Origin of the sequence: Bacillus sp. AFS040349 (assembly GCF_002577655.1) — a bacterium.
GTDB lineage: Bacteria > Bacillota > Bacilli > Bacillales > Bacillaceae > Metabacillus.
Map to the genome: position 1 here is coordinate 1 of NZ_NUMC01000078.1, position 115,343 is coordinate 115,343.

Annotated in this window: 115 protein-coding genes, 2 pseudogenes and 1 riboswitch (1 of these 118 running past the window's edge); of the genes and pseudogenes, 91 read left to right on the top strand and 26 right to left on the bottom strand. The window is 34.4% G+C overall.

Annotation, left to right across the window (positions count from 1 at the left end; all coding sequences use genetic code 11):
* The first annotated feature begins 169 nt into the window (after positions 1-169).
* Complete coding sequence (locus tag COD11_RS16300; RefSeq protein WP_098797965.1) at positions 170-436, top strand: hypothetical protein; 267 nt, start codon at positions 170-172, stop codon at positions 434-436.
* A 547-nt stretch (positions 437-983) separates the two neighbouring features.
* Here the strand turns inward: COD11_RS16300 and COD11_RS16305 are convergent.
* Positions 984-1,418, bottom strand: a complete 435-nt coding sequence (locus COD11_RS16305) for a hypothetical protein (RefSeq protein WP_098797966.1) — start codon at positions 1,416-1,418, stop codon at positions 984-986.
* Positions 1,419-1,526: 108 nt separating this feature from the next.
* On the opposite strand from COD11_RS16305, the gene COD11_RS16310 reads away from it, so the two are divergent.
* From COD11_RS16310 to COD11_RS16430, 26 genes are all read left to right on the top strand, one after another.
* Positions 1,527-1,949, top strand: a complete 423-nt coding sequence (locus COD11_RS16310; RefSeq protein ID WP_098797967.1) for a DUF6843 domain-containing protein — start codon at positions 1,527-1,529, stop codon at positions 1,947-1,949.
* Positions 1,950-2,105: 156 nt separating this feature from the next.
* Positions 2,106-2,942 carry a glucose PTS transporter transcription antiterminator GlcT gene (gene glcT / locus COD11_RS16315; protein WP_098797968.1) on the top strand — a complete coding sequence of 279 codons (837 nt, stop codon included), beginning with the start codon at positions 2,106-2,108 and terminating at the stop codon, positions 2,940-2,942.
* Between the two features lie 237 nt (positions 2,943-3,179).
* A complete protein-coding gene (ptsG, locus tag COD11_RS16320; protein ID WP_098797969.1) occupies positions 3,180-5,288 on the top strand; it encodes a glucose-specific PTS transporter subunit IIBC in 2,109 nt (702 codons plus the stop codon).
* Positions 5,289-5,383: 95 nt separating this feature from the next.
* The gene (locus tag COD11_RS16325; RefSeq protein ID WP_098797970.1) at positions 5,384-5,650 is read left to right on the top strand and encodes a phosphocarrier protein HPr; all 267 of its coding nucleotides are present in this window, start codon (positions 5,384-5,386) and stop codon (positions 5,648-5,650) included.
* Positions 5,650-7,368 carry a phosphoenolpyruvate--protein phosphotransferase gene (ptsP, locus tag COD11_RS16330; RefSeq protein WP_098797971.1) on the top strand — a complete coding sequence of 573 codons (1,719 nt, stop codon included), beginning with the start codon at positions 5,650-5,652 and terminating at the stop codon, positions 7,366-7,368. The genes COD11_RS16325 and ptsP overlap by 1 nt, the downstream gene beginning before the upstream one ends.
* 108 nt (positions 7,369-7,476) lie before the next feature.
* Complete coding sequence (locus COD11_RS16335; protein ID WP_098797972.1) at positions 7,477-7,713, top strand: transcriptional regulator SplA domain-containing protein; 237 nt, start codon at positions 7,477-7,479, stop codon at positions 7,711-7,713.
* A 96-nt stretch (positions 7,714-7,809) separates the two neighbouring features.
* Entirely contained in the window at positions 7,810-8,838 is a 1,029-nt protein-coding gene (splB, locus tag COD11_RS16340; RefSeq protein WP_098797973.1) for a spore photoproduct lyase, read from the top strand.
* Positions 8,839-8,956: 118 nt separating this feature from the next.
* Positions 8,957-9,742, top strand: coding sequence for an SDR family oxidoreductase (locus COD11_RS16345; RefSeq protein ID WP_098797974.1), 786 nt, complete (start codon positions 8,957-8,959; stop codon positions 9,740-9,742).
* 60 nt (positions 9,743-9,802) lie between these two features.
* Positions 9,803-10,819 carry a S66 family peptidase gene (locus COD11_RS16350; protein ID WP_098797975.1) on the top strand — a complete coding sequence of 339 codons (1,017 nt, stop codon included), beginning with the start codon at positions 9,803-9,805 and terminating at the stop codon, positions 10,817-10,819.
* 39 nt (positions 10,820-10,858) lie between these two features.
* Positions 10,859-11,728, top strand: a complete 870-nt coding sequence (locus COD11_RS16355) for an NAD(P)-dependent oxidoreductase (protein WP_098797976.1) — start codon at positions 10,859-10,861, stop codon at positions 11,726-11,728.
* A 264-nt stretch (positions 11,729-11,992) separates the two neighbouring features.
* Complete coding sequence (locus tag COD11_RS16360; RefSeq protein WP_098797977.1) at positions 11,993-14,077, top strand: peptidoglycan D,D-transpeptidase FtsI family protein; 2,085 nt, start codon at positions 11,993-11,995, stop codon at positions 14,075-14,077.
* 135 nt (positions 14,078-14,212) lie between these two features.
* On the top strand, positions 14,213-14,389 hold the full coding sequence (locus COD11_RS26925) for a hypothetical protein (RefSeq protein ID WP_162987278.1): 177 nt from the start codon (positions 14,213-14,215) through the stop codon (positions 14,387-14,389).
* A gap of 157 nt (positions 14,390-14,546) precedes the next feature.
* On the top strand, positions 14,547-15,755 hold the full coding sequence (locus COD11_RS16365; RefSeq protein WP_098797978.1) for an acyl-CoA dehydrogenase: 1,209 nt from the start codon (positions 14,547-14,549) through the stop codon (positions 15,753-15,755).
* A 24-nt stretch (positions 15,756-15,779) separates the two neighbouring features.
* Positions 15,780-16,553 (top strand): SDR family oxidoreductase, encoded by a 774-nt coding sequence (locus COD11_RS16370; protein ID WP_098797979.1) that lies wholly within the window; start codon positions 15,780-15,782, stop codon positions 16,551-16,553.
* A 46-nt stretch (positions 16,554-16,599) separates the two neighbouring features.
* Positions 16,600-18,213: a long-chain-fatty-acid--CoA ligase gene (locus tag COD11_RS16375; protein WP_098797980.1), complete on the top strand. Its 1,614-nt coding sequence runs from the start codon at positions 16,600-16,602 to the stop codon at positions 18,211-18,213.
* Between the two features lie 144 nt (positions 18,214-18,357).
* Positions 18,358-18,921 (top strand): TetR/AcrR family transcriptional regulator, encoded by a 564-nt coding sequence (locus COD11_RS16380; protein WP_098797981.1) that lies wholly within the window; start codon positions 18,358-18,360, stop codon positions 18,919-18,921.
* Positions 18,922-19,012: 91 nt separating this feature from the next.
* Complete coding sequence (locus tag COD11_RS16385) at positions 19,013-19,897, top strand: 3-hydroxyacyl-CoA dehydrogenase family protein (protein WP_098797982.1); 885 nt, start codon at positions 19,013-19,015, stop codon at positions 19,895-19,897.
* Complete coding sequence (locus COD11_RS16390) at positions 19,897-20,676, top strand: enoyl-CoA hydratase (protein ID WP_098797983.1); 780 nt, start codon at positions 19,897-19,899, stop codon at positions 20,674-20,676. The genes COD11_RS16385 and COD11_RS16390 overlap by 1 nt, the downstream gene beginning before the upstream one ends.
* A 14-nt stretch (positions 20,677-20,690) precedes the next feature.
* Positions 20,691-21,095, top strand: a complete 405-nt coding sequence (locus COD11_RS16395; protein ID WP_098797984.1) for an acyl-CoA thioesterase — start codon at positions 20,691-20,693, stop codon at positions 21,093-21,095.
* Positions 21,096-21,140: 45 nt separating this feature from the next.
* Positions 21,141-22,205 carry a phosphotransferase family protein gene (locus COD11_RS16400; protein WP_098797985.1) on the top strand — a complete coding sequence of 355 codons (1,065 nt, stop codon included), beginning with the start codon at positions 21,141-21,143 and terminating at the stop codon, positions 22,203-22,205.
* A gap of 49 nt (positions 22,206-22,254) precedes the next feature.
* Positions 22,255-22,986, top strand: a complete 732-nt coding sequence (locus COD11_RS16405) for a 2-phosphosulfolactate phosphatase (protein WP_255301633.1) — start codon at positions 22,255-22,257, stop codon at positions 22,984-22,986.
* Positions 22,983-24,731: an acyl-CoA dehydrogenase family protein gene (locus tag COD11_RS16410; RefSeq protein ID WP_098797986.1), complete on the top strand. Its 1,749-nt coding sequence runs from the start codon at positions 22,983-22,985 to the stop codon at positions 24,729-24,731. The genes COD11_RS16405 and COD11_RS16410 overlap by 4 nt, the downstream gene beginning before the upstream one ends.
* Before the next feature lie 10 nt (positions 24,732-24,741).
* Positions 24,742-25,506, top strand: coding sequence for an SDR family NAD(P)-dependent oxidoreductase (locus COD11_RS16415; RefSeq protein ID WP_098797987.1), 765 nt, complete (start codon positions 24,742-24,744; stop codon positions 25,504-25,506).
* A gap of 52 nt (positions 25,507-25,558) precedes the next feature.
* Entirely contained in the window at positions 25,559-26,326 is a 768-nt protein-coding gene (locus tag COD11_RS16420) for an enoyl-CoA hydratase/isomerase family protein (protein ID WP_098797988.1), read from the top strand.
* A 12-nt stretch (positions 26,327-26,338) separates the two neighbouring features.
* Positions 26,339-27,322: a quinone oxidoreductase family protein gene (locus tag COD11_RS16425; RefSeq protein ID WP_098797989.1), complete on the top strand. Its 984-nt coding sequence runs from the start codon at positions 26,339-26,341 to the stop codon at positions 27,320-27,322.
* A 293-nt stretch (positions 27,323-27,615) separates the two neighbouring features.
* Positions 27,616-29,415 (top strand): PAS domain S-box protein, encoded by a 1,800-nt coding sequence (locus tag COD11_RS16430; protein ID WP_098797990.1) that lies wholly within the window; start codon positions 27,616-27,618, stop codon positions 29,413-29,415.
* 54 nt (positions 29,416-29,469) lie between these two features.
* On the opposite strand, the gene COD11_RS16435 is transcribed toward COD11_RS16430, so the two are convergent.
* Positions 29,470-30,618, bottom strand: coding sequence for an aminotransferase A (locus COD11_RS16435; RefSeq protein ID WP_098797991.1), 1,149 nt, complete (start codon positions 30,616-30,618; stop codon positions 29,470-29,472).
* 220 nt (positions 30,619-30,838) lie between these two features.
* Between COD11_RS16435 and corA the strand changes: the two genes are divergently transcribed.
* Together corA and COD11_RS16445 are read left to right on the top strand one after the other, a co-directional pair.
* On the top strand, positions 30,839-31,807 hold the full coding sequence (gene corA / locus COD11_RS16440; protein ID WP_483296299.1) for a magnesium/cobalt transporter CorA: 969 nt from the start codon (positions 30,839-30,841) through the stop codon (positions 31,805-31,807).
* Between the two features lie 79 nt (positions 31,808-31,886).
* On the top strand, positions 31,887-32,078 hold the full coding sequence (locus tag COD11_RS16445) for a hypothetical protein (protein WP_218012741.1): 192 nt from the start codon (positions 31,887-31,889) through the stop codon (positions 32,076-32,078).
* 124 nt (positions 32,079-32,202) lie between these two features.
* Here the strand turns inward: COD11_RS16445 and COD11_RS27585 are convergent, their stop codons facing one another.
* On the bottom strand, positions 32,203-32,331 hold the full coding sequence (locus COD11_RS27585; RefSeq protein ID WP_255301634.1) for a hypothetical protein: 129 nt from the start codon (positions 32,329-32,331) through the stop codon (positions 32,203-32,205).
* Positions 32,332-32,463: 132 nt separating this feature from the next.
* Here COD11_RS27585 and COD11_RS16450 point away from each other — a divergent pair, with 132 nt between their 5' ends.
* Complete coding sequence (locus COD11_RS16450) at positions 32,464-32,940, top strand: DinB family protein (protein WP_098797994.1); 477 nt, start codon at positions 32,464-32,466, stop codon at positions 32,938-32,940.
* A gap of 34 nt (positions 32,941-32,974) precedes the next feature.
* Here COD11_RS16450 and COD11_RS16455 read toward each other — a convergent pair whose 3' ends face one another.
* Together COD11_RS16455 and COD11_RS27875 are read right to left on the bottom strand one after the other, a co-directional pair.
* Positions 32,975-33,412 (bottom strand): hypothetical protein, encoded by a 438-nt coding sequence (locus COD11_RS16455; RefSeq protein ID WP_098797995.1) that lies wholly within the window; start codon positions 33,410-33,412, stop codon positions 32,975-32,977.
* Between the two features lie 175 nt (positions 33,413-33,587).
* Positions 33,588-34,577 carry a GGDEF domain-containing protein gene (locus COD11_RS27875; RefSeq protein ID WP_098797996.1) on the bottom strand — a complete coding sequence of 330 codons (990 nt, stop codon included), beginning with the start codon at positions 34,575-34,577 and terminating at the stop codon, positions 33,588-33,590.
* Positions 34,578-34,806: 229 nt separating this feature from the next.
* Between COD11_RS27875 and COD11_RS16465 the strand changes: the two genes are divergently transcribed.
* Entirely contained in the window at positions 34,807-36,054 is a 1,248-nt protein-coding gene (locus tag COD11_RS16465; protein WP_098797997.1) for an ATP-binding protein, read from the top strand.
* Positions 36,055-36,110: 56 nt separating this feature from the next.
* Here COD11_RS16465 and COD11_RS16470 read toward each other — a convergent pair whose 3' ends face one another.
* On the bottom strand, positions 36,111-36,509 hold the full coding sequence (locus COD11_RS16470) for a hypothetical protein (RefSeq protein WP_098797998.1): 399 nt from the start codon (positions 36,507-36,509) through the stop codon (positions 36,111-36,113).
* 113 nt (positions 36,510-36,622) lie between these two features.
* On the bottom strand, positions 36,623-37,909 hold the full coding sequence (locus tag COD11_RS16475; RefSeq protein WP_098797999.1) for an NCS2 family permease: 1,287 nt from the start codon (positions 37,907-37,909) through the stop codon (positions 36,623-36,625).
* A 357-nt stretch (positions 37,910-38,266) separates the two neighbouring features.
* Here COD11_RS16475 and COD11_RS16480 point away from each other — a divergent pair, with 357 nt between their 5' ends.
* The 3 genes from COD11_RS16480 to COD11_RS16490 all read left to right on the top strand — a co-directional run bounded on the left by COD11_RS16480 (position 38,267) and on the right by COD11_RS16490 (position 40,705).
* Positions 38,267-38,917, top strand: a complete 651-nt coding sequence (locus tag COD11_RS16480; protein WP_098798089.1) for a glycoside hydrolase domain-containing protein — start codon at positions 38,267-38,269, stop codon at positions 38,915-38,917.
* A gap of 185 nt (positions 38,918-39,102) precedes the next feature.
* Positions 39,103-40,008 carry a chemotaxis protein gene (locus tag COD11_RS16485; protein WP_098798000.1) on the top strand — a complete coding sequence of 302 codons (906 nt, stop codon included), beginning with the start codon at positions 39,103-39,105 and terminating at the stop codon, positions 40,006-40,008.
* Positions 40,009-40,147: 139 nt separating this feature from the next.
* On the top strand, positions 40,148-40,705 hold the full coding sequence (locus COD11_RS16490) for an HD domain-containing protein (protein WP_098798001.1): 558 nt from the start codon (positions 40,148-40,150) through the stop codon (positions 40,703-40,705).
* Positions 40,706-40,758: 53 nt separating this feature from the next.
* On the opposite strand, the gene COD11_RS16495 is transcribed toward COD11_RS16490, so the two are convergent.
* The 4 genes from COD11_RS16495 to COD11_RS16510 form a co-directional block, all read right to left on the bottom strand.
* On the bottom strand, positions 40,759-41,241 hold the full coding sequence (locus COD11_RS16495) for a YkyB family protein (protein WP_098798002.1): 483 nt from the start codon (positions 41,239-41,241) through the stop codon (positions 40,759-40,761).
* Positions 41,242-41,414: 173 nt separating this feature from the next.
* Positions 41,415-42,845, bottom strand: coding sequence for an HD-GYP domain-containing protein (locus tag COD11_RS16500; RefSeq protein WP_231309410.1), 1,431 nt, complete (start codon positions 42,843-42,845; stop codon positions 41,415-41,417).
* A 213-nt stretch (positions 42,846-43,058) separates the two neighbouring features.
* Positions 43,059-44,345, bottom strand: coding sequence for an MFS transporter (locus COD11_RS16505; RefSeq protein WP_098798004.1), 1,287 nt, complete (start codon positions 44,343-44,345; stop codon positions 43,059-43,061).
* Between the two features lie 97 nt (positions 44,346-44,442).
* Entirely contained in the window at positions 44,443-44,937 is a 495-nt protein-coding gene (locus COD11_RS16510; protein ID WP_098798005.1) for a L,D-transpeptidase family protein, read from the bottom strand.
* Positions 44,938-45,181: 244 nt separating this feature from the next.
* Here COD11_RS16510 and COD11_RS16515 point away from each other — a divergent pair, with 244 nt between their 5' ends.
* The 5 genes from COD11_RS16515 (at position 45,182) to COD11_RS16535 (ending at position 52,083) form a co-directional block, all read left to right on the top strand.
* Positions 45,182-46,666, top strand: coding sequence for a Ppx/GppA family phosphatase (locus tag COD11_RS16515; RefSeq protein ID WP_098798090.1), 1,485 nt, complete (start codon positions 45,182-45,184; stop codon positions 46,664-46,666).
* A gap of 236 nt (positions 46,667-46,902) precedes the next feature.
* A complete protein-coding gene (locus COD11_RS16520; RefSeq protein WP_098798006.1) occupies positions 46,903-49,014 on the top strand; it encodes an RNA degradosome polyphosphate kinase in 2,112 nt (703 codons plus the stop codon).
* A gap of 129 nt (positions 49,015-49,143) precedes the next feature.
* Positions 49,144-49,524 carry a fluoride efflux transporter FluC gene (locus tag COD11_RS16525; protein WP_098798007.1) on the top strand — a complete coding sequence of 127 codons (381 nt, stop codon included), beginning with the start codon at positions 49,144-49,146 and terminating at the stop codon, positions 49,522-49,524.
* A complete protein-coding gene (crcB, locus tag COD11_RS16530) occupies positions 49,521-49,883 on the top strand; it encodes a fluoride efflux transporter CrcB (protein WP_098798008.1) in 363 nt (120 codons plus the stop codon). Before COD11_RS16525 ends, crcB begins: the two co-directional genes overlap by 4 nt.
* Positions 49,884-49,995: 112 nt before the next feature.
* On the top strand, positions 49,996-52,083 hold the full coding sequence (locus COD11_RS16535) for a bifunctional diguanylate cyclase/phosphodiesterase (protein WP_176551118.1): 2,088 nt from the start codon (positions 49,996-49,998) through the stop codon (positions 52,081-52,083).
* Positions 52,084-52,093: 10 nt separating this feature from the next.
* Here COD11_RS16535 and COD11_RS16540 read toward each other — a convergent pair whose 3' ends face one another.
* Positions 52,094-52,957 (bottom strand): metallophosphoesterase, encoded by an 864-nt coding sequence (locus tag COD11_RS16540; protein WP_098798010.1) that lies wholly within the window; start codon positions 52,955-52,957, stop codon positions 52,094-52,096.
* 207 nt (positions 52,958-53,164) lie between these two features.
* Here COD11_RS16540 and fadH point away from each other — a divergent pair, with 207 nt between their 5' ends.
* The 3 genes from fadH (at position 53,165) to COD11_RS16555 (ending at position 55,709) form a co-directional block, all read left to right on the top strand.
* Positions 53,165-53,929 carry a 2,4-dienoyl-CoA reductase gene (gene fadH / locus COD11_RS16545; RefSeq protein ID WP_098798011.1) on the top strand — a complete coding sequence of 255 codons (765 nt, stop codon included), beginning with the start codon at positions 53,165-53,167 and terminating at the stop codon, positions 53,927-53,929.
* A gap of 227 nt (positions 53,930-54,156) precedes the next feature.
* Positions 54,157-55,374 (top strand): EAL-associated domain-containing protein, encoded by a 1,218-nt coding sequence (locus tag COD11_RS16550; protein ID WP_098798012.1) that lies wholly within the window; start codon positions 54,157-54,159, stop codon positions 55,372-55,374.
* A gap of 95 nt (positions 55,375-55,469) precedes the next feature.
* Complete coding sequence (locus COD11_RS16555) at positions 55,470-55,709, top strand: hypothetical protein (RefSeq protein ID WP_231309413.1); 240 nt, start codon at positions 55,470-55,472, stop codon at positions 55,707-55,709.
* A 274-nt stretch (positions 55,710-55,983) separates the two neighbouring features.
* Here COD11_RS16555 and COD11_RS16560 read toward each other — a convergent pair whose 3' ends face one another.
* Together COD11_RS16560 and COD11_RS16565 are read right to left on the bottom strand one after the other, a co-directional pair.
* Entirely contained in the window at positions 55,984-56,223 is a 240-nt protein-coding gene (locus COD11_RS16560) for a glutaredoxin family protein (protein WP_098798013.1), read from the bottom strand.
* 30 nt (positions 56,224-56,253) lie between these two features.
* On the bottom strand, positions 56,254-57,222 hold the full coding sequence (locus tag COD11_RS16565; RefSeq protein WP_255301635.1) for an MBL fold metallo-hydrolase: 969 nt from the start codon (positions 57,220-57,222) through the stop codon (positions 56,254-56,256).
* A 309-nt stretch (positions 57,223-57,531) separates the two neighbouring features.
* On the opposite strand from COD11_RS16565, the gene COD11_RS16570 reads away from it, so the two are divergent.
* From COD11_RS16570 to COD11_RS16595, 6 genes are all read left to right on the top strand, one after another.
* On the top strand, positions 57,532-57,768 hold the full coding sequence (locus COD11_RS16570) for a YkuJ family protein (protein ID WP_098798014.1): 237 nt from the start codon (positions 57,532-57,534) through the stop codon (positions 57,766-57,768).
* Positions 57,769-57,789: 21 nt separating this feature from the next.
* The gene (locus COD11_RS26930; protein WP_098798015.1) at positions 57,790-57,942 is read left to right on the top strand and encodes a hypothetical protein; all 153 of its coding nucleotides are present in this window, start codon (positions 57,790-57,792) and stop codon (positions 57,940-57,942) included.
* A gap of 166 nt (positions 57,943-58,108) precedes the next feature.
* On the top strand, positions 58,109-58,627 hold the full coding sequence (locus COD11_RS16580; RefSeq protein WP_098798016.1) for a ribonuclease H-like YkuK family protein: 519 nt from the start codon (positions 58,109-58,111) through the stop codon (positions 58,625-58,627).
* A 98-nt stretch (positions 58,628-58,725) separates the two neighbouring features.
* A complete protein-coding gene (gene abbA, locus COD11_RS16585) occupies positions 58,726-58,911 on the top strand; it encodes an antirepressor AbbA (protein ID WP_098798017.1) in 186 nt (61 codons plus the stop codon).
* A gap of 222 nt (positions 58,912-59,133) precedes the next feature.
* Positions 59,134-59,592, top strand: a complete 459-nt coding sequence (gene cbpB, locus COD11_RS16590) for a cyclic-di-AMP-binding protein CbpB (protein WP_098798018.1) — start codon at positions 59,134-59,136, stop codon at positions 59,590-59,592.
* 62 nt (positions 59,593-59,654) lie between these two features.
* Positions 59,655-61,172: an MDR family MFS transporter gene (locus tag COD11_RS16595; RefSeq protein WP_098798019.1), complete on the top strand. Its 1,518-nt coding sequence runs from the start codon at positions 59,655-59,657 to the stop codon at positions 61,170-61,172.
* Between the two features lie 11 nt (positions 61,173-61,183).
* On the opposite strand, the gene COD11_RS16600 is transcribed toward COD11_RS16595, so the two are convergent.
* Positions 61,184-61,561 (bottom strand): VOC family protein, encoded by a 378-nt coding sequence (locus tag COD11_RS16600; RefSeq protein WP_098798020.1) that lies wholly within the window; start codon positions 61,559-61,561, stop codon positions 61,184-61,186.
* A 137-nt stretch (positions 61,562-61,698) separates the two neighbouring features.
* On the opposite strand from COD11_RS16600, the gene COD11_RS16605 reads away from it, so the two are divergent.
* The 4 genes from COD11_RS16605 to COD11_RS16620 all read left to right on the top strand — a co-directional run bounded on the left by COD11_RS16605 (position 61,699) and on the right by COD11_RS16620 (position 64,952).
* A complete protein-coding gene (locus COD11_RS16605; RefSeq protein WP_098798021.1) occupies positions 61,699-62,571 on the top strand; it encodes a transcriptional regulator CcpC in 873 nt (290 codons plus the stop codon).
* Between the two features lie 119 nt (positions 62,572-62,690).
* Positions 62,691-63,401 carry a 2,3,4,5-tetrahydropyridine-2,6-dicarboxylate N-acetyltransferase gene (gene dapD, locus COD11_RS16610; protein ID WP_098798022.1) on the top strand — a complete coding sequence of 237 codons (711 nt, stop codon included), beginning with the start codon at positions 62,691-62,693 and terminating at the stop codon, positions 63,399-63,401.
* Positions 63,402-63,456: 55 nt separating this feature from the next.
* Positions 63,457-64,587, top strand: coding sequence for an N-acetyldiaminopimelate deacetylase (locus tag COD11_RS16615; RefSeq protein ID WP_231309415.1), 1,131 nt, complete (start codon positions 63,457-63,459; stop codon positions 64,585-64,587).
* A 119-nt stretch (positions 64,588-64,706) separates the two neighbouring features.
* Complete coding sequence (locus COD11_RS16620; protein ID WP_098798024.1) at positions 64,707-64,952, top strand: YkuS family protein; 246 nt, start codon at positions 64,707-64,709, stop codon at positions 64,950-64,952.
* A 134-nt stretch (positions 64,953-65,086) separates the two neighbouring features.
* On the opposite strand, the gene COD11_RS16625 is transcribed toward COD11_RS16620, so the two are convergent.
* Entirely contained in the window at positions 65,087-65,923 is an 837-nt protein-coding gene (locus COD11_RS16625; RefSeq protein ID WP_098798025.1) for a mechanosensitive ion channel family protein, read from the bottom strand.
* Between the two features lie 333 nt (positions 65,924-66,256).
* Here COD11_RS16625 and COD11_RS16630 point away from each other — a divergent pair, with 333 nt between their 5' ends.
* The 8 genes from COD11_RS16630 to modB all read left to right on the top strand — a co-directional run bounded on the left by COD11_RS16630 (position 66,257) and on the right by modB (position 71,235).
* On the top strand, positions 66,257-66,799 hold the full coding sequence (locus COD11_RS16630; protein WP_098798026.1) for a peroxiredoxin: 543 nt from the start codon (positions 66,257-66,259) through the stop codon (positions 66,797-66,799).
* Between the two features lie 54 nt (positions 66,800-66,853).
* Positions 66,854-67,312, top strand: a complete 459-nt coding sequence (locus tag COD11_RS16635) for a TlpA family protein disulfide reductase (RefSeq protein ID WP_098798027.1) — start codon at positions 66,854-66,856, stop codon at positions 67,310-67,312.
* Positions 67,313-67,409: 97 nt separating this feature from the next.
* Complete coding sequence (locus tag COD11_RS16640; RefSeq protein ID WP_098798028.1) at positions 67,410-68,021, top strand: molybdenum cofactor guanylyltransferase; 612 nt, start codon at positions 67,410-67,412, stop codon at positions 68,019-68,021.
* 31 nt (positions 68,022-68,052) lie between these two features.
* Complete coding sequence (locus COD11_RS16645) at positions 68,053-69,333, top strand: molybdopterin molybdotransferase MoeA (RefSeq protein ID WP_098798029.1); 1,281 nt, start codon at positions 68,053-68,055, stop codon at positions 69,331-69,333.
* Positions 69,312-69,836 carry a molybdopterin-guanine dinucleotide biosynthesis protein B gene (mobB, locus tag COD11_RS16650; RefSeq protein ID WP_098798030.1) on the top strand — a complete coding sequence of 175 codons (525 nt, stop codon included), beginning with the start codon at positions 69,312-69,314 and terminating at the stop codon, positions 69,834-69,836. Before COD11_RS16645 ends, mobB begins: the two co-directional genes overlap by 22 nt.
* The gene (locus tag COD11_RS16655; RefSeq protein WP_442920035.1) at positions 69,829-70,287 is read left to right on the top strand and encodes a molybdenum cofactor biosynthesis protein MoaE; all 459 of its coding nucleotides are present in this window, start codon (positions 69,829-69,831) and stop codon (positions 70,285-70,287) included. The genes mobB and COD11_RS16655 overlap by 8 nt, the downstream gene beginning before the upstream one ends.
* Positions 70,280-70,513 carry a molybdopterin converting factor subunit 1 gene (gene moaD / locus COD11_RS16660; RefSeq protein WP_098798032.1) on the top strand — a complete coding sequence of 78 codons (234 nt, stop codon included), beginning with the start codon at positions 70,280-70,282 and terminating at the stop codon, positions 70,511-70,513. Before COD11_RS16655 ends, moaD begins: the two co-directional genes overlap by 8 nt.
* A 56-nt stretch (positions 70,514-70,569) precedes the next feature.
* The gene (gene modB, locus COD11_RS16665; RefSeq protein ID WP_098798033.1) at positions 70,570-71,235 is read left to right on the top strand and encodes a molybdate ABC transporter permease subunit; all 666 of its coding nucleotides are present in this window, start codon (positions 70,570-70,572) and stop codon (positions 71,233-71,235) included.
* A gap of 612 nt (positions 71,236-71,847) precedes the next feature.
* Here modB and COD11_RS16670 read toward each other — a convergent pair.
* The gene (locus COD11_RS16670; RefSeq protein WP_098798034.1) at positions 71,848-72,027 is read right to left on the bottom strand and encodes an H-type small acid-soluble spore protein; all 180 of its coding nucleotides are present in this window, start codon (positions 72,025-72,027) and stop codon (positions 71,848-71,850) included.
* Between the two features lie 271 nt (positions 72,028-72,298).
* Between COD11_RS16670 and COD11_RS16675 the strand changes: the two genes are divergently transcribed.
* Complete coding sequence (locus tag COD11_RS16675) at positions 72,299-73,405, top strand: phosphatidylglycerol lysyltransferase domain-containing protein (RefSeq protein ID WP_141549699.1); 1,107 nt, start codon at positions 72,299-72,301, stop codon at positions 73,403-73,405.
* A gap of 34 nt (positions 73,406-73,439) precedes the next feature.
* On the opposite strand, the gene COD11_RS16680 is transcribed toward COD11_RS16675, so the two are convergent.
* On the bottom strand, positions 73,440-73,727 hold the full coding sequence (locus tag COD11_RS16680) for a DUF6509 family protein (RefSeq protein WP_098798036.1): 288 nt from the start codon (positions 73,725-73,727) through the stop codon (positions 73,440-73,442).
* Positions 73,728-74,483: 756 nt separating this feature from the next.
* Between COD11_RS16680 and COD11_RS16685 the strand changes: the two genes are divergently transcribed.
* The 5 genes from COD11_RS16685 (at position 74,484) to COD11_RS16710 (ending at position 81,196) form a co-directional block, all read left to right on the top strand.
* Positions 74,484-75,749 carry an ammonium transporter gene (locus tag COD11_RS16685; RefSeq protein ID WP_098798037.1) on the top strand — a complete coding sequence of 422 codons (1,266 nt, stop codon included), beginning with the start codon at positions 74,484-74,486 and terminating at the stop codon, positions 75,747-75,749.
* A gap of 55 nt (positions 75,750-75,804) precedes the next feature.
* Positions 75,805-76,794 carry a DUF294 nucleotidyltransferase-like domain-containing protein gene (locus COD11_RS16690; RefSeq protein WP_098798038.1) on the top strand — a complete coding sequence of 330 codons (990 nt, stop codon included), beginning with the start codon at positions 75,805-75,807 and terminating at the stop codon, positions 76,792-76,794.
* Complete coding sequence (locus COD11_RS16695) at positions 76,791-77,495, top strand: exonuclease domain-containing protein (RefSeq protein WP_098798039.1); 705 nt, start codon at positions 76,791-76,793, stop codon at positions 77,493-77,495. The genes COD11_RS16690 and COD11_RS16695 overlap by 4 nt, the downstream gene beginning before the upstream one ends.
* Positions 77,496-77,649: 154 nt before the next feature.
* Positions 77,650-77,729: riboswitch (cyclic di-GMP riboswitch) on the top strand.
* Between the two features lie 105 nt (positions 77,730-77,834).
* Positions 77,835-79,844 (top strand): methyl-accepting chemotaxis protein, encoded by a 2,010-nt coding sequence (locus tag COD11_RS16700; protein WP_176551120.1) that lies wholly within the window; start codon positions 77,835-77,837, stop codon positions 79,842-79,844.
* A 767-nt stretch (positions 79,845-80,611) separates the two neighbouring features.
* On the top strand, positions 80,612-81,196 hold the full coding sequence (locus COD11_RS16710) for an MEDS domain-containing protein (RefSeq protein ID WP_098798042.1): 585 nt from the start codon (positions 80,612-80,614) through the stop codon (positions 81,194-81,196).
* Positions 81,197-81,228: 32 nt separating this feature from the next.
* Here COD11_RS16710 and mscL read toward each other — a convergent pair.
* Positions 81,229-81,611: pseudogene (mscL, locus tag COD11_RS16715) on the bottom strand (large conductance mechanosensitive channel protein MscL).
* A gap of 101 nt (positions 81,612-81,712) precedes the next feature.
* On the opposite strand from mscL, the gene COD11_RS16720 reads away from it, so the two are divergent.
* From COD11_RS16720 to COD11_RS16810, 21 genes and pseudogenes are all read left to right on the top strand, one after another.
* Positions 81,713-82,279 (top strand): GrpB family protein, encoded by a 567-nt coding sequence (locus COD11_RS16720; RefSeq protein ID WP_098798043.1) that lies wholly within the window; start codon positions 81,713-81,715, stop codon positions 82,277-82,279.
* A 239-nt stretch (positions 82,280-82,518) separates the two neighbouring features.
* A pseudogene (locus COD11_RS16725) lies at positions 82,519-84,272 on the top strand (ABC transporter ATP-binding protein).
* Between the two features lie 8 nt (positions 84,273-84,280).
* Positions 84,281-86,101, top strand: a complete 1,821-nt coding sequence (locus COD11_RS16730) for an ABC transporter ATP-binding protein (RefSeq protein ID WP_098798044.1) — start codon at positions 84,281-84,283, stop codon at positions 86,099-86,101.
* Positions 86,102-86,396: 295 nt separating this feature from the next.
* Positions 86,397-87,707, top strand: coding sequence for a CitMHS family transporter (locus tag COD11_RS16735; protein WP_098798045.1), 1,311 nt, complete (start codon positions 86,397-86,399; stop codon positions 87,705-87,707).
* A gap of 122 nt (positions 87,708-87,829) precedes the next feature.
* The gene (locus COD11_RS16740; protein WP_098798093.1) at positions 87,830-89,440 is read left to right on the top strand and encodes an ATP-binding protein; all 1,611 of its coding nucleotides are present in this window, start codon (positions 87,830-87,832) and stop codon (positions 89,438-89,440) included.
* Between the two features lie 20 nt (positions 89,441-89,460).
* A complete protein-coding gene (locus COD11_RS16745) occupies positions 89,461-90,147 on the top strand; it encodes a response regulator transcription factor (RefSeq protein ID WP_098798046.1) in 687 nt (228 codons plus the stop codon).
* A 6-nt stretch (positions 90,148-90,153) separates the two neighbouring features.
* Positions 90,154-91,125 carry a tripartite tricarboxylate transporter substrate binding protein gene (locus COD11_RS16750; protein WP_098798094.1) on the top strand — a complete coding sequence of 324 codons (972 nt, stop codon included), beginning with the start codon at positions 90,154-90,156 and terminating at the stop codon, positions 91,123-91,125.
* A 251-nt stretch (positions 91,126-91,376) separates the two neighbouring features.
* Positions 91,377-91,535, top strand: coding sequence for a hypothetical protein (locus tag COD11_RS26935; protein ID WP_176551121.1), 159 nt, complete (start codon positions 91,377-91,379; stop codon positions 91,533-91,535).
* Positions 91,536-91,665: 130 nt separating this feature from the next.
* The gene (locus tag COD11_RS16755) at positions 91,666-92,766 is read left to right on the top strand and encodes an AbrB family transcriptional regulator (protein ID WP_098798047.1); all 1,101 of its coding nucleotides are present in this window, start codon (positions 91,666-91,668) and stop codon (positions 92,764-92,766) included.
* Positions 92,767-92,984: 218 nt separating this feature from the next.
* Positions 92,985-94,427, top strand: coding sequence for an NAD-dependent malic enzyme (locus tag COD11_RS16760; RefSeq protein WP_098798048.1), 1,443 nt, complete (start codon positions 92,985-92,987; stop codon positions 94,425-94,427).
* A 121-nt stretch (positions 94,428-94,548) separates the two neighbouring features.
* Positions 94,549-94,995: a YknW family membrane protein gene (gene yknW, locus COD11_RS16765; RefSeq protein WP_176551122.1), complete on the top strand. Its 447-nt coding sequence runs from the start codon at positions 94,549-94,551 to the stop codon at positions 94,993-94,995.
* A 63-nt stretch (positions 94,996-95,058) separates the two neighbouring features.
* Positions 95,059-95,217: a hypothetical protein gene (locus COD11_RS26940; RefSeq protein ID WP_176551123.1), complete on the top strand. Its 159-nt coding sequence runs from the start codon at positions 95,059-95,061 to the stop codon at positions 95,215-95,217.
* On the top strand, positions 95,217-96,335 hold the full coding sequence (locus COD11_RS16770) for an efflux RND transporter periplasmic adaptor subunit (RefSeq protein ID WP_098798050.1): 1,119 nt from the start codon (positions 95,217-95,219) through the stop codon (positions 96,333-96,335). Before COD11_RS26940 ends, COD11_RS16770 begins: the two co-directional genes overlap by 1 nt.
* On the top strand, positions 96,332-97,018 hold the full coding sequence (locus tag COD11_RS16775) for an ABC transporter ATP-binding protein (protein WP_098798051.1): 687 nt from the start codon (positions 96,332-96,334) through the stop codon (positions 97,016-97,018). Before COD11_RS16770 ends, COD11_RS16775 begins: the two co-directional genes overlap by 4 nt.
* Positions 97,015-98,208, top strand: coding sequence for an ABC transporter permease (locus COD11_RS16780; protein ID WP_098798052.1), 1,194 nt, complete (start codon positions 97,015-97,017; stop codon positions 98,206-98,208). The genes COD11_RS16775 and COD11_RS16780 overlap by 4 nt, the downstream gene beginning before the upstream one ends.
* A 326-nt stretch (positions 98,209-98,534) precedes the next feature.
* Entirely contained in the window at positions 98,535-99,290 is a 756-nt protein-coding gene (locus COD11_RS16785; protein WP_098798053.1) for a DeoR/GlpR family DNA-binding transcription regulator, read from the top strand.
* Complete coding sequence (gene pfkB / locus COD11_RS16790) at positions 99,287-100,198, top strand: 1-phosphofructokinase (RefSeq protein ID WP_098798054.1); 912 nt, start codon at positions 99,287-99,289, stop codon at positions 100,196-100,198. Before COD11_RS16785 ends, pfkB begins: the two co-directional genes overlap by 4 nt.
* Positions 100,199-100,211: 13 nt before the next feature.
* Positions 100,212-102,077, top strand: coding sequence for a PTS fructose transporter subunit IIABC (locus COD11_RS16795; RefSeq protein WP_098798055.1), 1,866 nt, complete (start codon positions 100,212-100,214; stop codon positions 102,075-102,077).
* 156 nt (positions 102,078-102,233) lie between these two features.
* Entirely contained in the window at positions 102,234-102,656 is a 423-nt protein-coding gene (locus tag COD11_RS16800; RefSeq protein WP_098798056.1) for an organic hydroperoxide resistance protein, read from the top strand.
* Positions 102,657-102,837: 181 nt separating this feature from the next.
* The gene (gene lepB / locus COD11_RS16805; RefSeq protein WP_098798057.1) at positions 102,838-103,398 is read left to right on the top strand and encodes a signal peptidase I; all 561 of its coding nucleotides are present in this window, start codon (positions 102,838-102,840) and stop codon (positions 103,396-103,398) included.
* A 129-nt stretch (positions 103,399-103,527) separates the two neighbouring features.
* On the top strand, positions 103,528-104,454 hold the full coding sequence (locus COD11_RS16810) for a DUF4349 domain-containing protein (RefSeq protein ID WP_098798058.1): 927 nt from the start codon (positions 103,528-103,530) through the stop codon (positions 104,452-104,454).
* 11 nt (positions 104,455-104,465) lie between these two features.
* Here the strand turns inward: COD11_RS16810 and COD11_RS16815 are convergent, their stop codons facing one another.
* The gene (locus COD11_RS16815; protein WP_098798059.1) at positions 104,466-104,726 is read right to left on the bottom strand and encodes a hypothetical protein; all 261 of its coding nucleotides are present in this window, start codon (positions 104,724-104,726) and stop codon (positions 104,466-104,468) included.
* A 135-nt stretch (positions 104,727-104,861) separates the two neighbouring features.
* Positions 104,862-106,304 (bottom strand): carbon starvation CstA family protein, encoded by a 1,443-nt coding sequence (locus COD11_RS16820; RefSeq protein ID WP_098798060.1) that lies wholly within the window; start codon positions 106,302-106,304, stop codon positions 104,862-104,864.
* A gap of 246 nt (positions 106,305-106,550) precedes the next feature.
* On the opposite strand from COD11_RS16820, the gene COD11_RS16825 reads away from it, so the two are divergent.
* Positions 106,551-107,162, top strand: coding sequence for a LysE/ArgO family amino acid transporter (locus tag COD11_RS16825; protein WP_098798061.1), 612 nt, complete (start codon positions 106,551-106,553; stop codon positions 107,160-107,162).
* 14 nt (positions 107,163-107,176) lie between these two features.
* The gene (locus tag COD11_RS16830) at positions 107,177-108,064 is read left to right on the top strand and encodes a CPBP family intramembrane glutamic endopeptidase (RefSeq protein ID WP_098798062.1); all 888 of its coding nucleotides are present in this window, start codon (positions 107,177-107,179) and stop codon (positions 108,062-108,064) included.
* A 129-nt stretch (positions 108,065-108,193) separates the two neighbouring features.
* On the opposite strand, the gene COD11_RS16835 is transcribed toward COD11_RS16830, so the two are convergent.
* Entirely contained in the window at positions 108,194-108,619 is a 426-nt protein-coding gene (locus COD11_RS16835; protein WP_098798063.1) for a hypothetical protein, read from the bottom strand.
* A 294-nt stretch (positions 108,620-108,913) separates the two neighbouring features.
* Between COD11_RS16835 and COD11_RS16840 the strand changes: the two genes are divergently transcribed.
* Complete coding sequence (locus COD11_RS16840) at positions 108,914-110,533, top strand: ABC-F family ATP-binding cassette domain-containing protein (RefSeq protein WP_098798064.1); 1,620 nt, start codon at positions 108,914-108,916, stop codon at positions 110,531-110,533.
* A gap of 113 nt (positions 110,534-110,646) precedes the next feature.
* Here the strand turns inward: COD11_RS16840 and COD11_RS16845 are convergent, their stop codons facing one another.
* Positions 110,647-111,378, bottom strand: a complete 732-nt coding sequence (locus COD11_RS16845; RefSeq protein WP_098798065.1) for a LytR/AlgR family response regulator transcription factor — start codon at positions 111,376-111,378, stop codon at positions 110,647-110,649.
* A gap of 9 nt (positions 111,379-111,387) precedes the next feature.
* Positions 111,388-113,109, bottom strand: a complete 1,722-nt coding sequence (locus tag COD11_RS16850) for a sensor histidine kinase (RefSeq protein WP_098798066.1) — start codon at positions 113,107-113,109, stop codon at positions 111,388-111,390.
* 167 nt (positions 113,110-113,276) lie between these two features.
* On the opposite strand from COD11_RS16850, the gene COD11_RS16855 reads away from it, so the two are divergent.
* The gene (locus COD11_RS16855; protein WP_098798067.1) at positions 113,277-114,191 is read left to right on the top strand and encodes a ketopantoate reductase family protein; all 915 of its coding nucleotides are present in this window, start codon (positions 113,277-113,279) and stop codon (positions 114,189-114,191) included.
* Between the two features lie 54 nt (positions 114,192-114,245).
* Here COD11_RS16855 and COD11_RS16860 read toward each other — a convergent pair whose 3' ends face one another.
* Positions 114,246-115,169 (bottom strand): CobW family GTP-binding protein, encoded by a 924-nt coding sequence (locus tag COD11_RS16860; RefSeq protein WP_098798068.1) that lies wholly within the window; start codon positions 115,167-115,169, stop codon positions 114,246-114,248.
* Positions 115,170-115,298: 129 nt separating this feature from the next.
* Positions 115,299-115,343, bottom strand: partial view of an aminopeptidase gene (locus COD11_RS16865; protein WP_098798069.1) — the 3' portion only. 1,188 nt of this gene lie beyond the right edge of the window; the window shows 45 of its 1,233 coding nt (coding positions 1,189-1,233); the start codon falls outside the window, past its right edge; it ends in the stop codon at positions 115,299-115,301.

Here is a 115,343-nt window from a genome sequence, read left to right on the forward strand (position 1 = left end):
AATCTTTTGACACTACCTTTCTTCACCTTTATTATATGCGAACGTACATTCTTTTATCCACTAAAAACGAACATATATTCGATATTTTTTAGCCATATTTCTTCTTTATCAGGCGTAAGATGTAAGGATCACATTTTTAGTTTAGATCCTTGAGAGGGGAGAAATGAGGATGACAGAACGAGAAAAAATATTATTAATCCAAGAAATTTCAAAAGAAATGATGAAACATTCTGTTAAGGATCAAAAAGGGAAACATACAAGTGAGTATGAAAAAGCGGTAGAACTTCTTGCAAGAGCCTTACATGATTTTTCTGATCTGTATCTAAAGCAACAAAACGATGATGAAGTTTTAAAAGGTATATTAGCAAAGGTGAAAATTGCCTACAACACTATGGAGCGGGTAAAGAAACCAAATATAGTTATTAAAAGAGTTTAAATCATACTTTGAATAAACAGAGGGGGTGATTAATATAGGAGGAATGAATTAAAAATAGAACATACGTTCCAATCCGGAGTTGTTTTATGGTACAATAAGTTTGCAGTCAAGTGATCGAACAAGCCCCTTCTAAAAGGAGGTGATGCTTGTTGACGATTTATGAGAGTCTTATTTCTATGTTTACATTTGCTTCTTTAGTTATTGCTATTCTGGCTTTTTCACAAAAAAAATAGACCTTCTAGAGGTCTAATCATTTAAATCTACTTTAAGATCTGTCGACTGCAGACTGTGGATGCTGCAACATCCACGGTCAATTATAACCCTATTATACCATAATAGGAAGAATGAATAAGTACGTAAACATATTGCTTATTAATTATTTTTGCTTCTTTTTCTTAGTTGTCATTTCTTTAGATGTTGTTGATTCCATAGCTTCGTTTTGTTGTTTTTGAAATTTTTGTTCTTTACTATCATTGCTGTTTTGCATGTTTTCACCTCCGAGACTTTTTCCTTCTCTATTTTCAACTAACAGTAAATTTCTTATTCCTTATTCTTTAATTTCCAAAGTTTTCAATAAATCGGTGAAATTAAATTCTATGTCAAAAAACATCGGTGTATTTTCATCGTCATATAAAATTAATCTCCCTTGATTTTCTGTTGAATGATCATATATTAATATAATTTCTGTTATAAGAGAATCAAACCATTTGTTTTTAACTTTATATGATTTTGTTAATGGTATTCTGATGAGATAACCTTTATTGGGGATAGGATTTGCTTGTACTGTGACCTTTTGAATACTCTTAATTGCGCTAATTGCATATTGATCCATTTCAGAAGATAGTTTCTTTTCTTTGATAATTGCATTTGTTTCGATATCCATTACTTTAATTTGTTGATTTTCTGCTATAGCAACATTATTGTTTGAAAAGCTAACAAAAAGAAAAAAAATAACGTGAAACAAAAGATGTTTTTTCTTCATTTTTTCACCTCAGTTATTAGTCTTTCCAACAAGAAAAATAATCAACATGGAATTATTACCTAATAGAACTTGTCGAAAGTCGCCATCCTAACTAAAGGAGGTGATAAGATGATACAAAAACTACTTCTTATTACAGGGTGTTTTCTTTTTATTACTGGTTGCAAACAGGATGATCAGGTGTCTTCAAGAACATTTTTAATACCAGAAGGATATGTAGGTTGGGTTCAAGTAAAATATGATCAACAGTTACCTGAAAAAGTAAAGAATGAAGGAAATAATCAAGTATATAAAGTTAGTCAAAATGGAATGACATATACAGATGAAGAACATATCCATGAGGGGTGGGCAACTAATAAATATTATTATGTAGACGATAAAGGTGAACGAACGTCTCTAGTACCAGGGAAGATGGTTCATGGACCATCAAGTGGAAGAGAATTAGCTGGTAAAACGGTTGAATATTTTTTTATAGGCTCATCAGATCAGTTTCATAAAGATGAATATGTACCCAATGAGTATGAAGTAAATTAGCGGCTGCAATATGCAGCTTTCTTTTTTCTCCTAGACTAGCAAGTCAAGAATTAATCAAAAGAAATTTTTCTACAATAAGCGACAAATTCATTGACGTCCATACATAACTTTTGTACGATATGAAGGATTGAATGAAAAGGAGCTGTGGATTTCGCGATGGAGTCCTTTAAAATAAAAAAAACTTTAAATAACAACGTTTTGATAGCATCTCATGATTCTTTTGGAGAGGTTGTATTAATTGGAAAAGGCATTAGTTTTGGTAAAAAAGAAGGAGACATAATTCAAGAAGATAGCTATGATAAAATGTTTGTTTTAACAAATCAAAAGGAGCAGGAGCAATATAAGTTACTGCTATCAGATATTGATGAAGAAATGCTCGAAATTATGCAGGAAGTGATTCAATATATCTTTGAACGTGTTGACAAGCCATTAAATGAACATATTCACATAGCACTTACAGACCACTTAGCATTTGCTTTAAAGCGTTTGCAGCAAGGTATGGATTTGAAGAATCCTTTTCTCCTTGAAACAAAGTCTTTATATCCTTTTGAATATGAGCTGGCAACAGAGGTTATTAATATGCTGAATGATAAATTAAACGTACAGCTTCCTCAAGGAGAAATTGGTTTTATTGCGCTTCATATTCATAGCTCAATATCTAATAAACCACTTTCAGAAGTAAATCAATATTCTCAGCTCATTAGCCGGTTAACAGAAGTGATAGAGGAGTCTTTAAAGATCAAAGTGGATCGAGAAAGTGTAAACTATTTACGTCTAATTCGCCATCTTCGCTACACAATTGAAAGAGTGAATTCAGGGGAATCTGTTACAGAACCAGAAAAATTAGCTTTTTTGTTGAAAAAAGAATATCCTTTATGCTACAATACTTCTTGGAAAATGATAAAAGTAATGCAACAGGTTTTAAAGAAATCTGTTTATGAAGCTGAAGCAGTTTACTTAACAATGCACTTATACCGACTAACAAATAAATAATTGTAACAGATATTATTCACGTGTTACTGATTCGATCAGGCATGAGTGAACAAGGTGTTTTTAATTGCTATTTTGGGGAACTATACCTAATAGCAGCTAAAATACATGTTCACCATGCCTTTTTTGTATGCATCGGGACAATTCCTGAGCTTAATGTAAACGGTTAATAGTAGATTGTTTTTTTAGGCTTTGTACTTTTATTGACTACAGAAATTAACAAAATAGGAGGAAATGATTATGTTTAAAAATGCATTCGGCGTCTTGCAAAAAGTCGGACGTGCACTAATGCTGCCAGTTGCATTATTACCAGCTGCTGGTTTATTACTTGCAATAGGTAATGCCCTTCAAAATCCAACACTTACTGATTTAGCACCATTCTTAACAGCAGATTGGATCGTATTAATTGCAAGTGTTATGGAGAATGCAGGTAACATTGTATTCTCGAATTTACCTGTATTATTCGCAGTTGGGGTTGCAATAGGCTTAGCTAACGGTGATGGAGTTGCCGGTATTGCTGCTTTAATTGGTTACTTAATAATGAATATTACAATGAGTAGTATCCTTAAGGGAGTTGGTACACTTCCGTCTGGTGGACAGGAGCTTGCTGACTTTTTAGCTAATAACGGTGCTGCCTATGGTAATGTACTAGGTATCCCAACCCTACAAACAGGGGTATTTGGTGGTATTATCGTTGGTATTATTGCTGCTGCCATGTATAATCGCTTTTTCACGATTGATTTACCATCTTATTTAGGATTCTTTGCTGGTAAGCGTTTCGTACCAATTGTAACGGCTGGAGCAACAGTATTACTTGGTATTGTAATGTATTTTGTTTGGCCTCCAATTCAAACAGGTTTAAACGCTTTTTCTACAAACTTATTAGATGCAAACAGAACGTTGGCAGCCTTTATATTTGGTGTTATTGAACGTTCGTTAATTCCATTCGGTCTTCATCATATCTTCTATTCACCGTTCTGGTTTGAATTTGGAAGTTATGTAAATGCTGCTGGAGAAACTGTACGTGGAGATCAAACAATCTTCTTCTCTCAAATTAGAGATGGTGTACAAGATTTAACAGCAGGTACATTTATGACTGGTAAATTCCCATTCATGATGTTTGGTTTACCAGCTGCAGCACTTGCAATTTACCATGAAGCAAGACCAGAACATAAAAAAGTTGTTGCAGGTTTAATGGGTTCTGCAGCCCTAACTTCTTTCTTAACAGGTATTACAGAACCACTTGAATTCTCATTCTTATTCGTAGCACCTGTATTATTCGGTATTCATGCAATCTTTGCTGGTTTATCATTTATGACTATGCACATTCTTAATGTTAAAATTGGTATGACGTTTTCTGGAGGTTTAATTGACTTCCTATTATTCGGGGTATTAAACCCACAAACAAACTGGTGGCTAGTTATTCCTGTAGGTTTAGTCTTTGCAGTTGTTTATTACTTTGGTTTCCGTTTTGCAATTAGAAAGTGGAATCTTGCCACTCCTGGTCGTGAGGAAACTGATGTTGAAACTTCTGATGAAGGTCAACCAAAAGCAAATGCAGGAGATTTACCATTCCAAGTGTTAGAATCCTTAGGTGGATCTGGAAACATTAAGCACTTAGATGCTTGTATTACTCGTTTACGTGTTACAGTTAATGACATTAAAGATGTTGACAAAGATCGTTTGAAAAAACTTGGTGCATCTGGTGTATTAGAAATTGGAAACAACATACAAGCAATCTTTGGACCTAAATCTGATAATTTAAAAACTCAAATCCAAGATGTTATGTCTGGCAAACGTCCTAAAGCAACACAAACTCATTCTCAAGAAAAAGAAGTTCAAGAGCAAGTTGAGGATGTAGTAGCTGACGGATTAAAAAATGATGTAATAGATGAAACATTTGTTTCTCCACTTACAGGTGAGATTAAAGATATTACAGAAGTTCCAGACCAAGTATTCTCTGGAAAAATGATGGGTGATGGTTTTGCAATTCTACCTTCTAACGGAACAGTCGTTTCACCTGTTAATGGTAAAATCTTAAATGTTTTCCCTACAAAACATGCTATTGGTATTCAATCTGATGGTGGTAGAGAAATTCTTATTCACTTTGGTATTGATACAGTTAATCTGAAAGGTGAAGGATTCGAAGCATTTGTCCAAGAAGGTGACATAGTTGAGCAAGGTCAAAAACTTCTAGAGGTTGATCTAGATTTTGTAAAATCTAATGCACCTTCAATTATAACTCCAATCGTATTCACGAACTTAAAAGAGGGTCAATCAATTAAACTGCAAACAAAAGATAATGTTGCAGCAAATGATACTGATATCATTGAGATTGAAGGCAAGTAATTTTAATATCCAAAAGCCACACTTGTATTTTTACATGTGTGGCTATAAAATTAATTTTTGAATAATATGAATGATTTTAAAGGAGATTGATGAAAATGGCAGAAAAAACATTTACAGTAACAGCAGATACAGGAATTCACGCTCGTCCAGCAACTGTGTTGGTACAAGCTGCAAGTAAGTATGATGCAGATGTAAACCTTGAGTACAATGGTAAAACTGTTAACTTAAAATCAATCATGGGTGTTATGTCTCTAGGAATTCCAAAAGGCTCTCAAATCAAGATTATTGCTTCAGGTTCTGATGCAGACGAAGCAGTTACAGGTCTTGGCGAAACTTTAAAAAATGAAGGGTTAGGCGAATAATGAGTAACCTTAAAGGGATTGGAGCTTCGGCTGGTATTGCTATTGCAAAAGCTTACCGTTTAGAAGAACCAGCACTAAATATTGAACAAAAAACAATTGCAGATAAAGAGGCAGAAAAGCAACGTTTTGATGATGCAATAAACAAGTCAAAATCAGAGCTTGAAAAAATAAAAGACCATGCTAATCGTGAATTAGGTGCAGACAAAGCTGAAATTTTTGCAGCACATTTATTAGTTTTAAGTGATCCTGAGTTGTTAAATCCAGTAGTGGATAAGATTAACGCTGAAGGTGTTAATGCTGAATTTGCAATGAAGGAAACAGCTGATATGTTTGTTTCTATGTTCGAATCAATGGATAATGAATATATGAAAGAACGTGCAGCTGACATTCGTGACGTAACTAAGCGTGTTATTGCTCACTTATTAGGGGTGCAAATTCCAAACCCTAGTCTAATTTCTGAAGAAGTTGTCATTATTGCTGAAGATTTAACACCATCTGATACTGCTCAATTAAATCGTCAATATGTAAAAGGATTTACAACAGACATTGGTGGACGTACTTCTCATTCTGCAATTATGGCTCGCTCTATGGAAATTCCAGCTGTTGTTGGAACAAAGCAAGCTACATCAACGATTGAAAATGGTGTAATGGTTATTGTTGATGGATTAGATGGTGATGTTATTATTGATCCATCTTCAGATGTTATTGCTCAATATGAAGAGAAAAAGGCAAAGTATGAAGCTCAAAAAGCAGAATGGGCAAAGCTTGTAAATGAACCTACCATTACAAGTGATGGTCAGCATGTTGAGCTTGCTGCTAACATTGGAACACCTGATGATGTTAAAGGTGTGCTAGAAAACGGCGGTGAAGGTGTTGGACTTTATCGTACGGAATTCTTATATATGGGAAGAGATCAGCTTCCAACTGAAGATGAACAATATGATGCTTATAAAACTGTTTTGGAAAGAATGGGTGATAAGCCGGTTGTTGTTCGTACTTTAGACATCGGTGGAGACAAAGAATTACCATACTTACATCTTCCAAAAGAAATGAACCCATTCCTTGGTTTTAGAGCAATTCGTTTATGCTTGGAAGAACAAGAAATTTTCAGAACACAATTACGTGCATTATTACGTGCAAGTAGTTATGGAAATCTAAAGATTATGTTCCCAATGATTGCGACAGTTTCTGAATTCAGAGAAGCTAAGGCAATTCTTTTAGAAGAAAAGGAAAAGCTAGTTGCCAATGGGGTACAAGTATCTGATTCAATTGAGATTGGTATGATGGTAGAAATTCCATCTACAGCAGTAATGGCTGATCAATTTGCAAAAGAAGTAGATTTCTTCAGTATTGGAACAAATGATTTAATTCAATACACTATGGCTGCAGATCGTATGAATGAGCGTGTGTCATACTTATATCAACCGTATAACCCAGCTATTTTACGTCTGGTTTCTATGGTAATCGATGCAGCACATAAGGAAGGCAAATGGGCCGGTATGTGTGGTGAAATGGCTGGCGATACTATCGCTATCCCACTATTATTAGGTTTAGGTCTTGATGAGTTCTCTATGAGTGCTACATCAATCCTGCCAGCACGTACTCAAATTAAAGGTTTATCTAAAGAAAAAGCACAAAGCATAAAAGAAACAGTTTTATCTATGAGTACAACTGAAGAAGTCGTTGCATTTGTGAAAGAAACTTTCCAAATTGACTAATAACCGAAAGACAGGCAGAATTTGCCTGTCTTTTTGACGTTTTTTTTAGATAATACATACACTTCAATATGGGAAAGATAATGTTAGTATAAGGAAGGAGTTTTGGTAATGGACAATTTCAAAATTGGTGAAGAAGTATATGTGATATATAGAAATCCTCATGCTGTAAATGTGGCAAATATTGAAAAAGCAGAAATAGTTGAGCACCCCACTAATCAAAAGGAATTGGCTATTTTCCTACATGATGCATACCATCCATTAGCAGAAGATGATGCTGTCTTTTCTAGTTTTGAGGAAGCCGAAGAGCTTTACAATCAGCTATTTGATTACCAACAATTCGATTAAGTTAATAGGAAATATTTGAATCGATTATTAGATAACGATTAAGCAAAAGGTAAATATGTATAGAATCTTTGATTATATATAAAGGAAGGTACTATCATGATAAAACCTTTTGTTCCACAATTAGTTTATATAGAACCTAGAGCTCTGGAATACCCACGTGGTGTTGAACTAAAAGAAAAATTTGAAAAAATGGGTCTTGAGATTAGAGAAACAACCTCTCATAACCAAGTCCGAAATATTCCAGGTAAGAACCACCTTCAGCAATATCGAACAGCCAAATCTACATTAGTTGTCGGTGTTAGAAAAACGCTCGAATTTGATAGCTCCAAGCCATCAGCTGAGTACGCAATTCCTTTAGCAACTGGATGTATGGGTCATTGTCATTATTGCTATTTACAAACTACAATGGGTAGTAAACCGTATATTAGAACATATGTCAATGTAGATGAAATACTTGAGCAAGCTAAGGATTATATGGAGGAGCGTGCTCCGGAAATTACACGGTTTGAAGCCTCTTGTACATCTGACATAGTAGGGATTGACCATCTTACTCATTCTTTAAAATCAGCAATTGAATTTTTTGGACAAACAGATATAGGAAGGTTGCGTTTTGTAACAAAATTTCATCATGTTGACCACTTATTGGATGCAAAACATAATGGAAAGACTCGTTTTCGTTTTAGCATTAATGCTGATTATGTTATAAAAAACTTTGAACCAGGAACATCTCCTCTTGATAAAAGAATTGAAGCTGCAGTAAAAGTGGCAAAGGCTGGGTATCCGTTAGGGTTTATTGTAGCTCCGATTTATATTCATGAGGGCTGGCAAGAAGGGTACAAAACACTCTTTGAAAAGCTGGATGCATCTCTCCCAGCAGATGTACGAGATGATATAACGTTTGAAATGATTCAACACCGTTTTACAAAGCCAGCAAAACGAGTAATTCAAAAAAATTATCCGAAAACGAAGCTTGAATTAAATGAGGAAGAAAGACGTTATAAATGGGGCAGATATGGGATAGGTAAATATATTTATCAAAAAGATCAAGAACAGGAATTACGTGATACATTAGAGGATTATGTTGATCATTATTTTCCAACTGCCAAGGTTGAATATTTCACCTAACAAAAAAACTCTCATCGTAACATTGATGAGAGTTTTTTGTTATTTTTTAGCCTTCAACGTCATATTCAACTTCATATATATGGTAAAATTACTTTAATCATACATAAGGGGTGTAACTATGGATATGTCATTAAATGGTAAAAGTGCATTAGTTATTGCTTCCAGCCAAGGACTTGGTAAAGCCATTGCTCAAAAGCTTGCAGAACAAGGGGCAAATGTTATGTTATCTAGTCGGGATGAAGAAAAGCTAAAAAAAATAAAACATGAGCTTGGGCAAAATAGTCATGGACGTATTGAATACAAAGTATGTGATATAAAAAACAAAGAAGAAATAGAACAACTTGTTACTTTTACACAAACTGAATTTGGTGCAATCGATCTGCTTGTTAATAATGCAGGAGGTCCACCAGCAGGTACATTTGAAGAAATGACTGATGAAGATTGGCAGCATGCATTTGAATTAAACTTACTTAGTTATATCCGAATTATAAGAGAAGTGCTCCCCTATATGAAGAAAAGCGGTGGAAAGATCGTAAATATTGCTTCTTCCTCCGTAAAGGAACCAATCCCTGGTTTAATTTTATCTAATACTTTTCGAACGGGTATTGTAGGTTTAACAAAAACTCTGGCTTCAGAATTTGCATCATATGGAATTTTAATAAATACAGTTGCTCCAGGACGTATCTCAACAGATCGCGTCGCCTCTTTAGATGAGATCGCAGCAAAGAAACAAGGAGTATCAAAACAAGATGTTGAGGAAAGTGTAAAAGATAAAATTCCACTAGGCCGTTACGGATTACCGGAAGAATTTGCAAACTATGCTACGTTCCTCTTATCTGACTTAAACTCCTACATGACAGGTCAAACATTTTTAGTTGATGGTGGAATGGTGAAATCAATTTAAAGGAAGATAAGGAGAGGTTAGCTTCTCCTTATTTTTACTTGTAAGAAGGAGAGGAGTAATTTGATAACATATCCAATTTTACAAAAAGGGGCAACAATTGGAGTAACAGCACCGTCATCTGGGATACCTGATGAACTTCACTTAATGTTTAAACATGCCTTAGTTAGCATGGAGAAAAAAGGATATAAAACACGATGTGGGGAAACAGTATGGACACAGTATAAAGCTAAATCTTCATCAGCTAAAAAACGAGCAGATGAATTTATGTCAATGTTAAAAGATGATGAAATTTCACTTATTATTCCCCCGTGGGGTGGTGAGTTATTAATAGAAATTCTTGAACATATTAATTTTGAAAGCTTACAAAATAAATGGATAATGGGATATTCTGATACAAGTGCATTACTCCTTGCCATTACTTTAAAAACGGGAATTGCAACAGCTCATGGAACGAATCTTGTAGATCTACGAGGTGTATACTCTGATTCGACCACTGCAAAATGGGAAAGTGTTTTAAAGACGAAAAGAGGAGAGCAAATTTTACAGAATTCCTCAGAAAAATATCAAAAGCAATGGGATCATAACAATCCTTCGCCGTGTGTTTTTCATTTAACTGAACAAACTGATTGGAAGACAATTTCTAAAGATGTGCAAGAATGTAAAGGTCGTTTGCTTGGTGGGTGTATTGATATAATCAGACACTTAGTAGGAACACCCTATGGCCAAGTTAACAAATTTCAAGATTCTTATTTAGAGCACGGTGATAAAATAATTTGGTATTTTGAAAACTGTGAGCTAAATACAACAGATCTACGCAGATCTCTTGTACAAATGAAACTGGCTGGTTGGTTTAATCATTGTTCAGGAATATTATTTGGAAGAAGTTCTGCAAATCAATCTATAGATAATTATCACGTAATAGATGTTTATCAAGATTTACATAACGAACTTCAAATTCCAATTATATATGATATTGACTGTGGACATGTACCACCACAATTAACATTAATAAATGGAGCATATGCTGAAGTTTCAGTTCAAAATGGAGAAGGAAGAGTTTCACAAATGTTCATTTAGTAAAAGGAGTCGTTACTAGTACATTAAGGAGGATGTAAGATGAAACAAACAATTGGCTTTATTGGTCTTGGTGTTATGGGTAAAAGTATGGCAAAACATGTATTAGAAGCTGGATATCCATTGAAAGTTTATACTAGAACAAAGGAAAAGGCAGAGGAACTACTATCTTTAGGAGCTGAATGGAAAAGTACGGTTGCAGAGCTTTCGAATGAGTCTGATATTATTATTACAATGATTGGCTATCCGCAAGATGTTGAGGATGTTTATTTAGATGAAGCAGGTATTATTTCATCTTCAAGACCAGGTACATACGTTATCGACATGACTACTTCTCAGCCCTCCTTGGCAAAAAGAATTTATGAACAAGCGAAACAAAAAAATATTTACGCACTAGATGCACCAGTGTCTGGGGGAGATATCGGTGCACGTGAAGCTCGATTAGCGATTATGGTTGGTGGAGATAGAGAGGCTTTTGATTATTGTTACCCGTTGTTTGAAAAAATGGGACAAAATATTGTGTACCAAGGAGAAGCTGGTTCTGGACAACATACGAAAATGTGCAATCAAATTGCGATTGCATCGGGTATGATAGGTGTTTGTGAAGCCATTTCTTATGCAAAAAAATCAGGATTAGACCCGTCTAATGTGCTTAAAAGTATTACAACTGGGGCGGCAGGAAGTTGGTCGTTAAGTAATCTTGCTCCACGTATGTTAGAGGGAGATTATGAACCAGGTTTTTTTGTAAAGCATTTTATTAAAGATATGGGAATTGCATTAGATGAATCAAACGAAATGGATCTTTTCACACCAGGATTAAAGCTTGCACATGAGCTTTATGAGAAACTCGCTGAAGAGGGAAATGAGAATAAAGGGACACAGGCTTTAGTTAAGCTGTGGGATAAAGCTTAAGTTAATAACTAAAAATATTGTAGTTATTTGAAACTTTTTCTTTAAATATACGTCAATTAAAGTGATGGAAAGGCAATGTGAAACTATTCATGTTGTCTTTTCTTTTTAACGACATTGTATGCTTCCCATTACTTCATTTTTCTTCACATGAATGTCATAAAGCAAAGCTACCTCTTCATTGATGATAATGGTAAAATAAAGGGTAGCCTAAAAAAATAAAAAGTTATCTTGAAATAGATATAAATTGATAGGAGGAAAGCGACTTTGACAGAACAAAACACAAATAAATCAGAAGAGCGTAAACTACGGAAGTCCAGATATGTCAGAATCAATGTGTTCTTTTTTCTTGTCTTTCTGTTGTTTGTCGCCCTTATCGTTCGCTTAGGAGTTGTACAAATAGTTCAAGGAGAAGAGTTTTCAAAGGAAGTCTCTAGAACAGAATCCGATTATGCAAGCTTACCTGCACCGCGTGGGAAAATGTATGACCGTTACAATCGTGTTGTAGTAGACAATACAAGGGTACCAGCCATCACATATACAGTTGATAAAACAACATCAGCTGAGGATAAAATTGAAACGTCGAAAAAGCTCGCAGAATATATTAGTTATGATAACGAATTCTTAACAGATGAGCTAAAAGATCGTGACATTAAAGATTATTGGTTAGCTTCTCACCCAACTGAGGCGAAAGAACTTCTTTCTAAAAAAGAACTTGAGCTGAAGCCTGCTGAAACATACAAATTACAAGTAGAGCGTGTGCCAGAGGATGAATTTAATACAATTAAGTCTGATCCTGAACAGATGGAGTTAGCGTACATCTATACACGCTTTTCTTCAGGATATCAGTACGAACCACAAGTTGTGAAATCACTAAACCTAACCGATGAGGAGGTATCACTCGTTGCTGAGCATTTGGAGCAGCTTCCTGGAGTAGATGTGATTACTGACTGGGGAAGATCTTATCCATATGAATCACTTGGCTCTATTTTTGGTACTGTAACCTCTCCTGAGGAAGGTATTCTTCAATCTCGTGAAGATTATTACAAAGCAAGAGGCTATGCTAGAAATGAAAGAGTTGGGAGAAGTTATTTAGAATATCAATACGAAGATTATTTAAATCCTCGTAAAGCAAAAGTAGAATATATTTCGGATAAAGATGGTAACATCATTTCTGAAGAAGTTGTAGATGAAGGACAAAGAGGTTATGATCTGAAGCTTTCTTTTGATATGGAACTTCAAATGGAAGTGGAAAAAATTGTAGAAGAAGAATTACTTCAGGCAAGTAAAAGTCACTTTTTAATGGACCGGGCATTTGTTGTAATGATGGACCCTTATCAAGGTGATGTATTAGCAATGGTTGGGAAACAATTAGATTCCAAAAACCGTAACAACATAATAGATTATCCTTATGGGACGTTCACTACCCAATATGAGGCAGGGTCCACAGTTAAAGGTGCGACTGTTTTAGCAGGATACCAGAAAGGAATTCCTATTGGAAAGGGATATTACGATACAAAGCTCTACTTTAAAGGAACTCCACCAAAAGGATCTTATCGAAATCTTGGGTATATGACCGATTTAAGTGCGTTAAAGCTTTCTTCTAACGTGTACATGTTTTATGTTGCATTAGAAATAGCAGATATAGAATATCAGAAAAACGGGCCATTAAATGTTTCAAGTGAGGATTTCCAAAGACTGCGAAATTATTTTGCTCAATTTGGATTAGGTGTACCTACTGGTATTGACTTACCACAGGAATCCTCTGGATTATTAAGTACACCAGATACAGCGGGGAAGATTTTAGATATTGCTATAGGTCAGTTTGACACCTATACACCGCTTCAGTTGGCTCAATATGTTTCTGTTATTGCAAATGGTGGTTCAAGGGTTCAACCACGTATTGTCACAAGTATTCATACACCTGTTGAAGACTCAACTTTAGGCCCTATTGCCGTTGATAAGTCTCCAAATGTGTTAAATAAAGTTAATAACACACCAGAGGAAATTGAGAGAGTTCAACAAGGCTTCAGATTAGTTGTTACGTCTGGAACAGCTTCAGCTTATATTGATTATGATGTTGCTGGTAAAACTGGAACATCTCAAACCAATTACTATGGTCCTAAGCGAGAGTATTGGGGTAGAAAAACAAATAACTTAAACTTTATAGGATATTATCCTTCAGAGAACCCTGAAGTGGCTTTCAGTGTTGTTGTTCCGTGGGCTAGTAACGATAAAGATGCAGTTAATAAACACATTGCAAATCGAATCGTAAAAGCTTATATGGATTTACAAAAGAAGTACTTAACAACAACGGAGATTGAAACACAAGAAGTTACAGAAACTGAATAAACTAACACATTAGACATCAGTCTGTCATTGAACATGGCAGGCTGTTTTGTATTTTTAAAACAATAAATATGGAATCACACATAAATCCCTTCTCTTTTCACAAAATAACAATGAAAACGAAAGGGAGTGAACAACTTGGCAAAAAGAACAAAGAAAAATGACCCGCAGCAAAAAAACAAAAAAGGTTTTGATTCAAGTGTAATCGATTCTGAATTCAGTCATGAAGTAGGAAGTACTGACACGAATAAGATACACAAAGATAAAGCGAAGAAAGAAAAAGCTTCTAAAAACAATGGTGAATATAAAGGATAAAAACTTGGTGCTTAGCCAAGTTTTTTCTTATATTTCATAATCATTATTAGTAAGCAAATTTTTAAAGATTATGTTGAATATTTTATTAGTTTCATTATATGATAGAGATAGAAACATACCGACCGGTTAGTTGGTGTGGGAGAAGGAGTGAGATTGGTTGAATTTTTCTTATTCAGAGAAGGTAATATCACTTCAAGAGAAACTACATACATTTATGGAAGAAAATATTTATCCTAATGAATATTTGTACGAACAACAGTTAGGTGAACAACAATCAAGATGGACAACAATTCCTCCTATAATGGAAGAACTCAAAGACAAAGCAAAGGCAGAGGGTTTATGGAATCTATTTCTACCAGATAGTGAGTATGGGGCAGGTCTTACGAATATTGAATATGCTCCGTTATGTGAAATTATGGGGAGGTCACTAATTGCTCCGGAGGTTTTCAACTGCAATGCTCCTGACACAGGCAATATGGAAGTGCTAGTTAGGTATGGAACAGAAGAGCAGAAGAAACAGTGGCTAAGGCCATTATTAGATGGAAAAATTCGTTCTTGCTTTTCTATGACAGAGCCTGATGTAGCTTCAGCTGATGCGACAAATATTTGTGCAACGATTGAAAAAGACGGGGATGAGTATGTAATCAATGGTCGTAAATGGTGGTCCTCAGGTGCAGGAGATCCAAGATGTAAAATTGCTATCGTTATGGGAAAAAATGATCCAGATGCTTCAAAGCATGAACAGCAATCTATGATCCTTGTACCACTAGATACTCCAGGAGTAAAGATTGAGCGGGTTCTTCCTGTTTTTGGATATGATCATGCACCACATGGTCATGCTGAAATTTCTTTTGAGTCAGTTCGTGTCCCAGCATCAAATATGATTCTAGGAGAGGGAAAGGGCTTTGCTATTGCACAGGGAAGATTAGGTCCTGGAAGAATACATCATTGTATGCGTTTAATTGGAGCAGCAGAAAGAGCGCTTGAACTTTTATGTAAGCGTGTACAAAGCAGGGAAGCTTTTGGAAGAAGCCTTTCACAGCAAGGAGTAATTAGAGAGTGGATTGCTGACTCTAGAATTGAAATTGAACAAGCAAGGTTACTAACCCTCAAAGCAGCATATATGATGGATACAGTTGGGAATAAACAAGCTAAAGCAGAAATTGCCATGATTAAGGTTGTCGCCCCTTCTATGGCACTAAAGGTGCTAGATCGTGCCATTCAGGCTTTTGGAGGAGCTGGTGTGAGTGAAGATTTTCCATTAGCAGCTCAATGGGCAAATGCAAGAACACTAAGAATAGCTGATGGTCCAGATGAAGTTCATCGCGCACAAATAGGAAAGCTTGAATTGAAAAAATATCAGTAGACAGTAAGTAAGGAGGGAATGAATTTGCATATTAAGGATTTATTTGATTTATCAGGTAAAACAGCTGTTATTACAGGTGGTGGAAGAGGACTCGGAGAACAAATTGCAGAGGGATTTGCAGAAGCTGGAGCTAATATTGTTTTATGTTCACGAAAAGAAGAGGCATGTGTTGAAGCTGCAAATCGTTTAGCCAAAAATGGCGTTCAAGCACTTGGTCTTCGGTGTGATATTACTAAAAAAGAGGATATTACCTATGTTGTTAATGAAACAATGAAACGATTCGGACAAATAGATATTCTCGTTAATAATAGTGGAGCAACATGGGGAGCTCCTGCCGTAGAGATGCCACTAGAGGCATGGCAGAAAGTAATTGATGTAAATGTGACCGGAACATTTTTAATGAGCCAAGCGGTTGGTAAAGAGATGATTAAACAAAAAAGTGGAAAAATCATAAATATTTCATCTGTTGCCGGGCTAGGGGGAACAGATCCAAATTTAATGGACACAATCGGGTATAACACAAGTAAAGGAGCTGTTATTACTCTTACAAAAGATTTAGCTGCTAAATGGGGACAGTACAATATTAATGTAAATGCTATTGCTCCAGGATTTTTTCCAACAAAAATGTCTAAGGTGATCATTGAGCATGGTAAAGATCATTTCCTTTCAGGAACACCTTTGAAGCGATTTGGTTCTGATCAAGATTTAAAAGGGGTAGCGGTGTTTTTAGCCTCAAGAGCATCTGACTTTATAACAGGTGATGTACTTGTTGTCGATGGTGGAACACATGTGTTATAAAGATAGCTTTATCGCTTTCTATCATTATTCTTTAGGAGGTATGTAAATGGAAAACAATGAAAAGTGGTTTGCAAAGTACACTGATTCAATGTCTAATAATGTGGATATTCCTCATATTTCTCTACCTGAAATGCTTCAAAATACCATTAATAAATACGGAAATCATGAGGCAATTTCTTTCTATGGTAAGAAATTTACGTATCATGAGGTTGCAAATATGGTTTTTGCGTTTACATCAGCACTTCAACAGTCAGGCGTGCAAAAAGGTGATAGAGTTGCGATTATGCTGCCCAACTGTCCACAGTATGTTGTCTCCTATTACGGTGCCTTAAATGCTGGTGGGATTGTGACTCAGCTCAATCCTATGCTTGTTGAAAGAGAGCTAGAGTACATTTTAAATGATGCTGGTGCTGAAACAATTGTTGTTTTTGATAGTATTTACCCGAGAGTAAAGTCTATTCAGTCAAAAACACAGTTGAAAAATATCATTACTGTTAGTCTTCAACCTTCTGGAAAAATTCAGGAAGAGGATGACACATTTGAGAGTTTTCTAGCTAAACAGAACGGTCAGGTTTTACCAGTTGATATTGAGCCGGAACACGATATCGCGGTTTTACAATATACGGGAGGAACGACTGGACGTTCAAAAGGGGCTATGCTGACTCATAGAAATGTTGTGGCAAATGCTGTACAATCTTATGAATTTTTTAAAGAAGAAATTATTATGGGACAAGAAAAATGTTTGACTGTCATTCCATTATTTCATGTTTTCGGAATGTCTAGCTGCATGAATCTTACCATCTTGTGTGGAAACTGCTTAATCATGCTCCCGAGATTTGATTTAGAGGAAGTGCTACAAACAATTAAGAAGGAACAGCCTACAGTATTTCCAGGCGTACCAACGATGTATGTAGCAATTACTAACCATCCAAAAGCTGAGGAATATGGAATTGATTCAATTAAAACGTGCAACAGTGGAAGTGCTCCAATGCCGGTTGAGTTGTTGAATGAATTTGAAAGAAAAACTGGTGCCAAAATTTTAGAAGGCTATGGGCTTTCCGAGGCTTCACCCACTACCCATTGTAACCCGCCATTTGCAGAAAGAAAGGCTGGTACTGTTGGGTTAGGGTTGCCTAACACTGCATATAAAATAGTGGATGTAGCAACAGGTAAACAAGAAGTGCCAATTGGAGAGCTGGGAGAACTGATTATTAGTGGGCCACAGGTGATGAAAGGCTACTGGAATATGCCTGAGGAAACAGCTGTTACACTTAGAGATGGCTGGTTGTTTACAGGTGATATTGCAAGAATGGATGAAGAAGGCTATGTTTCAATTGTGGATCGAAAAAAAGACCTAATTATTGCAAGCGGTTACAATGTCTATCCGAGAGATATTGAAGAAGTTCTCTATGAACATCCTAGCGTTCAAGAAGCAGTTGTCATTGGTATACCTGATGAGTATCGAGGGGAAACGGTAAAAGCATTTATTGTCTTAAAATCAGGGAAAACAGCAACAGAAGAGGAAATGATTGAATACAGCCGTAAACATTTGGCTACCTATAAAGTTCCGAGGTTTATTGAATTTCGGAAGGAATTACCTAAAACAAATGTCGGAAAGATTTTAAGACGTGCTTTGAGGGAAGAAGTATTAAAACAATAAAGAATTCAATCTATTTTACTGATAACTGAAAGGAAAAAATACTTGAATTTAACCATAGTTAAAACTGATGATAGCTCTAAACAAAGACGTCTTAGCCTATGGTATAATCTGAAAAAAGTAGAATAGATTGAGAGGATATGAAAAATGAAAGAGAAAATAAGAGAGCAAAGTATTCAACTATTTGCAACAAAAGGGTTTAAAGAAACATCCATCCAAGATATTGTAGATGCTCTCAATGTCACTAAAGGAACTTTTTATTATTACTTCACTTCTAAGGAACAGCTGTTAATGGATATACATTTACAGTATATTGATGATTTGTTAGAAAAACAGGAAAACATCATTAAAAACGAATCCATGAATTGTAAGGATAAGTTGTATAACATCGTTTATATGCTCATTCATGATATTGAAAAAGAAGGATTAAGTGCAAAGGTGTTCTTTCGTGAAATGCGTAACCTTAATGAAGATCATCTTACATTAATAGTCCCGAAAAGAGATCAATTTCGAATCAATATCCAAAAATTATTAGATGAAGGTATTGAACAAAACGAAATTCGCTCTGATTTACCGACAGATATTGTAACACTTAGTATATTAGGAATGACTAACTGGAGCTATTTTTGGTTTGATCCTCAAGGTAGGGCATCAGATAAGGACGTTTCAGAGGTGTTTATTAAAGTGTTATTAGAAGGATTGGCTGTTTAGTTGCCTGATGATGCAAGATTAACTTGCATCATCAGAAAAAAATTTACAAAAAACATACCGACTGGTTAGTAAGTAAAGGGAGGATTTATTCATGTTGAAAAATCAAGTTAGATCAATTTGTGTAGTTGGGGCAGGACAAATGGGTCATCAAATTGCCATGTTAAGTGCATTAGCTGGATTTGAAACAGTTATTCAAGATGTAAATGTAAATGCTCTTCAAAAAGCAGAATCAACTCTACATACAATAATGGACAAATGGGTAGCAAAAGGGAAAATCAGTATTGAAACCAAGGAGCAGGCTTTCCAAAGATTAATATTTTCAACTGATTTACTGGATTCTGTGCAAGATGCAGATTTTATTATAGAAGCAATTGTTGAAAAATTAGATGCAAAGCAAGAATTGTTCCGTAAGCTTGATGAATATGCAAAGCCAGAAGCAATCCTGGCTTCAAATAGTTCAACAATTGTAAATTCACTCTTAGCTGATGTAACGAATCGTCCTGATAAGGTTGTGAATATGCATTTCTTTTTTCCACCTCTTGTGATGGATTGTGTAGAGGTTGTGAAAAGTGAAGAAACATCTGAGCTTACAGCTCATATGACGATGTTTGTTTGTGAAAAAATGAATCGAACGGCTGTTCTTTTACAAAAGGAGATTTCAGGATTTATTGCAAATCGAATTTTAGGGGCATTACAGCGTGAAGCCGTTTATCTGTATGAAAACGGTTATGCAGATTTTAAAGATATTGATCTTATTTGTAAAAAGGCTCTAAGTCATCCAATAGGACCATTTGAATTAATGGATTTGTCGGGAATCGATGTTGGTTACTTTGTTATGCAACAAAGATTTTCAGAAACTGGTGATCCGGCGGATAGACCTGCTGCATGTATTGAGGAAAAAGTAAAGCAAGGCCATTTAGGAAGAAAAACCGGTAAGGGCTGGTATGAGTATAAGAAAGAAGAGGTAAGAGGCTAATGAATTCAATGATAAAAGTAGAAAAAGAACATTCTATCGCTGTTCTTACAATTGACAATCCTCCATTGAATGTAATGAATCATCAAGTTCTTCAAGAACTAAATTCTCTATTTATAGAGCTTGAAGACGATCAAGACGTAATAGCAATTATTTTAACTGGATCAGGAGAGCGGGCTTTTATGGCTGGAGCTGACATTAAAGAATTTCCTTCTTTAATCGGTAAAAAGGGTATAAAAGAAAATTTTATGTTAACTCATCAAATTCTTAATAAAATTGACAATTGTTCTAAGCCAACAATTGTAGTATTAAATGGCTTAACACTTGGTGGCGGTTGTGAGCTTGCACTAACGTGTGACATAAGGATTGCAGAAGAGCATGTTTCTATTGGATTGCCTGAAATCAAGCTAGGTCTTTTCCCAGGTGGAGGAGGTACTCAAAGGTTACCACGTGCAATTGGGGAGGCAAGAGCAAAGGAAATGATGTTTACAGGTACACCAATTGATGCCAAGAAGGCTGCAAGAATTGGTCTTGTAAATGAGGTTGTCCCTAAAGGTGAAGGGTTAAATAAGGCTCTTGAGTTAGCAAAACAAATTAGTCAGCATTCTCTTCAGGCATTATCTCGGATAAAAAAAGCAGTTGATGAAGGCCTTAGTACGGAACTTTCTAAAGGAATAGAGCTTGAGGCAGAACTGTTTGAAGAGGTTTTTCAAACAGATGACATAAAAGAAGGGGTAGGAGCTTTTATTGAAAAACGCAAACCGGTATTTATTCATCGATAAGGAGCTGAAAAGTGATGAAGCATGAAACATTAGTAAAAGTTCGTTTTTGTGAAACTGATGCCTTAGGACATGTAAACAACACCAGCTTTTTTATTTATTTGGAGGAAGCACGGGTTTTATTTTTTGAAAGCATTGGTTATTCGATGAAAATGGATGGCTGGGAATTTATTCTTGCTTCTACAAAATGTGATTTCATTGGGCAAGCTTTTTTTAATCAAAAGCTAAGGATTGAAACAGAGGTTAGTAAAATTGGCAATAAAAGCTTTCATTTAGCTCACTCCATTATTGATGATGTAACAGGTGAATTGGTTGCTAGAGGTGAGGCAATCATTGTTTATTTTAATTTTGAAATGCAAAAAAGTATGCCAATTCCGAATGAGTTAAAAGAAGCATTACAAAGTCATCATACCCTTATTTAAATTAGTAACGATCTAGTTTATATCCTATTAAAAGGAGTGAAAGTCATGAGTGACATAATTCCAGTCAGAAGTGGAGAGGAGCTTAATGATAAAACAGTTAAAGAATTTTTAATAAATCATTTTCCGCAGCTTTCTGATAAAGATCCCCTAATCATTAATCAATTTGGAACAGGTGCTTCAAATTTAACGTATGAGCTTAAGCTAGGAAACTGGGAGGGAGTGTTAAGAAGGCCACCACTTGGTCCTGTTGCACCTAAAGCTCATGATATGAAACGAGAATTTAAAATTTTGAGTGCCCTTCACCCTTTGTTTTCACCTGCACCGAAACCGTATCTGTTTTCAGAAGACGAAGAGGTGGTCGGAAGTCCATTTCTTATTATGGAAAGAAGGCATGGAATATTGTTAAATACCGATTTTCCTCCCAATACTCCGTCTTCTAATGACCTTGGAGAAAGATTAAGCGAAATGATGATTGATACTCTTGTTCAGCTTCACCAAGTTGATTATAAAGGAACAGTTTTAGAAGAACTGAGTAACCCTGATGGCTTTTTGGAACGTCAGGTTTATGGTTGGATAAAGCGATATCATCGTGCAAAAACAAATGATATTACAATAATAGATGAATTAACAAATTGGCTAGTAAAAAATATTCCTTCTTCACAAGAAGCCACAATCATACATTATGACTTTAAATTCAACAATGCATTATTCTCTCATGATTTTAGTCAACTAACTGGATTGTTTGATTGGGAAATGACAACTGTTGGTGATCCATTAGCAGATGTTGGTGCAGCGTTAAGCTATTGGTGTCAGAACGATGATCCGGACCTATTGAAATATGGACTTGGTAAGCCACCAATCACAGTTAAAGAAGGATTTTATACTAGAAATCAATTTATCGATCGATATGCTGCAAAAAGTGGCCATGATTTGTCACAAATCCACTACTATATGACATTTGCTTATTTTAAGCTAGCGGTCATTTGTCAGCAGATTTATTATCGTTATCATAATGGGCAAACAAATGATAAACGTTTTAAAGACTTTCACCTATATGTGAAAACACTTATTGAGCATGCTGTATCTGTAAGTCGAGAAAAGGCAAGATGAACTAAGGTATGGGCGTTAGGAGATCTCCTTCGAGAAAGGGGGGTAAAGGGTGACAAAGGTACATGTGATTATGAAAAAAGAAGAAATTATTGAGGAGAAAATGGAAGGGAATATTGCAATTGTTTTCGATGTCTTACTGGCAACCTCAACAATTACCTATGCACTTGTAGATGGGGCGAAAGCGGTTATTCCTGTTCATAATGAAGAAGAAGCACGTGTAGCCTCAAATCTTATCAGAGCAGAGAATCACATACTTGTTGGAGAATATGAGGGGAAAACAATTGAGGGTTTTTATGATCCAATGCCAACCATTTTAAAAGACAGCATTCAAGGCAAGCATATGATTCTATCTACAACAAATGGAACAGTAGCAATTAATAAATCAAAAAAAGCAAATAAAATTTATATTTGTTCTCTATTAAATGGAAAAGCAGTTGCAAATACAATTACTCATTTTCATAAAGATGATTCTATTATTATTGTGTGCTCTGGATCTTCAGATCAGTTTTGTTTAGAAGATTTTTATGGAGCGGGGCATCTTATCTATCATTTACAAGAAAGTATGCATTTACAGCTAACAGATTCGGCTAAGGCAGCTCAACTTTTTTATGAAAACAATAAATCTGTTGCTGAAACGATTCTTCTTTCATCAAGGGTAGGAGAAATGCTTGAAAAATATGGATTCATTGATGAAGTGAAATTTGTTAGCCAAAAAGATTGTTATGAAATTGTTCCATTTTTTGACGGAGAAAAAATTATAGCAGGGGGAGAGTGTGTATGACTTTACTAGCTAATAAAGGTGGTAGCTTTTTATATGACTATGATTTACCTTTAAATCTATTTACTCCTGAAGATGTAACAGATGAACAAAAAATGATTGAAAAAACGGCAAAACAGTTTGTAGAAAAAGATGTAACACCTGTTAGAGAGAGAATTGAAAATCAAGATTTTGATAAAGTAGTAGAGTTGTTAAAAAAAGCCGGTGAGCTTGGACTCCTTGCACACAGTGTACCGGAGCAGTATGGTGGGCTAGGTCTTGACAAGGTTAGTAAAGGTATTGTTGGAGAAGTTGTCGGAAGGTCTGGTGGATATGGTGTTGCCCATTCAAATCATACATGTATCGCTACTCTTCCGATCACTTATTTTGGTACAAAGCAACAAAAAGAACGTTACTTACCTAAATTGGCTTCAGGAGAATATCTTGGTGCATATTGCTTAACGGAGCCGAATGCGGGTTCAGATGCTCTGGCGTCACAAACAACTGCAAAACTAAATGACCAAGGAACTCATTATCTGTTAAACGGTACAAAACTTTATATTACAAATGCAATATTTTCAGATACATTCATTGTATATGCGAAAGTAGATGGTGATAAATTTTCGGCCTTTATTGTTGAAAAGAACTATCCTGGAATTTCTTTAGGACCTGAGGAACAAAAGATGGGTATTAAAGGTTCCTCTACAAGAGCTGTTATTTTAGAGGATTGTCTAGTTCCTAAAGAAAATCTATTAGGAGAAATCGGGAAAGGTCATGTTATAGCTCTAAATGTTCTAAATTTAGGGCGGTTTAACTTAGGATCTGCGTGTGTAGGGGGTGCAAAGTATGCATTAGAACTTGCCCTTTCTTATACAAAACAGCGGATTCAATTTGGTAAATCAATTGCTGATTTCCCTGCTACAAAGGAAAAAATTGCCCTGATGTCAGCACGTATATTCGCCGCTGAGTCTATTCAATATCGCACTGCAGGGTTGCTCGAAGAAGTTCTAGGTAACATAACAGAAGATGAAAATATCACAACTATTGGAAAGAAATTAATGGAATACGCTACAGAATGTGCCATCTGTAAAGTATATGGATCTGAAACACTTGATTCAGTCAGTGATGAGGCTCTTCAATTACACGGAGGGGCAGGCTTTATTAAGGAATATACGATCGAGCAAGTTTATCGAGATTCTCGTATTAATCGTATTTTCGAAGGAACAAATGAGATTAATCGCTTGTTATTACCGACCCATTTATTTAGAAAAGCTTTAAAAGGAGAAATTCCTCTAGAAGAGATGGTTCAAACAGCGATTCAAAATTTGACCGTGAACCCAAGTCAAGATAATGGAGAATTTTCTCAGGAAAAGGCGGCAATAAGCGCAATGAGAAACGTTTTTTTAGCTTGTATTGGAGCTGTTTATGAGCAATTCGGCGAAAAACTATTTGATGAACAAGAAACACTAATGAAATTATCAAATATAGCAATAGAGCTTTATGCAGCTGAATCGACTCTTGCTAGGTCAATAAAGTGGGATGATCGATTAAAAAGGTTACTAGCAAGAACAGTCTTGGAACAGTCACTGCTTTCTGTTGAACTCATGTCAAGACAACTTGTGAATGGAGTGGTAAACGGTAAAAAAAGAAGCTTATTGATACAAATGATAACGAGTCACCTTCAATCAGTTGAAGTTACGTCAACGGTAGAAGAAAAGCGTGAAATTGCACGGGCTAAATTTGAAGCTGAACGATTCGTGACGAAATGAGGTGCTGTTAATGAGGTTTTTGAATAAACTTGCTGTTATTACCGGAGCTGGGAGTGGAATTGGAGAAGCAACAGCGATACGCTTGGCTAAGGAAGGAGCAACAGTTGTTTTAGTAGGAAGAACAAAAGAAAAGCTTGAACGAGTTGCTAGAATTATTAATGAATCTAAAGCTTGTGAAAAAGCTATTCCATACCCGGCCGATGTGACTTCTGAGGATAGTATAAAGAAACTTGCTATTTTTTTAGAAAACGAATATCCATCACTTGATATTGTTGTAAACAACGCTGGAGGCTCATCAAAATCTACCATTCTTGAAACTTCGGAAGAGCAATGGGACACAGTACAGGCTGTTAATTTGAAAAGTATCTTTTTAGTTTCGAAAAATCTCGGGAAACTAATGAAAGAACAAAACATAACAGATTACCGTTCAATCGTAAATGTTGCTTCATTATCGGGGTATAAGGCTGGTGCACAAATTCCACATTATAGCTCGGCGAAAGCTGGGGTTATTAATTTTTCAAGAGCTTTAGCATTAGAGCTTGCTCCTTATAAAATTCGTGTTAATTCTGTTTCACCTGGATTTGTTGAAACACCGTTAACTGAGAAGGGGTTGGAAAATGAGGCTTTTATAAAAGCGATTAAACGTAGTACTGCGCTTGAACGCGTTGGGCAACCTGATGAAGTAGCAAATGTAATTGCTTTTGTTGCATCTAATGAGGCTTCATATATGACAGGTTCCGATGTGTTAGTTGATGGAGGCTGGCTTATTAAATAACGGTATGCCAATTCAAAGGTTTTTACTAGTTTATTAAAAGGGAGTCGATCAAATGAGTGATTTATTGATAGAAAGAGAAGGGGCAGTGTTAACTCTTTGTCTTAATAGACCGGAAAATCTGAATGCTTTTAGTGCAGAAATGATTAAAATGTTAACAAAAACATTTCAAGACGCTCAACTTGATGAGGAAGTACGTGTGATTGTATTGAAGGGATCGGGACGATCTTTCTCTGCCGGTGGAGATGTAAAAACAATGGGAACATCAACTGGTTCACAGGTTTATGAACATATTGGTCAATTAAATGAATGCATTAAAGCAATGACAGAACTTGAAAAACCAATTATTGCGGCTGTACATGGTTTTGCAGCAGGAGCAGCTTTTAATTTAGCATTAGCTTGTGACATGATTTTTGCATCAGAAGAAAGTAAATTTGTCATGAGCTTTTCACAAGTAGGATTGATATCTGATGGTGGTGGATTACATTTCCTTCCAAAAATAATTGGGCCTTATCGGGCAAAAGAGCTTTTCTTTTCAGCAAAACCAATAACTGCTCAGCAGGCTTACCAATACGGGATTGTTAACGAGCTTATTCCATTAGATGAATTATCAAGCCGTGTAGCTACAATTGCTAATGAACTTTCACAAGGTGCAGTAAGAGCATACGGACTCATGAAGAAAATTATTCATTCTGCAGGTTCATTAGAAAATGTGTTGGAGATAGAAAGAATTACTCAAACGTATATGATTCAAACGGAAGATCATAAAGAAGGTGTTAAAGCGTTTAAAGAAAAACGGAAACCACAATTCAAAGGGAAGTAGGAGGATATTAAGATGAAAGCTATTCAATTTGAACAATATGGCGGACCTGAGGTATTGAAATATATAGATTTAGATTATCCAAAAAAAAGAGATTTTGAGGTTGTTATAAAAATTGAAGCAATAGGTGTAAACTATGCAGACACAGCAAGAAGAGAGGGACAGTATGTAGTCGATACACCTCTTCCTTATGTACCAGGCTCAGAAGTCGCAGGTACAGTGGTCGAGGTGGGCAAGGATGTTAAAGGAATTTCGGTTGGTAGCCGAGTTGTTACATTACTAAGCTCACGAAAAGCTACGGGTTATGCTGAATACACAGTTGCGGATGGAAGAGCACTTATTCCAGTGCCGGACAATGTGGAGTTTAGTACAGCTGTAGCCTTACCGTTACAAGGGTTGAGTGCTTATCATATATTAAAAACAATGGGAAGACTTGAGAAAGGAGAGACGGTATTAATTCATGCAGCAGCAGGTGGGGTCGGAACATTAGCTGTACAACTTGCTAAATTGTTTGGAGCAGGGAAGATTATTGCTACGGCAAGTACAGATGAAAAACTGGCCTTAGCAAAAGAACTTGGAGCGGATGTTCTAATAAATTATACAAAAGAGGGATGGGAAAAAGAGGTATTAACCGCAACAAATGGAGTTGGAGCAGATGTTGCATTAGAGATGGCAGGTGGAGATGTTTTCCGAAAAACATTGGATTGTTTAGCACCTTTTGGTCGGTTAGTTATTTATGGGGTTGCCAGTGGAGAACAAGCTAGATTATATCCTTCATCTTTAATGGCAGAAAATAAATCGGTTATTGGCTTCTTTTTACCGGGAATTATGAAAAAACAAGAGTTGTATAGTAGTAGCTTAACAGAACTATTAACATATGTTAACGATGGAACACTCTTACTTAAAATAGGTGGAGTTTTCCCCTTAGAAAAAGCAGCAGATGTACATCGTCTACTTCAAAGTAGGAAAACTCAGGGGAAGTTGGTATTAGTTCCATAATCTAAAGGATAATTTTTGCTACAAAACGTGGTGAACTTCAGCAGTATGCATTTAATTTTTATCTACAAAAAAGTCGGAGATTCCGGCTTTTTTAACTTTATTAGTCATAATTCACACCCTATATCATATATTAATTTTGTCGAGGTTATTTTTCATATATTGACAAACTTTTATTACTATGTACAATTATTTTAAAGGTATAAACATTTATTAGTGTAAATTCAATAGGAATTTGTTCGTTATATAAAACTAATGTACTAGTATAGAGGTCATGAAAAAGGGGAAGGGAAGCAATGAATAGTGAAATAACAAATCAAGGGGAAGCTATACAAACACTGGAACTTTATGCTGTTGTATCCTCAAATGGGAGATTTCAATACATTTCTTCTAATTCTTTTGAATTAATAGGCTACACAAGTACTGATCTAATTGGACGATATATAAAAGATTTTATTCATAATGAAGATTTATTTTTAATAGAGAGCTATTTTTATAACGAACATCATTTATATCCATGTTCCATACGATTTTTGATGCAAAATGGCAGATATTTATGGCTAGAATCAAATGTTGATTTTATCCGAAGTAACATCCAAAAAGAAGGACATGATATTATTCTCAAGATGAAAGCATTAACACCACATTCGATAAATGATGCGGCTACCGTTGAAGATCAATCAAATGATGTAATAAATGAACATAATGAATGGGCTATATTACAGGATTTACCTACACCAGTCTTTATTTCTAGGAAAGGTAAGTTACTCTTTGTAAACAAGGCATTTCAAGAGTTGTTAGGTGCTAGATCTTCTGATCAATTAATAGGTAAGCATACGTTTGATTTTATCGATGAATCTTTTCATTCGGTTATTAAAAATAGAGAGTCGCGGTTACATAAAGGAGAAAGAGTAGGTATTATTGAGGAAACATGGCGCAGGATTGATGGGCGTGAAATAAATGTAGAGATCATGGCATCTTTAACAAATGTTGATGGGGGACAAGCAGAAATTGTCATATTAAATGATATCTCATCCCGAAGGAATTTCCAAAAAATTCTTCAAAAGAGTAGGGAACGGTATCAGCGTTTAATTGATAATTCAATTGATACCATTGCAGTTATTCATAAGGATCAATTTGTTTTCATGAACGAGTCTGGTATTAAGCTTTTTGATGCAGAGTGCTACCCTGACTTGTTAGGGCGGAATATATATGATTACCTACATCCTAATGACCATCAAACAATGAAAGTTACATTGAAAAACATACAAGATGGGGTTGCTGATGTTCAAGTAACAAACCAATCTTGGTTAATTTCCAATGAAAAAAAGGTTTTTACAGAAATGGTTTGTATTCCAACTACATATTTTGGTGAGCAAGCTGTTCAAGTTATCCTTCGTGATATTTCGTATAGGAAAAAAACAGAGGAGCTCATGTTACGTTCTGAAAAACTATCTATAGCAGGTCAATTAGCTGCTGGAATTGCCCATGAAATACGAAATCCATTAACTGCGATTAAGGGATTTTTACAAATTATGCATCCCGATTTAGAACATCATCGTCAATATTTGAATATTATCTTTTCTGAGCTGAATCGAATTGAGATGATATTAAGTGAACTTCTTGTTCTCGCGAAACCACAGGAAACAAAATTTAAAAAAACGAATTTAATTACCTTATTAAACGATGTAGCGATGCTACTTGAAACACAAGGTAATATGAAAAATGTTGCTATTGTTCAAAATCATGACAATCAATCTTTATCAATTAATTGTGATGAAAATCATTTAAAGCAATTGTTTATAAATTTATATAAAAATGCTATTGATGCGATGCCTAAAGGTGGAAAAGTATCGGTATTAACAAAAAAATCAAATCATAATGTTCAAATTATTGTTAAAGATGATGGAGAGGGAATTCCTCCAAGCGTTTTAAAAAGAATAGGTGAGCCGTTTCTTACAACAAAAGAAAAAGGTAACGGATTAGGTTTAATGATAAGTTATAAAATCGTTGAAAATCATAATGGAAGTATGTTGGTCGATAGTCAACAAGGAATAGGGAGTACTTTCACCATTACATTACCTTTTATAGAATAAGCAAAAAAGAACCAACGGATAATATTCGCGTTGGTTCTTTTTGTAAATGAGCTACTACAAACTTTTTAAATAATCTTCGATTCGATCCATAGCTTCAATTAATTGTTCCATGGAATAGGCATAAGACAGCCTTACATATCCTTCACCATATGTAGAAAAAGCACTGCCAGGAACAAGGGCAACTCCTGCTTTTTCAACAAGTGAAAGAGCAAATTCAAAGGAAGTTTGTTCAAACTTCTTAATACTTGGAAAAAGATAAAAAGCTCCATTAGGCTTTATCACATCAAATCCCATTTTAACTAAACGGTCATAAACATAATCTAATCGCTCTTTATATGCTGTTTTCATTTCTTCTGCATCATTCAATCCAATTGTTAATGCTTCATATGCTGCTTTTTGAGAAATCGATGTGGCACAGGAGACATTATATTGGTGAACTTTTAATAAATGTTTTGCTACAGAATGTGGTGCAAATAACAAACCAATTCTCCAGCCCGTCATACTGTGAGATTTCGAAAGACCATTGATAACAATTGTCTGCTCTCTTAGATATGAAGCAATTGAGTTGTGTGTCCCGCTATAAACTAATTCACTATAGATTTCATCAGATAAAACAAAAATATTTTTCCCTCTTAAAAGGTTTGCAATTTCCTCAAGTTCTTCACTACTAAGTGTGGCACCTGTAGGGTTTGATGGATATGGGAGAACAATACATCTTGTTTTTTCTGTTATGTAAGAAGCTAGCAATTCAGCAGTTAACTTAAAATCATTTTCAGTTGTATCTACATAGACTGGAACACCACCAGCCAATTTAATAAGTGGTTCATATCCAGGATATACAGGACTTGGTAATATTACTTCACTGCCTTCTTCTAATAATGTTCGGAAAGTACAATCAATTGCTTGACTAGCACCAACTGTAACGATAACTTCATTTTCAGGAGAGTAGGTTAGACCGTATTTTTTTGAGACAAATTGGCATGCCGCTTCACGAAGCTCAAAAAATCCAGCATTGTGCGTATATGTCGTAAAGTCATGCTGAATAGCAGTTACACCAGCATTTTTTACATGGTTAGGTGTTGTAAAGTCCGGTTGACCAATAGTTAGAGAGATAACATTCTCATAGTCAGCCACCATGTTAAAGAACTTTCTAATGCCTGATAATTCAATTTCCTTAACTTTTGAGTTAACCAAATGCTCCATACTAAAAAACCTCCTATAAAATCTTTTTTAAGCATCAAAATTACTAATCATATTGTGTAGAAGGTTAGTAAATTAATGAATGCAAAAATAAATGAACTAAAAAGTTTCATAACAGTTATTTTACCATTTTTCTTATACAAGTCATCCTTTTCTAACTCGTTTAGTCAATCTACAGAACGGGAATAGTAATAGAGAATGTAAAAAGAGGGTAGTGAAGAAATTGATTAGAACTTTAGCAATAACAACAGAGGAAGAGGTTGTCTATGACCTACCTCTGGGTGAACTAAAAAAAGGAAACATAGAGTGGTATTGGGTTGACTTTCAAGAGCCAACCGATGATGAAGTGAAAAAGCTATCATCTTTTTTTCATTTCCACCCACTAGCAATTGAAGACTGCTTAGAGTTTGTTCAAAGACCTAAAATGGATTTTTATGACCATTATTTTTTTGTTGTCATTCATTCCATTAACCAAAGTACATTAGAAGCGGATGAGATTGATCTTTTTGTTTCAAATCGCTTTATCGTTACTTTTCATAAAAACCCTGTTAGGGATATAACAAACATATGGCAACGTGTAAAAAAAGAAATAAGCCTTCAAAAAAGCCCAATGCAAATCTTGTATCAAATCGTTGACAAGATTGTTGATGAATATTTTCCTCCTGTTTACAAATTAGAAGATTCAATAAATCAGGTAGAAGATAATACTAGTGATCAAACAATAAGTGAACTAATGGAACAAGTATTTGATATTAGATCAGAGTTAAATAAATTAAGAAGAACCATAGTCCCGATGAGGGACCTTCTCTATCGAATCATCTCCTCATCAAGGCTCAATTCACTAAAGGAAAAGCATATTTATTTTCAAGACATTTATGATCACTTGTTAAAGCTAGTTGAAATGATTGATGCTAACAGAGAATTATCTTCTGATATACGTGATAGCTATTTATCAATAAGTTCTGATCGCATGAACAGAGTCATGATGACGTTAACAGTTATGTCTTCAATTTTTCTGCCTTTAACGTTTATTGCAGGAGTTTACGGTATGAATTTTCAATATATGCCTGAATTGACGGGGAAATATAGCTATTTTATTGTGCTTGGACTTATGGGCATAATCGGACTTGGTATGGTATTGTTTTTTTATAAAATGGGATGGTTTCGATTTCATAAAGGAACAAAATTGTAACGACGGACAAATATCTCTTGAACTCTACGTACTATGTAGTAAGATACAATTAGTACTTATTTACTAGAAGAGGTGGTAAATGATGAATGATATGAACTCATTATTAACCGAAGAAGAACAAAAAATCATTACGAAATTAGAATCAGAAATGCTTTTTGCCCTTACTGTCTCACATATGACTTTTTATAAAAATGAAATCCAAGCAATCATTTCACAGGCAAAACGTAGACATTCCTTTCTTGAGAAGCTCGAAAAAGAAGCATTAGTATAAAAAAGAGGTTCCTTCTGGACTTGAGAAAAAGTCTTAATGGGAACCTCTTTTTTATTTGAGTGATAATGACTATCTTCCTAAGTAATCTTTCATAAGGAATATGATAGGTCCTTTTGTTTAGTTCTTATTGATTACGAGGGCGTGTTTTTTCTGCCTTTTTATTTGTAGAAGTAAGTTCTTTTGAGAACTCAGGGTCTGTTAAAGGTTTTGCTGTTTGAAGACCTGATTTTGAACGTACATTTCTCTTTGTCATGTAATTGCCTCCTAATATAATGTAACAATACCCTTTTATTTTTAACGAATCATATCATTTTATTTTAACAATTTCTACCTTAATGGAGGTATGATATAAGAAAGGTGTTTCTAAAAAGAGGAGGTTTCATTAATGAATAATCATAGTTTAAGTATTGCTTATCACAAGTGGGCAACTTTAAAGGTGGTAGGGCATATCCAAACCTTACCTAAAGAGATCCATAAACAAGAAATAATAAGTGTGTTCCCCTCATTATTTGATACACTCTTACACATGATAGAGGTAGATGAACTATGGCTATCAAGAATAAAAAATAGAGAAATTAGCATAAATGAAAATAACACAATCGAACAACTATTTGAAAATTATGTAGCGTTACTAAATGAATATGAACAACTGGAACATGATGTTTTCGATCAATTAGTTACATATAAAAGTTCAGAGGGAATAGCATATGAAAATACATGTTATGAGATCATTCAACATGTAGTAAACCACGGTACTTATCATAGAGGAAATATTTCAGCAATGTTAAGACAATTAGGTAATAAAACAGTATCTACAGATTATATTTATTTTCTTAGAGAGAGCGTGGACATAGAAAGGTAACTAGGAGGAACCGTAACAACGGTTCCTTCCTGAGTTAACGACAACTAAATGATTGAATACGATCTAAATCAATACCGAAATAAACCCAACGATATTGACGTCTGCGCCAACGATATCCTGCGATAGAGTTGCGCCCTACAAATGTTGGATAGAACCAGAAGCCACGTCCATTGTTTAAACGAATATATGTGTATCGATATAAACAACCACGAATTCCACCTGGATCTACAGCAAAAACACTTGCTTGACCTTGTGATTGAAGGGGTGGTATTTCACTTGGTGATGGACCAGGGGGAGGGCCTGCTTGATCAAATCCACCTCCAAATCCACCTTGACCGTAGCCAGGCGGTCCAAATGGAGCTTGTTGATCAAAATCATTTTGAAAAGGATATTGATCAAAACCATTACCAACTGGTGGCCCATAAGGCGGGAATCCGGGCACTTGAATTGAAAACTGACGATATGGATACATATTTTTCTCTCCTCTCATGAACCTTCGTATTACATTATGCAATAAAATTAGATAGGTGAATGTCCCGGATTTGTTTTTTTGTATTGATAAGTGGGGAAGGTATCATTCTGATGAAAACACGGCGGAACAAAAAAAGATAATGAAAAAGAAATTTCTTCTCCATTATCTTTACTTGTTATTGTTGTGGTGCACAACAATCCTTCTTAGCATTCAAATCATAGCTCACATAACAGCTATCTTCTTGTAACTTACAGAGTTTTTTTACTTCTGCAGCAATTTTACTAATCTCATCTATTGAATGGTAAATATGATTCTGATTTGTAATAGTAGCTATAGAGAGAGCTACTAATGGTATTTTGTTGAAATTACCGTTACGATCTTTTGTGTAAACAAATTTATTATTCCAGTCATGAGGATCATAATATTGTTTTATGCGAACTTCATATTCCTGGATAATAAGTTGGCAAATCTCTTCATAATGGTAATGAGGAAGAATGGCTACAAAATCATCTCCACCGATATGTCCGACAAAGGCATCTCTATCATCAATTAATAAAATATTTTTGCTTAATAGGTTGGCTACTTCTTTTATTAACAAGTCACCTTTTTTAAATCCATATGTGTCGTTGTATTCCTTGAAATGATCAAGATCAACATAAAGAAATGAAAATTCTTTTTGTTTATTAGTAAGAAATTCATTCATCTTTTCTTCAATAAGAACATTTCCAGGTAATCCTGATAAGGGGTTAGTATACATTGCTAGATTCACTTGTACTTCAGCTAGCTTAATCAGCAGATTTTTTATACTGACTATTCCCTTTAGCATTTGATCTTTAGTAACAACTACATAATCATACAGGTTTTTTTGGCTACGTCCCATTGCTTTTGAACTAACGACAGTAATTGCTTCAGTATGTTCGACAATAAGTGGAGCTGTATCCATGACTAGATCAATTGGTCTTCCCATAAAAAGATCAAAACCATATTTGGTAGAAATTTTTTGGTAAAATTGTGCTTTCATGACAAGTCCAACGGGTTGATTTTCACTAGTAACGACGATTCCTTCAAGATCAGGTAAATCTTCAAAAATCTGATTTACCTCCGAACTTTTTGTTTTTATTGAAACAACTGGTACTTTTTCGATAATATCTCCAATGGTTACCATGTACTCACGACTCCTATTTTAATGAACAGGCTGATATATTACCTACTATTGTACTATAAAAACAGAAGATTTTTGTTAAATAAATGTAAATTTTTCAGGATTGAGAAATAATATGAATGTTTTCCCTCGTTAGATTAAAGTAAATAGGTATAAATATCTATATTGCTTTTTTGCCTAAAACATTGATATCCTATACTTATTATTGAATCATCATCATTGGAGGATCATTTTGTTATCACTTATAAAACCACTTATTGTGAATATTACCATTTTATTTTCATTAACATTTAATGCTAATTTGTTCTTACCATTTCAAAAAAACGTTAAACTAACATTAAAATATAAATCAATATATGGTTTTTTAGGTGCATTTGGTGCATTGTTATGTATGGCATATCCTATTGAGACGTTAGGAGAAACAAATTTTGATTTGCGTATGATTGCGATTATGGTTGTAACCTTGTATGCTGGGTGGATTCCTGGAAGTATCATTGTTATGATTGTATCAATTGCACGATTTATTATCGGAGGATCTTTTTTACATATTGGAATTATTGTTTCTATAGGTGCTTTTGTTATTGCTCTATTGTTTAGAAAACAGTATTTAAATGCAGCAAATCGATTTGTAAGTGCTTCATTTATCTCAATCATTTATTTTTTATTATATATAATCGTGATTTATATTAATATCGATTTCTTAGATGCAAAGTTTTACTGTATCTATTTTTTAGCCTTTTTTGGAACATATATGGCTACGATCTTTATTATTGAAACCTTAATGAAGTCTAATAAACAATTTGATGAAATGGTATACATGGATAAGCTGACAACAACAGGTCAAATGGCAGCATCAATTGCTCATGAAATACGAAATCCTATTACAACTGTAAGAGGTTTTATCCAGTTAATTCAACAAGATACGGTTGATCAAAAATTAAAAAAGTTTGCTCCTCTTATACTGGAGGAATTGGACCGCACAAATAATATCATTACTAATTATTTGAAGTTAGCGAAACCAGAGTCTTTTGAATTAACGAAGGTGGAGCTAAATACAATTCTAAGTGACTCTATAGAATTATTACGTCCTTTAGGGACTTTCTCAAATGTATCCATTGAATTTACTCCTTTTAGAGAAAGTTGTTTTGTAAAGGGGGATATACAGCATATAAAACAATCTTTACTAAATATTATAAAAAATGCGATCGAGTCCATTGAAGAATGTGGAGTAATCGTTATTCAAACTGATATAGATCGAAATGAAGGAAGGGCTATTATTAGCATTGAAGATAATGGAAAAGGGATGACAAAAGAAGAGTTAAAACATATTGGTTTACCTTTTTACACAACGAAAACAAAAGGTACCGGTTTAGGAAGTATGATCACAAATCGACTAATTCGACAAATTGGGGGAACGATAGAATATAGCAGTGAGTTGGGTAAAGGAACTGCTGTTACGGTTACTTTTCAGTTAGTCTAATGGTTTCTCTATATAAAATGGAAAGCTGACAATTCATAGTCAGCTTTCCATTTTTATTATCGTTGTAATTTTTCGACCTTTTGTGTTTTTAAGTCTACCATATACCATGCTTCACTGTTTTCTTTTTCTCCTTCAAGTGAATAGACATGGATTATATAATGACCATTTTCTAAGTGGTCATATTGAACAATTGTATTTTCATTATGCTCTGAACCTATTTTCTTCTTAACTAATTTCTCAGCTTCAGTAGGATGTAACGGATCATCGTTATTATCCAGATTTACTTCTTCTCTTGATTCAACTAGTAGGTCATCATTTCTTTTTATTTCATCATTGCCTGTTTGAAGTAAACCTTGTTCCTGCTCCACTTCTGCTCCATTCATTGCTTCATCTTGGTTGTTCGTATTACAAGCTGTACAAATTAATACAGTCATAAATATTACAAAATATTTCATAATCCACCTCGCGACTTTTATCATAACTCATGCTTATTTTGTTAAATCAGCGTGTTATTTATGCGAAATGAATGCTATCTGGACAATAAAAAAGACAGATATAAGCTCTGTCTTTAATGTAATGAATGAAAGATAAAGTTTAACAAAAATAAAAATGCAATAATATAAAGAGGTGGTTTAACATCTGTTTGTCTTTTAAGTACAATCTTTAAGATCGGATACATAATAAATCCGAATGCCATACCATCTACAATACTATAGGTAAATGGAATTAAAGCAATAATTAGGAATGCTGGGAAGCTCTCACTAAAGTCGTTTAAATCAATATGCTGGATATTTTGTATCATTAAACTTCCAATTAATATTAGTATAGGAGCTATTGCGCTATCGGGAATTATTCTTACAAATGGTAAGAATAAAAGTGAAGTTAAAAATAAAACTCCAGTTGTAAGTGATGTTAAACCAGTTCTTCCACCAGCAGTAATTCCAGCTGCTGTCTCAACAGTACTTACCGTAGGACTTGAGCCGAAAATACCAGAGGTAATTGTTGATAATGCGTTAGCTTGTAAAGAGCGATTATATCGCTGTGGACGATTAATCATATGTACTTGACCAAATACTAAGCCAATGTTCTCAAATACGATAACCATTGTTAAAGAAAACGTTGCTGTCCAGAAAGCAATATCAACCATATTTGCAAAAGACATAGCCAAAAAAACCTCTTTATACATAACAAATGCATCAACTGATTTAAAAGTAAAATCATAGTTGAGCTGACCAAAGCATGCTGAAAGAATAGTCCCAAATAATATACTAATTAGAAAGTTACCAGGTATTTGTTTGGAAAATAATATAACAGTTGTAATTAAAGTGATAAGAGTCAAAAACACAGTTGGTTCACTAAAATTACCTAAGGCTACGAATGTTTCTTTACTTAAAACAACAATGCCGCCTTTTTGTAGACCTATAAATGTTAAGAAAAAACCAATTCCAACTGTTATGGCTTCTTTTAAAGACAGTGGGATTGACTCCGAGATTATAGTTGAAAGCTTTGTAAAGGCAATAATAGTAAACAGAATACCGGAAACAAAGACAACTGCCAGACCTTCTTGCCAAGTTAGCCCCATCCCCAACACAATAGTGTAAGTGAAAAGTGCGTTAACTCCCATGCCAGGAACAAGGATTATAGGCGTATTTCCGAATAACCCCATAATTAAACAACCCGCGACAGATGTCAGAACTGTTGCTATTATCCCTGCTTCTAAAGGTATCCCCGCGTCGGCTAAGATAGAAGCATTAACAACGACAATATAGACAATAGTGAAAAAAGAAACGGATCCAGCAAGTATTTCCTGTTTTATTGACGTTTTATTTTTAGTTAATTGAAAAAACTTATCCAATGTAGACCTTCCTTAATTGTGCCCCTCAACCCAACCCATTGAATACGAAAAAACGATCCACTACAGGATTATAACAAGAGTGTCACAAAAATGCATTTAATTTTTGTTTCTTTATATTTACAAAGTACATTACTATCATGTCATAGAACTGATATAAAAATGTAAACAACATAGAAAATAAGACCAATTATGAAGTTAATAATGCAATCTCAACTAAAATTGAAATGAGTCAAGCTTAGAAGGGAAAATGAGTTAATGGAAATGGATTGAAAAGTGGGGGATTTATTAATTATATGTTTGAGACAACCCTGAACTTTCATATACATGTGTAGAGCGTAGAGAAAGGGTGTGGTGTCTCTGGCACGAAAAGTTTGGGGCGTTGATTCAGCATATACAGTTAATCAAGAGTTATATGATTGTGTAAGAAAGCGATTTGGTTTACCTAAGTTTTGGGGGAGATACTTAACAGATATTCCTAAGGTTTCAAACGGTTTAACTAAACAAGAAATCACTTTTATCAGAAGTAAGGGGATAAAAGTATTACCTATTTATAATGTTATTAGAGAAGCCGTTGGCTATGATGAAGCGCAAATTGCCGTAAGAAATGCTGTTTATCATGCCAGAAGACTTGATTTACCTCAAGGTACGGTTCTGTTCGCAAATGTTGAAAATTTCTTTAATGTTGATTCAGCTTGGATAAGAGGATGGGTCGAAACACTCTTACCGACCGGGTATCAATCGGGATTTTATCATGATCCGGTTGAAGGGGATTTTACTCAAGCTTATTGTCAGGCTGTTCAGGAGAATAATGAAATTGCCCTACAAACCATTTTATGGAGTGCAGAACCTGAACCAGGAGTAACTTCTGAAAGAAAAGCCCCTAAGTATAATCCGGCAACTCCAAACTGTAAGGCAAATGTTTGGGTATGGCAATATGGCAGGGATGCAATGAAATGCCAGATAGACACTAATCTGGCAGATGAAAGAGTATTAAATTATTTATATTAGTATAAAAGCTTGGAATGAACTCCAAGCTTTTGCTTATAGACTGAATCAAGATAATCGTATTAAAATACTAAAACAATTGCTGCTAGGACATGGTATTTCTATAAACTCAAATAAAATCCTTTAAGTTTTTAAAATATTTGCCGATATAATAAGTACAAATGTATTCAGATGGAAGGAAGAAGAAAATGGATCAACAAAAAGGGATTTTACTTGAGAGTGGAACAAATGAACTTGAAATTGTAGAGTTTAGCGTAGGTAAAAATAAATTTGGTATTAACGTAATCAAAGTAAAAGAAATTATCCAGCCAGTACAAGTAACGCAAATACCACATTCACATCCAAATGTGGAAGGAATCATAGATATCAGAGGGGAAATTTTGCCTGTCGTAAGTGTTTCTAGAGCGCTAGGTTTTGGACAAGATGAGGCAGTAAAAGATGAAAAATTTATTGTTACAGAATTTAATCAAACAAAAGTTGTTTTTCATGTACATGCAGTTACACAAATTCACCGAATTTCCTGGGATAAAATAGAAAAGCCATCTGGAATGTATCAAGGCTTGGAAAGTCAAATTACAGGAGTAGTAAAAATTAACGGAGAGATGATTCTTCTGTTAGACTTTGAGAAAATTGTTGTTGATATCAATCCAGAGTCAGGGATTAATGTTGAAAGTGTAAAAAAGCTCGGGTCAAGAGAAAGATCGGAAAAAAAATTAGTTATTGCAGAAGATTCACCGTTATTACGTAAATTATTGCAGGAAACGCTTAATGAAGCTGGATTTCAATATATTGAATTCTTTGAAAATGGTAAAGATGCACTATCCTATTTAAAGTCGATTGTAGAGGCAGGCAAAGCAATCGAAGACGAGGTGCAATTAATTATTACTGATATTGAAATGCCACAAATGGATGGACACCATTTAACAAGAAGGATAAAGGATGATCCATTATTAAGTATTTTACCAGTTATTATCTTTTCTTCCTTAATTACGAGTGACCTTCGACATAAGGGCCAGATGGTAGGGGCAAGTGAACAAATAAGTAAACCTGAAATAAGCACCCTTGTACAAAATATCGATCAGTATGTACTTTAATATACAGAAGACTGCATAATATGCAGTCTTTTTGTAGTACAACTAAGAGGGAAAAATATGCATTGGGGACGGATTGATCGAGATCATTCTGGTTTATAATAAAGCAATCATTTAGTTATTAGTGGCTAGAGGTGAAGATATGGAGATTCTTCTAAAAGCAAGAGATTTTGCTAAGAACGCACATAATGGACAAAAAAGAAAAATAAGTGGAAAACCATATTTTACACACGTAGAAAATGTGGCAGCTATACTTAAACAATCCGGTTTTCCTGATAGCGTCGTTGCAGCAGGATATCTGCATGATGTTATCGAGGATACCGACGTATCCCAAGAGGATATTAGAGAGATATTTGGCGAGGAGATCTTGCAGCTTGTTTTACATAATACAGAAAACAAAGAGTTGGAATGGGAGCAAAGAAAACAAGCTACCATACTAAAAGCAAATGAATCATCGTTTGAAATTAGAGCATTAATAGCAGCGGACAAACTAGATAATAGTAAGGATTTACTGAACTTTTACCAACAATATGGAGACAAAGTGTGGGAGTTTTTTAATAGAGGGTATGAAAAACAAGCTTGGTATTATAAGGAATTAACAGAAGCTTTATTTAAAAATGTAAATGAAACCGAAGTTCCTGATTTTTTTCATATTCTTAGAAGTAATGTTGAACATCTATTTAGTCAGAAAGAAATGTAACTTCTAAAAAGGCAAAAGAAAAAGCCACTTACGATAATGTGGCTTTTTTGTATTTATCTGTAGCTCTCACCTAATCTTTTAAAAACCGGCTTTTCATATGTACGTGCTTTGTTTGTACGATAATTGTGTGATTTAGGTTTTTTCTCTTCCTTCATTCCAACGTAATTTTGTAAGAGAATCTTGGCCTTAGTTAAGGACATGTGTGTTTTTGGGTTACGATAAGTTGAATTTAATGAACCTAAATGTGGAAGTTGATCGAAGTCATCTTTTGTAGGAGGCATATGAAAGTAATACTCCCCAGCTAAAACTAAAACATCAGATTGCTGTTGACTTAATTTTGGATTATTTGAAAAGTGAAGTCCTTTTTTAGTTGCTTTTCCTTCTTGGACAAGCTTAAGTAATGCTTTCTTTTTTAAAGCATAAAGATATTTTGGGTTTGGTGCAGTTTTTGCATGACGGTTAACCACGTAAATAGCACGTGCGAGGTTTTCAATTGTTGGGTTTAATCTTGGATCGAGCCGCTTATGATCGTCCATTGGTTCTCTCCTTTTCTTGTTACACTTTCAGTTTGTATCTATCTTATATAAATTATACTTGGTCAGTAGTAAAATGCAACTAGAAAAGGGTATTTAATTGCAAAAATTCATTAAAGTCTGTAAATAGAAGCATACGTCAAAACGAATGCTTCTATGATAGATTTTCTCAAAAGTTATACGCTTTTCTTAAGTTGATCGCTAGCCAACTGTTCATTTTGTCTCATATAGCTTATGAAAAGTTGAGCATATCTTGGATCCCACTGAGACCCTTTTCCTTCTTCTATAATTGCTAAAGCTTTTTGAATAGGCATACCTTTACGATATGGACGATCAGATGTCATAGCATCAAAAGCATCAGCAACAGCCATAATCCTACCGAAGAGAGGAATATCTTCCCCCAGAAGACCTTCCGGATAACCTAATCCGTCATATCGTTCATGGTGATATTTTACACCTGGAATAAGTGCATCCATCTCCACTTTAGGCTGAACTTGGGAGAGAATGGTTGCTCCGATAACAGGATGGGTTTTTATTTCATTAAATTCCTCATCCGTTAAGCGACCATCTTTCAATAAGATATCATCTCTAATGCCTATTTTTCCAATATCATGTAATAAAGCTGATTTTCTTAATAAATCTAGTGTTTCCTTATCTAACTGAGCTTGTTCACCAATTAAAACTGAATACTTTGCAACCCTGACTGAATGACCAGCAGTATATGGATCACGTGCATCTAATGCTAGTGCTAGTGTTGTAAAAAGACTGTCTAATAGTTGTTTGTTTATTTGATCCCTTCGTTTAAGACCACTAACCATTTGATTATAGCCGGATATTAATTTGGAAAATTCATCAGAATACACATCTTTTTGATAAACAAGATTACCTTGCTGAATTTGTTGCATCGCATCTTCAAGTGTTTGGATAGGTTCTGCTATATTATGAAATAATAAATACGCACCATAAAAAGCAAATAATATCGAAACAACTAAAACGATAACAGCCCAACTCCAGTATTCTGTTAATAATGGGATGGAGGCTTCGGTAAATCGAAAATGAGTGGCTAAACTAAATAATAACAAAGGAAAAATACCTATAAAAATTGCACTATACAATACTTTCTTTTGAATTGAAATGTATATATGCGATTGATGTGAAAAGTCCACGTCGTATAAATTCTGACTTTGATCTCTAATATAAACAAGTATCGGCTGTATAGCCTTGGTAGCTAAAAAGAATTCTATAATAGCATGCATTCCTGCTATAAGTACAGAAGCACCGAAAGCAATTCCAACATAATACAAAGGAAAAGGAAGCATTTCATTGTTAATATAAATGTAGCTCATTGCCATGGCAGGTATAGAAAATCCAAATAAATGTGGACCGAAGATTCTATATACACTAAGAATAGGTAATCGATGTGTTTGTTTAAAAGATAATCTTAAGTCATCAAGTGATGGTTGATCATTCAAGAATGTCCTTTTTATTGGTCTGATCATAAGTGAAAATACAATACTTTCAAGTGAAAGCATACATAAAAGTGAAAGGCAGATTATTTTACCCAATATAATGGTTTCATTTAATTGAACATCTATTGTTGTAAACATGAAAAGTGCTCCAACTCCAAATACTGCAAGTAAGGAGCCAAATATATAGTTTCTAAGTAGAATCAATAAAAAATGTCTAAATATCGTATGTCGCATTTGCTCACAACCTAACATAAGTGGTAAAGAATAAAGTGTCACCATATATATCGGCTAGAAATGATAAATATTAAGGGGATAAGAGACAAGGATGACTCTTTGGGAAAGTCATCCTTTTTAGATTGAGGTGATATTTGCATTAGCTTTATGATTCAATCTTCTTTGCTTTCTCTCAAATGCCTCACTTAATTTTGGAAGTGTGAAGGCATAGAAGAGGGAAACTAGTAAAATAATAGCGGCAATTCCGTAATAGAGTAAATCAATTTCCTCAATGATTTTTGGGAATAAAAGTGCAATAAGACCTAATGTCATAGATTGTGCAAACATCATTAGTGGGTCAATCCATCCACTAACACGGCCCATAAGTTTAGGATGGACAATTTTAGGCATCCAGCCGCCAATTGCTATATTAATTGGACCTAAGCATGTCCCAATAATAAACACGATAATAAGAAAGATCGATATTCTATCTGTAAAACCTAAAAAGAAAACGAGCAAACTTGTTAGAAAGATTGGAAAGATCATTAATTGATGTGGCTTAAACTTCGAGGCAATTAATGTTCCAAGACCACTTCCTGTTAATAATCCTAAACCTAATGAAATGGCGAAAAGGGATGCATACCATTCATAGTTTGTAGGTGAGAGTTCATATTTCATTGTAAACATAGGTAAGATAGCAAATGCTCCATTAAAAAAACCAAAAACAAAAAAGCCAAAGATTAAAGAAGCTAACAGTCGATTTTTAATAATATAAAGTATTCCATCTTTAAAATCGACAAATGAAGATTTAATACTAACATCTTTCCATTCTAACCTTCCATTAGGAAGTCTTGCAGAAGATGGTATCTGACATGACCTAATAAGTAAGCCAGAGATAATAAAGCTTACAAAGTCAACAGCAACTGCACCATGTATTCCGATTGTTTTATACATTGCTGCACCTATGCCGACTCCAAACACCATAAAAATACTAAAAAGCATTTGATTTAGTCCAGCTGCTTGTGCATATTGATCTTTGTTTAAAATCCCTTGAACAAGACTGTTTTCAGCAGGGAAAAAGAATTTTGTTACAGCACTTCTTAAGAAAAGTACCAGAAAAATAAGAGGGATAGAGTTAGTGAAAAGTGAACCAAATAAGATAACGGTTAAAGCTGCGCGTATCCAGTCACAATTTTCAGCTACTTTCTTACGATCAAATCTGTCTGCGACAACTCCAACGATGAAAAAAACGAGAATGGTAGGTAATGAATACATCAGCTCTGCTATTGTTGCATAAGAAGGCTGATGACTAAAATGATCCAGTAAATAAAAGGCAAAAGCCATATTTCCTATTGTTGTACCCATTTGCGAAAAAAGGGCAGCATAGAATAATTTAACAAAGTTACGATTACGAAAAATTTTCATTTGTTCGCTCCTTATTTTCTTCGTCCATATCTACAATTGTCATTATAAGGTAACAAATAAAGTTTTGATACGTAAATTACAAAATCTTAATAAAATCTTAAGGTCTTATCATTACATTAGTACCATTAGGAACTAGTGAAGCTAGTTCTAAAACATCGCTGTTGTACATTCTAATACATCCTTGTGAAACGGCTTTACCAATAGAAGATGGGTTGTTTGTTCCATGTATTCCATAGTGGATTTTAGACAAGGAAAGCCACATTGCCCCAAAAGGTCCACCAGGGTTTGGTTCCCGATTTACAATGACAAAATCTCCTACAGGTGTAGAACTAACTATTTTCCCTACGGCAATAGGGTATTCTTTCATAACTTGTCCGTTTCTGTTTAGGGTTAAACGTTTATTGGATATAGATATTTGAATCGAATAAGGAATGGTATCAGGATTAGGTAAACCTGGAATCGTTATTTTTTGTCCAATATAGATAATATTAGGATTTTGAATTGAGTTTGCTGATAATAGCTTATTTATAGTAGTTCGGTAATTAGCAGCTATCAGGGCAAGGCTTTCTCCTTGTTTAACAATATGAATCATGTTAATACCTCCATTTATAATAGACACTGTTATACAGAGATTTTTGTGAAAAAAGAAATCAATATAACTTATGTATGGATATGGTATAATGTACATTAATTTATTCCTAAAAGATGACGTTTACAGTAAGATATCAAATAAATGTTTAATACTTTATTCACACAGTTGTATGTAATTTATATATGTAAGGGTGTTGAAATTGAATCAAGAAAAATATGCAATAGTTGATATCGGATCAAATACAATGAGACTTGTTATTTACTTACGGGAGAAAAGCGGAAGATTAAAAGAAATTGAAAATGTAAAGGTAGTGGCACGTCTTAGAAACTATTTATCAGATGAGGGAGTGTTAATGGACGAAGGAATGTCAATTTTAATTAACACGCTTCTTAGTTTTAAGGAGGTAACAAATCATCATAAATTAGATGAGGTAAAATGTGTGGCCACCGCTACAATCCGCCAAGCCAAAAATCAGCAAACAGTTCTTGAAAAAGTAAAAGCTGAGACTGACTTTGTGATTAGAATCTTATCAGAGTATGAAGAAGCCTATTTTGGTTATTTAGCTGTAGTTAATACAACACCTTTTGATCATGGTATTACAATTGATATTGGTGGAGGAAGTACAGAGCTTACGTACTTTGCCAATCGAAAATTAATAAGTTATCACAGTTTTCCTTTTGGAGCGCTATCTTTAAAAAAACAATTTATAAAAGGTGACGTTCCAACTCCGGATGAATTAAAAAAGTTAAGAGCGTTTATATATGAACAGTTTCAAACACTTGATTGGGTAAATAACAGAAAGCTTCCAATTATCGGTATTGGAGGAAGCGCGAGAAATATGGTTCAAATACACCAAGAACGTATCGGATACCCAATTGCAGGTGTTCATCAATATTTAATGAATAATGAGGACATTAATGAAATCAACCAATATCTTCAGTCATTAACGTTTTCAGAGTTACAACGAGTCGAAGGGCTCTCTAAAGACCGAGCAGATATTATCATTCCTGCTGTTGAGGTGTTTTCTTGTTTAGTGGAGGTTGTAAACACAAATAAGTTTGCATTAAGTAAAAAAGGTTTGCGAGATGGTGTTTTCTTTGAGGAACTTACAAAGGAATTTGGAATAAGTATTTTCCCTAATGTTATTGAAGAGAGTTTTTATGAATTGGCAACAGATTACAGCATTAACTTAAACCATGTTTTTCATGTAACTACAAATGCATTAATGATAACTACTCTTCTTGGTAAAGCTGAATTAGCTTCATTTAATAAAGAAGATGAGCTATTACTTAAAAGAGGTGCATTTGTTTATGACCTTGGTTCATATATTGACTCGGAATCAAGCAGTCAACATACTTTCTACCTTCTAGCTAATAGAACAATTGATGGATTGCTTCACCGAGATCGGATTATTATCGCATTGATTGCTTCTTATACAAGTAAAACAAATTTCAAAAGATATGTTTCTTCATATAGTGATTGGTTCACAAAAGATGAGTTAGCAAAGTATAGAATGTTAGGAGCTATACTAAAATTTGCATATAGTTTAAATGCGACGAAAAGAAATATTATTAGATCCCTTGATTTGAAGCTTGAGCAGGGGAAGTTGGTTTTCGATGTTACATGTAACAGAGATTGGAAGCCAGAGCAATATCAAGTTGAAAAGCAGAAGAAACATTTGGAAAAAGTATTGAAAAGGTCAATATCTATTCATTTTGTTGAAGAATAAAAAGATAGATCACTGTTGATAGTAAATGTCGAATGTACGTTAAGTTTTAATAACAACTTGTTAGAGGAAGTTATGCTAATCATTATTTATCTAAGTTTGGTATTGTCTAAATTTATTCATAAGCTAACTATTATTTACATAAAATTAATAAAAATTTACATAAATTTTACAATTTGAGTAGTACCATAGTGCTATCATGTAAACAATAGATATTTGTCGAAAAAGGGTGGCTTAAAATGAATACAATAAATAAAAACGCTGTAGATCTACAGAGTCCGCTATATTATAACAACAGAGAACTAAGCTGGCTTGCTTTTAACGAACGAGTTTTGGAAGAAGCACTAGACGAGCGTAACCCTTTACTAGAAAGGTTAAAATTTTTAGCGATATTTAGTTCAAATTTAGATGAGTTTTTCATGGTTCGTGTAGCGGGATTAAAAGACCAAGTAAAAGCAGGTTTTAATAAGCCGGAAAATAAGGCTGGGATGACCCCAAAACAACAACTTAACCAAATAGGCATTCGAACTCACCGCCTTGTTGAAATGCAATATGAAGCTTATAATCACCTTCTGATCCCAAATCTTGATATAGAAGAGATTCAGTTATTAAAGATGGAAGAAGTAGCTTCTGAGCAGCTACAAATTCTTGAGGAATATTTTGACGAACAAATTTTCCCTGTCCTTACTCCAATGGCTGTTGATGCATATCGGCCGTTTCCAATGCTTTTAAATAAAAGCTTAAATCTTGCTATTGTTATCGAGGATAACGATGAATATGAAGAAAATCGCTATAAAACAGCTATTGTTCAAGTTCCTTCTGTTTTAGATCGCTTTGTTAAACTTTCTTCTTCAGGAGCTACTCAATTTGTGTTGCTTGAAGATATTATTAGCAGGTTTATCCATAAACTTTTTAAAGGATATAAGGTGGTTTCTGTATCTGTTTTCCGGATCACTAGAAATGCAGATATGACGATTCATGAAGAAGGTGCTCGTGATTTATTAAAAGAAATTGAAAAAGAGCTGAAAAAACGAAAATGGGGAGCAGCTGTTAGGCTGGAAATCCAAAAACAAGGATTTGATCGTAATATTTTACGTTATCTTACAGAAGAACTCGAAATTCATGAAAAAGATGTATATGAAATAGATGGACCTCTAGATCTAACATACTTATTTGGTTTTGCAAAAGAAATTTCTAAAATTAGAGAAGACCTTTTGTTTGAAACACTCATTCCCCAGCCTCCACGCGATATCGGCTCAGATGAAGATATTTTTGAAAAAGTTTCAGAACAAGATGTTTTCTTGCATCATCCTTATGAATCGTTTGAGCCTGTTGTAGAATTTATTTCTGATGCAGCAGATGATCCAGATGTGCTTGCGATTAAACAAACTTTATATCGGGTTAGTGGTGATTCTCCTATTATTGAGGCGCTTATGCGTGCTGCTGAGAATGGGAAGCAAGTAACAGTTCTCGTTGAGTTAAAAGCTCGATTTGATGAGGAAAATAATGTCCAATGGGCTAAGGAGCTTGAAAAAGCTGGATGTCACGTTATTTATGGGATGACATACTTAAAAACTCATAGTAAAATAACTCTCGTTGTTAGAAGAAAAAATAACCGAATTGAGCGATTTGTTCATCTTGGAACAGGTAATTACAATGATCAAACAGCAAAAATATATACAGATATGGGCTTGCTTACATCAAAAAGGAAATTTGGTATTGATGCCACAAATTTCTTTAACTATTTAAGTGGATATACCGAAAAGCCTGAGTTTCATCATTTATCTGTAGCACCTTTTGACATTCGTAAGGATTTTATTCAACTTATAGATGATGAAATTAATTTCCACAAAAGATTTTCAAATGGACGGATTATTGCAAAAATGAATTCTTTAACAGATAAAGTCATTATTACAAAGCTCTATGAAGCTTCAAACGCTGGAGTTAAAATTGACTTAATTATTAGAGGAACATGCTGTTTACGTCCAGGAATAAAAGGAGTAAGTGAAAATATAAGGGTTCGCAGTATTGTTGGTAGATTTTTAGAGCATAGCAGAATCTACTTCTTTCACCATAATGGAGAAGAAAAAACATTCCTATCATCCGCTGATATGATGACAAGAAATATGGAGAAGCGAGTTGAAATCTTATTTCCTATCTTTGATGGTCGAATCAAGAAACGCTTAAATCAAGTCCTAATGTCAAATTTAGCTGATAATGTAAAGGCAAGAGAGCAGGACAAAGATGGTGTGTATCATTATGTAACTCGTGAGGTTGAAGATGAGCCAATGATCGATAGCCAATTATTACTTTTTGGCCAGGCTTATCGTGTTCTAGAAGATGAAGAATAAATAACATAAAAAAAGCAGGACCTTCAAATGACTAACTGAAGGTCCTTTCCTTTTCTTGAAAAGGAACTTTCTTTTGAGATAATAAGAGGAAGTTGCTCTTTTTAGAGAGATTAGGAGGAAAGGAATCTTATGATGAAAGAAAAATTTCATAATAGCTTAATTGTTGCAAGCGGAGGAGCAATAGGCTCCATACTCAGATATATGTTTTCTTTCGTTCACTCTTATGGACCATTCTCTACGTTTACAGTTAACATAATAGGTAGCTTTTTATTAGGTTTTTTCACGGTCTTCTTTACAAATCGGGTAGATAATAAGAAGTCGAAGTTACTTCTTGGTACAGGATTTTGTGGAGGATTAACAACGATGTCAACTTTAAGCTTGGAATTAACGACAATGCCGATACATCATGCTATTTTCTACCTTATATGTACTCTAATTATAAGTTTCTTACTAGTACTAATAGGTATGAAAATCGCAAGTAATATAGTGAAAAAGGAGGCTCAGTCATGATAGCTGTAGCAATTGGTGGTGCTTTGGGTGCATCAGTACGATATTTAATAGGTGAATACATTAATAGTACGTTCAAATCTTCAATACCTATTTCAATCATGCTAATAAACCTTTTAGGAGCTTTCTTATTAGGTTTGTTTATCAATGTCACACCCGGAAACATTCTATTATTTCTAGCCACAGGGTTTTGTGGGGGCTTTACTACTTATTCTACTTTTAGTATAGAAGCTATACAGTTAGTTCAAGAGAAAAAATATTTATATTTTATTTTGTATCTACTAATAACCATTGTTGGAAGTATTCTTTCAATTATGATAGGTAATTCTTTAACAACTCATTGGGGAGCAGTTGTTAAATGATAACATTATGGTACTATTAAATTAAAGATGCTAGGGACCAAGCAAAATTAACTAGTTACCACAGTTATTTTATTGTTAAACATTATAAATAGACATGTACAGGATGATGGGGATGACCGATTTTTTAAACTTAAAAAAAGACTTTAATAACGACAAAAAGCTATCAGTAATTGAATCGTTTATTTTTCAAATTATTTTAAAGCATATCAATGATTTGATATTTATTATGAAGGTTGAAATTGATGGTTCATTTACTTATTTATTTGTGAATGAAATGGGGAAAATAAGAGCAAAGCTTGACAATAATTATGCGGGGAAGACCTTTTACGACCTCCAACCTGCAAAGAGTGCAGATGAATTAAATGAGAAATATACATTTGTGAAAAATCATAAAATGGCAACCACATTCCAAGATAGAGTAAAAATTGATGAAAACCATTTTGCATATGGTGAAACCATTTTAACACCAATACAAAATGATGATGCTGATGTTATTTATATTATTGGTGTAACTAGAGATATTTCAGAAAGGGTTCATGAAAAGACCTTGTTAATAGAAAGTCAACAAATGTATAAATCACTTGTTGATTTCAATATGGATGCAGTTTTATCAGTTGATAATGATGGAGTGATCTGTTCGTTTAATCATTCTGCTAAAAGAATACTCAAGGTAGACGATGAATATATTAATGTGAGCGTTTTCTCGCTATTTGAATACAGCTATCATCTAGAAATACAACATGCATTTCAACGATCTATTAATGGAGAATCTTCTGAAGGAGAAGCGGTTCTTATTCAAAAGCAAAACAGATTAAATGTTCATTATAAAACTGTGCCTATTATGATAAATGAAACAGTAAGTGGAATCTTTTTTATATTAAGGGATATCACAGAGAAGGTAAAGCATGCGGAGCTAATTGAGCACCTTGCATATCATGATTCTCTTACTGGATTGTATAATCGAAGTGCGTTAAAAAAAGACTTACCTAAAGTAATGGAGATTTCTAAACAAAATCAAACACCTTTGGCTTTAATGTTTATGGATTTAGATCGCTTTAAAATGTTAAATGATACTCTTGGACATAATAATGGTGATCAAATCTTAATAGAGGTTGGAAAACGGCTGTTAAGTATAAACTCTCCTGAATTTAATGTATACCGTCATGGAGGAGATGAATTCATCATTGTTTTGCCATCATCTAATGTAGAAGCGGCAAGCAAGGTTGCCTCACAAATTCTGGATATGTTTAAAGACCCTTTTTCTATCAATGACAACTTATACTATGTTTCAATTAGCATAGGTATAAGTATATATCCTGATGATTGTCAGGATGAAGACTCATTAATCATGAATGCGGATAAAGCACTATATGTTGTAAAGCAAAGCAGCAGGGCACAATATCAACATTATCATAAGGCTATGGATAAAAATACCAACGAGTTATTATCTATGGAAACTGCTCTAAGAAGGTCTATAGGAAACAATGAATTAAAATTGCATTATCAACCACAAGTTGACTTGCATACAAATGAGATCGTAAGCTATGAAGTATTATTGAGATGGGAAAATTCACACTTAGGAAATGTTTCGCCTGCTAAATTTGTGCCCATTGCAGAGGAGTCAGGATTGATTATTTCTATAGGCGAATGGGTAATTGAGGAAGCATGCAAACAGCTTATGCAATGGAAAAAAGAAGGTTTAGGTGAAATTGTACTAGCTATAAATCTATCAGCTAAGCAGTTTGAACAACCTTATTTAGTAGAAAAAATAAAGAGCTTATTTAGTGAGTATTATATAAATCCTAATCAAATTGAATTTGAGATTACAGAAGGTGCCTTACAAAATGTAGATGAAGCATTGCATATTATGAGTAGGTTAAAAGAAATTGGAGTAGCTATCTCAATTGATGATTTTGGCACAGGATATTCTTCTCTAATGTATTTAAAACAATTTCCTATTGACTCCTTAAAAATTGACCAATCATTTATTCGAGAAGTGTTAACCGATCAAAAAGATGAGGCAATCGTCAAAACAATCCTTTCTATCGCCGAAAATTTAGGACTCTTAGTTGTAGCAGAAGGAATTGAAACGTTGGAGCAGTTGAATTTTTTAAAAACGCTAAACTGTCAAAAGGGACAAGGTTTTTACTTTAGCAAGCCAATCCCACCCGAAGAAATCACCAATAGGCTGAAGGATTAGATCCTTTAGCCTATTTTAATGAGTGGAGTGTAAACTGAGTTAATTCTGGAACAGATAAAAACCTAAACGGAAGTCTAGTTGTGCCTAATCCTCTATTAACATAAAGCTTCATCTTTTCCACATCATATAAACCCTCAATATATTCAGTAGCATAAGGTGGTGTAATTAGCGGTCCGATAAAGGGCAGTTGAATTTGTCCGCCATGACTATGACCTGAAAGCTGTAAGTGAACAGGATACTTTTTTGACTCAAGTGCTGCATCTGGTTCATGAGCTAATAGAATATTAAACATATCTTTATTTAAATTTCCTAGTGTCGCATCATAACTGGGTTTCCCAAGCATAAGGTCATCAATTCCTGCAATGGCTATTTTACTACCATCAACCATTTTTATATTTGCAACCTCATTTTGTAATAATGTAAACCCAGACATTGTTATAACATTTCGATAAATATCAGTACCGTAACCACCATGGTCATGATTCCCGTAAACAGCGTATTTTCCAAATGGTGCCTCTAACTTTTCAAGAACTGGAACAATCTTATTTATTTTCTCATATTGATTTGGTTCGTCCATTAAGTCACCAGTGAAAAGCAATAAATCAGGAGAAAGAGAATTGATTTCCTTCACAATTGTTTCTAGTCGTTCTAATGTGAAAAATTCACTTAAATGTGTATCGCTAAATTGTACGATTTTAAAACCTTCGAATGCTTTTGGGATGTTTGGATGTGACAGTGAAAGAATGTTTTTATCTAAAAAAGTAGGCTCAATATACCTGGCATATGTATAACCACCTGCTGCTGTTAAGAAGCTTGCAAAAGAAAAGGAAAGAAGACCTTTTAAAAAAGATCTTCTTGAATATAATTTTGTCATGTTTCTACCAACCATTTCTCCGTGTTTTATTCATATATATTAAGTCATTTTTTTTATTTACGTCCGTACCTGAAAAAATATTCTTCAATATAAGTATATCATGCTTCAATTTAAAGAACCATTTCATACTATTTGAATAGAAACAGAAGTGTAATTATGTTAAGATATGAATGAATGGTCATTCATTACACAAGGGGGAAAATGATTATGAAGGATAATGTTATTATTGTTACAGGTGGCTCAAGTGGGATGGGAAAAGCTATGGCAAAACGGTTTGCTGAAGATGGTGCCAAGGTTGTTATAATTGGTCGAACACTAGAAAAACTGAATGAAGCGAAAAATGAGATTCAAACATATGATGGACAGGTCCTTCCAATACAACTTGATGTAAGAGATCCTGAAAAAATATCAGAAATGATTCAGCACGTTGATACTAAATTTGGAAAAATTGATGGGTTTGTTAATAATGCTGCAGGGAATTTTATCTGCCCTGCTGAAAATCTTTCTATAAATGGTTGGAAGGCCGTAATAGACATTGTGTTAAACGGGACATTTTATTGTTCTTCCGCAATCGGAAAGTACTGGATTGAGAAAAAAGTAAAGGGATCAATTTTGAATATGGTGGCTACATATGCATGGGGAGCCGGGGCAGGTGTTATTCATTCAGCTGCTGCAAAGGCTGGAGTGCTTTCAATGACAAGAACACTTGCTGTTGAATGGGGCAGTAAATATGGGATTAGAGTAAACGCTATCGCACCTGGTCCAATTGAAAGAACAGGTGGAGCTGATCGTTTATGGGAATCAAAGGAAGCTGCTGAACGTACTTTAAATAGTGTGCCACTAGGTCGATTAGGAACTCCGGAAGAAATTGCAGCGCTCTCAGCATTCTTATTATCAAATGAAGCATCTTATATAAACGGTGAATGCATCACAATGGATGGCGGTCAATGGTTAAATCAACGACCATTTTAAAATGTGATAATTCAAACCTAATTTAAAGTCTGATTATTTGATAAGATGGCTGTCAATTCCTTTTAGTCATGAAGGTGTTTTGGCAGCTTTATTGTTCCCTCTTTAATATCTTTGAAAGCCTTAATTAATTTACAAAAAAATCCCTTTAGTTACAATTTTGCCTAATCTTTTCCGGACTATGCTATAATATGATTACTTTCTAGATAGATATAGGTGAGGGGATTGCAATGGATCCGTTAGACGTTTTAACGAATTTGGATAAAGTTTTTCCATATTATCAAGCAATTTTCAGTGCAGATGAACAAACAGTTATTGGTTATGAGGTATTAGGGAGAATAAAAATCAATGATCAAATAGATAGCCTTGGCTCATTTTTTCATGATGAAAGTATTCCAGATGAATATCGGATTGAAGTCGATGATCATTTACTACATATAGCAATAGATGAATTTTTAAAGCTTAATAACCAAGAACTGATGCTATTCATTAATCGAGATGCAAATTTGCTTATGCTAGATCATGGTGAAGATTTTTTGCATACTTTAATAGAAAAACAAGAAAAAGGATTACACTTAAATCAAATTGTACTGGAAATTACAGAACATAATTTTCTAGGAGATATTGAACAACTGTATCATCTTTTACTTTATTACAGAACTTATGGTATTAAAGTTGCTATTGATAATATCGGCAAGGCAGGTAGCAATTTAGATCGAATTGGCCTTTTATCACCCGATATATTGAAAATAGATTTACAGCCTCTCCGATTAACTTCACCACTTCAATCTTATTATGATGTTCTTTATTCAATTTCTTTGTTAGCACGGAAAATTGGGGCAACTCTTTTATACGAAGATATTGAAGTTAATTTTCAGCTTCAATATGCATGGAAAAATGGTGGTAGATATTATCAGGGATACTTTCTAAACAAACCAACTCGTAATTTTATTGAGAGGGACGATTGTAAAGAAAGACTTAGGTTAGAATTTCAGCGTTATATAAGCTCTGAGAAGAAAAAACTAGAAGGATTATATAACTTTACTGAACAGTTTAACCTAAGAGTCCAGCAAATGCTTAATAGAATTGGTAAGCAATATATTGATTATAAACAATTACTTGAACAACTCTCAAATGAGTTAGACGATTGTTGTTTTCGCATATATATTTGCGATGAAGATGGATTTCAGCAATCCGTTAATATATTCAAAAAAGATAATTGGGAAATCCAACCTCAGTATTATTTAAAAAATTGGAGTTGGAGACCATACTTTTTAGCAAATATTATAAGAATGAGATTTGATCAAAAGGGCTTTTTAAGTGATGTTTATAGTGACATAGAGACTGGTGAGTTGATTAGAACTTTTTCGTATCCACTAGATCAAAATCTGTATCTTTTTATTGATTTATCCTACGAGTATTTATATGAGGCAGATGGCTTATTATAAATTTTCCACCCTCAACTGGTTAGTATTCATTGAGGTACTGAAAGAATAATTTGCAGGTAATGAGTCATCCTATTTATAGAAGGGGTGACAGCAAGATGACCTACTTAACAATGGTACTCGGTGTGATAGCATTGCTTATATTGGCTTCAAGCTTAATTTATACATTTAAGGTAGGAAAACTTGTAAGTGAAAGAAAAGCAAAATATGATACTCAAATTAATGAAAAGGTTCAAGATCATCCTTATACTCGCAACCCAGTATTTCTAACTTATTTAATTGCAGCTGTTCTTTCACTTGCATATATTTTTTATTTGGCATTTACAATATCATGGTAAAAACGGCGGATAGGTTTTCCGCTGTTTTTTTTGTAGAAACTGATTAAAAAAACGTTGACAATGAAACTGATAATCATTATCATTGTAGTTAAGAAAGAGAATAAAACAATCTAGAACTACATAAAACATTTTTACGGAGGTGAAACCTTTTTCATCACCTTAGAATGTGCTTGTAGAGCTTGATTAGTCATTAAACTCTCGATTTTCCCCAAACCCCTTTTAATAGACGGAAAAAGCTTGGCTGGTCACCAAGCTTTTTTTCTTTCTTGATTCTTCAGTTTTCAATCTCCAATAACTTTTCAAGCTTTTGTAAATCAAAACCTGTTACTACTGCATCATCAACTGTTACAGTTGGTGTGGAAGTAGATTGTAATTCATTGATCAGTGTGTTTCTTGCATCTAAGTCTATTGAAACATCTTTTTCAATATAGGAAATCTGATGATGCTCTAAAAACTTCTTTACCACCTGACATGGTGGACAACTTGGTTGAGTATAAACTGTAACTTTTTTCACTCATATCCCCCTTACATTTTATATAGATTTTTACTTTTTTTGTTCAAGTTTATAAATGTAATCAACAAGGCCTTGAGCACAAACTGATAAATCAAGTAATACCATATCATGAACATCATTAGAAAGTGTAACTTTTTGTTCAGCTAACACTCGAGAAACAAGGTTTTCTAATTCAATATTTACCTGTTTACTTGCTTGTTGAATGGTTTCAAAGCTATTGCTAGTAAGAGTTTGCTGAGCTGTTTGTAAAAATTGAGGTAACCACTTTCTCAATTCATTAATTACCCTGTTTGGATTTTTACTGACTCCATAATGACTAAAATAAATTAAACTCACATTTAAATTTTCAATCATTTTTGCAGAATGAAGCATAGCTTCTGGGTCAAATTGATTAGGCGATGTAGAAGGTAGGTAAAATTCCTTATTGTTTTCAGGTAGAACCCCATAAAAAACCCCAATCGTATCCCCTGTAAATATTCCATTGCTTACAGAATCATGAATACTAAAATGATGATTTGCATGACCTGGAGAATCATAAAAGGTTAGAGTGCAGTGATTACTTAATTCAAGAGTATCAAGATGTTTCTTAATTATGATTCGATCTTCAGCAATTGGAAGTACTGGATGGAACAAACGATCAAAGCTTTCACCGTAGACTGCTCTTGCACCAGCAATTAATCTTGAGGGATCAATCATATGCCTAGCACCTTTTGGATGGACAATTAGCCTTGCATTGGGACACTTTTCTAAAAGTAATCCTGCTCCACCGGCATGGTCTAGATGAATATGTGTTACAATAATATAGGCTATTGATTCAAACGGAATGTTTAGCTCGTTTAGTCCTTCTAGGATATGAGGTACTGAAGGGCTTGCTGACGGTTCAAAAAGGACTACCTGTTTTTCATCCTGAAGAACATAGCAACTTGTTCTACCTTGCATTCCTAAATCCATTGTGTCGATGATTGTTATTCGATCATTAATCTTTTTTGTAAGTGCCAAAATTAATTTCCCCCTTGTTTTAAACACGGATTTTTTTGACTGACGAGGGTGAAAGTGATTTCCTAGCAATTAATATCAAGGCAGTTTTTGTTGCTTCAGTTGGATTGTTGATATTAATAAATCAACGTTTGTCAAAACTATGTCAATTTCCTTGGAAATCCTTATATACATAGTGTAAAATTGATATGGCACAAAGTAAAGATACTGATTATTGAATCGTTGTTTAGTGGATAGAATGTATGGTAGAGTAAAACAATAAAATATGAGGAATTAGTTATACGTTAACTCTTCCGGAAGGGGGATATTCTAGTGTCACAACTTTTAGGTATTATTACAAGACTTCAAAATTTACAAGAAAATGCGGGGTCTGGAGAACCAGTTCAACGTTTTTTCGAAGTAGAAGGTGAAAAACGCTGTAGTGTAAAATATTTTGATAAAAACAGCACGTTTGAACTAGAGGTTTATCAAAAGGGTGAAAAACCTCAATCTTACCAGTTCGACAATATTGATATGATTGCGATGGAAATTTTTGATCTCCTCCAGTAACTAACGGAGTAAGGAGGCAAAATGAGAAAAGAGCCTTTTGTTATTTGTCCATCATGTCATGGACAAGGACCACTATCAGAATCATTAACAGCTCAATCTAATCAAAATGTTATCTTTACGTGCGCTCATTGTCATGCAACCATTAAAAACATTGAGACTAGTAAAGGAAAGTAGCCATGCCTTAAGGTATGGCTACTTTTTTTTCTGCGTAATTATACGTTTGCTATGAGTTAGTTAGAATTAATGAGAAATACTCATAATATTCCTTGTTTCATACATATAGTGAGGTAGAAGGGAAAAACTCTTTTGAAAAATGAAATCATTGACAAGGAGATGTGACATGAACGAATCTTTCACCTTTTATAATGTCTCTGAGAAGAATATGTCCTTCCAAACTGTAATTGAGCGTATAAAAGGCTTTATGTTAAAGGATCCACGTTCACTTTATGTATTGTCAATTGGTTCAGACTCACATGTTCATCAAACAGAGACTAAGTTTATAACAGCCATACATGTACATCGTGTTGGCAAAGGTGCATGGGGATGTTTAAAGTACCATAGTGTGAATAGGCCAATTTCGAGTATTCGTGAAAAAATTTCGCTGGAAACTGCACTTAGTCAAGAAATTGCTTACTACTTTACTTCTCAATATTTAGAACAGTTAACAGATGTATTAATTCCTTTTTCAGATGAAGGAGCAGATTTAGTTTTTGAAATTCATCTTGATATAGGAAGAAAAGGATTAACAAAGGAGTTAATTCAGGAAATGACAGGTCGCATAGAAGCGATGGGAATTGAAGCGAAAATAAAACCAGATTCATACACGGCATTCAGTTACGCAAATCGATATACAAAATAATGGGAATTTAGTATTATTGTCGAAACTTGCGTTTGACTCCCCACTTTTGAATTGATTATGCTTAGGGAAAGCAACCAATTTCATGGGGGGATTCTTCAATGGAGACAATTGATAGATTATCGTATGATGAGCAAAAGCTTTTAGTAGAAACGCTCTTAAGACAAGATTACGCTATTGAATTAATTAGCAGTGAAATAAATGATATTGAATCAGGTTTAATACAGGTGGATGAGGGATATTATCATCAACTTAAGTTGTTATATGACAGATTGAGAATAAAATAGTTATTCTCTACTTAAAATAGAAAGATTAAAAGTGGATACTCATATAATGAGTATCATTTTTTTATTTGTTCCTAAGTTTAGGAAGATCAAAATTGCTTTGCTGAATGAGTGTTAGAAAAGATCAAATGAAACATATACGATAGCTTTTATGATATGATAGATTTGGATTATTCATTACCTCTTTTATAATATAGAAAAGTTTTTTAGAGAGGAAGAACAGCTATGTTTAGTATTGACGCCAATGAATTAATGGGTTTAACCATTAGAGATTTAATGATTCCTGGAGATAAGGTTGCACATGTTCAAATTGGAAATAATTTAGAGCATGCTTTACTTGTTTTAACTAAGACAGGATACACAGCCATTCCTGTTTTGGACCCAACTTTTAAGCTTCACGGTCTTATTGGGATGAATTTAATATTGGACAATATCTTTGGTCTAGAGAGGATAGAATTTGAAAGATTAGAAAATATGAAAGTAGAAGAAGTGATGAATACAGAAATACCAAGACTCTTTTTAAATGACTCTTTAGAAAAAGGACTGGATCTTGTTGTAAACAATCCTTTTATTTGTGTGCAAAATGATGAGAAGATATTCGAAGGGATTTTTACAAGAAGGGCAATCTTAAAGCAGTTAAAGAAACATATTCATCTATTAAATAATAATCAACATAATAAATAGAAATTCTTAAGCGGTGTAAAAATTTACACCGTTTTCATATTACATAAAAGGCGGATCAAGTAATGGGAGAAGGAAAAGAATTTTTAACATTTAGGCAAAGAAATTCTGTAATAACCAAGAGACCATATGTATTGGCTACTGTTATGTTAGCTATGTTTATGGCGGCAATTGAAGCAACAATTGTTGCAACAGCTATGCCGGCAATTGTTGCAGAACTTGAAGACTTTTCTTTATATAGCTGGGTGTTTTCGTCATACCTATTAATGAATGCTGTTACAGTCTTAATATATGGGAAATTATCTGATATTTTTGGACGAAAACCAGTATTAACTGTTGGGATTGTTATTTTTTTGATGGGTTCTATTCTTTGTGGATTAGCGTCATCAATGGAATGGCTTATATTTGCCCGTTTTGTTCAAGGATTTGGAGCAGGTGCAGTCATGCCGATAGCATCAACTATAGTAGGAGACATTTATACAAAAGAAGAACGGGCCAAAATACAAGGTTACTTATCAAGTGTGTGGGGAATCTCGGCTATCATGGGGCCAGCAATTGGTGGTTTATTAGTCGAATTTGTAAGCTGGCGATTTGTTTTCTGGATTAACGTTCCATTAGGAATATTAGCAATAATTGGATTATATTTATTTCTGCATGAGGAAATTGAAAAGAGTAAGCCAAAAATTGATTATGTTGGTGCCTTACTTTTAACGTTATTTGTAACTACATTTATGTTTATTCTTGTAGAAGGAGGGGTGCGTTGGGACTGGCTATCCGGGCCTATTGTCAGTCTGGCTTTACTCTCGCTTCTAAGTTTGGTGATTTTTGTTTTTTATGAGCGTAAAGTAGATGATCCTATGATGCCATTTGAGCTTTGGCGTGAGCGCTCAATTTTAATAGCAAACTTAACTTCTTTAACAACTGGAATTATATTAATCGGCTTATCGACGTTTTTGCCTACCTTTGTTCAAGGTGTTATGGAGGAAAAACCAATCATTGCTGGGTTAACATTGACAACAATGTCCATAGGCTGGCCAATAGCTGCGACAATTTCAGGAAAAGCCATATTGTCAATTGGCTTCCGTACTACCTCCATCTTGGGAGGAGTTTCTCTTATTTTAGGAAGTATTGTGTTTACGATACTATCTGGAAGTGATAGTCCATTATTCGCTGCGTTTGGATCTTTTCTGATAGGGATTGGGATGGGGTTAACAACTACTGCTTTTATAGTTTCCATTCAAAGCACCGTTTCTTGGAATACAAGAGGCGTTGCAACCGCTACTAATATGTTTATGAGAAATGTCGGTAGTACAGTAGGTGCAGCACTTTTAGGAGGAATTTTAAATAGTCAGCTTCTTGCGTTTTATTCAAGTAAAGGTGTTGAGGATGAAATGAATCTTGACTCCACTACTATGTTACTCGATGATCAGCAAAGAAATGAATTAACAGCACAGGCAAGATCTCTTTTACAGGAAGGACTTGAAATAGCTTTAAATGATGTTTATTGGGTAGTATTTGGGTTTGCCGTTTTAAGTTTTTTGTTCATATTGTTTTTACCTAAAAAGCAAAAGGCTGATGTGTAAGCATTAGTCTTTCAGTCATCTATTCTTTGTAATAATTCAATTCTGTTGTTAAACGGATCAAAGCATGAAAATCTAACAATCCCGGGAATAGGTGTATCTTCTTTAATAGGAACCTGATAGTGTTCCAAGTGCTTTCTTGTTTCCATAATATCTTCGACAATAAATGCTGGATGACGCTTGCTTGTTATGATTGCATCACACTCCTCTACTCCTATATGAAGAAAAGCATCGCCTGCACAACACCAAAAACCGCCGTTTTTCTTTAGAGTCTTCGGTTTTTCAATTTCCTCAAAGTTTAATATGTTAAGGTAGAATTCACGAGCGGTTTCTTCTTGATCAGTAGGGACACATATTTGAATATGATCAAGTCCTGTTATTTTCAATGTCATAAACAATTCCCCTTTTCTGGTGAAATTATTACTTTACAAACCCTTTATTCATCCTTATCATACAATTAAAATCAATATAATAAAATTAGATATTCTTTGATACATATTATAAGAAAAACTTATAAAGTAGGTGCTATATGCAAACATCAGAGCTTCGAATGCTTGTTGTTTTATCGGAGGAAATGAATATGAGAAAGGCTGCTGAACGTCTATTTGTTTCACAGCCAGCTTTATCACAGAGATTGCAAACAATTGAAAAGTCGTGGGGAATACAAATTTTTGTTCGTTCTCAAAAAGGGTTAACACTAACTCCAGCCGGTGAGAAAGTTATTCAATATGCACGTGAAGTTGTTTTGAAAGAGGAGAAAGTAAAGGAACAAATATTAGAATTGGAAGGAGAAGTTCATGGCACGTTGAAGCTTGCTGTAGCCTCTATCATAGGTCAGCATTGGTTGCCAAGTGTTTTAAAAACATATGTAAGAAAATATCCACATGCAAAAATATCTCTTATTACTGGATGGAGCAGCGAGATTTTAAGAAGTATGTACGAAGATCACGTGCATTTAGGGATAATTCGGGGAAATCCAGATTGGAAAGGTATAAAGAAGCATTTATTAACAGATACTTTGTATTTAGTAGACACAGAAATTAACAATATAGAAGAAGTTCTACATACAGAAAGACCTTTTATTCAATTTAAAAGTGATTCGTCTTATTATCAAGAAATTCAGGATTGGTGGCACAGACAATTTCATACTTCACCTAAAAGAACAATTGTTGTTGATCAGATTGAAACTTGTAAACAAATGGCTCTTAATGGAATCGGTTACGCGATTCTTCCTTCTGTTACCCTTAAAGAAGAACAGCAGGATGTTTATAGAATTCCACTTCTAGATGAAGAGGGTAAACCTATTGAAAGAGATACATGGTTGTTAGGTTTTGAATCGTCATTTGAATTAAAACAAGTTAAAGCATTTTTAGAAGTAGTGGAAGAGTATAAAAATACTTGAAATTTGATTAAAAATATAAAATATAACTGACTAGATGACAAATTTAGCAGATAGCTTGTCAACCGATGAATCCTTTGATACAGTAAAGAATGACTGAAATGTACAAGGAGGATATACATATGAAAATGATGGATGCAAATGAGATTATCTCATTTATACAAAACAGCACAAAATCAACACCTGTAAAAGTTTACGTTAAAGGAAATCTTGAAGGTGTAAACTTTGGGGATTCTGCAAAAACATTTATTACTGGAAACACTGGTGTTGTTTTCGGAGAGTGGGCAGAAATTCAAGAAGCGTTAGAAAATAACAAAAATAATATTGAGGATTATGTTGTAGAAAACGATCGACGTAATTCTGCAATTCCTTTACTTGATCTTAAAGGTATTAAAGCACGTATTGAGCCTGGCGCAATCATTCGTGATCAAGTTGAAATAGGTGATAATGCTGTTATTATGATGGGGGCTTCAATCAATATCGGTTCTGTTATTGGTGAAGGGACAATGATTGATATGAATGCTACACTTGGTGGTCGTGCGACTGTTGGTAAAAACTGTCATATCGGTGCTGGATCTGTATTAGCTGGTGTTATTGAGCCACCTTCTGCAAAACCGGTTGTTATTGAAGACGATGTTATGATCGGAGCTAATGTTGTTGTACTTGAGGGTGTAACAGTTGGTAAAGGTGCCGTTGTTGGTGCAGGTTCAATCGTAACAAAAGATGTTGAGCCTTACACAGTTGTTTACGGTGCTCCAGCTCGTAAAATTAAAGATATTGACGATAGCACTAAATCAAAAACTGAAATCATGCAAGAATTAAGACAGCTATAAGAACAAAAGGCGTGGATCATGATCCACGCCTTAAGTATAGAGAGGAATGGTCGGATTGGGGAAAGAACATCTCATTCAAATTCGCAGGGATCTTCATCGGATCCCAGAGATTGGTTTCCAGGAATTCAAAACACAGCGGTATTTACTAGATTTATTAAATAAGCTGCCACAAGACCGTTTGGAAGTAAGAACATGGAAAACAGGAATTTTTGCGTTAGTAAAAGGGACGAACCCTAATAAAACAATTGGCTACCGAGCGGATATTGATGGCTTGCCAATAACTGAGGAAACCGATTATGATTTCCAATCTGAACATCCTGGTTTTATGCATGCATGTGGACATGACTTGCACATGACAATTGCAATCGGAATTCTTATGCATTTTATTGAAAATCCTATTTCTGATAATGTTTTGTTTTTATTTCAGCCAGCAGAAGAAGGTCCTGGTGGAGCGGAACCAATGTTAAATAGTGAAATTGCCCAAGAATGGAGACCGGACATTATTACTGCACTTCATATTTCTCCTGAGCTTCCAGTAGGTACAATTGCGACAAAACCTGGTTTGCTTTTTGCAAATACCTCCGAATTGTTCATAGATCTCAAAGGAAGAGGAGGACACGCTGCATATCCTCATACAACAAATGATATGGTTGTTGCGGCTTGCTCGCTTGTTACTCAGCTGCAATCAATCGTTGCTCGTAATGTCGATCCATTAGATAGTGCAGTTATTACGATTGGAAAAATAACTGGTGGAACAGTCCAGAACATTATAGCTGAAAATGCTAGATTGGAAGGAACCATTCGTACGCTTTCAGTTGAATCAATGGATAGGGTAAAGGAAAGAATTGAAGCAATCGTAAAAGGAATAGAAATCGGATATTCATGTCAAGCCAAAATTGATTATGGATCTATGTATCATCAAGTCTTTAATGATGAAGAACTAACAACAGAATTTATGGATTATATATCTAAAAATACTTCTTACCATGTAAATGAGTGTTCAGAAGCAATGACTGGTGAAGATTTTGGTTATATGGTCGATCAAGTTTCTGGATTCATGTTTTGGCTTGGGGTTAATTCATCATACGGATTACATCATGCAAAACTTCAACCAGATGAAGAGGCAATTGACGTTGCAGTAAATGTTATGAGTAAATATATTTCGTTCAAAGCAACCCAATCATAATGATTGGGTTTTTAAATGCCAAAATAGACAAGGTTGAGTTACATAGTTAAAAAACGAAAAAGAATTAAAGTATATTTTATCCAACCATGTACACAATACATGTAGGAGGTGGATAAATTATGGCAAAAATCGGTGTAGAACAATCACTATCTGATGTAACTTCTGCTTTACAAGAAAAAGGCTATGACGTTGTCCAATTAAAAAATGAAAATGATGCAAAAGGTTGTGACTGCTGTGTCATTACAGGACAGGATTCTAACGTAATGGGAATTAGTAATGTAGTGACAGCTGGATCTGTTATTCAGGCAAGCGGTATGTCTGCTGATGAAATCTGTCAGCAAGTTGAAAGCAAAATAAACCGTTAGTAAAAAAGGCTATGTGGCAAGTGATTAGATTAGTTTTTCATCTGAATCACTTGCCCGCTATAAGATTGGTTGCTAATGAAGGAACATAAAAAGGGTACCTAAAAAAATTAGGATACCCTTCTTTACTCAAGCTATTACTGACTCTTTTTCTCAACATATACTTGATGTGGAAATGGAATTTCGATTCCGTTTGCATCAAGAGCCTCTTTCATTGCCTTACGTAATTTACGTTCAACAGCCCATTGCTGCATGTTTTCAGTCTTTGCAAGCACACGAATGACAACGTCAGATGCACCTAATGCTTGGACACCAAGTACGTTTGGTCCCTCTACAACAGTGTTATCCTCAGCCGCAAATTTGTCACATACATCTTGTAAAACAGTAATTGCCTTATCAATATTATCATCATAAGAGATTCCAATATCTACTAATGCTCTCATATTTCCACGAGAATGGTTACTTACATTTGTGATTTCACGGTTTGGAACATAATGAAGTGTCCCATCAAATCCTCTAATTTGAGTTGTGCGTAACCCTACTTGTTCAACAACACCGTCAAAACCAGCTACAGTAACATAATCTTCTACATCAATTTGCTTTTCTAGTAACAGAAAGAATCCGGTTACGACATCACTAACTAACCCTTGTGCACCAAAACCAATTGCTAGCCCAACAACACCTGCACCAGCAATTAATGCAGATGCATTATAGTTAAATACCTCAAAAATCATGACAACAATAATAAAAACTAACACATATGAAAACACATTTAGTGAAAGACTTTGGAGAGTTAAAGCTCGACCTGATGAAATATTGTCACGTTCTTGTAAACGTTGAAACATTCTTCGAATAATTTTGTTTCCGATTGCTTTTATGATTAAAAAAGCAATGATAATTCCTATAAGTTTTAAAATAATAATTCCTGCTTCAGTCATTAATGATGACCAATCAATTTCCTCAAACCAATCCATTGTACAACATCCTTTCTCGAAATAGAGGTCCTTTCAATACTGCACGCAACCTGTTATTACGCTCTAATTTTTGAAAGAAAGAACAAGTTATTTATACCCTACTTCTACTATGTTAAACATATTTTGTGTAAAAATGAAGGAATTTAGCTTATTTTGACTAAAATGATATGGTTTTTTAGAAATCAATCAATGCGCTTTTGCATGAAATTCTTAAATCGGGACAATAATGATAGTGGTAAAAACTATAACCCTAATGAGTGTAAATTAACTGTATTGCAAGATTACATAGAAGTTGAATTTTAAAAAATATGAATGTTTTCGGAGGTAAAAACTATGGGTGAACGTATGGTGGGAAAACAAGCACCTCGATTTGAGATGGATGCAGTAATGGATGACAAAGAATTTGGAAAAGTTAGTTTAGAGGAAAATATGAAAAATGACAAATGGACTGTACTTTTCTTTTATCCAATGGACTTTACTTTTGTATGTCCTACAGAAATAACGTCCCTATCTGATCGATACGAAGAGTTTGAAGATTTGGATGCTGAAGTAATTGGTGTTTCAACAGATACAATTCATACCCATCTGGCATGGATTAAGACTGATCGTAAAGATAATGGTTTGGGAGATTTAAACTATCCATTGGCAGCTGATACGAACCATTCTGTTTCCCGTGATTATGGTGTGTTAATTGAAGAAGAAGGTATTGCACTTCGTGGGTTGTTTATTATTAATCCAGAAGGTGAAACTCAATATGCTGTTGTTAACCATAACAATATTGGCCGTGATGTTGATGAAACTCTACGTGTATTACAAGCTCTTCAAACAGGTGGACTTTGCCCGGCTAACTGGAAACCAGGTCAATCAACTCTATGATCCCGGATACAATAATCATTACTTTCAATTACCAATATGCTTGGGGGTTACTAAATGAAATTACGTGAACCGATGCCTGAGTTAAACGGTGCAACGGAATGGCTCAATGGCCAAGTATCAAGAGAGGATTTGGTTGGAGATAAGCCGACTCTGATCCATTTTTGGTCAATTAGCTGTCACTTGTGTAAAGAAGCAATGCCTGCAGTGAATGAATTCCGCGATCAATATTGTAAGAAATTAAATGTTTTAGCTGTTCATATGCCTCGTTCTGAGGATGATTTAAATATGGATGAGATAAAAAAAGTTGCAGCTGAGCATGATATCACTCAGTCAATCTTTGTTGATAGTGAGAATATACTAACAGATGCTTTAGAAAATCAATATGTTCCTGCCTATTATGTTTTCGACAGGGAAGGAAAGCTTCGGCATTTTCAAGCTGGTGGCAGCGGAATGAAAATGCTAGAAAAACGGGTGAATCGCGTCCTAGCTGAATTAGAATCATCCGCAGAGTAAGTTATTAGATTATTTTAACCTGGTCGGTTACCATGAAGGTAGCTGACTTTTTTGTTTGAATCATTAGTAAAGATTTTTATAAAGGGGTGGGTCAGAGTTGATTGAAACATTAGGTGTTTTACTCGCTGGAGGTCAATCACGTAGATTCGGAAGTCCAAAAGCATTTGCTACATACAAAGGTAAGGAATTTTGGGAATATTCCTTACAAGCACTCAAAAGTTCGACAGAAAGCCAAGCAATTATTAGTCACCCTAGCTTAATAGAAAAATTAAAAAAACAAACGAATATAAAAGTTTTGAATGATGATCCAATAGTACAAGGGAAAGGACCGCTTGCTGGAATTTATACAGCGATGAAAGATGAAAAGGCTGAATGGTTTGTGTTTCTATCCTGTGATATTCCTTTAATAACAGATAAAGTGGTATCAACACTCCTTACATATAGAAGTGAAGGTGCAAAAATAATTATCCCTAAAATAAATGGCAAACTTCATCCGTTAATAGGAATCTATCACCATTCAATACAGTCTGTTGTAGAGAATCAGCTATTGAACAATGAGCTAAAGGTGATGTCATTGTTCGAAAAGGTCCCAGTTTATTTTGTCTTACAACATCAATTGGATGTAGATTCTAAAATATTTAGTAACATAAACTCACCAAATGATTATGTTGAAATTCTAAAAAATGATAAAATAGCAGAATCTGATTAAACTTACTATTTTATTTACCGGAGTGGAAATGATGATAGAAAAAAGAAAGCCTTTGGCTGTAAAAGAAGCAATTAATAAAGTAATGGGTTATTCTGTAGCTGGTAAGGGTGAAAAGGTAACACTTCAAGAAAGCTATGGTCGTTTTTTAGCAGAGGATCTTATTGCAGATCATCCTGTACCACCTTTTGATCGTTCTCCATATGATGGTTACGCGATAAGATCTATCGATACTATACATGCTCAAAGTGATCATCCTATTGAATTTGAAGTAATTGATGAGATTGGTGCAGGAAGTGTTAGTGATTATACACTAGGTAGAATGCAGGCAATTCGTATTATGACTGGTGCACAGATGCCGGTAGGAAGTGATGCGGTTGTTATGTTGGAATTAACGAAAATGTTTCAACAAGATAATAAGTCTTTTATGTCGATTAAACGACCTTTTAAAAAGGGAGACAATGTGTCATTCAAAGGAGAAGATACACCAGAAGGTAGCGTGTTAGTAAAAAAAGGTACATATATAACCCCTGGTGTTATAGCATTGCTAGCAACATTCGGCTATGAAAAGGTTTCTGTAGTAAAAAAGCCTAAAATTGGAATTATTGCTACAGGTAGTGAATTACTAAATGTTGGGGAGCCGCTTGTTCCTGGTAAAATAAGAAATAGTAATTCATATATGATTGAAGCTCAAGCTAGACGAAGCGGGGCAGCCCCTGTTTTTCTGGGGAAACTTGCTGATGATCTTGAAAAATGCTATGATGCGATCGCAAGTGCCTTAGAAAAGGTAGATTTCTTGATTACAACGGGGGGAGTTTCCGTTGGTGACTATGATTATTTGCCCGAAATTTATAAACGTTTAGGTGCAAATGTTCTTTTCAATAAAGTAGCGATGAGACCAGGAAGTGTAACAACAGTAGCTGAGTTGAATGGAAAATTATTATTTGGACTGTCAGGCAACCCGTCTGCATGTTATGTTGGTTTTGAGTTATTTGTACGTCCTATTGTTCGGATCTTTTTAAACTCAAATCATCCGCATCTTCAAAAGGTTACTGCAACCTTAGGAAAGGATTTTCCAAAGCCAAATCCTTTCACTCGCTTTGTTAGAGGGTTTATCTCAATGGAAAATGGGCGGGTACTAGCTACACCAGTTGGATTAGACAAATCCAATGTCGTTACATCACTTGCTGAAGCAAATGCTTTTATTGTTTTACCAGGAGGAACAAGAGGATATAAAGCAGGAGATACAGTTGATGTCCTTTTAATTGAAGATCAAACAGGAAGTGAACAACCTTGGGCAGAATCCTTCAAGTAGTCGGGTTTCAAAATAGTGGAAAAACGACATTTGTAACGGAATATATTAAAGCTTGTGTAGAAGCGCATTTAAAAGTAGGCACAATTAAGCATCATGGACATGGGGGAGCATCCCTTCATCATGATCAACAAAAAGATACAGGAAAGCATCGTCAAGCAGGAGCCAAAGTATCACTTGTTGAAGGCAATGGATCGTTTATTTTGTCTACAGACAAGTTAAGTTTAACTCTCACACAAATGATTACATTATATAATATGTTTGAACTAGACGTGATATTAGTTGAGGGTTTTAAATTTGAACGATATCCGAAAGTTGTTCTACTTCGAGGAGAAGAAGATATTGACCTGTTAGATAAGCTTGAAAATGTTTGTTGTATTCTAGCTGGCTTTCCTTTACCGAAAATTTACAGCGAAAAATTCAGGATTTATTCTAACATGTATGAGTGTATAAACTGGTTAATAAATACTAAAGCAGGTGAATATATTGACAATTCCAATGTTTGAGATTGTAACAAATCCAATTTCAGTAGAAGAAATGACAAATAAGGTAATACGCAGGGAAGCGGGTGCTGTAACAACGTTTATTGGAACGGTAAGGGAATTTACATACTGTAAACGAACATTATCATTAGAATATCAAGCTTATGAAAAAATGGCTGTGAAAATGCTTGCTCAAATAGGTCAAGAAATAAATGAAAAATGGGAGAATTCAAAAGTAGCGATTACACACAGGATTGGAAAATTAGAGATTTCTGATATTGCTGTTGTTATTGCGGTTTCAACACCACATCGTAAAGATGCGTATGAAGCAAATGAATATGCAATAGAACGAATTAAACAAATTGTCCCAATCTGGAAAAAAGAAATATGGGAAAACGGCGAAGCATGGATTGGTGATCAATTAGAAAAAACACCATATCCAAGTGGAAAGCCAGTGGAGGAGAAACATGATTAAAGTACTTTTATTTGCTCACTTACAAGAAAAAATTGGAACGGATAATATTGTTATTGAAAAAAACTCACTAACGGTTAAAGAATTAAGAGATTTTGTTAGTCAAACGTATGAAGTAGGGTCACTTGAAAATGTTATGGTTGCTGTAAATGAAGAATATGCACTTGAAGAAGATCTTGTACAGGCAGGAGATACTGTTGCGTTTATTCCACCTGTTAGTGGTGGATGACACCATCAGTTTAGGAATCACTATAGACAAGATGTGTATTAAATGGGGAATAAATTATGACATATGAATTTTGGGATCCTATTTTCCTATCAGTGAGAATTGCTTTAATTGCCAGTGTTTTTGTTCTATTAATGGGTACTTTAATAGGCAGGTTTATGGCAAAATCTTCATTTAAAGGAAAAATGTTAGTTGAAACAGTATTGATTTTACCACTGGTTTTGCCGCCTTCTGTTATTGGCTTTTTCTTGATCATTATATTTGGAATGAACAGTCCTATAGGTCGAGTGATTGAGAACATTTTTAATGAAACCATAATTTTTACTTGGTGGGCGGGGGTTATTGCTGCTGCGGTTGTGGCTTTTCCCCTTATGTATCAAGTCACAAAAGCTGGATTTGAACATGTTGACACCGATATTGAAAATGCTGCACGTGTAGACGGAGCTGGTGAAAGAGGAGTTTTTTTTCTTGTCTCTCTTCCATTAACAATAAAATATATTTTTACTGGTTTTGTTTTAAGTTTTACTAGAGCGTTAGGTGAATTTGGGGCAACTCTTATGTTTGCGGGAAATATACCAGGAAAGACACAAACTGTTTCAACTGCCATTTATGTTGCGATAGATAGTGGGAAAATGGACCTTGCGTGGTTATGGGTATTGTCGATGATCCTTATATCCTCGATCATGTTATTGATTGTTCAATGGATGAATAAGAAAGCACATTGATGTTACTGGTGATTTGACAGTTATAGGAAAAAAGGTTATTATAGAATTTAGTGCTTTAAAACCTTTAATGTTTTAGTGTTGTGTGAGTGATCAAATTAGCAAAAAGTAGATGTTAATCAATTCACACTGGCGCGGACTAGGAGCCGTAAGGACGAAAGAGAGGTAGGGCTTTCGTTGTTTTGAAAATTCAGCAATTTTTATAAATAAAACATAGACTATTTTTTATTATAACTAACGAAATATGGAGCTGCTTCATTCACATATTATAAAGAATATCTATATCAACCATTGATATTTTCTATAATATGTGAATTTGATTTATTTCCGGTACGAGTAGCCCTGTATTAAAAAATCTTTGGAGGTACTACTTTTGAAAACAATTTGTAGTGTAATATTGCTTAATTCAGAAAAAGGTTTCGGATTTATAGAAGTTGTAGAAGGTAACGATGTATTTGCTTACTTCAATACTAATAATTGAGAAGGTTTTGAGTTATTAACGGACTAACAATCTCTTGTTAGTCCATTTTTGTTAGGGTTAAACTTATAGAATTGGTGAGTCTTTTTATAAAGACTTATGCTTGTTTTTCATTTCCTAGACTTTTTAGTCATAACTTATAGTTCGGTTAAACGATCAACTGGTACGTTTTTTTCTGCTTGAGGATTGTTTATCGGAAAGATGCGAGCAGTTTCTTGCTCTTCGTTCACAGATTGTATGTAAATAGATTCTCCTTCAAATTGAACATTCACCATTTCACCCATACTTGAGATTTCTTTTGCGCGATTTACATTCATATTATCAACTCCACTTGTATTTAATAAAATCCTTTTTATGAAAGTTTTACGTTAAATCCAAGAAAATCCCTTTTGTTTTTTCCTTCATAATTGATTGAAGGCGTTGTATTAACAGTCATCATATGATGATAGAACTTTCACAATAAGTATATTTTTACGTTCTCCGAATATAAGAAAACTATGCTAGAATAAACTGATATTTTAAATATATTTTCTCACGGTGTGAGATGTATTATCTTGTATAGAGAGAAAAGGGGGATTAGGGTAATTGATGAGCGCTATTATATTTTTACTATTTTTCTTCATTAGTATTGCAGTCATTTATTTATATTCTAACCAACAACGAATAAGTGAAAATGTTTTTAATAGATCTTTCATTTTATCTGTTATGAAAAAATATGGTGGGACCACCCTTTCGCATCTTCTCTTTTTAGAGGATAAGCAGGTGTTTCAAGCACAGGGAGGTTCTGTCCTAATTTCGTATAGAAAAAAGGGAAGAAGACTTTTTATCCTTGGTGATCCGTTTGGTGATAAGGAAAAAATTGAAGAAGGTTTGAATGAGTTTTTTTCTTATGCATCTAAAAGAAAATTAACACCGGTCTTCTATCAGGCAAGTGAAAAATATATTTCATTTTATGAAAAACACGGTTACCGACTATTTAAAGTCGGAGAAGAAGCTAAAGTGAATCTTAAAAGCTTTGTAATTGAAGGGAAAAAGTTCGGGAATATCCGAAATATTAAAAATAAATTTACAAAAGACGGATATATCTTTTCGGTTGCTCATCCACCGTTCAGTTCTAGTCTTTTAGAAGAAATGAAATCTGTTTCAAATGAATGGTTAAATGATCGAAAAGAAAAAGGTTTTTCTGTAAGTTCATTCTCTGAGGAATATATTAGTTATTTTCCGGTATCGCTCTTTCGTGATCCAAATGGACGTTTAATTGCCTTTGCAAGTCTGCCATCTGATTACCAAAAAGAAGAAACATTAAGTATTGATATAATGAGATATCGAAATGATAGTAGAGGTGCCATGGATATGGTATTTGTATCAACGATTCTTTGGGCAAAAGAAATGGGTTATACATCATGTAGTCTTGGAATGTCTCCATTATCAAATGTGGGCGTTGACAATAACTCACCTTTTCAAGAGAAAATAGCCCGATATGCCTTTTTGAATGGATGTAAATTTTATAATTTTAAGGGCTTGCGTAGGTATAAAGCTAAATTTGCCACCGATTGGTCTCCTCGTTATTTAGTTTATAAAAAGTCTTTATTATTTTTACTGATTTTACAACTCATTTTAATTGTACAAAAAGAGCCTATACACAAATTTTCTTTTATAAAGAAGAAGATTTTTCGAGACAAAGAAGCGGTATAGAGGAAAAGGACGACTAAATGCAGTCGTCCTTTTTTTATAGGTTTGAAACAAGCTCCATACAATGTGCAACAATTTCTTTTTCTTCATCTTCTTCAAGACCGAAATCTAAAAATTTTTCTGTTGTCATCTCAATGAAATCATATTGTGCAATATTGTATTGATCTTGGTCAACAGCAAATATTAATTTTAGTTTAATTCCGTGTTCACTAAACAACTCATCCTCCTCATCTACATCTAATGTAAGGAAAATCTCGTAACGATCTCCGGAAAGAATGCCGAATGGGTCATCTAATTTTTCAATTGTTGATTCAATGATTTTCATTTAAATCTTACCTCTTCCTATTCTTGAATAATCTCATTTAATGGTGTGAAAATATGTACCTAGTCAAACTTCTATAGCATTAATATTATAGCCTTTTCTTTATGATAATCCAAATTAGGGGTGGTCCGATGAAAATCTTGGTTCTTGGAGACACGAATATACCTAAATGTGCAAAAAAACTTTCATATTCCTCTTAAAAAGGTAGTGAATGGTATTCTCTTATTTAATCCGGGTTCTGCTACTGACAAAAGGAGACAAAGACACTATTCATATGGAATTTTAACAATCACAAGTGAGATTCACGCTTAACATAAGTTCTATAGTGTTAGAGAGTAAATTTGTAGACATGCAGTTAGTTATCAAGTGTTACAGTATTGTTAATCTTATCTGCAAGTACGGGAATACAAAAGGGGAATAACATTTGTTTTGATTGCAATGTTATTCTCCATTTTAAAGGACGTTAATTTAGAATTAAAAGCTGGAAAATCACGTCAGATTTAATTGATTTAATTGTTTTTATTGAGTATCTCAAGAATTTGAGATGCTCTTTTTATTGTTAGTGTTAAAATTTTCATTTTAAAAGCGGTATAAAATCATGTTCCAAATCACTTATGTTAGATATTCTAACACGAAATTATCAGAAACTTTGCAAAACGTGTTGACACTTTGAAAATATCGTATAGAATAGTAAATAAGAAACAGATGTTATATTTTCTTACATCTAGTGTAAACTAAACAAACGAGGGAGGAAATGACATGGATTCAATGTTTTTAATGAACAGCTTATGGGTCATGTTAAGTGCAATTTTAGTTATTTTTATGCTAGGAGGATTTATTCTACTTGAAGCAGGGTCAACAAGAATGAAAAATGCAGGTCATATTGCAGGTAAGACAATATTTACAGTAGGCCTTGCTTCATTAGTTTACTGGGCGGTAGGGTATGCATTTACTTTTGGTGGAAATGGTAATTTCTTTGTCGGTTTAACTGATTTCTTCTACTCAGGAGCACAAGCGGAAGGAATGGGATTATCCACAGCAGTATTCTTTGTTTTCCAATGTGCATTTGCCTGTATCTCAATTACAATTGCTTTAGGTGGATTTGCGGAACGTGCTAAATTATCAATTTATCTAGTTTTTACTATCTTATTCTCAGCTCTTATTTATCCGGTTATTGCTCATTGGATTTGGGGTGGCGGTTGGTTAGCAGAACATGGTAAACAAGACTTTGCCGGATCAACAGTTGTTCACTTAACAGGTGCTATGGCAGCATTTGCAGCAACAATTTTATTAAAACCTCGTATTGGAAAATACAATAAAGATGGCTCAGCTAATAACATTCAAGGTCATAACCAAGTATTCACAGCTTTAGGTGTTCTTATCCTTTGGGTAGGTTGGTTCGGATTTAATGCAGGTAGTACTGTAGCTGTTGATGACGGTTTCTTCGGATTTGTTGCTTTAAACACGAACTTAGCTGCTGGAGCAGGTGCAGTTGCAGCACTTCTTATTTCTTGGATGGTTTTAGGGAAATCTGATGTTCCAACAATGTTAAATGGTGCTTTAGCAGGTTTAGTTGCTATTACAGCATCATGTGCGTTCGTTGATACTTGGGCGGCAGTGGTCATTGGTTTCATTGCTGGTATACTAGTATTCTATAGTGCAAGATTCTTTGAAAAGAGAAAAATTGACGATCCAATCTTTGCTTTATCTGTACACGGTGTTGCTGGTGTATGGGGAACTTTATCAACAGGCTTCTTTGCAACGCCAGAACTAGCATCTGTTGGTAAGCCTGGTTTATTCTATGGTGGCGGATTTGATCAACTTGGCGTACAATTTATGGGTGTTGCAGTATCTGGCCTTTATGCATTCATTGTATCTTTTGTTATCTTAGCAATTGCTAAGAAAGTAATGAATGGTCTCCGTGTAACAGAAGAAGAGGAAGTAATGGGATTAGATATGAGCGAACACGGAAGCTATGGTTACCCAGAAGTGTTTGCTTCAAAAAATCAAAATGTTGGCTCTTAAACAACATAAGTGGTTAGATACGCTCATATTGAATAAACGTGAGGAAGTGTCTCTCATGCACGGTGCATTTGATTCCTATGAATCAATTAAAAAGTGGAAAGACGAACATATCCACAATTATGAATCAAATACAATAGAGTTAAATAAATTTCATGATGAGATGATGAAGAGTGCTAGTAAAGTGGCACTCTTTCATCTTGAAAGGAACTCTGGGGCTCCACCTTGTGATTTTACATGGTTTATTACTGGGAGTGGTGGACGAATTGAACAAGGTATCATTAGCGATCAAGATCATGGTTTAGTTTACGAAGAAAAATCAGAACGTGCAAGTAAGTATTTCTCTGCCCTTGGAGAAGAATTGTCAAAAGGACTTCATTTAATCAGATATCCTTATTGTGAAGGAAACGTTATGAGCTCAAATCCTTTGTGGTGTAAATCATTAGATGACTGGGAAAAGCAACTTGTTGCTTGGATGGATGAAAAAAGCTGGGAATCCATTCGCTTTTTACAGATCTTTTATGACTGTAGAAGCTTAGTTGGAAATGATGCTTTTATAAAGGACTTAAAATCTACAATCTTTGAATATCGAAATACAAATCCTAAGCTTTTACAGCGATTTATGGACAATATTCAACATATTAAACATTCGATTGGTCCATTAGGACAAATCTATGTCGAACAAAGTGGCCAGTATGAAGGATGTATTGATCTAAAAAAAGGAGCTTTTTTACCGTATGTTAATGCAGTTAGGTTACTAGCAATGAAAGAGGGGATAATTGAAACCTCTACTCTCGAAAGAATTACCATCCTTAGTAAAAAAGATCCTTATCGACAAGAAATGCTTTATTATAAAAAGAATTTTGAGAAGTTGCTTGAATACCGAAGACTATTATTTGCAAGTGCTGAAAGTTATGATGATGTGCATTATTTAAACATTAAGAAAATGACCAAGGAAGAAAAAAGAGAGATAAAATCAATCTTAAAAGATGGTAAAAAACTGCATCAATATGTGCAGGGGATCATTGATAAAGGGTGTTTAGAATGACATTTGACCCGTTTTTTTTTATGAGAGGTAAGCTTGGTGGTTCTCAATCTGCCCAATCACAGCAACAAGTAGCCTACCTTAGACAATTACAACGTGAAATGAGGGTGGAGGAGACATTAAATATTCCTCTTACTGAATTAAACGTCATTGTTTTTGATATCGAAACAACAGGTTTTTATCCCGATCAAGGAGACCAAATTATTTCAATTGGTGCAATTAAAGTAAAGGGAGATGAAATTAAAGAAGAGGAAACCTTTTACTCACTTGTTCGCTCAGAAAAACCAATTTCTAATGAAATTAGTTCTTTGACTGGTCTAACAAACGAACAATTAACAACTGCTCCGCTGTTATCCGAAACCTTGTTCGAGTTTTTTCGGTTTGCCCAGGATTATACACTTGTTGCTCATCATGCAAACCATGAAAAGATGTTTTTACAGCATGCCTCTTGGAAGCTCTACAGGTCACCATTTAAGCACCGCCTTGTAGATATGTCCTTCTTGTACAGAATTGCAGAGCCTGGAGCAAAGCTTATCACTCTTGAAGAATGTTGCAAACATAATGGAATACCGATTTTTGGTCGACATCATGCTCTGGAGGATGCCAAGTTGACTGCACAGTTATGGAGTATTTATGTTAATAAGCTTAAAAGATTAGGGTGTGAAACATTAAAGGATTTATATGAACGTTATACAATGGTTTAATGAAAAGGGTTATCAAAATGATAGCTCTTTCTTTATATAGAAAAAGTTTCAGAATATAATGATTTATCATAAAAAGATAGCCAAATTATGTCATAAGTAGTATGATAGTACTACTAAATTTATAGGCAGAATTGCCGAAATTATTTGTATATAATATAAAATTGGGCAAACCATTTGAAAAAATGGGACGCAAAACTAAAGGGGCTTATCATTTTATGCTAGCCAGTTGCAGATATGATTAACTTTAAACTTTTTAGTGAGCTGTCCTTATTTTTATCATGTGGGCAGTTTTATTATTTTACAAAGAGTAATAGAGACGAGAAAGGGAGAAAGAACATCATGAAAATCCGTCATGTTTTAAAGAATAATGTATTAAAAGGTATTGACAGAAATCTCACGATTAGAAAAAAATTAATCATTGCCTTCGCATGCATTTTACTTGTACCAAGTCTTGCTATAGGATTTATCTCTTATCAATCTGCAAAATCTGAATTACAAGATAGCATGCTTCAAACAGCTAAGGAAAGTGTGCAACTAATTGATTCTTCTATGAATTCACAGCTAATTCCTATAGAAAAGGACATTGAATATTTTGCTCAGACAGCAAAAACGGCTAATGCAAAAATTGATATCGAGGAAATTTCGAAAATTAAATTGAAATTTAATCAATATATTGAAACAAAACCAGGAGCACAAGCAATTTATATTGGAACAGATACGGGTGAAATGATTGTTTCACCAACACTTCAACTCCCCGATGATTATGACCCACGTGATCGTCCTTGGTATACGTTGGCAATGGAGAATAAAGGAGAAGTTGTTATTACAGATCCGTATATCGATGCTAATACAAATGAAACATCAGTTACATTTGCTAAAGTTTTAAATGATGGTTCAGGTGTAGTGGCTGTTGATGTGAACTTAAATGTACTGAAAGATATGATAAGTGTAGTGAAGGTTGGGGAAGAGGGCTACGTAACAATTGTTGATGAAACTCAAACTTACTTAATTCATCCTTCTAAGCAAGGTGAAAAGGTAACGGATGATTGGGTAGGAAATTTATTTAAAAGTAATACTGGTGAATTTTCCTATACTATAGATGGTAAAGCGAAGGAAATGGATTTTATTACAAATGAACTAACAGGCTGGAAAATTGCTGGTACGATGTATACTAGTGAAATCTCAGAAGCCGCTAAAGGAATCTTTTTAAAAACATTAGCTGTAGTACTAGTATCCTCTATTCTCGGAGCTATTGTTATTTTTGTTATTATACGTTCTATTTTACAACCAATTCGTATTTTAGTTGCTTCTTCAGAAAAAATTGCTAATGGAGATTTAGCGGTTGATATTAACATTAATTCTAATGATGAAGTAGGACAATTGTCCAAGAGCTTTAACAAAATGGTCGAAAATTTACGTGCAGTGGTTGTAAGTCTCCAAACAGCATCAGAAAGGGTGAGTTCATCTTCTGAAGAGTTGATTGCTAGTGCAGACCAATCGACAGCTGGAACTAAACAAGTAACAGAAGCAATCCAACAGGTAGCTAGTGGAGCCGAAAGCCAAACATTTAAAATTGATGCAAATAATGCTGCATTAGATGAAGTGCTACAAGGAATTCTAAGAATTTCATCTAGCTCATCAAATGTTTCTGATATAGCACAAGAAACTGTCAGTGAGGCAGAAGTTGGTGGGAAATTTGTAAAAGATAGCTTGGAGCAAATGAAGTTTATTCATGCTTCCGTGACTGAATCAAATAAGGTCATTCAATCATTATCCAAAAGATCACAGGAAATTGGAAAGATCCTAGATGCTATTTCTGAAATTGCTAATCAAACAAATTTACTTGCATTAAATGCCGCAATTGAGGCAGCAAGAGCCGGTGAACATGGAAAAGGATTTGCAGTAGTAGCTGATGAAGTGCGCAAATTAGCAGAACAATCTCAACAATCAGCTGGTCAGATCTCTACACTAATTTTATCTATACAAAAAGACACAAATCATTCCGTACAGGTAATGGGCGAGGTATCTAAAAATGCAGAGCAGGGATTAACAATCTCAACAGAAACATCTGAGAAATTTGATTCGATATTAAATAGAATGAACACTATGACTCCACAAATTGAAGAAGTTTCAGCAACTGTACAGCAAATAACAGCTGCCATTCAAGAAGTTACAGCATCAGCCAATGAGCTAGCTATTATTGCAAAAGAAAGTTCAGCAACATCTGAAGAAGTAGCGGCTACAACTGAGCAACAACTTGCTTCAATGGAGGAAATTACAGCTGCCTCAAAAGCCTTAACTGGAATGGCTGAAGAACTACAATCAATTATTGATCGCTTTAAAGTATAAGTGATTGTTAAAAAGTCAGCTGAAGTTGCAGCTGGCTTTTTAAGTTTTTCAACTTAAGGTTATTGAGCATTATGAAGCATTTTTAAAACTAGCTTGGAGTCAAGTTACGCCTAAAGAAGTATTATCTATAGCAAAAACTCACCATACATACGATCGTAGCTAGTGATTACCGGAATTAGGGAGATTAAAAGAGCTTGACGGTATGTAATCAAGCTCTAATGAGACGTTAGATGAACAGTTCCCTATATATGGTTGGAAACTACTATCAATTTTTTTGGTTTTCATTACTGGGAAAGAGAAAATACGTAATTAAGCCGGAAAAAAGAGCCCCACCTAAAGAAATCAACGTTCGGATTTGTATGGAAATAGCGCTACCATAGTTTTGGTCAAGTACTCTAATCGCAAAAATAAACACTATGATCATTACAGGTAGCACAATTTTAAATTTCTTCAAAAGCTTCACATCCCTATCAAAAAATAATACTTAGTTTATCATATTTGATGTTAATTGTTAGGACAAGAATACCATCAATTTGGTCGTAGTCAAGATTAACGGTACAGACAATAGAGAAATAGAATAAAATAATGCTAGTCCACCTCTATAATTATGTTTAAAACATTTATTTTAAGCTAAACAAACGGCAGATCATGACTAATTTTGTTATATTATTTAGAATTGATAACCTTTTTCAACGAAATTGTTGTACTATTATATGTGAGACTTACTATAGATTAAACAGTTTGAAGGTAAGGAGAAAATAACATATATGATAAAAAATATGGCTGAATTTACATATAAATTAAATGAAAATGGTGGAGGTCACATTCTGTATTTTACGGAGAAATTGGATGATTATGTTCAAAACGCTGTTGAATTTATAATTAGTGGTATAAAAAACAATGAATATGTTTTGTTTGTTGAAAATGAGCCTATTAATCATTTAATATCACAAAAACTAAAAAATATATTAGAAGCAGATGAAATAAAGAGAGTCCACCAAATTAGTAATTTTGATTTCTATTGTTCCACAGGTAATTTCCACACAGTAACAATTCTAAACTACTTTTTTAACACATTAGATCCCTATTTTGATCAAAATTTGAAAATAAGGTGTTGGGGTCACGTGGAATGGCCGACTCAAAAACATATTAATAGCACATTGAAAGAATTTGAATTTGAAGTAGACAGGTTAATGCCGGAAATGGATATAATCGGTGTTTGTGCATATAATTTAGACCGATTAACGGATGAGGTCCAAAAAGCTTTAATGGAGTGTCACTTATACTTAATGACGGATAATGAAATAATGAAACTAGTTGATGAAGCTAATGGAATAAAGAAAATATTTTAAATTAAGAAGTTCCTAATGGCAATTTGATTCATTTATTCGTCATCCTTTTTTTCTTTTAGCAAATCACGTATTTCTTCCAGTAGAAGTTCAGTGTTAGTTTTAGTTTGACCAAAAGGCTTGTCGTTGTCTAATTTCCGGAGCTTATAAAATAGTTGGACAAAGAAGAAAATACTATATGTTATGATTAAAAATTCTAATACAGTTTGTAAGAATGATCCATATTGAATAACTGATGCTCCAAAAGGTAAAGAGAAATCCTTCAAATTTATGCCGCCTAAAAGTACACCTATTACTGGCATGACAAGATCATCAACTAATGAGCTAACGATTTTTCCAAAAGCCGTTCCGATAATTACTCCTACTGCTAGGTCAATTGCATCCCTCTTATGGCGAATTGTAGAAATTGTTTTAGCATGCTATTATCTCCAATCTATTCATTACTTTAAAAGAGGACAATAAAAACAGTCCTTAGTAAAGATTATTCACATAAGACAAGTTTAGAAGGAGAAGAAGAATATGAAGGTTTCATTGTCAGAATATGATCCGAAATGGCCGCAAAAATACCTGATTGAAAAGGAAATGTTACAATCTAAACTAGGTTTTCTTAAACCAATGATTGAACATATTGGAAGTACATCAATAATTGGTTTATCAGCAAAACCAATAATCGATATCATGATTGGTGTTAGAGAGGAAAGTCAGCTTGAAAAGGTTGTTGATGCGTTATCACAACCTCCTTATGTTTATGTATCAATTTATGATAAACAGCTGCCGTTTCGACGTTTTTTTATTGTGGTTAAAGAAGTTTATGCCGAGTTATATCCACGTGTATTAACGACTGAGAATTTTATGGAGATTCCCCATCAACATCGAATAGCTCATATACATACAGTACCTTTAGATAGTCAATGGTGGGAGGAACATCTTTTATTTCGTGATTTTCTTATACAATCGAAAGAGCATCTTTTAGAATATGAAAGCTTGAAAAAGAAATTATCGAAAAAAGAATGGACTAATGGAAATGAGTATGCTGGTGCAAAGGCTAAATTTATACAGTCTGTTCTTAAAGAGGCAAAATTATAAGGTGTTTTTTAGAAAGATGCTTATTGGTTAGTTGAGATTCCACTAACCAATAAGCATCTTTTTTCGTTCAAAGGTATTAGTTCTTTCGTCCACTAGAAGGAGGTAGATTCCTTCAAAGGATATATTTTTAGAAAATTAAGGAAAATGTATGGATAATTATTTCGATTGTCGATATATTTAAACGTATTACGTTATATCTATAGGTAATGTGATGGTAAACAACTGTGGGGAGGGGAAGTATGGAAACGTTTAAAAAATTAAAAAGCTTTTATTGGCCATACAGAAAGTATTTCTTATGGTCATTGTTTTTTGTCTTATTTATTACAGGCATTACGGTTATTTATCCAATTGTTTTGCAATTAACAATCGATGAAATTGTATTAAAGAAACAATATGAGTATATTCCATGGATTGTGGTTGGTTTTTTATCATTGATGGTGGTAAAAGGGGTATCTGCATTTTTTCATCAATATTTAGGAGATATGTTTGGGATACAGTCAGTTTACAGACTTAGAAATGCTTTATATGAAAAGTTACAGCGATTGCCTTTTATTTACTATGATAATGCTAAAACGGGTGATTTAATGTCCCGATTGACTGCTGATGTAGAAGGGTTTCGTTTCTTTTTATCGTTCGGTTTTTCTGAGCTTGTTCGATTTTTACTATTAATATGCGGAACATTAACAGTTATGTTTATTTATTCCGTACCGTTAACGTTAGTAACGATTGCTGCTTTACCTTTTCTAGCGGTGGCTGTATATCATTTTGATAAACGTGTACATCCAGCTTTTCGGAACATTCGTGAATCATTTGGAAAGCTAAACACGAATGTGCAAGAAAATATTAGTGGAATACAAACGGTTAAGGCACTTTCTCGTGAGGATTTTGAAATATCAAAGTTTAACCAAGCAAACGGCAATTACAAAGAAAAATCATTAACAACCTCCTTTGTTTGGGCGAAATTTTTCCCTCTCATGGAGTTAATCGGAAATATATGTGTTGTCGCATTGCTTGCATACGGAAGTGTACTTGTTATTCAAGGAGGCCTGCAACCTGGTGAGCTTGTTGCTTTTTTCAGTTTAGTTTGGTATTTAATGAACCCAATCATGCACTTAGGATTTGTTATTAACTTATTTTCGCAATCGAAGGCATCAGGAGAGCGACTACTTGAAATTTTAGAGGCTGAGGAAAGCATTCGAGATCAAGAAAATATCCTTCCCGATACTAAAATAAATGGAGATGTAACCTTTTGCAATGTAAGTTTACGTTATAAAGAGGAAGAATCACTAGCATTACATCAACTAACTTTTCAGGCATCAAAGGGAAAAACAATCGGGTTAATTGGTTCAACTGGTTCTGGAAAAACAAGTTTGACTCAATTGATGACAAGGTTTTATACACCAACAAGTGGTCAAATTTTAATTGATGGAGAAGATATTCGTGATTATTCATTAAAAGCATTACGCTCAAATATAGGAGTGGTTTTACAAGAATCATTTTTATTTTCATCCACAATTAAATCAAATATAGCTTACGGAAGACCAGATGCCACGATAGATGAAATTATTGATGCAGCAAAACGTGCGCAGGCACATGATTTCATTATGGAACTGAAAGACGGATACGATACGATGTTAGGTGAAAGAGGACTCGGGCTTTCAGGAGGACAAAAGCAAAGAATTGCAATTGCCAGAGCAATTTGCATGGATCCACGCATTCTTATTTTAGATGATGCAACAAGTGCTGTAGATATGACGACAGAGTCTCATATTCAACAAGCATTAAAGAAGTGATGAAGGGTCGAACGACATTTATCATTGCCCATCGTATTTCTTCTCTGAAGCATGCTGATGAGATTCTTGTTCTTGATAGTGGCTCAATTATTGAGAGAGGAACTCATGAAAGGCTTCTACAGCAAGAAGGTTATTACAAACGAATCTATAATATTCAATATAAAGATCAAAAAGCTGTTCTACACTCAACAGCAGGGTAGGTGATGATATGAGAAACAAAGATATAAAAGAAAAAATTAAGGAAAGATTTCATTACTCCACAGAAACGGTTATAGATAAACCATTTAATTGGCAGCAAATGTGGAGATTACTAAGTTACTTGAAACCGTATTCCAGAACATTACTTCCTGCAGCATTTATTGCTGTCCTCATTTTTGCAGTGGTCCGTCTCGTGGCACCTATATTAATAGGGAAATATACACTAGATTACGCAATTGCAAATAAAGATATCAAGCTTCTCATTATCTTAGTTACGACAATTTCTTTTCTCTATCTTGTATCTTACATAGCCAACACATTTCGAATCAGGTGGATGAACATGCTTGGTCAAAATGTAATCTATGATATTAGAAAGCATATATTTACCCATGTTCAGTCATTGTCTCACAGATTTTTTGATCAGCGTTCCGCAGGTTCTATCCTAGTTCGAATTATGAATGATATTAATTCCCTTCAGGAGCTATTTACTAGTGGGGTAATCAACCTGTTAATGGATTTCATCCTCTTAATCGGGGTTGTAGTACTTTTGTTTACTCTTAGTCCTCAACTCACTTTAGCAATTATGGTTATTGTGCCACTTATGTTTTTCATTTCTACCAGTCTACGAAAAAAAATACGTCGTTCTTGGCAAACTGTACGATTAAAGCAATCAAAACTGAATTCACATCTGAATGAATCAATTCAGGGAATCCGAGTGACTCAATCATTTACACAAGAAAAAGAAAACATTGAATATTTCGATGGAGTTAACTCGGAGAATTTTGGGTCATGGCAAAATGCTACCAAACGCAATGCAATGTTTACACCAATTGTTGAGATGACAAACGCAATTGGTACAGCTATTTTAATTGCTTATGGAGCAACCCTGATAGCAAATGAATCAATTACAATCGGAACTTTTGTTTCTTTTGCTTTTTACTTAGGAATGTTTTGGGAACCAATTTCGAGACTAGGCCAGGTATATAATCAATTGCTAATGGGAATGGCTTCTTCAGAAAGAATTTTTGAATTTATTGATGAAAAACCGAATGTTGCTGATTCGGATAATCCGACCAACCTTAAGAGTATGAAGGGTAAAATTGATTTTGAATCAGTGGAATTTGCCTATGATTCTTCTAGAAAAGCACTCAACAAGATCTCTTTATCAATCTCAGCGGGGCAAACAGTTGCATTGGTTGGCCATACAGGTTCTGGAAAAACAACAATCGCCAATTTAATTAGTCGTTTTTATGATGCAACTGGGGGAAGTGTAAAAATTGATGATATAAATATTAAAAATTTACCAATCAGTGAATTAAGATCACGTATCAGTGTTGTTCTTCAAGATACATTTATCTTTTCAGGCACAATTATGGATAATATTCGGTTCGGTTGCCCAACAGCTTCGGACGAACAGGTGGTAAATGCTGCGAAAGCAGTTGGTGCGGATGATTTCATATGCTGTTTGTCTAGTGGTTACTTAACAGAAGTAGAGGAAAGAGGAAATGTATTGTCAGTAGGTGAACGACAACTTATTTCTTTTGCTCGGACACTACTTGCAGATCCAACCATTATTATACTTGATGAAGCAACTGCAAGTATTGATACTGAAACAGAAGTGAAAATTCAACAAGCACTGAAAACCCTCCTGAGTGGAAGAACTGCAATAATGATTGCCCATCGACTTTCAACAATTCGTGAGGCTGATAATATTATTGTTTTGGATCATGGTGAAATTATGGAGCAAGGAAATCATGAACAACTAATGGAGAAAGAGGGTGTTTACTATGGATTGGTCAAAGCTCAATTTACTATGTTAGAAGTGGGATAATTCTATAGATATCGAATGAGAATAATAGTTTTTATGGATTTATACTTGAAAGGCGCCCAAAATGGGTGCTTTTTTCATTCATAAAAAAAAAAGTGAAATTAAAATTTTAAAAAAACTTCGTGAATTAAATGAACAAAACATATTAATTGTTCGAAAAGATTTATACATACAAATAGGTTTTTAAGGATAAATCAACCATAATATTTACCCCCATTTACCCTTCATTTATAGTTGGAAATAACAAAGAATTCTAATTATTACATTTTGTAAGCGCGTTCAGATATGGGGGGGTATTATGTTAGCAATATTAGGTTTTCTAATGGTATTTGTGTTTATGTTTTTAATTATGACTGGTAGACTATCAGCTTTAATTGCTTTAATTCTTATTCCCGTTATATTTGCAATTGTTGGAGGGTTTGCGAGTGAATTAGGACCAATGCTAATAGATGGCATAAATCAATTAGCTCCTACCGGTGTTATGCTTATGTTTGCGATTTTATATTTTGGTATAATGATTGATGCTGGTTTATTTGATCCTGTTGTAGGGGCAATTTTAAAGGCTGTTAAAGGTGATCCATTAAAAATTATTATCGGAACTGCAGTGTTAGCATTAGTTGTATCCTTAGATGGAGATGGGACAACAACCTATATGATTACAATTTCGGCTATGTTTCCACTGTATCAACGATTAAAAATGAATCCATTAATTCTTCCATGTATAGCGATCATGAGTGTTGGTGTAACAAATCTTACGCCATGGGGAGGACCAACTGCCCGCGCAGTTAGTGCTTTAAATTTAGATATGTCAGAAGTGTTTGTACCACTTGTTCCTGCAATGATAGGTGGAGCTATATGGGTTATCTTTGTTGCATACTTATTTGGAGTTAAAGAAAGAAAACGTGTTGGAACTTTAGAATTAGATCAACTACCACAGCAACAGTTAATCGCGTTTCATCAACAAGCAGCAGCATCAGAAGTGCAATCAGAAAAACGTCCAAAATTAATATGGATCAACTTTGCATTAACTGTACTCCTTCTTTTAGGTTTAATCATGGGAATTATGCCTCTGCCCGCTTTATTTATGATTGGCTTTGCACTTGCAATTGTGATTAACTACCCTAATTTAGAAGAACAAAAGGAACGTATTAAAGCACATGCTGGAAACGTTTTAGCTGTTGTATCACTTGTTTTTGCTGCTGGTGCATTTACTGGCATTCTATCAGGCACGAAGATGGTGGACGCAATGGCAAACAGTCTTGTTGCTTTAATTCCAGATGCATTAGGCTCTTATCTACCGATTATTACAGCATTGACTAGTATGCCCTTTACTTTTTTTATGTCAAACGATGCATATTATTTTGGTATGCTACCAATCATTGCTGAAGCTGCTACTAGTTATGGAATCAATCCAGTTGAAATTGCTCGTGCATCATTAGTTGGTCAACCCGTTCATTTGTTAAGTCCTTTAGTTGCTTCAACGTATTTGTTAGTTGGTATGTCAAAAGTAGAGTTTGGTGACTTTCAAAAATTTACGTTAAAATGGACTGTTGGTACTTCGCTTACCATGTTAATTGTTTCAATTATTGTAGGTGTAATCTCTATATAAAATCATGTGAGAGCTAGAGAGTTACTCTAGCTCTTTTAAAAGTAAATATAGTTAAAATAAGATGTTAAGATGATGGTATAATCTTTAAAATGATTTAATTTATGATTAAAAAGGATATGGAAATGAGAGGGAAAAATAAAATTTCATTGCAATTTAAAGTATTGTCACTGATAAGCGTCCTGCTATTAGTGATCATTTTGCTTTTAGCTGGTATTTTCTCGTATATATTATACGTTGATTCAAGAACTCAAGCAGAGCTGCTCGTGTTGCAAACAGCAAAAACGATTTCTTTAATGCCAGAGCTTTACGAGGCAATTAAAGAAGATAACTTGGAGGAAATATTTCGACCAATTGCCGAACAAGTTAAAGATCAGGCAAATGCTTCAAATATAGTAATTGAGAACCGTGAACGGATCATTTACTCTCATTCAGATTTGAAATTAGTTGGACAAAGAAACTCTAATCACACAAATGACCAAGCTTTAATTTTTGGTGGATCTAGTAGCTTTGAAATAGATCGAGAACAGGGGCGTGTTATTGTTGGAAAAGTTCCAATCATTGCTGACTATAGTACATATAGTCAAGTTATTGGAACAGTATCTGTTGAATTTTTAGAGAAAGACCTTCTTTACAATTTATATAAGAAAATAAAATTTATTATATTTGCTTCTCTTGGAGTATTCATTTTAGGAATCATCGGTGGGATTTACTTAACAAACAATATTAGAAAAGATACTCTCGGATTAGAACCTCATGAAATTTCATCTTTATTCCGAGAAAGAAATGCGATACTTTCTTCTATTAAAGAAGGAATTATTGCTATTAATGAAAGAGGGCTCATTACAATGATTAATCTATCTGCATCAGATATGTTAAACATTTGTGAAAAACATTTCATTAATCAACATATTCATGATATTTTACCTAATATCAAAATTGATCTTGTATTGGAAACTGGACAGGATATCCATAATGTAGAACTGCTTCTTCATGATAAAATGTATATTTTTAATTTCATTCCTATCATTGAACAAGAACAAGTTGTTGAACAAGTTGTTGGAGTGGTTTTAAGTTTTCGTGATAAAACAGAATTAAAGAAATTAATAGATACAATTTCAGAAGTTCGTACCTATTCAGAAGGCCTTCGAGCACAAACACATGAGTATGCAAACAAATTATATTTATTATCCGGTTTATTACAACTAGAAAAATATCAAGATGCACTTGATTTTATAAATAAAGAATCAACGATCCATCATCACCAAACAAAACTTTTGTTTAATCAAATTCAAGACCTTAATATCCAGGCAATCTTATTAGGTAAATTGGGAAGAGCGTCAGAGATGAAGATTCATTTTGAAATAGACCCTGAAAGTTATGTAGATCCTCTTCCAAAACATATTGGAGTTACAGAGATCATCACAATTATTGGAAATTTAATTGACAATGCTTTTGAATCAGTCATTTTTCAAGATAAGAGAAACGTTTCATTTTCTATAACAAACCTCGGAAATGAAATTATTATAGAGGTAACTGATAGCGGCAAAGGGTTATCAAAAGAACAATTTGATACACTTTTTGCAGTTGGCTTTTCTTCTAAAGGTGAAAATAGAGGGTATGGACTATATAATGTAAAACGCATTGTAGATGCCTTAAACGGAAATATTGATGTAATTAATGGCAAAGAAGGAGGGGCAATTTTCACAGTGTTTCTTCCAAAGGGAGTTAAGTAAAGATTAAGGAGAAGGTTCAAATGATTAACGTACTAATTGCAGAAGATGATTTTCGAATTGCCCAGGTTCAGGAGCAATTTCTAAAGAAGATAGCAGACGTTCAATTAGTAGGAAAGGCACTAAATGCAAATGACACGATGAAGTTGTTGAATGAAAATAAAGTTGATCTGCTTTTACTTGATATATATTTACCAGATGAATTAGGTATAGATATATTACCTAAAATTAGAGAGCGATATCCTACCACCGACGTAATCATGATCACGGCTGCAACTGAAAAAGACATGCTTGAAACATCTATAAGACAAGGTGTATTTCATTATTTATTAAAACCTGTAACGATGGAAAAATTTATTGAAACAATTGAAAACTATAAAAATAGAAGGAAATTATTTTATAGTCAAGATGAAGTAACTCAAGTCTTCATTGATCAATATTTTACAAAAGGAAATCAACAAACACTAAATCAAAAAGATTTACCTTCCGGGGTCGATAAAATAACGCTACAAAAGGTAATTGAGGTTCTCAACGCTTTTAAAGGTGGTGTTACGATTGAAGAGATGGGGGAAAGAATGGGTGCTTCAAGAACAACTGCAAGAAGGTACTTGGAGTATCTCGTCTCAATTGATGAATGTAAATCAAAACATGAATATGGCATAGTAGGAAGACCAGAGAGAAAGTACTTTAAAAAAGGTGGAGTTTATTAGGTAATGATGAGAAAAAGAATCTTTTATGTTTGCTTATATTTTCTCCTTTTCCTTTTTGGATGTTCAGTACAAGAGAATAATGAGTTTCTGCTAAGTGAAGATATAACAATCATAGCTCCAAGCTCAAAAGGTGGAGGATGGGATTTAACAGCAAGAGCTGTGCAACGTACTCTTTTAAGTGAAGGGATCATAGAGGAAGATATCCAAGTAGTGAATAAAATTGGTGCTGGTGGAGAACTAGGGTGGAAATTTTTAAGTCAGCAAGAGGGACAAGTACTTGCGATGAATTCAAGTCTTCTTATAACAAATCATTTGCTAGGTCAAAGTAAGCTAACATTTAAAGATTTTACTCCAATCGCAACATTGGCAACTGAATGGGAAGCAGTTATTGTCTCAAAAGAATCTGAAATGAATAGTGCAAAAATGTTAATGGAAAAGATGGAATCAGCACCAGAATCTTTTAAAATTGGGGTTTCGCCTAGACTAGGAAACGATGATCAACTTTCTTTTGTATTGGCTAGTAAACAAGCAGATATAGAGCCAACAAAGCTTAATTTCCGGGTGTATGAAAATAGTCAACAGGTTGTTGATGCATTACTTGCAAAACAAATAGATGTTGCCACTATGACAATATCAGAAGCAATTAAGTATTATGAGTTAAATCAAGTAAAGCTTCTAGTAGTTTCGGCCGATAGCCGGTTAAGGGAACTTCCGATGATTCCTACCTGGAAGGAAGAAGGGATAGACGTCGTTTTTAGCCATTGGCGAGGAATAATGGGGCCGCCTAATATGACAAAAGAAGAGATTTCATTTTGGGATAAGACATTAAGTGAAATGGTGAAAACTAAAAAATGGCAAGAAATACTAGACGAATATATGTGGAAGAGTTTTTATAAAGACAGTAAAGATACCTTTAACTATCTTGAACAACAAAGTGAGATGTATGAGCGTTTAATGGGGGTTAATGAGATGAGTTGATTCTCGTGAACAAAATGATCAAAACTCACTTAATGAACATAATAAAATAATTATTTGTATTATTTACTTTGAAAGTAACTGGAATTATCATATGGAATGAAAGGTTACAAAACTTTATCTTGTCTTAGCAACTGTTTCTAAAAGGGGAACTTTATACTATTAAAAGATTGCTATTTATAAATGTTAGTATAGAAGTTTACCATTTTGATTTGACGATTAGCCTTTTAACAAAGATATTGGGGGAGCAAAAAATGTGGGTAATTACTGTTTATTCTAATGAAAGTATTAAAATGTTCGAATATGAAAGTGAATTAGAAGCTAAAGAATCACTACGGAGCATGAAAGGAAGTAGTATTCTCTCACATGTTGTTTATTATAATGATCACTTAGTAGAAACAGTAGCTAATTAATAGAAACCAAAATGACCCTATCTAAATTACTCTTTTCCCATTGTTAATGTGAAAAGAGTAGCAAATTAGGGTCATTTTTTAGTTATTGTAACAGAAGTTAGGAACGTAGATTTATGAGGGGTGAGTAAGGTTGATCAAGCAAATGAACCTTTATTTTATTATTGAAACAGTCATTGTTGGAGTATGTGGGGGAACTCTTTTCTTACTATTTAACTTGCCTTTAGCATGGATGCTTGGTCCACTAAGTGCAGTTATGCTTTGGAAGTTGATAACTAAACGCAAATTACATTGGCCAATTGGTTTTCGTAACGGTGGACAGATGATTTTGGGCTTTAGTATGGGGTTATCATTTACAACGGAGAGTGCTAGGCAAATACTCGAGCAATTTCCCTCAATGATGATAACAACAATTTTAATGGTTGGATTTGGTCTTGTAATGGCTAAGTTCATTTCAAAGGTCACAAAAATGAAAGTAGCAAGTGCGGTGATGGGGACAACACCCGGAGGATTATCACAAATGGTTATTTTAAGTGAAGAAATTACTGATTCAGAACCAACAATTGTTACATTTATGCAAACGGTGAGGATGTTAACGGTTATTTTCCTAGTACCTTTTTTAACGATCCATGCATTATCTACCTCTCACACCGATAGCTTCGTGGAAGATTCTGTTTCTCAAATGAATACAAGCGGTTACATACAACTATTAATCTTTTTAGTTATTGTTTTCTTTTTTACAAAATTGGCAGTTCGTTTTAAATGCCCTACTCCATGGATTATTGGTCCACTTATTTCTTCTGCACTTTTAACTGTATTTGGGTTTAGTGTTCCATCTGTGCCTGATTTTTTGACCATATTGGCCCAGCTTTGCTTGGGGATCTACCTAGGTCTTGGGATGAAAACAAATATGCTAGGTAATTGGCAAAGTTTGTTGCCGGTTACGATCTTGTCATCATTACTCATTGTAGGGTTTGCTCTTTTATTAGCATACGGATTACATAGCTTATACTCTATTTCCATGTCTACAGCATTTCTATGTATTGCACCAGGTGGATTACCTGAAATGGGTGTCACAGCTCATACAGTAAATGCGGATGTTTCAATGGTGGCGGCCTTCCAATTATTTCGTGTGTTTTTTATCTTATTCATCATTCCGTTATTCTTAAGAAAATTTTTTGGTAGAAATACAATTGAGAAAAAATCAGTTACTGCAAGTAAATTAATACCGTAAATAAAATGAACAAAATACACAGAAAAAATTAAAAGCAATAAATTGTCAAAACGATTACAGGAAAGAGCACCTATAATAAAATGTATTTAGGATATTAAAACGCTTCCAATTCACCTAATTTATTTTAAGCGCAAATGCTTATAGGCTTTCGCTACGTACAAGAAATAGATTAGTCGTTCTAATATCCCCTTTATTGATAAAGCATTTGGAGGTATCGAATGTCTCAACTTAGTAATGCAAGCATGAATATAATTATTAGACTTCATTTTCAGAAAAACCTTATTACGTTTAGTGAGATTGCTAAGGTAATTGGGGAAGCTGGTGGTGATGTAATTGGAATTGATGTGATCTCAACAAGTAAAACACAAACGGTACGAGACATAACGATAACAGTAAAGAACCAACAACATGGTCAAACTGTTATGGACGAAATCGGTCAACTAGAAGGTGTAAAGATTTTGTCAGTTTCTGATCGAACATTTTTATTACATCTTGGAGGAAAAATAGAAATCACTCCAAAAAATCCGATTAAAAATCGAGATGATTTATCTAGAGTTTATACACCTGGAGTCGCACAGGTATGTAACGCCATTGCTGATGAGCCACTTAAAGCTCACTCGTTAACGATTAAACGAAATACGGTTGCGGTTGTTTCTGATGGAACTGCAGTTTTAGGACTAGGTGATATTGGGCCATTGGCTGCAATGCCTGTTATGGAAGGAAAAGCAATGCTGTTTAAACAAATGGCAGATGTAGATGCATTCCCAATATGTCTTGATACGAAAGATCCGGAAGAGATTATTTCAATTGTAAAATCAATTGCGCCTGCCTTTGGAGGTATTAATTTAGAAGATATTTCTTCTCCTAGATGCTTTGAAATCGAAGAAAGATTAAAGACTGAAATGGACATACCTGTCTTTCATGACGACCAACATGGAACAGCTGTCGTATTACTTGCAGGTCTTTACAATGCACTTAAGCTTACTGGTAAAAATATTGAATCAATCAAAGTTGTTTTGAATGGTGTAGGTGCAGCTGGAACAGCATGTGCAAAAATGCTGCTAGCTGCTGGAGTGAAAAACATCATAGGTGTTGATCGAGCAGGTGCTATTAATAGAAATGAAACATACGATAATAAAAATTGGACAGACTTTGCATACATGACAAACCCAGAAAATATCAGTGGTTCCTTAACTGACGTAATAATAGGAGCAGATGTTTTTATCGGAGTTTCAGCTCCTGGTGTGTTAACGGTAGAACATCTCAAAACAATGGCGAAAGATCCAATTGTGTTCGCATTAGCTAACCCTGTACCCGAGATTGATCCAGAACTAGCTGAACCATATGTTAGAGTGATGGCGACAGGTAGATCCGATTTTCCAAATCAGATTAATAATGTCCTTTGTTTCCCTGGTATTTTTAGAGGGGCACTTGATTGCCGGGCTTCAGAAATTAATGAAGAAATGAAAATTGCTACTGCAAAAGCTATTGCTAATGTAGTTTCTGATGATGAGTTAAGTGAAACCTACATTGTTCCAAGTGTATTCAATCAAAAAGTTGTTGAAAAGGTACGCGAGGCAGTGGTAAAGGCTGCTTATGAATCTGGTGTGGCAAGAAAAGATCTATTTAAAGAAGAAAATGCACTAGTGAGAAGTTATTAGCAAAAAGTCTTAGGTTACTAGTTTTTTTAAACAAGTAGCTTAAGATTTTTTTGCTTTTTTTTGAAACCATTTAATACCTCCTACGTATTAGGTAATGAAGACAAATTTTGGAGGTAGAAACATGGAAGAACAAACAATAAAAACGAAAAAACCGTCATTATTCGGAATGATTTTTCAACCGGGAGAACAATTTGAGAGATTAAGAGAAAAACCAGTCATTTGGCTTCCGTTAATTCTTTTGTCTATACTTGGAACAGTTATTGCTGTCCTTACAGCACTTAACGTGGATTATTCTACATTACCAGGACCAGCTATGTCGGCTGAAGAGCTTGAGCTTACAAAAATGTTTGGAATCATTTTTGGGGGACTTGGTGGTTTATTTGGTACATCAATTGGCTTTGTAGTTGTTGCAGCAATTTTATTAGGAATTGCCAAAATAGCTAAATCACCAGTTTCATTTAAACAAATGTTTTCACTAATCATTTTCACCGGATTTATCACAACAATTGGTCAATTATTAAATCAACTTATTATTTACGCAATTGGTGGAGATCCGTACATTATGTGAACAAGTGTTAACAGCTTTGTTGGAGCAGATGGAGTTTTAGGAGCAGTTTTAGGCGTATTTGAAGTGTTTCAAATTTGGTATTATGTTTTACTGGCACTTGGACTTGTGAAAGTAGCCCAACTTTCCAAACCTGCAGCATATACAATTGCTATTATCTTCTTTATTTTAGGTCTTATTGTTGCAGCAATTGGAGGAGTTCTTAAAGGGATTGCACAGTTCTGATGAAGAAAAAAATTTGGATAGGTATAGGCGTTGCATGCTTAATCATTATATTAGTTGGAGTTAATGTTTTTCGAACAGTAAGTAAAGAAAACCTAACAGTTGATACAATAAAAGTTGAAGAACGTGAAATGACCGGGAATGTAATGGTTCCCGGTACACTTTCGCTAAGAAATGAGAGTTTAGTTTACTTATCACCTGAAAGTGGTAAAGTTGCTGAGATTCTTGTAAAAGAAGGAGATAAGGTGGAAGAAGGAACACCTCTACTTCGTTATGAGAATGAGCAGCTATTAGTAGAAAAAGAACAAAATGCTTTATCTCTAGAATCTTCCTACCTACGAATTAATCAGGTGGAAAAACAAATAAATGATTTGGATGAAAAAGAGGAGGATTTGACGAAGCAAGTAGGCAAAGAGGAAGCGAAAAAACAAGTTGATGCCGAAAGAGATCAATTAAAAACAGATTTAAAATTAGCTAACATCGAAGCTAGACAAGTGCTGCTTCAAAAAGAAACAATTGAGAAAAAACTGGGAGAACTTGAAGTTGTAAGTGAAATTTCTGGTACGGTTCTTTCTATTAGTAAAGATGCATCAAAAGGAGTCACTCAAGGAGCTATTTTACACATTGCAAAACCTGATGAGCTCATTGTAAAGGGATCCATTTCTGAATATGATTCTTTAAAAATTAAGGAGAAGCAACCTGTAACATTGAGATCTGATGTTGTACCAGGAAAGGAATGGGTTGGTGTCGTTAGTAAGGTTAATCTTCTGCCGGAACAGAGTGAAAATGCAATGGGTAATGAAGATAGTGCTGTTCAGTATCCAATTGAGGTTACAATTGATGATAAAGGTATTAAAGCAAAACCAGGTTTTAAATTAATAATGGATATCCAAACAGAAAAAAGAAAAGCTCTTGCTGTTCCTTTAGAAGCAGTTAAACAGGATGCTGAAGAATATTATGTATTTGTTGTTGAAGAAGGAAAGGCCATTCGTAAAATAGTAAAAACAGGAGCAGCAAGTGATGAGTATATGGAGATCAAAACAGGGTTAGAAACAGGAGAAAGAGTTATTGTTAGTCCTTCAAATGAACTGCAAAATAACATGGAAGTGAATGAGAAATGATTGAGTTAACTTCCATTACTAAGAGCTATAAAGTTGGACAGGATACATTGGATGTTCTTAAAGGAATTAGTCTAACAATTAACGAAGGTGAATTCGTAGCGATTATGGGTCCTTCTGGTTCCGGAAAATCGACACTAATGAACGTTATTGGATGTTTAGACAACCCTACCTCGGGCACATACTTACTCGGTGATGAGGACATTTCAACTTATAAGGATGAAATGTTAGCTAAGGTACGTAATTTATCGATAGGCTTCGTTTTCCAACAATTTCAGCTTCTCCCCCGGCTCACGGCTCTAAAAAATGTAGAGATTCCTATGGTTTACGCCGGTTATAAGAAAAAAGAGCGTGAGGAGAGAGCAAAGCAGGCTCTTGAAAAGGTTGGGCTAGCCGAGAGGGTGAATCACTTGCCCAATGAGTTATCTGGAGGACAAAAACAACGTGTTGCAATCGCGAGGTCAATTGTAAATAACCCTAAAATCATACTAGCGGACGAACCAACTGGAGCACTTGATAGTAAAACAAGCATTACAATAATGGAGCAATTCACACAATTAAATTTGGAGGGAACAACAGTTATACTTGTTACCCACGAACAAGAGGTTGCTGATTATGCAAAAAGAATTATAACAGTTAGAGATGGGATCATTCTCTCAGATGTAGAGCGGAGGAGAGAAGTATGAGCTTACTTGAAAATGTAAAGATGGCATTAAGTTCAGTATTAGCTCATAAATTGCGGTCCATTTTAACAATGCTCGGAATTATTATCGGTGTAGCATCGGTTATTTTAGTTGTTGCCATCGGACAAGGTGGAGAGCAATTACTAAAAACTTCAATAACTGGTCCTGGTAATACGATTGAAGTTTATTATGAACCAAGTGAAGAAGAATTACTGTCAAACCCAAATGCCTATATGAATGCTGCTTTTACTCAGGAAGATGTTCATTCATTAAGCAATATACCAGAAGTGAAAAAAGTTGTTGCTGCTTCATCAGAATACTTTTCAACAAGATATCGGGAAGAAACAGCCGATACTAGTGTTAATGGTATAAACCAAGCCTATATGGAAGTAAATAACTTGAAGGTTGAATCAGGAAGAAATCTGGTTGAAGCAGATTTTATTGGAGGCACACGTGTAGGGGTTATTAGCTCAGAGTTGAAAAAGGAAATGTTTGATAAAATTGAGCCGTTAGGTGAAGTTGTTTGGATTAATGGTCAACCGATTGAAATTATAGGAGTATTAGAGAAGCCAGAAGGTTTATTCGCATTCGGGGCGATGGAAGTATATGTACCATGGAGTACATTTCGGAACTCTTTTGGAAAAAATGAATATAATTCAATTACGTTACAGGCTACAAATGCTGACGTAATGAAAGAGGTTGGAGAAAAGGCAACAACTCTTTTAAATACAACTCATAATACAGATGATTCTTATAAAGTGTTTAATATGGAAGAAATGGCAGAAGGAATTGGACAAATCACAACGATTATGACTTTAATAATTGGATCAATTGCGGGTATTTCACTTGTAGTCGGGGGAATAGGTGTTATGAACATCATGCTTGTTTCCGTAACGGAACGAACAAAAGAAATAGGTATAAGAAAGGCGTTAGGAGCAACCAAGCGACAAATTCTTACTCAATTTCTAATTGAATCGGTCACCCTTACTCTTATTGGTGGAATTATTGGAATTTTACTAGGAGCAATAGCGGCAAATGTTGTATCAATCTTTGCTGGATGGCCACCTCTCATTTCTTGGCAAGTTGTTTTAGGAGGGTTAATATTTTCAATGGTTATTGGAATTGTTTTTGGAATGTTACCTGCGAATAAAGCGGCCCGCTTAAGTCCAATTGAATCTTTACGATATGAATAACATTTTAACCTCCCATTAGTTGTTTATGGGAGGTTTTTATTATGTTTTTTTCTTGAAATGTAGAGACTGATTTAACTAATACAATTGAATTCTTTCGAAAAACAATCAATTTCATTCAAATAAAATGAATGCATCGATTCTTCAGCCTATTGTTTTATTAAAATATCATTCGATATATGAATGTTTTTGAAAGGATTGTATGTTCATAGTGATAAAAAGTGATAGTTTTTGATAAAATATGATTGATTTTGGCTGGAGATTAAAGTATAATGAAAAAGTAAGCAGATTATGTATTCGCTTACAAAAAATTAGGAGGTGTTGTTAGTTTGTTAACACCTGAACGTCATCGACTAATTCTTGATCTTTTAAAAGAAAGACATTCTGTGAAAATACATGAGCTTGTCGACTTAACTAACACATCAGAGTCAACAATTCGTCGTGACTTAACACAATTGGAAGAAGATAAATATTTAAAACGAATTCATGGCGGAGCAGCACTTTTACAAGGAAAGCTAAAGGAACCAAATGTTAGTGAGAAATCTGCTAAAAACCTTCAGCAAAAGAAAATGATTGCAGCTGAAGCAGCTGCTCTTATAGAAGAAGGAGATTGTATTTTTTTAGATGCAGGTACAACAACACTACAAATGGTTGATTATTTATCACTTGAAAAAGAAATTGTTGTTGTAACGAATGGACTCACTGTTATTGAACCGCTTTTAAGCAAAGGTATAAAAACATACTTAATAGGTGGATTTTTAAAACCATCTACTGGTGCTATGATTGGACGCGGTGCTTTAACGGCATTAGAACAATACCGTTTTGATAAATGTTTTTTAGGAGTAAATGGCATACATGTTGAGTTAGGTTATACAACACCTGACCCAGAAGAAGCAGCAATGAAAATGACAGCGCTAAAGCTTTCAAGAGAAAAATATGTTTTAGCTGATTATTCCAAATTTGGAGAAATTGCATTTTCAAGAATTGCTCAGCTTTCAGAAGCAAAGATTATAACGGATGAAGGGGAAGATGAAGTCCTTTATCCATATACAAAAAATACAGCAATAAAGGTAGTGAATACATGATTTATACCGTGACATTGAATCCATCAGTTGATTACATCGTAAGAGTTGAACAATTTGAGTTAGGGTCGTTAAACCGTTCATCGGAAGATTCAAAATTTCCTGGTGGTAAAGGGATTAATGTATCACGTGTGTTGAAACGATTAGGTGTTGAATCTAACGCATTAGGTTTTATAGGTGGTTTTACGGGTTCTTTTGTAGCAGATTTTCTATCTGGAGAGAATATTCAACACAACTTTATAAAAGTTTCTGGTGATACGAGAATAAACGTTAAGCTAAAAACTGACGTTGAGACAGAGATAAATGGAGTGGGACCTAGTGTGTCAGAAGAACAGCTAAATCAGTTTTTACAATTGTTTCAGCATATGAATCAAGACGATATTGTTCTTTTAGCAGGTAGTATTCCAGGGACATTACCAACATCTATCTATCAAAAAATCATGACTATATGTAAAGAGAAAGAGATAAAAGTAGTGGCAGATGTTTCTGGTGATGCGCTAAAAGAAGTTTTATCTGAAAAACCATTCTTAATTAAACCAAACCATCATGAATTAGGGGAATTGTTTGAAACAAACATTCAATCTGTGGAAGATGCACATAAATATGCAAAGCAACTCGTTCAACAAGGTGTAAAGCATGTAATTGTCTCAATGGCTGGTGAAGGGGCACTTCTAGTTACAAATGAATTAAGTTATGTAGCAAATGTACCAAAAGGAAAGGTATTAAATTCTGTTGGTGCCGGTGATTCAGTTGTTGGTGGCTTTTTAAGTGCTTTCTCCGAAAATAAATCGCTGGAAGAAGCGTTTAAGATTGGTGTTGCTTCAGGCAGTGCAACAGCATTTTCACTTGAGCTGTGCACAAAAAAAGAAGTAGAAGAGTTATTGCCTCAAATAGAAGTAGTCAAAATATAGAGGGGGAAAAAAGATGAGGATAACAGAAGTATTAACAAAAAGGACAATAAAATTAGAAATCCAATCAACGTCAAAGGGCGACGTTGTAAAAGAATTAGTTGATGTTTTAGATCGTGCTGGTAAGCTTTCAAACAAAGAGTCTTACGAGCAAGCAGTATTAAATCGTGAAAAACAAAGTACAACAGGAATTGGTGATGGTATTGCCATTCCTCATGCTAAAACAAATGCAGTGAAAGAACCTGCTATTGTGTTTGGACGTTCAACAAATGGTGTAGATTATGAATCATTAGATGGTCAGCCAAGTTATTTGTTTTTCATGATTGCTGCACCAGAGGGCGCAAACAATACCCACTTAGAAGCATTGTCAAAACTCTCAAGTATATTAATGAAGCAAGAAGTTAGAGATCAGTTACTTCAAGCAAAAACAGAAGATGAAGTGTTGGCGATTATCGACCAATATGATGTTCAAGAAGATGAGAATGAAGCTGTGTCAACTGAAGGGAAAACAGGAAAAATATTAGCTGTTACTGCATGTCCAACGGGTATTGCTCATACGTATATGGCAGCAGATGCATTAAAAGAAAAAGCAAAAGAGCTGAACTTATCGTTAAAAGTAGAAACGAACGGTTCCGGGGGAGCTAAAAATGTTTTAACTCCTGCAGAAATTGAAGAAGCCACAGCGATTATCGTAGCTGCAGATAAACAAGTAGAAATGGAACGTTTTAAAGGTAAGCATGTGATCATTGTTCCAGTTGCAGATGGTATTCGTAAAACAAAAGAATTATTAGATCGTGCTGTGAATCAAGATGCTCCAATTTATCAAGGAAGTGGAGAATCGAAAAAAGAAGATCGCAGTGGTGAAAGAACTGGATTTTATAAGCACTTAATGAACGGTGTATCCAATATGTTACCGTTTGTTGTAGGTGGCGGTATCTTAATTGCCTTATCATTCATGTTTGGAATTCATGCATCAGACCCTAATGACCCTTCACATAACGCCTTTGCTGAAGCATTGAGCACAATTGGTGGCGGAAATGCATTTGGATTAATGATTCCTGTATTAGCTGGATTCATTGCATTAAGTATTGCGGACCGTCCAGGTTTAGCACCAGGTATGGTTGGTGGATTTATGGCAGCTCAAGGTGGCGCAGGCTTCTTGGGTGGATTAATTGCTGGTTTCTTAGCTGGTTATATTGTTGTACTTTTAAAGAAACTTTTATCTGGTATGCCAGCTTCATTAGAAGGAATTAAACCCGTTCTGTTATATCCGGTATTAAGTATATTCACTGTTGGAATGATCATGTTCTTTGTAGTAAATCAACCTGTAAGTGCATTAAATGGTGTGATTAGTGACTTCTTAGGCAACTTAGGTACAGGAAACTTAATACTTCTAGGCTTACTATTAGGTGGTATGATGGCAGTAGATATGGGTGGACCAATTAATAAAGCTGCTTTCACATTTGGAATTGCAATGATTGATGCTGGAAACTTTGCTCCGCATGCTGCAGTTATGGCTGGCGGTATGGTTCCTCCACTAGGAATTGCATTAGCAACTACTTTATTTAAAAATAAATTTACGAAACGTGAACGTGAAGCAGGGATTACTTGTTATATTATGGGTGCTTCATTTATTACAGAAGGTGCTATTCCTTTTGCAGCGGCCGATCCAGCTCGTGTTATTCCTTCTATTATCACTGGTTCTGCAGTAGCTGGAGCCTTAGCAATGTTCTTCGGAAATGGATTACGCGCACCACACGGCGGTGCATTTGTTATTCCTTTAGTTGAAGGTAACCCGGTTTTATATCTATTAGCTATTGTTATAGGTGCAGTAGTTACTGCTTTAATGTTAGGAATCTTAAAAAAGCGTGTTATTGAATAAAAAGTTGTAAAAAAGCAGACTGGTTTTTAGTTTACTAGAAATCAGTCTGCTTTTCTTTTTTTGAGAATTCTTTTACAACTGTAGTGATTAAAAGTAAAAAAAGTTGGGTAAATAAAAGTAGTAGAGAAAAAGATAGAATTGAAAGGTGGAATTAACTTGTCAAAACCATTATTTACGTCAACAGTAACAGCAGTCGGTGGAAGAGATGGCAGAGTTGAGTCATCTGATGGTAATATCAATTTACAACTAGCAATGCCAGGTTCACCTAGAGCCAAGGAAATGCCTGAAGCAACAAATCCTGAGCAATTATTTGCGGCTGGTTATTCTGCATGCTTTGACGGTGCGTTACAATTAATTGCAAAAAAAGAAAATGTGAGCTTTGAATCTGAAGTAACAGCAAATGTTAGTCTTTTAAAGGACGAGTCTGATGACGGTTTTAAACTAGGTGTTACGTTACAAGTAAAAGGAACAGGAATTGAAAAGGACAAGCTTCAAGAATTGGTTGAAAAGGCACATGGATTTTGTCCATATTCAAAAGCAACAAGAGGAAATATTGAAGTTGAACTAGAGGTTGTATAGAATTTACCTTTAAGTTAGAAGAATTTCTTCAAGTAAATAAACGTAATATTATTTCTAATCCCCGAATGATATATCTTCATTTGGGGATTAATTGTTTTTATAGAAATAGGATATTTATTGGCAAAATATCCATATAAAAAGGTATAATGATAAAAGAGCAATGTAATATAGGAGGATCTTCATGTCGCAAACTGAAACAGAAACAACGAAGTCAAAGATGTGGGAATGGACAAAGGCCATTGTGCTAGCGGTTGGACTAGCTATGATTATTCGTATTTTTTTATTTGAACCATATCTTGTAGAAGGGTCTTCGATGGATCCAACACTACATGATGGGGATCGTCTTTTTGTTAATAAAACGTTAAAATTTATTGGTGAGATTGATAAAGGTGATATTGTTATTATTGATGGCAAAGAAGAAAATATTCGCTATGTAAAACGTGTAATAGGTGTCCCAGGAGATAAGGTCAGTGCGCAAGATGGAAAAGTGTATGTCAACGGAACGGTTATAAAGGAACCATATCTTGATAGTAATGAAAAGGAAGCAGAGAGTATAGGAATTGACTTAACGGATGATTTTGAAGAAATAGAGGTACCGAACGGTAACTATTTTGTTATGGGAGATAATCGACTTAATAGCATGGATAGTCGAAACGGTCTAGGTTTAATTGAAAAAGATCGTATTTTGGGTAAATCTGAATTTATCTTTTTCCCATTTGATCATTTAAGTAAAACAGAATAGTTGATACAACGAAGACGACAAAGTTTTATTTGTCGTCTTTTTAAATTTATCTTCCATATTTTTGTAACATTTCATTCTTTTAAGCGACTACATATATAAGTCAAACACAACAAAGGAAGTGTTAAAAAGATGAAAAAGTGGAGGTTTCTTTTATGTTCATTCTTTCTTGTTATTCTTTTTACTGGTTGTAGTAATAATTCAAGTGAGAGTGCAACTGAGAATACGACGAGTGAATCTGCTGATCAAGCTGTTCCGGAACTGGAAAAGAAAGAACGATCAGAAGCAGATTTAGTAGAAAATGCGGTTGAAAAGGAAAAAAAGGAAGATAACTTTGAAAGTGACAGGAAGGTTATTTATACTGCTGATCTGTCTATAAAAGTGTCGAACTTTGATGAAACAGTGAAATTCGTTCAAGAGAAAATAGAAACTTTACATGGATATGTTGTGCAATCTCATTCCTACTCTGTGGATGATGGAGAAACGGTTGAAGGTACAATAACAGTGAGAATACCACAGGAATCTTTTCATTTATTTTTGGAGAGTGTTGAAAAGGGAAGTACAAAGGTTTTAGATCGTTCAATTTCCGGCCAAGATGTAACAGAAGAATATGTTGATCTTGAATCACGTTTGAAATCTAAACAAGTTGTTGAAAAAAGATTACTAGAATTTATGGAGAAGGCTGAAAAAACAGAGGATTTATTAAAAATTTCAAGCGACTTAGCAGCTATTCAAGAAGAAATTGAGACAATAAAGGGAAGAATGAATTACTTAGATAATCAAGTTAGTTTAGCTACTGTAACGCTTCAAGTTAGAGAAGATAAAGTAAGTGTTCCAGGTCTTGAAAATGAGGGTTTGAATACTTGGGAGCGGACAAAGAAGCAGTTCATGGAAAGTGTTAATGTTGTTTTAAAGTCAATGTCTAGTATTTTTATTTTCTTAGTTGGAAGTTTACCGATTTTAATTATTATTGGTGGAATTCTTTTTATTGCGCTTTTCATTTTTAAAAGAAAAAGAAGGCATAATCAAGGAAAACCACCAACTAATTTAGGTGAATAAATGAAATGCTTTTATGTAGCCAAGATCGTTAAAATAAGCATCGTTATAAAGATAGAACCAATTACTAGTAGTACACTAACTAAAATAGGCATTTTTTTATCCGCAAGGTGATAATGGGGAAGAATTTGCTTTAGTGAGAGCGAAATAATTATGTAAATGAATATAACCCCGATAATAAACGTAACCCCACTAGACTCAAAACCTAGAAAGGCAAAGTAAATTCCCGAAAAAAAGATTAGCAAGCAGTATTCAATTAGAGTGTGTAATTTCATGTTAGTCTCCCTTAAACTTTTAGATAGCTTATTTTAACATAAATGAAATATGAGTTTAAGAAAGGCAAGGACTAATAATTGAAATTATAAATAGAGAAGAAGCAGCTGGGAAAGCTGCTTCTTTTTTGGAAAATGCTATGCTGCAATGTTTATGTCATCATCAAGTTGTAATTTATTTTCTCTTGCCTTAATAGCAGCCTTATAGAAGAGACCAGTTATTAAAACAGTGATGATGCTTGCGCCGATATATGATGTTGTTAATGATAATCCGAAGCCAATTGCTGCATTCAAAATATACGTGGAGGTGGCCATTGTCATGAAAATTCCTGGAATCATAGCAATCCAATAGTTTTTCTTAGCGATGAACAAATACATTGAAGCTACCCATAATGCAATTACTGCTGTTGATTGATTTGCCCAAGAAAAATAACGCCATAATAGTGTAAAGTCTATTTTAGTTAGAGCAAAAGAGATAACAAACAATGGAATCGCAATCCAAAGGCGACTCATAATTTTAGATTGAGAAATGTTTAAATAGTCTGCAATGATCATACGTGCACTTCTAAATGCTGTATCACCAGAAGTAATCGGTAGTACAATGACACCTAGAACAGCTAACGTTCCGCCAATTGCTCCTAACATGGCAGTAGAAGCTTCACTTACAACTGCTGCAGGCCCTCCATTAGCCAAAATATCAGCTAATCCATTATAGCCATCAAATAAACTCATAGCTGCAGCTGCCCAGATCATCGCAATAATTCCTTCAGCAATCATCATTCCATAAAAAATAAAGCGACCTTGTGCTTCATTTTGTGTTGTACGTGAAATGATCGGTGTTTGTGTTGCATGAAATCCGGATAAAGCTCCACAAGAAATAGTTAAAAATAAAAGAGGGAAGATCGGTGCGTTATCAGGATGCATATTAGCAAACGTTAATTCAGGAATTGGTGCACCGGTAATGAGTAATGATACACCTACACCAATTGCACTTATTAAAAGTAAAGCCCCGAAAATTGGATATAAACGACCAATAACCTTATCAATTGGTAATAGTGTTGCTAAAATATAGTAGATAAAGATAGCACCTATAATAACTCCAAATGATACCCAATCAGGAGTAATACCTGCTAATAAATCGGCTGGTGCTGTTACAAATACAGTTCCAACTAAAAGTAATAGTAAAATAGCAAAAGCATTTACAGCGTGTTTCATTGCTTTACCTAAAAATTTACCTGCAAGCTCTGGTAAATGTGCTCCACGATTACGAATTGAAATCATACCTGTTAAATAGTCATGAACAGCACCGGCAAATATACATCCGATTACAATCCAAATGAATGCTGCAGGACCGTACAAAGCTCCCATAATAGGTCCGAAGATCGGTCCAACTCCAGCGATATTTAATAATTGAATTAGAGAATTACGTTTCTTACCCATAGGAAGGTAATCAACATCATCTCTACGAGTAATGGCAGGTGTTTTTCTTGCTTCCTTCACACCAAAAACTTTTTCTACAAATCGACCGTAGATAAAATATCCTAAGATTAATAGTACAATTCCAGCAATAAATGTATACATAAAAGGACCTCCTTTAGAGTAATGATTACGCTTACATAGATCTTAACAAAAAAACAGCTAAATCGGAGTGTTTTGTGATTAAGATGTGAAATAGAGAGTGTAACATGTAGTAAAACGCTTTCAAGATGCATGTGAAAATAAATAGAACATAAGAAAAGAAGTTAAATATTTAAAAACAATCCGTATTCATATATGATGTTAATATCTGCTAAAAAAGGAAACTCTTAAAAACATGGAGGAAAAGAAGTGGAAGCAATATTGCATGGAATATTATTAGCATTTGGGTTAATTCTTCCTTTAGGTGCACAAAATGTGTTTGTTTTTAACCAAGGGGCACTTCAACCTCGGTTTGTTCAGGCTCTTCCGGTTATTGTTACAGCAGCACTTTGTGATACATTTTTAATTATTCTTGCAGTCCTAGGAGTGTCTGTTATTGTTTTTTCATTTGAATGGTTAAAAGTAGCTATATTTTTGATAGGCATTATGTTTTTGCTTTATATGGGTTGGTCTGTTTGGAGGTCAGATGAACAATCAGAAAAGGAGCATCATTCATCCTCCTTATCTCCTAAAAAACAAGTTATGTTTGCGATGAGTGTTTCTCTATTAAATCCACATGCAATTTTAGATACAATTGGTGTCATTGGGACGAGTTCACTTGCTTATAATGAAGGAGACAAGGTGTTATTTACACTAGCGTGTATTATTGTTTCCTGGATTTGGTTTCTTGGTCTCGCACTAACAGGAAGAAGTATAAAGAAAATTGATCAAAACGGAAAACATTTAAGAAAAATAAATAAAGTTTCTGCTCTTATTATTTGGGCAGTAGCTGTTTATTTAATCTTTCAATTAATAAGTTAAAGGGAGATTTGTTTATGAGGCAGAGTTTTATCAAAATTGAAGAAGGTAAAAATACGCATAAGAGATATATTGGTTCTCTATTTGTTATTTTAGCTTTTATGCTTATTTTAGGAACAGTTGCATATACAGTAGCACTTATATTAGGTGAGTTTATTAAACCTGGTTTGATAGATTTTGAGACAGGTATGGTAACAGATCCTTTAGTTGATCTTTACCTATTACACTTGCAAAGCATTTTTTTGATTCTTGGTCTACTTATTGCAGTTAAAGCGATCTTAAAAAGAAGGTTCATCTCATTAATAACGCCGTATAAAAACCTAAATTGGGGAAAAATATTTTATGGTTATGTAGTTTTATTTATATTACTAATTGCGTTTACACTAATTGATTATGCCTTTTTCCCGAATGATTATTATTTAAATGATTTTGATGCTGATAGGTTTATGTGGTTATTGGTTGCGGTAATTTTACTGGTTCCGATTCAAACAACTTCTGAAGAACTTCTTTTCAGAGGGTTTCTTCTTCAATGGGGAGCGAAATTCACGAAAAATCCGATTTTGCTCGCTATTATAGTAGGCGGGATTTTTGGTAGTCTTCACTTTTTTAACCCAGAAATGGAGTATGGAGCTTTTTGGGTAGCGTTAGATTACTTAGCAATGGGGTTTATTTGGACGTATATTTCAATAAAAACAAACAGTTCAGAGTTCTCGATTGGTGCACATGCGGCAAATAATATGTTTCTCTGCTTATTTTTAACAATGGATGATACTGTTTATGGTGACATACCTTCCGTGTTTGTAACAACGAATGTCAATGCGATGCTTTCGACACTTACTACGATAATCACTGGTGTGTTATTTACAATTATTGTATTTCGGAAACAAAAGAAAGAGATAAAATAGAGACTTTTAATCATGTATAGAGCGTGCTATTTAGCCCGCTCTTTTTTTATACTATCAGAAGGCTTTTGTGGATGAGAGTATAAGGAAGACTAAGGTTCCCCATTAACTTGGCTGAGCCAAGTTTTTTAATTAGTGAACTAGTGTCGAATGTCGTTCCTTTAAAATATTTTCGATCAAGGTTAGGTGTATTGCAGCCCAGGATCTTTCTCGAAAATGTAGGATAACACTTATAACTAGTATTGTTAGATAGATGGAAATAAAAATAACAAAAGGCATACTGCCGTTCTTAAATAAAAATTCTTGAAGTTGCTTTGAAAAAAGAAAAAGTAGCCAAGGACCAGCAGATACAAATACAGGAATCATTCCTGTTCCATTTTTCTCCTTTAAAATTCGATAATACATTTTCTCTAATGTTGAGGTATCGATAGTAAGATAGAAATGTTTAATTTGTTCTATTTCTTTTAGTTCTTTTAACTTATGAAGCGGTTGTCCATTCTCGACTGTTTTTTTGAATTTTAAATAAAGTTTATGTGCATCCCCGCGTGTTGAAATCATTTGGTAATTACCTCCGTTCCCTAAATTAAGTCGTTAACAAATGAAGCATATTTTATACCTCCGTTTTTAATATCAGTGGGTGAAAAAATCTTTATCTTTTAGGCTACACGTTGCCCTTAGTAATAAATTCCTTTATAATTAGCATAGCTTAATGTGTAATTTTCTATAAAATTGCTGTGGTTGAAGTCAATATTGACTTTTACGCCTCGTTAAATGTGCATTATTTAACAGGCTTAAAGAGCTATTAAAATAAGTATTAGGGTAATCAGATCCCTTGTTATTGGAGGATGTTTCATGATTCAAGTTACGAATGTTAGCTTACGATTTGGAGATCGCAAGCTTTTTGAAGATGTTAATATTAAATTTACGCCGGGTAACTGCTACGGTTTAATCGGGGCAAATGGAGCCGGGAAATCAACATTTATTAAAATTTTATCAGGTGAGATTGAAGCCCAATCTGGTGATGTTAGCATGGCACCTGGTGAGCGTTTAGCTGTATTAAAACAAAATCATTTTGAATATGAAGAGCATGAAGTTTTGAAAACTGTCATTATGGGTCATAAACGCCTTTATGAAGTCATGCAAGAAAAAGATGCTATCTATATGAAAGCTGATTTCACAGATGAAGATGGTATGAAGGCGGCTGAATTAGAAGGTGAGTTTGCTGAGCTTAATGGTTGGGAAGCCGAAAGTGAAGCAGCAATCCTTTTAAAAGGACTTGGTATCTCTGAGGACCTTCATACAAAGAAGATGGCAGATTTAACAGGTGGAGATAAGGTTAAAGTACTCTTAGCTCAAGCACTTTTTGGTGAGCCGGATGTTCTTCTCTTAGACGAGCCAACCAACCATCTTGATATCCATGCGATTCAATGGCTAGAGGAATTCCTTATCAACTTTGAGAATACTGTTATTGTAGTATCCCATGACCGTCATTTCTTAAACAAAGTTTGTACACATATTGCTGATTTAGATTTCTCTAAAATCAAAATCTATGTTGGAAACTATGACTTTTGGTATGAGTCTAGTCAATTGGCACTTAAACTAGGTCAAGAAGCTAATAAGAAAAAAGAAGAAAAAATTAAAGAGCTTCAAAACTTTATTGCGAGATTTAGCGCTAATGCTTCGAAGTCAAAACAAGCAACATCACGTAAAAAATTATTAGATAAGATTTCCTTAGACGACATTCAGCCATCTTCTCGTCGTTATCCTTATGTAAACTTTACACCTGAGCGTGAGATAGGGAACGATGTTTTGCGTGTTGAAGGATTATCAAAAACAATCGATGGTGTAAAAGTTTTAGATAATATTAGTTTTACTTTGAACAAGGAAGATAAAATTGCATTAGTTGGTCGTGATGAAATTGCGATTACAACTCTTTTTAAAATCTTAGCTGGTGAAATGGAGCCTGATAGTGGCTCATTTAAATGGGGGGTAACAACTTCTCAGGCATATTTCCCAAAAGATAATGGCGAGTATTTTAAAGGTGATGAGCCGAATTTAGTCGACTGGTTACGCCAATATTCTCCTAATGACCAAAGTGAAAGCTTTTTACGTGGCTTCTTAGGTCGTATGCTTTTCTCTGGTGAAGAAGTTTTGAAAAAGCCAAGTGTATTATCTGGAGGAGAGAAAGTTCGTTGTATGCTATCGAAAATGATGCTTAGTGGAGCTAATGTGCTCTTACTGGATGAACCAACGAACCACTTAGACCTTGAATCAATTACCGCTTTAAATAATGGTCTAACAGCATATAAAGGCGCAATGATCTTTACTTCACATGACCATCAGTTTGTTCAAACAATTGCTAATCGCATTATTGAAATAACTGCGAATGGCTTAGTTGATAAACAAATGACATACGATGAATTCTTAGAAGATGATAATGTTCAAAAACAAGTAAAGCAATTATATGCTTAATTTAAAAAATAGCTGGTATGAATTTTTTCATACCAGCTATTTTTTTTGCCCTATATCAATAATAATTTGTTTCATAGGTTACCTTTTGTGATGTTTAGTATATATCTTAAGGACTATATTTCTAATCGTTCTCGCAGTGCCTTAACATAGTTACGACTAACAGAAAGTAGTTCAGAATGACCTTTTAGCTCAAGTTGATAGGCGCCATTGAACCATGGAATTAATCTAGTTACGAATTTTAAATTAACAAGATAACTTTTATGTATTCTGAAAAAACTAAAATCCTTTAGTCGTATTTCTAGATCTTTTAAAGGAGTTTTCGTTTCATATTTAAATACACTGCCAACAATTTTCGTTACTCTTTCATCTCGATATAAATAGAGAATTTCGTCTGGGTGAATATAGACTATTCCCTCATCGCTTTCCACGGCTAATTTTGAAGGAGAGTCTTCTTGCTGGGGGATAACATTTACTAAGCGATCTTCCAGTCTACCAATTGTTTCTTGCAATCTCTCTTCTTCAAAAGGTTTTAAGACATAATCAATTGCATCATAACGAAAGGCATCTACTGCAAATGAAGGGTAGGCTGTTGCAAAAACTAGGAGAGGTTGATGCTTTAATTCTTTCATTGCCATAGCTGTTTCTATTCCATTCATTTTAGGCATCTCGATATCTAAAAAAACAACATCTGGCTTTAGTTGCAGAGTTTTAACTAAGGCAGATTCACCTGAGTCTGCCTCGCCAACAACATGAAGGTTATCATGCTCTGAAAGTAAGTGTTTTAATTCATCCCTGCTATAGCGTTCATCATCAACGATCAATAGTTTAATTTGTCGTTTTTTCATATTGTCCTCCTACTTTACTTTAAAAGAAACGGTTGTGCCTTCATTAAGTTTTGAAGAAATGCGTAGTGTGCTTTCCTCTCCGAGCATGAGCAAAAGTCTTCGATTCACATTATATAACCCAAAGCCAGTGCCCTGTTTGGACTCAACAATACTTTTTACTAAAGAGTTTAATCGACTAAGCTCAATCCCCTTTCCATTATCTTCAATTGTTACAAATATGCTAGTACCCTTATGTTTAATAGAAATTTTAATCAAGCAATTTTTATCCAATTCTCTTATGCCATGCTTGATGGCGTTTTCAACAATTGGTTGTAAAGTTAGAGTTGGAACTTTTTGAGATAAAGCCAGATGATCTATATCATACTTAACGGATAGTCTATCAACAAATCTTGCTTCCTCGATAGAGAGATATGCCCTTACATGTGCAAGTTCTTCCTCAAGGGTAGTCCATTTTGTCGTTGTTCCTGTAAGATTTTTTCTAAAAAACTGTGATAAAGATAAAAGTAACTTTCTTGCTAAGTCAGGGTTTGTCCTAATTAATGAGACAATAATGTTTAATGAATTAAATAAAAAATGAGGACTTATTTGTGCTTGAAGCACTTTAATTTCTGCTTCGTTTGCTAATTGTTTTGCTTGCTCCGCTTCTGCTATTTCTAATTGGTTGCTAAGCAATGAACTTAACCCACTAATTAATTCGATGACTAAATATGAAATGTCTTTTTCAGATTGAAAATAAAATTTTAATGTTCCGATTGTTTCATCCCTTATTTTTAGTGGAGCAATAACAGCAGCTCCTAATGGACAGTTTTTTTCTTGACAATGAATATCTTCTTGCTTGGCAATTGTGAGCTTTCCATTTTCAATGACTTGTTTTGTTAAGGTTGTTTGAATCTTTTGATTAGCTTGGTGATGATTATCAGCCATTCCAACATGAGCTAGAATTCTTTCCTGATTTGTTACAGAGATGGCCAAGGCGTCTACCTCTTTTAAAATAATTCTACACACAACATCTGCGGTTTGTAACGTTAGTCCATTTCTTAAATAACTAAGAGTTTGCTCCGCTAATCTTAGCGCTTTCTGAGCTTGCAGAGCACCAATTTTTTCTTCCTCATTTAATACGTTTCGTATGATAAGAAGAAATATAGCTGATCCAACACCATTTGCAACAATCATTGGTAGGCCAATTGCTTCTACAAGCTGTAATGCTTGACTGAACGGTCTTGAAATGAGGAGGATCACAAGCATCTGTATTGTCTCGGCTAAAGCACCAACAACTAATGCAGTTGATAAATTTAGACGAGCTTTTTTTCTGTAAAAAAACCCAGATAGAATTCCAGCAAGTATTGCAGATATTCCGCAAGATAAAGAAGTAAATCCGCCGAGAGAATATCGATGAATTCCAGCTAATAAACCTGCGCCAATACCGACTTTATAACCACCCAGTAGTCCTGCGATAATAATGCCAATAACTCTTGAATTGGCAATTGCTTCCTCATTGCCTAGAGCATAGGTCCACCTGTCAAACTGTAAAGAGGTTGAATCAAACGTTATACCAGAATATGTACCAATTATACCAAAAGCACCAAAGAATAAAATTGCATAGTATTGTTGTTTTCTACTAATTTCGTTACGTTCAATCATATGTCTGAAGAAAGGCAACCTTGTCATAATTAATGCAACAGTAACAATAATTCCCAATCTTTCAAGCATCGTTAAAAATAATACAAACATGTTTACACACCTCGCTATTATTTGTACATATTTTAGCACAGCTGATAATCGGAAGTAGAGCTAGTTAATAGCGAAGAGTTTTTAACATGACAAATTGTTATCGCTTACTTATACTTTAATAAGAAGATTCTATTATAGCAAAATAAGAATACAGAGGAGAGAACACAATGAAAGTTTTAGTAGTTGGTGCAGGTGCAGTAGGAGGTTATTTTGGAGGGAGACTTCATGAGAAAGGTGTAGATGTGACGTTTTTAGTAAGAGAAGGGCGTCAAAAGCAATTAAAAGAAAAGGGCTTAAAAATAGAAAGTATTCATGGGAACTACACATTTCAACCAAAAACAGTTTTAACTATGGAATCTGAAATTGAAGTATATGATGTTATTTTGATTGGTACGAAATCGTATCATTTTAATCAGGCTATACAAGACATTAAACCATTTGTTGGAACTCAGACGACAATCATACCAATGTTAAATGGAATTAAACATCTTTATGAACTTCAAACTATGTTTGCAAAAGAACAAATAATAGGTGGCCTTTGCTTTGTAGAATCTACTGTTAATGAAGAAGGCACCATCATCCAAACAAGCACAAGTCATGAATTAGTATATGGAGAACTTTCTGGAGAAGAAACCGAAAGAATTATGAAAATAGAAGAAGTATTTTCACATACTAAAGCTTCAATTAGAAGAAGTAATACAATTTTACAGGATATGTGGCATAAATATATGTTTATAACTGGATTATCAGGTGTTACCTCGTTATTTCGATCAAGCATCGGACCAATTCTTAAAACAGAACATGGCTTAGAAATAATTGAAGGATTATTTGCTGAAATTGGTTTTATTATGCGTAAAATGAATGCACCAATAGTAGATGGTATTGAAGAGGTTCAGGTAAATAGAGTAAAAGAAATGGATTATACGATGAAGTCATCTATGCAAAGAGATATGGAAAAAGGCTTTCAAGTTGAAGCAAATCATTTACAAGGCTATCTACTTTCTGAAGCAGAAAAACACAAAGTGAAAACTCCTTATCTGAAAATTGTCTATGCAAACCTTGAAACCTATGGGAAACAATAAGAGATTTTGATAGAACAAAGGCAAGCACACAAAATGTAATGCTTGCCTTTTGAGTTAATTAGTGGCAATTTCTACTGCAGCGAGCTGTTGTTTAAGCGTTTCATGATCTAGATTTTCTCCGATAAAAACAAGAGTTTGTTTTCTTTTGATTTGCTCTTTCATATATAACGGCATGCCATAAGAGTATTGAAATAGAAAGGACTCTGTAGAATGAGAAAAGGTTATATATCCTTTAATTCGGTAAATAGTATCAGGCATCTCCCTTAGAAATTTCTCAAATTGGTCTAAATCAATTGGATTTGTAAAGGTATGAACATAACTTCGTACGTGCAGGTTCTTAGAAACATGTGATTGTTCATGATGTTTTTTTTCGCCTAATTGTTTTGGTTGAATAGAAGAGAGTGGTATCTTCGCATGCTCAGTCATGTATAATTTTCCGTTTGGATTTAACCCTTGAATTTCTGCCACTAATTTTGCTTTTTCATTTTCAGATAGTGAATCTGTTTTATTTAAAAGAACGATATCAGCGTGAGTTACTTGTTCTATTAACAATTTACGCAATTGAATGCTTAGCTTTTCTTGGTCCTGCCATCTTTTTGCATCTACTAAAGTGATAATGCCCTTAACATCCAGCTTTTCAGCAAAAAGAGGAGATAAACATGCATCAAGTACCTCGATTGGATGGGCAACCCCAGTAGTTTCAATATAGATTGCGTCCAGCTCATATTCATGAAGCATTTGATTTAGTTGAACCTCAAGCTGACCTTGGATTGTGCAACAAACACAACCGTTTAGCAACTCTTTTAAGGGTGTATCCTTAGAAACAGCATCAGAATCAATCGATGTTTCTCCTAGTTCATTCATAATAACAGCTATTTTTCTATTTTTCTGATGTTCCTGGGTAAGAATGTTTTGAAGAAGTGTCGTTTTTCCTGCTCCAAGGAAACCAGATAATATGTATACGTCAACCTTTTTCATGTTAAACTCCTTATCGTGCTTTTTTTATATATTTCCTTTATTAATGGTTTATAAAATTGATACAAGTTTTATCTTATCATAATTAAAAGGTCTGACATATTTAGTCAGACCTTTTTGCATATTTGAAAATTAGAAAGCCCAAGTACCATTGCGGAAGATTGGTTCAGATGTTCC

Coding starts and splice junctions, on each gene's coding strand:
- COD11_RS16760 (WP_098798048.1), top strand. CDS start 92,985: ATGTCTCAACTTAGTAATGCAAGCATGAATATAATTATTAGACTTCAT.
- COD11_RS16795 (WP_098798055.1), top strand. CDS start 100,212: ATGAGGATAACAGAAGTATTAACAAAAAGGACAATAAAATTAGAAATC.
- COD11_RS16685 (WP_098798037.1), top strand. CDS start 74,484: ATGGATTCAATGTTTTTAATGAACAGCTTATGGGTCATGTTAAGTGCA.
- COD11_RS16860 (WP_098798068.1), bottom strand. CDS start 115,169: ATGAAAAAGGTTGACGTATACATATTATCTGGTTTCCTTGGAGCAGGA.
- glcT (WP_098797968.1), top strand. CDS start 2,106: ATGGAGTCCTTTAAAATAAAAAAAACTTTAAATAACAACGTTTTGATA.
- COD11_RS16375 (WP_098797980.1), top strand. CDS start 16,600: ATGGAAAACAATGAAAAGTGGTTTGCAAAGTACACTGATTCAATGTCT.
- abbA (WP_098798017.1), top strand. CDS start 58,726: ATGGAGACAATTGATAGATTATCGTATGATGAGCAAAAGCTTTTAGTA.
- ptsP (WP_098797971.1), top strand. CDS start 5,650: ATGAGTAACCTTAAAGGGATTGGAGCTTCGGCTGGTATTGCTATTGCA.
- COD11_RS16745 (WP_098798046.1), top strand. CDS start 89,461: ATGATTAACGTACTAATTGCAGAAGATGATTTTCGAATTGCCCAGGTT.
- COD11_RS16310 (WP_098797967.1), top strand. CDS start 1,527: ATGATACAAAAACTACTTCTTATTACAGGGTGTTTTCTTTTTATTACT.
- COD11_RS16815 (WP_098798059.1), bottom strand. CDS start 104,726: ATGAAATTACACACTCTAATTGAATACTGCTTGCTAATCTTTTTTTCG.
- COD11_RS16415 (WP_098797987.1), top strand. CDS start 24,742: ATGAGGTTTTTGAATAAACTTGCTGTTATTACCGGAGCTGGGAGTGGA.
- COD11_RS16595 (WP_098798019.1), top strand. CDS start 59,655: ATGGGAGAAGGAAAAGAATTTTTAACATTTAGGCAAAGAAATTCTGTA.
- COD11_RS16435 (WP_098797991.1), bottom strand. CDS start 30,618: ATGGAGCATTTGGTTAACTCAAAAGTTAAGGAAATTGAATTATCAGGC.
- COD11_RS16780 (WP_098798052.1), top strand. CDS start 97,015: ATGAGCTTACTTGAAAATGTAAAGATGGCATTAAGTTCAGTATTAGCT.
- COD11_RS16470 (WP_098797998.1), bottom strand. CDS start 36,509: ATGAAATATTTTGTAATATTTATGACTGTATTAATTTGTACAGCTTGT.
- COD11_RS16490 (WP_098798001.1), top strand. CDS start 40,148: ATGGAGATTCTTCTAAAAGCAAGAGATTTTGCTAAGAACGCACATAAT.
- COD11_RS16735 (WP_098798045.1), top strand. CDS start 86,397: ATGTTAGCAATATTAGGTTTTCTAATGGTATTTGTGTTTATGTTTTTA.
- modB (WP_098798033.1), top strand. CDS start 70,570: ATGACATATGAATTTTGGGATCCTATTTTCCTATCAGTGAGAATTGCT.
- COD11_RS16635 (WP_098798027.1), top strand. CDS start 66,854: ATGAAATTACGTGAACCGATGCCTGAGTTAAACGGTGCAACGGAATGG.
- COD11_RS16850 (WP_098798066.1), bottom strand. CDS start 113,109: ATGTTTGTATTATTTTTAACGATGCTTGAAAGATTGGGAATTATTGTT.
- COD11_RS26930 (WP_098798015.1), top strand. CDS start 57,790: ATGAGAAAAGAGCCTTTTGTTATTTGTCCATCATGTCATGGACAAGGA.
- COD11_RS16605 (WP_098798021.1), top strand. CDS start 61,699: ATGCAAACATCAGAGCTTCGAATGCTTGTTGTTTTATCGGAGGAAATG.
- COD11_RS16710 (WP_098798042.1), top strand. CDS start 80,612: ATGATAAAAAATATGGCTGAATTTACATATAAATTAAATGAAAATGGT.
- splB (WP_098797973.1), top strand. CDS start 7,810: ATGATAAAACCTTTTGTTCCACAATTAGTTTATATAGAACCTAGAGCT.
- COD11_RS16770 (WP_098798050.1), top strand. CDS start 95,217: ATGAAGAAAAAAATTTGGATAGGTATAGGCGTTGCATGCTTAATCATT.
- COD11_RS16580 (WP_098798016.1), top strand. CDS start 58,109: ATGAACGAATCTTTCACCTTTTATAATGTCTCTGAGAAGAATATGTCC.
- COD11_RS16695 (WP_098798039.1), top strand. CDS start 76,791: ATGACATTTGACCCGTTTTTTTTTATGAGAGGTAAGCTTGGTGGTTCT.
- COD11_RS16495 (WP_098798002.1), bottom strand. CDS start 41,241: ATGGACGATCATAAGCGGCTCGATCCAAGATTAAACCCAACAATTGAA.
- COD11_RS16600 (WP_098798020.1), bottom strand. CDS start 61,561: ATGACATTGAAAATAACAGGACTTGATCATATTCAAATATGTGTCCCT.
- COD11_RS16325 (WP_098797970.1), top strand. CDS start 5,384: ATGGCAGAAAAAACATTTACAGTAACAGCAGATACAGGAATTCACGCT.
- COD11_RS16620 (WP_098798024.1), top strand. CDS start 64,707: ATGGCAAAAATCGGTGTAGAACAATCACTATCTGATGTAACTTCTGCT.
- COD11_RS16520 (WP_098798006.1), top strand. CDS start 46,903: ATGAATACAATAAATAAAAACGCTGTAGATCTACAGAGTCCGCTATAT.
- COD11_RS16500 (WP_231309410.1), bottom strand. CDS start 42,845: ATGTTTACAACAATAGATGTTCAATTAAATGAAACCATTATATTGGGT.
- COD11_RS16400 (WP_098797985.1), top strand. CDS start 21,141: ATGAGTGACATAATTCCAGTCAGAAGTGGAGAGGAGCTTAATGATAAA.
- COD11_RS16655 (WP_442920035.1), top strand. CDS start 69,829: ATGTTTGAGATTGTAACAAATCCAATTTCAGTAGAAGAAATGACAAAT.
- COD11_RS16720 (WP_098798043.1), top strand. CDS start 81,713: ATGAAGGTTTCATTGTCAGAATATGATCCGAAATGGCCGCAAAAATAC.
- dapD (WP_098798022.1), top strand. CDS start 62,691: ATGAAAATGATGGATGCAAATGAGATTATCTCATTTATACAAAACAGC.
- COD11_RS16535 (WP_176551118.1), top strand. CDS start 49,996: ATGACCGATTTTTTAAACTTAAAAAAAGACTTTAATAACGACAAAAAG.
- pfkB (WP_098798054.1), top strand. CDS start 99,287: ATGATTTATACCGTGACATTGAATCCATCAGTTGATTACATCGTAAGA.
- COD11_RS16430 (WP_098797990.1), top strand. CDS start 27,616: ATGAATAGTGAAATAACAAATCAAGGGGAAGCTATACAAACACTGGAA.
- COD11_RS16395 (WP_098797984.1), top strand. CDS start 20,691: ATGAAGCATGAAACATTAGTAAAAGTTCGTTTTTGTGAAACTGATGCC.
- COD11_RS16750 (WP_098798094.1), top strand. CDS start 90,154: ATGAGAAAAAGAATCTTTTATGTTTGCTTATATTTTCTCCTTTTCCTT.
- COD11_RS16775 (WP_098798051.1), top strand. CDS start 96,332: ATGATTGAGTTAACTTCCATTACTAAGAGCTATAAAGTTGGACAGGAT.
- COD11_RS16505 (WP_098798004.1), bottom strand. CDS start 44,345: ATGAAAATTTTTCGTAATCGTAACTTTGTTAAATTATTCTATGCTGCC.
- COD11_RS16845 (WP_098798065.1), bottom strand. CDS start 111,378: ATGAAAAAACGACAAATTAAACTATTGATCGTTGATGATGAACGCTAT.
- crcB (WP_098798008.1), top strand. CDS start 49,521: ATGATAGCTGTAGCAATTGGTGGTGCTTTGGGTGCATCAGTACGATAT.
- COD11_RS16420 (WP_098797988.1), top strand. CDS start 25,559: ATGAGTGATTTATTGATAGAAAGAGAAGGGGCAGTGTTAACTCTTTGT.
- COD11_RS16515 (WP_098798090.1), top strand. CDS start 45,182: ATGAGACTTGTTATTTACTTACGGGAGAAAAGCGGAAGATTAAAAGAA.
- COD11_RS16390 (WP_098797983.1), top strand. CDS start 19,897: ATGAATTCAATGATAAAAGTAGAAAAAGAACATTCTATCGCTGTTCTT.
- cbpB (WP_098798018.1), top strand. CDS start 59,134: ATGTTTAGTATTGACGCCAATGAATTAATGGGTTTAACCATTAGAGAT.
- COD11_RS16830 (WP_098798062.1), top strand. CDS start 107,177: ATGAGGCAGAGTTTTATCAAAATTGAAGAAGGTAAAAATACGCATAAG.
- COD11_RS16425 (WP_098797989.1), top strand. CDS start 26,339: ATGAAAGCTATTCAATTTGAACAATATGGCGGACCTGAGGTATTGAAA.
- ptsG (WP_098797969.1), top strand. CDS start 3,180: ATGTTTAAAAATGCATTCGGCGTCTTGCAAAAAGTCGGACGTGCACTA.
- COD11_RS16525 (WP_098798007.1), top strand. CDS start 49,144: ATGATGAAAGAAAAATTTCATAATAGCTTAATTGTTGCAAGCGGAGGA.
- COD11_RS16680 (WP_098798036.1), bottom strand. CDS start 73,727: ATGAAAATCATTGAATCAACAATTGAAAAATTAGATGACCCATTCGGC.
- fadH (WP_098798011.1), top strand. CDS start 53,165: ATGAAGGATAATGTTATTATTGTTACAGGTGGCTCAAGTGGGATGGGA.
- COD11_RS16555 (WP_231309413.1), top strand. CDS start 55,470: ATGACCTACTTAACAATGGTACTCGGTGTGATAGCATTGCTTATATTG.
- COD11_RS16690 (WP_098798038.1), top strand. CDS start 75,805: ATGCACGGTGCATTTGATTCCTATGAATCAATTAAAAAGTGGAAAGAC.
- COD11_RS16300 (WP_098797965.1), top strand. CDS start 170: ATGACAGAACGAGAAAAAATATTATTAATCCAAGAAATTTCAAAAGAA.
- COD11_RS16700 (WP_176551120.1), top strand. CDS start 77,835: ATGAAAATCCGTCATGTTTTAAAGAATAATGTATTAAAAGGTATTGAC.
- COD11_RS16305 (WP_098797966.1), bottom strand. CDS start 1,418: ATGAAGAAAAAACATCTTTTGTTTCACGTTATTTTTTTTCTTTTTGTT.
- COD11_RS27585 (WP_255301634.1), bottom strand. CDS start 32,331: ATGACAAAGAGAAATGTACGTTCAAAATCAGGTCTTCAAACAGCAAAA.
- COD11_RS16410 (WP_098797986.1), top strand. CDS start 22,983: ATGACTTTACTAGCTAATAAAGGTGGTAGCTTTTTATATGACTATGAT.
- COD11_RS16550 (WP_098798012.1), top strand. CDS start 54,157: ATGGATCCGTTAGACGTTTTAACGAATTTGGATAAAGTTTTTCCATAT.
- COD11_RS16675 (WP_141549699.1), top strand. CDS start 72,299: ATGAGCGCTATTATATTTTTACTATTTTTCTTCATTAGTATTGCAGTC.
- COD11_RS16630 (WP_098798026.1), top strand. CDS start 66,257: ATGGGTGAACGTATGGTGGGAAAACAAGCACCTCGATTTGAGATGGAT.
- COD11_RS16730 (WP_098798044.1), top strand. CDS start 84,281: ATGAGAAACAAAGATATAAAAGAAAAAATTAAGGAAAGATTTCATTAC.
- COD11_RS16820 (WP_098798060.1), bottom strand. CDS start 106,304: ATGTATACATTTATTGCTGGAATTGTACTATTAATCTTAGGATATTTT.
- COD11_RS16485 (WP_098798000.1), top strand. CDS start 39,103: ATGGATCAACAAAAAGGGATTTTACTTGAGAGTGGAACAAATGAACTT.
- COD11_RS16625 (WP_098798025.1), bottom strand. CDS start 65,923: ATGGATTGGTTTGAGGAAATTGATTGGTCATCATTAATGACTGAAGCA.
- COD11_RS16385 (WP_098797982.1), top strand. CDS start 19,013: ATGTTGAAAAATCAAGTTAGATCAATTTGTGTAGTTGGGGCAGGACAA.
- COD11_RS16455 (WP_098797995.1), bottom strand. CDS start 33,412: ATGTATCCATATCGTCAGTTTTCAATTCAAGTGCCCGGATTCCCGCCT.
- COD11_RS16740 (WP_098798093.1), top strand. CDS start 87,830: ATGAGAGGGAAAAATAAAATTTCATTGCAATTTAAAGTATTGTCACTG.
- COD11_RS16355 (WP_098797976.1), top strand. CDS start 10,859: ATGAAACAAACAATTGGCTTTATTGGTCTTGGTGTTATGGGTAAAAGT.
- COD11_RS27875 (WP_098797996.1), bottom strand. CDS start 34,577: ATGGTAACCATTGGAGATATTATCGAAAAAGTACCAGTTGTTTCAATA.
- COD11_RS16345 (WP_098797974.1), top strand. CDS start 8,957: ATGGATATGTCATTAAATGGTAAAAGTGCATTAGTTATTGCTTCCAGC.
- COD11_RS16835 (WP_098798063.1), bottom strand. CDS start 108,619: ATGATTTCAACACGCGGGGATGCACATAAACTTTATTTAAAATTCAAA.
- yknW (WP_176551122.1), top strand. CDS start 94,549: ATGGAAGAACAAACAATAAAAACGAAAAAACCGTCATTATTCGGAATG.
- COD11_RS16540 (WP_098798010.1), bottom strand. CDS start 52,957: ATGACAAAATTATATTCAAGAAGATCTTTTTTAAAAGGTCTTCTTTCC.
- COD11_RS16450 (WP_098797994.1), top strand. CDS start 32,464: ATGAATAATCATAGTTTAAGTATTGCTTATCACAAGTGGGCAACTTTA.
- COD11_RS16380 (WP_098797981.1), top strand. CDS start 18,358: ATGAAAGAGAAAATAAGAGAGCAAAGTATTCAACTATTTGCAACAAAA.
- COD11_RS16645 (WP_098798029.1), top strand. CDS start 68,053: ATGATAGAAAAAAGAAAGCCTTTGGCTGTAAAAGAAGCAATTAATAAA.
- COD11_RS16335 (WP_098797972.1), top strand. CDS start 7,477: ATGGACAATTTCAAAATTGGTGAAGAAGTATATGTGATATATAGAAAT.
- COD11_RS16855 (WP_098798067.1), top strand. CDS start 113,277: ATGAAAGTTTTAGTAGTTGGTGCAGGTGCAGTAGGAGGTTATTTTGGA.
- COD11_RS16445 (WP_218012741.1), top strand. CDS start 31,887: ATGATGAATGATATGAACTCATTATTAACCGAAGAAGAACAAAAAATC.
- lepB (WP_098798057.1), top strand. CDS start 102,838: ATGTCGCAAACTGAAACAGAAACAACGAAGTCAAAGATGTGGGAATGG.
- moaD (WP_098798032.1), top strand. CDS start 70,280: ATGATTAAAGTACTTTTATTTGCTCACTTACAAGAAAAAATTGGAACG.
- COD11_RS16510 (WP_098798005.1), bottom strand. CDS start 44,937: ATGATTCATATTGTTAAACAAGGAGAAAGCCTTGCCCTGATAGCTGCT.
- COD11_RS16670 (WP_098798034.1), bottom strand. CDS start 72,027: ATGAATGTAAATCGCGCAAAAGAAATCTCAAGTATGGGTGAAATGGTG.
- COD11_RS16840 (WP_098798064.1), top strand. CDS start 108,914: ATGATTCAAGTTACGAATGTTAGCTTACGATTTGGAGATCGCAAGCTT.
- COD11_RS26935 (WP_176551121.1), top strand. CDS start 91,377: ATGTGGGTAATTACTGTTTATTCTAATGAAAGTATTAAAATGTTCGAA.
- COD11_RS16810 (WP_098798058.1), top strand. CDS start 103,528: ATGAAAAAGTGGAGGTTTCTTTTATGTTCATTCTTTCTTGTTATTCTT.